We start from the raw sequence: 115,343 nt of genomic DNA on the forward strand, positions 1-115,343 counted from the left end.
CATCAAAGACGCCGGGTGTAGCGCCATCATCAAGATAATAGGTGATTGTGCCGGTCGCATCGAAATCGTCCGATGTCAGCTGTTCCGACGTCAACAACACGTCAATCGTGTCATTGGTCTGGTTGTTGACCGTGTAGGTCACAGCTTGCTGCGTCGCGCCCGGGGCAACGGTCGTGTTCGCTGAGTTGACTTCCGCCACCACAAGGTTAACTTCGCGGTCGACAACGAAAGTATCGCTATCGGTTTCCGCGGTCTGCGGGGTTCCACCCACACCCACATTGTAAGCAACGCTCACGTTATTGACTATGCTCGTGCCTGCATCTGTCCCCAAATCTGCAGCAAACGCCGGGTTTACACCCAATGCCGATACAGAAAAGACACTCGTGGCAACGAGAAGCTTCAGTTTACTGGTCATAACTGTCTCCTGATTTACTCAATTTGGACCGCCAAGCCCGCGGCAGTCCGATACGGTTGTGATCACTTTACAGTGCCACGAAAAACGAGTTCTCCTTCCGAACCTGCGGAAATAGAACGATTAAACTTCCATTTTATATGCGTTACATCGGCCATCAGAGCGGGGCGAACGTCGCCATTTGCACTCTGGTAGGTTAGGTCCGATAAAGGCCCCCAAGTATTGCCTCCGTCAACGGAGACAATTTCTCTGCCATCAGACGTTCCATTGAACGCTACCGCTTCTGGAAGCGGGTTGGTGACAGAAAAATCTACAGCCGGCTCTGTGCCGACATTTTTATATTTGACGACGAACACAAGATTGTCGCCAGGAATGACGGTCGTTGGTTTCTCGAGAACCATCGCGGTGGTGCCGTTTGGCTTTGCCACTTTGCGTTCGACAAATACAATGCTCGATAGGCTGACACTATCGGCCGCAATGGCAGTGCCCGGCATGATCAGGGCGATTGTAAGAATGAATTGTTTCAACATATTGCTATCCCTCGATATCAGTCGATGGTGACTTGAAATGTGATGGTGCGTGTTTGTCCGCCCGGAAGCGTGCCCAAGGACACGGCGACAGAACTGCCGTCATAAGAGCCGGCATCGGCGTCGCTCGCATCATCTGTCAAAGCAGCGCCCTCCAGAGTGATACTTTCGACTGTATATGTAGTATCCGCTGGAATATCGTCGGTGATGGCCAAATTTACCAAGTTTCCGGTACCGGTAGCCGTCGCAACCAATTGATAGGTCATCACGGCGCCTGGTATTGCTTCGGCTCCACCGAAAGGATCGAGGATGGTAACGCTCTTGAGTAGCGTGATTTCAGCCGCTTGGATCAAGAAAAAGCCACTGGCTTCTCCGCTCGCGCCGGTTGAGCCGACAACAGCATCGCCGCCACCGTCGCCTTCGCCAGCAAATACATCGCCCGGAGCGCCGCTTCCGGTATTGGCTACGGCAGAAAATTCAACTTCGGCGCGCTCTGTGTCGGCTGCGGCCGCGGGGATGGTCGACAGAACGAAAACGTTCGTGCTTTCATCCGGTCCAAGCACGGGGTCATTTGTACCGGGCGTATAAATCGTGTCGACGCCCGGATCATATACGCCGTTGTCATTGGTATCGAGAATGATCTGCTCGAAAGTTGTATCAAATTCATCACCCGGCTTCGCCGTATCCGCGGATAGGGTGAAGGCTTCTGAACCGTTTCCGGTGTTGGTAACCTGGTAAGTGAGAACCTGGGCGGTCAATCCCGGGGAAGTGGTGACATCACCGGGGTCGCTAGAAACGACGGTGACATCCAGCAACTCATCGACCTTGATCGTTACAATATTCGAATCAATTGTGATCGGTGCGCCGCCCGAAGGGCCGTCATAGGTCGCTTGCGCAACGTTGACGATGTCCGTCCCAGCAATTGTGCCTGCAGCCTGCGCTGATACGGATCCCATAGCAAGCCATGCCGTACCGACTGCAAGCGCCAGACGGCGATTAACTGTCGAAACAGCAAGTAAATGCGACTTGGGTCGCTGGTCTTGCGTAGGTGTATAAGTCATGCAGTCCATATACGGAAGAATTGCAAAGAATTGGTAAATAGATTCTGAATGACGTCATGATCGGAGAATCACAGAAAACTGCGGAAAACCACTGATATTATTGAATAATGTTGATGTAAAATATGTATTTTCACGGGTTTGCTTCTGTAAACACTTGTAACTATTGCAACCGTGACTTGCTTCAATATGGGATCGGGAATGTCGAGCGCTTTGCGTTAACCAAACGGTACGAATCAGGCGGAAAGGATACCGATCTGAGCGCCGGTTTAAAATTTATAGAAAAATTGAAAGAGTGTTGTTGACAGGGATGCAGTGCTCTTCTACTTGCGCTGCTCTACCGCCCAATGCAGGCGCATTAGCGGGTGTAGCTCAGTTGGTTAGAGCGCCGGCCTGTCACGCCGGAGGTCGCGAGTTCAAGTCTCGTCACTCGCGCCATTTTCCTTGTTTTCAGGGGGATGGCGAAAAGATCCCGAATTCATCCAGGTCAGCAAGGGACGGATTGGAAAAATCCACACAATCCCCAGGATGATATAGATTGGCAATTGTATCCAGAAATTCAGCCCGTCGAGATGATCGATCAGCGTTACGGCGATCCCACACCACAATAGAATAAGAAACAATATGAAAATCATGCCAATCGGTTTGCGCCAACTTGGCTGGTCCTTTGGGTTTTTTTCGATCTCTACTGGCATGGCATCATCCTAATCTACTCTATTATCTCGCACTCGGTCACGATCATGTGCAGGGGCAGATCATGGGATTCGACGGGTATTTCCGTCGCTTCCTGTACCGACCAAGCCAGACCGATACGGGGCACATCGGGATATTGTGCGAAACTTCGGTCATAATAGCCGCCACCCTGGCCCAGTCGGCGCAGGGATCGGTCAAAGGCTACCAGTGGGGCAACAATCACGTCAGGATCGACCAGCGGACATGTTTCGCCGGGTTCGGGAATGTTCCGGAATCCGCATTCCAGCAGTTCAGGGCCGGTAACCAGCCGAAATTCCAGCGCGCCATTATCCGTTACGCGGGGAAAGGCGATATCAACGCCGGTCTCCGTCAGATATTCGATCAGCCTTTCGGTCGGCGCTTCGCTGCCGATGCTGCGGTAGAAGGCAACGGTTTGATCCGGCTGGAACAGGCGGGCCAAAGGTGAGGGGGGGCGACGGAAAGACAGGTTGCGGCTTGCGCTATCGAGCTGGTCGACGAAAGCGTTTCTTCGCCTTCTATACTCTTCACGAATCTTCTTCTTTTTATCTTTTAAGGTACTCAAAAAATGTGCTTTCTTTGGAAGAGTGACGGGACCATCTTGGTCGTTTGCTGGAAAATCCTCTGACGCCTATTACGTCAGGTGGGCGCCATATGCGCCGGACCCGACTGCAAAACAGTCCGCAATCCGGGCAGGGACAGCTCCCTTGGATGTTATATCGCCTCAGGGATGTTCGCTTCTAGCTCGTGCCAGACAGTACCCGTCGCCCACCTATCTAGGCGCGATGCTGCCGTTACTCAAGGCTGTTGGCCAGTTGTTCCGCGCGATCGGCAAGTTTTTCCAGCGCGGCAACCGCTTGGTCGTCCATCGCGGCTGTTTGTGTAGGGGCGCTGGTTGCCGCTGCGCCGGAGCCGGCAGATTGAGCGCCGTGCAATTCATCTGCGAGCAGTAGCGATGTAAACAGTAGCATCCGGCTTTCTGTAAGACCGGTTGGATCACCGGATTCCCGCGCTTTGCTGTCAACCATGGCTGCAAGCTTGGCCAAATGGGTCTCTTCCCCATCTTTGCAGGTCACCATGAAAGAGCGGCCGCCGATTTCCAGTTTCATTTGCGCCATATCTTCAGTGCTCCTGTCGCCCGATCAGTCCATCTATTGTCTGGATAGCGTGTTTCATTTCTGTCTTTAGCGCCTCGTGGCGCGCCTCCAGTGCAGGGTCAATGTCGACCTTCATTGTGCTTTTTGTCGATTCAATGCGACTTAGTGCGCGTTCAATACGACCGATCGCAAGGATGACCCGTTCATTGTCCATGAGCATTTTCCACAGCTTGTTTCTTACAGGTAAGTTCCTGTCTTTCCTTGCTATCAATCTATTCGGGCGACGTAAACACAAGATCATCAAAAGCCGTCCTTGACGCCGCGTTGCTGGACCACCAAAGGAGGAGGCAAAATAGCGAATCGCAGCATGTTGTTGCGTTTTTTACAGGCGCCAATCCGGGGGATCAGAGCAGATATGACCGTTACCGAAAAAACTATGGCAAATGCGATCAGAGCACTCGCAATGGATGCGGTGCAAGCCGCAAATAGCGGTCACCCCGGAATGCCTATGGGGATGGCGGATGTGGCCACGGTCCTATTTAGTGATTTTCTGAAATATGATCCAAAAGCCCCGAAATGGGCGGACCGCGACCGGTTCGTGCTATCGGCGGGCCATGGCTCGATGCTGATATACTCGCTGCTCCATCTGACCGGATATGCCCGCCCGACGCTGCAGGACATAAAAGACTTCCGGCAACTGAGTTCGCCTTGTGCTGGCCATCCGGAGAATTTCAAGCTGGAAGGCGTTGAGACAACGACCGGGCCTTTGGGGCAGGGCTTTGCCACCGCCGTAGGCATGGCTGTTGCGGAGCGGCATTTGAACGCGCAATTTGGTGATGAACTCGTCGATCACAATACCTGGGTCATCGCGGGTGATGGTTGTCTGATGGAAGGGATCAACCACGAAGCGGTGGGTCTGGCGGGTCATTTGGGACTCGGAAGACTTAATGTCCTTTGGGATGATAATGGTATAACTATCGATGGTGGAACGGAATTATCAACAAGTGAAGATATTCCAGCGCGCTATCGGGCTTCTGGCTGGCACGTGGTTTCTTGCGATGGTCATGATTTTGACGACATCCGCAAAGCGTTAAGCGAGGCGGAAGCTGATCCGCGGCCGTCTCTAATCGCTTGCAAAACGGTGATCGGCTATGGCGCTCCTACGAAACAGGGCACTTCCGCAACCCATGGCGCTCCCTTGGGCGATGAAGAAATTGCAGGCACACGGGCCGCTTTGGGCTGGGATGATAAACCCTTTGTGATCCCGGATGATGTGTTGACGTCATGGCGTCAATTGGGAGAAAAGGGCGCTGCTGCCAGGGCTGATTGGGATCAGCGTCTGAGCGGCCATGCGCAGGCCACCGAGTTTAGCCGGCGCATGGCCGGTGAGTTGCCAGACAATGGCGCGATGCAGAATTATTTGGAAGGCCTTGCGAAAGATCCACCGAAAGTCGCAACGCGCAAAGCTTCTGAAATGGCTCTTGGTGCGATTACAGAGGCATTGCCAGAGATGTTGGGCGGCAGTGCGGATCTTACAGGTTCAAACAATACCAAAACTCCTTCTACTAAGCCATTGACTAAAGATGACTATTCTGGACGCTATATATATTATGGCATTCGGGAATTTGGCATGGCTGCGGCGATGAACGGGATGGCGCTGCATGGCGGGATCATTCCTTATGGCGGCACGTTCATGGTGTTTACCGACTATTGCCGCGGGGCCATGCGCCTTTCTGCGATCCAGAATGCCCGGGTCGCTTATGTCATGACGCATGATAGCATTGGGCTGGGCGAGGATGGCCCGACCCATCAACCGATCGAACATCTTCAAAGCCTTCGCGCAATGCCGAATATGCATGTCTATCGTCCTGCAGATGCTATTGAAACGGCAGAATGTTGGGCACTCGCGCTCAAACGGTCTGATGGCCCATCGACGCTCGCACTGACCCGCCAGGGCCTTCCGCCCGTTCGCGATGACGTTAGCGTGAACCTTTGTGGAAAAGGCGCCTATCGACTGAAAGCGGCGGAAAACGAAAAGCGTGTCGTGCTGATAGCCACCGGTTCGGAAGTGTCGTTGGCGATGGATGTGGCGGCCAAGCTGGAAGCGGCGGGAACCGGCGCCGATGTTATATCAATGCCGTGTACCGAATTATTTGATATCCAATCCGAAGAATATCGGAATGAACTGCTTGGCGGCAACAATCTTTTACGGGTTTCCATCGAAGCGGGCACGACTTTCGGTTGGGAACGGTATACAGGCCTTGACGGACTGCGTTTCGGTATCGACAGTTTTGGGGCGTCGGCGCCTATTGGTGATCTTTATGCGCATTTCGGTCTGACCGTAGATGCAATAACCCCTGAAATACTACAGAAAATTGGCTGAACTCTAGCATTAGATTTGAATTCATAAGGAGCAATATCGATGACAAAAGTAGCAATTAACGGATTTGGCCGGATCGGTCGTCTCGTCGCCCGCGCAATATTGGAGCGCGATGATGATGATTTTGAGCTGGTCGCGATCAATGATCTGGCGGACGCGGATGCGAATGCGCTGCTTTTTGGTTATGACAGTGTTCATGGCCGTTTCCCGGGTGAAGTAACCGCTCATGGCGACCATATCATGGTCAATGGCAAGAAAGTTGCAGTAACCTCCGAACGCAATCCCGGCGATCTGCCGCATGGCGAAATGGGTATCGACATCGTTCTGGAATGCACCGGCTTTTTCCAGTCCAAAGACGCGGCGCAGCCACATATTGATGCAGGCGCAAAACGCGTGTTGATCTCGGCACCGGCCAAAGGTGATTTGAAAACGGTTGTTTACGGGGTCAATCACGATGTCTTGACCGCTGACGATGTGATTGTTTCCAACGCTTCTTGCACGACCAACTGCCTGGCGCCCGTTGCTAAAGTATTGAATGACACGGTTGGTATCGAGCGCGGTTTCATGACCACGATCCACAGCTACACCAATGATCAGCGGATGCTGGATCAGATGCACAGCGATATGCGCCGTGCGCGCGCCGGTGCCGCCAACATGATCCCGACGACAACCGGCGCGGCTCGTGCTGTTGGTCTGGTTCTGCCAGAGCTGAACGGAAAGCTTGACGGTTCCTCCGTCCGCGTGCCGACACCGAATGTCAGCCTGGTCGATCTGGTGATCACGCCAAGCCGGGATACCACGGTTGAGGAAATCAACGGCGCGCTGAAAGCGGCTGCGGATGGCCCGATGAAGGGCGTGTTGGTCTTTGAAGACAAGCCGCTGGTTTCAAGCGATTTCAACCATCAGCCAGCAAGCAGCTCGGTCGATAGCCTGGAAACAACCGTGATGGACGGCAAGCTCGTCCGCGTCGTTAGCTGGTATGATAATGAATGGGGCTTCTCCAACCGCATGATCGATACCGCCAAGGTAATGGCTGGCTTGCTTTAATCATAAAGGCTCTAACTAATGTCCGGTAATAACTTTAAAACGCTAGATAATATTGGTGATGTTCAGGGAAAGCGCGGCCTTGTCCGCGTGGACCTGAACGTTCCGATGGCGGATGGTAAGGTGACGGACGATACGCGTCTGGCGGCTTTGTTGCCGACAATTACCGAATTGGCGGACAAAGGGGCAAAACTGCTGTTGCTCGCCCATTTCGGCCGTCCGAAAGGCGAATATAAGCCGGAATTTTCGCTCGAACCCGTGGTCGCGCCTTTGGCTGCGGTCCTGGGCCGGGACGTCGGCTTCATGCAAATGCCGGATCACGACGCAATTGCGGCTTTGCCGGATGGCAGCGTTACGGTGGTTGAAAATAGCCGATTTGCGCCGGGGGAAGAGAACAATGATCCCGGCATGGCGAAGGCAATTGCATCCTTTGGCGATTTTTACGTCAATGATGCTTTCTCGGCCGCGCATCGGGCGCATGTAACAACAGAGGGCTTGGCCCATCATCTGCCGTCTTATGCCGGCCGTTCGATGGAACGCGAGCTCACCGCGCTCGACAAGGCGCTGGGCGCTCCTGAACATCCGGTTGCGGCCGTTGTCGGGGGCGCGAAAGTTTCCAGCAAGCTCGATGTTTTGCGGGAAATGGTGGAAAAGGTCGATCATCTGATCATCGGTGGCGGCATGGCCAACACATTTTTGGCGGCGCGCGGTGTAGATGTTGGCAAATCTCTTTGCGAACATGATTTGGCAGATACGGCCAATGCAATATTGGACGCTGCCGACAAGGCCGATTGTACGGTACATCTGCCTTATGATGTTGTGGTGGCAAAAGAATTTCGATCCGATCCGCCAACCCGGACGGTCAATGTCCATGACGTGGCGGCGGATGAAATGATTCTCGATATCGGTCCGGCTGCCGTTGAGGCATTGTCGGATGTGCTCAAGACCTGTAAAACGCTCGTTTGGAACGGTCCGCTGGGCGCCTTTGAGACGACCCCTTTTGACGTCGCCACGGTTGCTTTGGCGAAAACGGCCGCTGCTTTGACGAAAGAAGGGCAATTGCTTTCGGTCGCGGGCGGCGGAGATACGGTAGCGGCGCTTAATCACGCCGATGTTGCCGATGACTTTAGTTTTGTGTCGACCGCAGGTGGCGCATTTCTCGAATGGATGGAAGGCAAAGTCTTGCCCGGTGTTGAAGCACTGAAACAATCAAATTGAATATTAGGAATCCAAAAATGGCGAATAGTGAAATGTTGAATAAAATTGAAAATGGTCAGGGCTTTATTGCCGCGCTGGACCAGAGCGGCGGCTCGACGCCTAAAGCTCTGGCTGGCTATGGCATTGGCGAAGATGCGTTTTCCAACGATGACGAGATGTTCGGGCTGATCCACAAAATGCGCAGCCGCATCATCACCACGCCCAGCTTTGGCAATGGCAAGATCATCGGCGCAATCCTGTTTGAAAAAACGATGAACGGGGAAGCGGGCGGCAAGCCGGTACCGGAAGCGTTGTGGGATCGCGGCGTTGTGCCGTTCCTGAAAGTCGACAAGGGCCTGGCTGACGAAGAAAATGGCGTTCAGCTGATGAAGCCTATCCCGGATCTCGACGCCCAATGCGCCCATGCCGTCAAAAAAGGCATGTTTGGCACAAAGATGCGTTCGGTGATCAACAAAGCCAATGCGGAAGGCATTGCCGCCAATGTTGCCCAGCAATTTGCATTCGGCAAACAGATTTTGGCGAGCGGTCTCGTGCCGATGATCGAACCGGAAGTGAATATCAAAAGCGACGAGCGGGCCGATTGCGACAAAATTTTGCTGGGTGAACTTGTGAAAGCTCTGGACGCGTTGGCGGATGATCAGCGGGTGATGCTGAAACTGTCCATTCCGGTCGAACCCAATCTTTACAAGCCGCTGATCGACCATCCGAAAGTGGTGCGTTTGGTAGCGCTTTCTGGCGGCTATTCGACGGATGATGCCTGTGAAGAACTGGCAAAGAACAATGGCATGATCGCTAGCTTCAGCCGCGGACTCCTGCAGGACGTGCGCGTTTCACAAAGCGATGCAGAATTTGATTCGGTGCTCGGCAGCGCCATTGATCAGATTTATCGGGCTTCCATCGCTTAAGACGTCACATTTAGGAAATCCATTTTGCAAGATTCTGATCCACGCTGGTCTGATGTTGATGACTATATCGTCGAGCATCTGATCGGCGAGGATTTGAGGCTGGATGCCTGCTTGGCTGCCAATGAAGCGGCTGGCCTACCATCGATTGATGTTTCAACGACCCAAGGGCGCATGCTGGAGTTGCTGGCGCGTGCCACAGGGGCACAGAATATTCTCGAAATCGGGACTTTGGGTGGTTTTTCTGCAATTTGGTTGGCGCGCGGCTTGGGCGAAGATGGACGATTGGTAACATTGGAGTTGGAGCCCGAATATGCGGCGGTAGCGCGGCAGAATATCGACAAGGCCGGGCAGGGTGAAAAAGTCGAAATTCTGGTCGGTGAAGCGATCGGGACGTTGGAGCATCTATCGGCGCAGGGCGGCGCGCCCTTTGATCTGGTCTTTGTCGATGCGGATAAGGAAAATTATGCCGCCTATCTGGACTTTGCGATAAAATTATCTCGTCCGGGAGCGACGTTGATATTCGATAACGTCGTTCGTAAGGGCGGTGTAATCAATCCGAAAAGTGATGATCCCAAAGTGCCGGGCACTCGCGATTTATATGAAGCTCTTAAAAAGAACCCGAAAGTGGACGCCACAGCCATTCAGACCGTGGGGGCCAAGAAATGGGATGGTTTCCTGATGGCCGTTGTCAGGTAAGGATGAACGAATATGCATGATATCCCTTGCCAGCTCTATCTTATCTCGCCGCTCGAAACGGGCGGTGATTTTCCGGACCAGCTTAGAAAAGCGCTGGAAGCAGGGTCGGTCGCCGCCTTTCAGTTTCGCGTGAAAGATATTGATCAGCAGGAAGCCGCCCGGCTTGCTGAGCCGTTGAAAGCCATTTGTGACGAATTTGATGTCGCCTTCATCGTCAATGACGATATCGCGCTGGCTCAACAATTGGGCGCTGACGGTGTGCACCTGGGGCAGGGTGACGACAGTTTGGACCATGCACGGGAACAATTGGGCAATGATGTCCAGATCGGTATAACCTGTCATGACAGTCGTCATCTTGCGATGGAAGCGGGTGAGGGCGGTGCCAACTATGTTGCTTTTGGCGCGTTCTTCCCGACCAAGACCAAGGAAACGTTTCACAAGCCGGAACCAGCCATATTGGAATGGTGGTCGGCCATGATGGAAATTCCCTGCGTAGCCATTGGCGGGATCACACCGGAAAATTGCCAGCCGCTGATCGATGCTGGCGCAGATTTTATCGCGGTGAGCGGCGCGGTTTGGAATGATCCGGCCGGACCGGCACAGGCGGTTCGCAGGTTCAGCGATATAATCCAAGCCGGTGAGTCGGTTTAAGAGGCAGCGCCTCTCTTATTGATATTGGATGCCAGATATTGTGCGACGAAGCTGCTGACAGACGGCGTTGCAAAATTGGGCATTTGCTCAATGTCCCTTAAATAACCTTCTGTTGGCTTGAGCGAGCGCATCCGCCCGTCGCAAATCGAATAGCCAAATAGCCCGGCAGCCAGCGCAGCCTCTTCTTGGGGAGCCGCATCTGCTTCGTCGTTTTTAGGCTGTGTGAGTCCGATCTCTACCATGACCTTCTAATAGATCAGGCATGATTCGCCGTATTGTATGGAAAAGACCTGCGGACCAAAGCATGGCCTTTCGTCGTCACTGGGCTTGCCTATTATCAGTCAGCAGATTACAGCGCCGCTCAATCAAACAATCTATCAAGCGAGACTAGCGATGAAAATCAGCGGTGTAGATATCCGTCCCGGCAACATATTGGAATATGAAGGTGGCCTGTGGAAGGTTGCGAAAATCCAGCATACCCAGCCAGGCAAGGGCGGTGCTTATATGCAAGTCGAGATGAAGAATCTCATGGACGGCCGCAAAACGAACGTTCGTTTCCGTAGCGCTGACACGCTTGAGAAAGTTCACCTGGATACCAAGACCTTTCAATATCTCTTCGCGGATGGCGATATGTTGACGTTCATGGACAAAGAAAATTACGAGCAGATCACTTTGCCTGCCGACCTGCTGGGCGATGCGGTGGAGTTTCTGCAGGACGGCATGGATGTTCAGCTTGAACTATACGAAGAAAAGCCAATTTCCGTGCAATTGCCCGATCATATCGAAGCAGAAATTGTCGAAGCTGATGGCGTGGTCAAAGGCCAGACGGCTTCGTCCAGCTATAAACCTGCTGTTCTCGACAATGGTGTCCGGATCATGGTGCCGCCGTTTATCTCTGCGGGAACCCGGGTCATTGTCGATGTCTATGCCCGCGAGTATGTCGGCAAGAAGTAATAGTTATTTTTCCTCGTCCATATCGCGCTGAGTCGCGATAGGTGGCGGGGGTACAACCTGCCTCTCGGTAATGTCCGGGAGAAACGGAGCGATTGATACATGCCAGCACATTCCGCCCTCATTACCGTCATGGAGCGCGCCGCGCGCAAGGCCGGATCACGCCTGCGCCGGGACTTTGGTGAAGTTGAACATCTTCAGGTTTCCAAAAAAGGACCTGCGGACTTCGTATCCAAAGCGGACATGCGTGCCGAACGCATTCTCTATGATGAATTGCAAAAGGTTCGGCCCGGTTGGGGCTTTGTGCTCGAAGAAGGCGGGATGATTGATGGTGAGGAAGGCAAGCCACGTTGGATCATCGATCCGCTCGATGGTACCAGCAACTTCCTCCACGGGATTCCGCATTTCGCGATTTCAATCGCAGTGCAAGAACGGTCGCTTGACGGTCGTGGCTGGGGCAAGATTACCAGTGGTTTGATTTATGAACCGCTCAACGACCAGACTTGGTGGGCGGAAATGGACAAAGGCGCATGGCTTGGTGAAAAGCGCTTGCGCGTTTCGGCGCGGCGCGATTTGTCGGAATCGCTGATTGCTACGGGTATCCCCTTTAAAGGGCATGGCGACCTTGGCGAATGGGCGCGAATTTTTGGCGCAGTGGCACCGCAAGTGGCGGGCATAAGGCGCAACGGATCGGCTGCGCTTGATCTCGCTTGGCTCGCGGCAGGCCGCTATGATGGCTTCTGGGAAGCCGGGCTGAAAGTGTGGGATGTTGCTGCGGGTATTTTGATGGTCCGGGAAGCTGGCGGCTTCGTAACGGACTATACCGGCGGCGATCAGCCGATCGGTCAGGGCGAAATATTGGCCTCCAATGAAGCGCTGCATAGCAAGCTGCACCGGATATTGGCGAAGTCGCTGCTGTAACTGCGAACGCCTCGCAAAAGGGCGTAAATTTAAGCCATTTGACCCTTGCGGCATGGGGACCCACTGCCTAAAAGCGGCCCCGAATATTAGCGAAACGAGTCATCAGTGGTCGATCTTTCCGAATATGCACCGATATTGTTGTTCCTGTTTGTAGCAGCAGGTTTGTCGACAGCCTTCGTGTTTCTGCCAATGGGCGTGTCCCGACTAACCGGAACCCACAATCCAAACGCCGAAAAGCTCTCGGAATATGAGTGCGGTTTTCCCGCCTTTGAAGATTCGCGCAGTCAGTTTGACGTGCGCTTCTATCTCGTCGCGATTCTGTTCATCATTTTCGATCTCGAAGCGGCGTTTCTTTTTCCGTGGGCGGTATCTCTTGATCTGACCGGCTGGGTTGGCTGGTCCACGATGATGGTGTTTCTCGCCGAATTGATCATCGGCTATATATACGCTTGGAAAGTAGGAGCGCTGGAGTGGGATTAGAAGCTAATACCAGTGGTACGGCAATATTGAATGCCGATGGTACGCCGATGCGTTCCGATACCCCGCCCGATGAAGCCTTTTTCAAAGACTTGAATTCGGAAGTGAATGACAAGGGCTTCCTTGTCACTTCGACCGAAGAACTGTTCCAGTGGGCACGTACAGGCTCGCTTTGGTGGATGACCTTCGGTTTGGCTTGTTGTGCGGTGGAGATGATCCACGTTAACATGCCACGCTATGACATGGAGCGCTTTGGCGCTGCGCCGCGCGCTAGTCCGCGGCAATCGGACGTGATGATTGTTGCTGGTACTTTGTGCAACAAAATGGCTCCGGCTCTGCGCAAGGTCTATGACCAGATGTCTGATCCGAAATATGTGATCTCGATGGGCAGCTGTGCCAATGGCGGTGGCTATTATCACTATAGCTATTCGGTCGTCCGCGGTTGTGACCGGATTGTTCCGGTTGATATTTATGTGCCGGGCTGTCCGCCGACCGCAGAGGCATTGCTCTACGGCGTGATGCAATTGCAGCGGAAGATCCGTCGCACCGGAACATTTGAGCGTTAATATGGCCCATAGTGCACCCACAATTTCTAGCAACACAGGCGTTGCTGCTAAGCTTGGCAAGGCGATTGGCGCAGCCTTGCTCGACACGGTCGAGGCTTTTGGCGAAATCAGTTTTACCGTCGAGCGCAAGAAGCTTGCGGCGGTTTTGGATAAGTTGCGCGACAAGCATGAATATCAGCAGCTGATCGAAATCGCTGGCGTTGATTATCCAGATCGGCCGGAACGGTTTGAGGTTTGCTACCATTTGCTAAGCCTCACCAAGAACCACCGTATCCGGGTGAAGGTGACGACTGACGAAGACACGCCGGTGCCGAGTGTGACTCATATCTGGGAAGTTGCCGGTTGGCTCGAACGCGAAGTATTCGACATGTACGGCGTGCTGTTTGACGGCAATACCGACCTGCGCCGTATTTTGACTGACTATGGTTTTCAGGGCCATCCGTTCCGCAAGGATTTTCCTCTGACCGGCTATGTTGAAATGCGCTATTCCGAAGAAGCCAAGCGGGTTGTCTATGAGCCGGTGAAGCTGGCTCAGGATTTTCGCAGTTTCGACTTCATGTCACCTTGGGAAGGTGCCGATTATATCCTGCCCGGTGATGAGAAAAGCGAAGAGGGAGACGCGAAATGAGCGACTATCTCGACGAAATGGACCATATCACCGATGCGGTTGACCCGACGGTCGGCGATACGGAAATCCAGAATTTTACGATCAACTTTGGTCCCCAGCATCCGGCGGCGCACGGCGTTTTGCGGATGGTCATGGAGCTGGACGGTGAAGTGGTTGAGCGGGTCGATCCGCATGTTGGGTTGCTGCACCGCGGCACCGAAAAGCTGATCGAGCATAAAACCTATTTGCAGGCTTTGCCCTATTTTGACCGGCTCGACTATTGTTCGCCGCTGGCTATGGAGCATAGCTATGTGCTGGCGATTGAGAAATTGCTCGATTTGGAAGTGCCGTTGCGCGGTCAATATCTGCGGGTGCTGTTCGCTGAGCTGACTCGTATTTGCAATCACATGCTCAACATCGGTGCCCACGTCATGGATGTTGGCGCGATGACCCCGAATATCTGGGTGTTTGAAATTCGCGAGCAGTGCCTTGAGTTTTTTGAACGCGCCAGCGGCGCCCGTATGCACAGCGCCTGGTTCCGGCCCGGCGGCGTACATCAGGACGTGCCGCTGAAGCTGCTCACCGATATTGCCGACTGGCTGGATGAATTTCCGGTGCTGTTCGATGATGCGATGAGCCTTGTCGTCGGCAACCGTATCTTCAAGCAGCGCAATGTCGATATTGCGACTGTCTCCCAGGAAGACGCTGTGCGCTGGGGCTTCTCCGGTCCCGTATTGCGCGGTAGCGGCGTGGCTTGGGACCTTCGCAAGTCGCAGCCTTATGATGTTTACGACCGGATGGATTTTGAAGTTCCGGTTGGTACCAAGGGTGATTGCTACGACCGGTTCATGGTGCGGGTGGAAGAAGTGAAGCAGAGCGCGCGGATCATGCGCCAATGCCTCAACGAAATGCCTGATGGTCCTGTTGCCTCCACCGACCGCAAGATCGTTCCGCCCAAGCGCGGCGAGATGAAACAGTCGATGGAAGCGCTGATCCATCACTTCAAACTCTATACCGAAGGCTTCCACGTTCCCGCGGGTGAAGTCTATGTGGGCACGGAAAGTCCCAAGGGTGAATTCGGCGTTTATCTGGTCAGCGATGGCAGCAACAAGCCTTATCGCTGCAAAATCCGGCCGACCGCATTCTCGCATCTGCAGGCGATGGATTTCATGACCAAAGGCCATATGTTGCCGGACGCCACCGCTATTTTGGGCGCGATTGATATCGTGTTTGGGGAGTGTGACCGGTGATGGAGTTTCTTCTCAGGCTTTTCAAATTTTTATGGTCACCCGCGGTCCATGAATTAGAAAATTCGCATCTACAGAATGTCTGGAGCTTCGGGCAACCGAAGGCAGTCTTGTCTATTTTGATGCAGGTTGCTTTCTTTAGTGCGCTCTGGGTTGGAGCTATCAAGCTTCTCTCTATGATGTCTGCTCCGCTCTCGCTGTACCTGGGGGAATATTTCGTAATTCTGCTAATGTTGACTTTGGTATCGTTCTGGCTTGGAAGTTTTTTCTATACCGCTGGGCTGGATGTCAGCGAGCGGACTCAGAATAGAAAAGCGAACTCATCATTCGGAGGACGAGGTCGTGGCTGAAGCACCCAATATTCCCGACGAAATCGAAACACGCGCCAAATGGGGTGATTTTGCGTTCACGCCTGCGAATGAAAAGCTCGCGAAATGGCAAATTGCGAAATATCCGGCTGGCCGTCAGAAATCTGCGGTTATGGCACTGCTAGACCTTGCTCAGCGGCAGGTTGGTGCGGACACGAAAACCCAAGGCTGGCTGCCGGTTCCGGTGATCGAATATGTCGCCGCCTATCTCGATATGCCCTATATGCGGGCCTATGAAGTCGCGAGCTTCTACACCATGTATAATCTTGCGCCGGTCGGTCAGTTTCATGTGCAGGTTTGCGGCACGACACCGTGCATGCTGCGCGGTAGTGATGATGTGATGGCGGCTTGTAAGAACAAGGGCATGGCAAAGGGCAAGACAACGCCTGACGGCCTGTTCACGCTGACCGAGGTCGAATGTATGGGCAATTGCTCCAACGCACCGATGGTCCAGATCAACGATGATAATTACGAAGATCTCGATTATGATATCATGACGCGGATCTTGGAAGATCTGGCTGCGGGCAAGGAAATTCCTGTGGGATCACAAATCGGTCGCAAGACCAGCGAAGCCGAGGGTGGTCCGACCAATCTTAAAGAAATGATCGACGCCAATCATGATTATCGGAAAGAGTGGTGATGCCATGCAACTCGACGGATATGCAGGCTGGATCGGGCTCGCCGTGGTCATCATTGGCATTATTGGCGGCCTCTGGGGTCGTTGGAGGAAAAAATAATGGCATTTGATTTCCTTCAGGACAAAGATCGCATCTTTACCAATGTCTATGGATTTCAATCCTATGACTTGAAGGCTGCGCAGAAGCGCGGTGACTGGGACAAGACCGCCGATATTATCAAGCTCGGCAATGACAAGATTATCGAGGAAATGAAGGCCAGCGGCCTGCGTGGCCGCGGCGGGGCGGGTTTTCCGACCGGTCTGAAATGGTCGTTCATGCCCAAGGAAGCACCGAAGGATAGCCAGGGCAATCCGCGGCCAAGCTTTCTCGTCATCAACGCCGATGAATCCGAGCCGGGCAGCTGTAAGGACCGTGAAATCCTGCGCAATGATCCGCATAAGCTGATCGAAGGTGCGCTGATTGCCGGTTTTGCGATGCGCGCGCGCGCCGCCTATATCTATATTCGCGGCGAATATATCATGGAAGCCAAGGTCATGGAGGCCGCCGTTCAGGAGGCTTATGATGCTGGTTTGATCGGCAAAAATGCTTCCAAATCCGGCTATGATTTTGACGTCTTCGTCCATCGTGGCGCTGGCGCCTATATCTGCGGCGAAGAAACCGCGATGATCGAAAGCCTCGAAGGCAAAAAAGGCCAGCCGCGCCTGAAGCCGCCATTCCCGGCCGGTGCAGGCCTTTATGGCTGTCCGACAACCGTGAACAATGTTGAATCGATCGCAGTGGTTCCGACGATCATGCGGCGCGGTGCTGCCTGGTTCGCGAGCTTTGGCCGCGAAGGCAATCACGGCACCAAATTATTCCAGGTTTCCGGCCATGTTGATAAGCCGGCCGTGTTCGAAGAAGCCATGTCGATCCCGTTCAAGGATATGATCGAGAAACATTGTGGCGGCATCACCGGCGGCTGGGACAATCTGCTGGCGGTTATTCCCGGTGGTTCATCTGTTCCATTGGTTCCCGCTGAGCAGATCATGGACGCACCAATGGACTTTGACGGCCTGAAGGATGTCGGTTCCGGTCTTGGTACGGCAGCGGTTATCGTGATGGATAAGTCTACCGACATCGTTCGCGCAATTTCGCGTCTTGCCTATTTCTACAAGCATGAAAGCTGCGGCCAATGCACGCCATGCCGCGAAGGCACAGGCTGGATGTGGCGCGTGATGGAAAAAATGCGCGATGGCGACGCGGAAATCGGCGACATCGACACGCTTTATGAAGTCACCAAACAGGTCGAAGGCCACACCATCTGCGCGCTCGGCGACGCAGCGGCCTGGCCGATCCAAGGCCTGATCCGGCATTTCCGGCCCGAGATGGAGCGGCGGATTCGCGAGAATACCGTTGCTGAACCGGTGATGGAGGCGGCGGAGTGAAAATCCCATTCAACGTTCTGACAATCGTTGCCTTTGTGCTGAGTGGGTACCCTAGTGTTGCGCAAGTTGCGTTACCTCAAAAAAGGGAGTTTCAACCTGTTGAACCCCAAAAAGCCACCCGGAACTTTCACACTTTTATGACATGCGTTGCTCTTAAGAATCCTGAGAAAGTTGCAAATTGGATTTTAAGCGAGGCATGGGATGAAACTTATCCTGAGATAGTAGAGCTAGTTAAACATTCTCGCTGCCTTCGTGGAACTTCCGACCATAAATTTGATGCTAGTGAAACGCAAATTAAGGGCGTATTTGCTGAAGGACTTTTTGAGCTGCAAATGCATGAAAAAGAGGTCTATCCTAGTTTCATAGCAATTGAGCCTCTCATCAATGCTGAACAGATAAAAGCAGCTAAAAATAGTGATACTAAATCAAGATTGATAGTCGCGGCATTCAGTGAATGTGTCGTTAGAAATTCGACCGATAATGTGTTGGGTTTGCTAAGCTCAAAACCAACCAGCTCGACTGAACAAAACTACTTTTCTGCTATGTCTTCTACAATGAGCATCTGTTTGCCACAAAATGATGGGACAGAGATAGTTTTTTCAAAATCGATACTTCGGAGCAATTTTGCGCTGGCAGCGTATAAGCTTTTTAAAATTCAGACTGATCCACAAAGAGTGGGGTCCTCATCGTTTGGACGTCCATTGTCGGAGGCAAAGAACTAATGCCTAAAGTTACTGTAGATGGCATCGAACTTGAAGTGCCGCAGGGCGCGACTGTGCTGCAGGCTGCCGAGCTTGCGGGCAAGGAAATCCCGCGTTTCTGCTACCACGAGCGTCTCAGCATCGCCGGCAATTGCCGCATGTGTCTGGTCGAGGTAAAACCGGGGCCACCGAAGCCGCAGGCGAGCTGTGCTTTGCCGGCTGCGGAAGGGCAAGAAATCCGCACCGACAGCGCGATGGTCAAAAAGGCCCGCGAAGGGGTGATGGAATTTCTGCTGATCAACCACCCGCTCGATTGCCCGATTTGCGATCAGGGCGGCGAATGTGATCTGCAGGATCAGAGCATTGCTTACGGTAAGGGCGGATCGCGTTTCGAAGAGAATAAGCGCGCGGTTACCGAAAAATATATGGGGCCAATCGTCAAGACGACGATGACCCGCTGCATCCACTGCACCCGCTGTGTACGGTTTAGCGAAGAAGTCGCTGGTGTTGAGGAAATTGGCGCCATTGGCCGTGGCGAAGGGATGGAGATTACCTCTTATCTCGAAGGCGCGGTGCATAGCGAACTCAGTGGCAATGTTGTTGATCTTTGCCCGGTTGGAGCACTCACCAGCAAACCTTATGCGTTTGAAGCGCGCCCTTGGGAATTGACCAAGACGCTCGGTATCGACGTGATGGACGGTGTTGGCACCAATATCCGTATCGATAGCCGTGGTCGTGAAGTGTTGCGCGCTTTGCCACGCGTCAATGATGACGTGAATGAAGAATGGGCAACCGACAAGACACGCCACGCGGTTGATGGCTTGATGAAGCGTCGCCTTGATAAGCCTTATGTCCGCAAAAATGGTAAGCTGGCAGAAGCCAGCTGGAACGAAGCATTCCAAGCCATTGCCGATGTGAAAGCGGGTAGCTCCGTTGCTGCGATAGCGGGCGATCTGGTTGACTGCGAAACGATGTATGCTGCGAAGAAGCTACTGAAATCGATGAAATCGGAGATGCTGGAAGGACGCCAGACCGGGCTTTCCTACGATGTTTCCAATCTCGCAGCGGTGAATTTTAACACGACCATCGCCGGCATCGAAGAAGCGGATGTGATCCTGCTGGTTTCGACCAACCCGCGCTGGGAAGCGTCTCTGGTCAACACGCGTATCCGCAAAGCGGTGCGCAATGGCCAAGCGAAAGTCTTCGCCATCGGTCCAGAAGCCGATCTGACCTATCCGGTCGAATGGCTGGGCGATGATATGAGCTTGCTCGGCAAGTTGCCCAATGCCGTAAAAGATGCGTTGGAGCAGGCGAAAAAGCCCGCGCTCATTCTCGGCGGCGGTGGATTGAGCATTGATGGCGTGCATGGCGCGGCTCTGAAGCTCGCGAAACAGTTCAAGCTGGTGCGTGACGGATGGAATGGGTTTAATGTTCTGCACATCGGAGCCTCTCGCACGGGCGGTTTGATGCTCGGCTATGCTTATGACGGCGGGATTAAGGCGATTGCGGCGAAGAAACCGAAATTGCTATTCTCGCTCGGTGCAGACGAGATGAATTACGAAGCCTTCAGCAAGAGCTTCAAAGTATTTGTCGGCCATCACGGTGATGCGGGAGCCCATGCGGCGGACGTCATCTTGCCGGCAGCAGCCTATACCGAGAAAAACGGCACTTATGTCAATCTGGAAGGTCGCGTGCAGCGCTCGAACAAGGCGATTTTTGCGCCGGGTGATGCGCGCGAAGACTGGAGCATCTTGCGGGCCTTGTCCGATGTGATGGGCAAGACACTGCCATTCGACAGTTTTGAGGAACTGCGCGCCAAAATGGCGAAAGATCATCCCGAACTGGCCGAAGAAGGTTTGGTAGCGATGGAATGGTCACCGCCAACCGGATTGTCAGACAAGCCAAAAGGGCAGGGCGTTCATCCGGTCAAGGATTTCTACCTGACCAGCAGCATCGCCCGCGCCAGCGCGACGATGCAGCGCTGTTCTGCGGAATTGCTGCATGCTGATGACGAGATTATGGAGGCGGCAGAGTGAGCAATATTTATCATCTTTCAATGCGCTATGCGTCTCAAATATTATTCATGCTTGCGATCATGATACTGATTTTTGTGTTGGTTTCTTCGTACTGGGCTTACGTCAGCTATCAGAGCAATTTTGCGAACTTCACTGACGACGGCAGTCGGCTTATGGCCATTGGAATCGTGTTTGAAACGCTTGCTCGGCAGGTTTTTTGGGTCGTTTTTGCGTTTGGCGCATCTGCTGGATTGTATCAACTAGATAGGCGTTGGGAGAAGTCGACATGACCGAATTTCTCCAATCCACCTTTCTCGGTGCGGAACTGGGCTGGTTCGTTGCCACGTTGACATTGATCCTGCTGATTGCGCTGCCGCTGATGCTGGCCGTCGCAATGATCATCTATGTCGACCGGAAAATCTGGGCAGCGATGGCGTTGCGCAAAGGACCCAATGTGGTTGGTCCCTTCGGCTTGCTGCAAAGCTTTGCCGATGGTTTGAAAGTGTTCCTTCAGGAAACGATCATTCCGTCGAGCGCGAACAAGGGGCTGTTCCTGCTGGCACCGATCATTACCTTCACCGTCGCTTTGCTCGCCTGGGCAGTGATCCCGTTTGGCGAAGATATGGTGCTCGCCAATATTAATATCGGTTTGCTCTACATTCTCGCTATCAGTTCGCTGGGCGTTTATGGCGTCGTTATCGCGGGTTGGGCCAGTAACTCTAAATACCCGTTTTTCTCGGCAATGCGCGCTGCTGCACAGATGATCAGCTACGAAGTCTCAATTGGCTTCATCCTGATTTCGGTGGTGCTGTTTGCCGGTACATTTAACCTGTCCGAAATCGTCTTTGCACAAGAGGGGCATATCTTCGGGATGATCAACGCCTATGGCGCGAACCCGCTCTTGTTCCCGATGGCTGTGGTATTCCTGATCGCCTCAATGGCGGAAACAGCACGCCATCCGTTTGATCTGACCGAAGCGGAGAGCGAGCTGGTTGCCGGTTATCAGACCGAATATAGCTCGATGTCCTTCGCTCTGTTCTGGCTTGGCGAATATGCCAATATCCTGCTGATGTGCGCGCTGAATGCGATCCTCTTCTGGGGTGGCTGGCTGCCGCCGCTCGATGTCGACTGGATTCCGTGGTTCGATATTCCGGGCATCTTCTGGCTGTTTGGCAAGATGTTCTTTTTCTTCTTCATCTTCAGCTGGGTGATGGCGACGGTCCCGCGCTACCGTTATGACCAGCTGATGCGTCTGGGCTGGAAAATATTCCTGCCGCTGAGCCTGATCTGGGTCGTGCTGGTGAGCGGTTATGTGATGATTGACAAGTTTGGATTGCCGCTATGAGTATCGCACAACATATCAAAGCCTTCACTCTGTGGGAGTTTATCGGCGCTCATGCTTTGACGCTGAAATATTTCTTCAAGAAGAAGAAAACGATCAACTATCCTTTTGAGAAAAACCCGATTTCACCGCGGTTCCGGGGGGAGCATGCTTTGCGCCGCTATCCCAATGGCGAGGAACGCTGCATTGCCTGCAAACTGTGCGAAGCGGTCTGTCCGGCACAGGCGATCACGATCGAGGCCGAGCCACGCGAAGACGGTTCACGCCGCACCACGCGCTATGACATCGACATGACCAAGTGCATCTACTGCGGTTTCTGCCAAGAAGCCTGCCCGGTGGATGCGGTCGTCGAAGGACCGAATTTTGAATATGCGACGGAAACGCGCGAAGAATTGATTTACGACAAATCGAAGCTGCTGGAAAATGGCGACAAATGGGAGCGGGCAATCGCGGCAAATCTTGCCGCCGATGCGCCCTATCGTTAAGGCGCTGTGATGATTCAACGGGGGTTAAACGAAACGCAATAATGCAAATATTTGCTTTCTATCTATTCGCATCCATCGTGCTTGCCAGTGGTGCTTTGTGCATCTTCTCGCGCAATCCGGTGCATAGTGTTTTATGGCTGATTTTGGCGTTTTTCAACGCTGCGGGCCTGATGTTGCTGGTCGGCGCGGAATTTATCGCGGCGCTGCTGGTGATTGTCTATGTCGGCGCGGTTGCGGTGTTGTTCCTGTTTGTCGTGATGATGCTTGATATCGATTTTGCTGAATTGCGCGCGGGTTTCATGAAACATCTGCCGCTCGGCTTATTGCTGGCGCTCGTACTGGTTGTTGAAATCATCTTTGGTGTCGGGGCTTGGCAATCGTCGGGCATGGGGCAGGCGACCGCAGCGGTCGGCATAGCTGAAGGTGCGCCATCCAATATCGAACAGCTGGGTGCGCTGCTTTATACCAAATATGTGTTCTTATTTGAGGCCGCAGGCATGATCCTGTTGGTCGCTATGGTCGGTGCCATTGTGCTGACCCTTCGTCAGCGCGCGGGTGTCCGGCAGCAGAAGATTGCGGATCAAGTCGCCCGTCGCCCTGAAGATGCTACCCGCAATACGCAACCCGAAGTTGGCAAAGGGGTCGAGCTATGATCGGTATTGAACATTATCTCGTCGTCAGCTCCATCTTGTTCGTGATGGGCATGCTCGGCATATTTTTGAACCGTAAGAATGTCATTATCATCTTGATGGCAATCGAGTTGATCCTGCTTGCGGTGAACCTGAACTTTGTCGCGTTCAGCGCTTTTCTGGGCGATATGACGGGGCAGGTATTCGCAATGTTCATCCTGACAGTGGCTGCCGGGGAAGCGGCCATCGGGCTGGCCATTCTTGTGATTTATTTCCGTCAGCGCGGCACCATTGCCGTCGATGATGTCAACCGGATGAAGGGATAAGACCTTGGCTATCCAGCTAATCGTATTCCTGCCCTTGTTGGCAGCAATTGTCGCAGGGTTCGGCAACCGGGTCATTGGTAACATACCCGCGAAAATAGTGACGACGGGCGCGTTATTTGCTGCCTGTGCGCTGAGCTGGCCGATATTTATCGGTTTCGTCAGCGGTACGAGCACCGCCGAAGTCGTGCCGGTTCTGACCTGGATCGTGTCGGGTGACCTGACCTTTGACTGGTCGCTGCGTGTGGATACGCTGACCGCGGTCATGCTGGTGGTTGTGACCAGCGTCTCTGCGCTCGTGCACCTCTATTCATGGGGCTATATGGACGAAGATCCGGACCAGCCGCGTTTCTTTGCATATTTGTCGCTCTTCACCTTCGCCATGTTGATGCTGGTGACCGCTGATAATCTGGTTCAGATGTTCTTCGGTTGGGAAGGCGTGGGCCTCGCGTCCTATTTGCTGATCGGTTTCTGGTTCAAGAAGCCGAGCGCCAATGCCGCAGCTATCAAAGCTTTTGTCGTTAACCGGGTCGGTGATCTGGGCTTCATGCTTGGTATCTTCGGTACATTCCTTGTCTTCGGCACCGTGTCCATTCCTGAAATTCTTGAAGCGGCGCCCGCTATGGCGGGATCGACGATCACGTTCGCGGGGATGCGCCTCGATACAATGACGATCCTCTGTTTGTTGCTGTTTGTCGGCGCGATGGGCAAGTCGGCGCAGCTTGGTCTGCACACCTGGCTGCCGGATGCGATGGAGGGTCCTACGCCGGTCTCTGCTTTGATCCACGCTGCAACGATGGTGACCGCAGGCGTCTTCATGGTGTGCCGTCTATCGCCCATGTTCGAGACCAGTGATGTTGCTTTGACCGTGGTAACCGTGGTTGGCGCTTGTACTGCGATTTTCGCCGCCACTGTTGGTCTGGTCCAGCATGATATCAAACGGGTTATCGCTTATTCCACCTGTTCACAACTGGGCTATATGTTCTTCGCCGCTGGCGTTGGCGCTTATAATGTGGCGATGTTCCACCTGTTCACCCACGCTTTCTTCAAAGCGTTGCTGTTCCTCGGTGCCGGTTCGGTGATCCACGCGATGCATCACGAGCAGGATATGCGCTATTATGGCGGATTGCGGAAAGAAATCCCGCTGACCTTCTGGGCAATGATGGCTGGTACGCTGGCCATAACCGGTGTTGGTATCTATTGGTTGCACGCTGGTTTTGCCGGTTTCCACTCCAAAGATGCGATTATCGAAGCGGCCTTTGCTGCGGGTAGTGAAGTGGGCCAATTTGCCTTCTTCATCGGTGTTCTCGCTGCCTTGCTGACCAGCTTCTACAGCTGGCGTCTGATGTTCCTGACTTTTTGGGGCAAACCGCGCTGGATCCAGTCCGAGCATATCCAGCACAGCGTCCACAAAACGCCGGAAGAAGCTGGTGATGACACGACTGGCGGCTATCATCCGCATGAAAGCCCGCTGCCGATGCTTATCCCATTGGTGCTTTTGTCTCTCGGGGCTGTCTTCGCAGGTTTCGTCTTTAGCCATACGTTTATCGATGACGGTAATTTCTGGAATGGCGCCATTGCCTATGACGCGGGGCTGATGCACGCGGTCCATGAAGTGCCCTTGTGGGTGAAATTGTCGGCTACCGTCGCGATGCTGACCGGTCTGGCTACCGCTTATTTCATGTACTTCCGCGGAACCGACCGTCCGGCCCGTCTGGCCCAAACGTTCAGTCCTTTGTACCAGTTCTTCTTCAACAAATGGTATTTTGACGAGCTGTACAATCTGATCTTCATCCGCCCTGCATTCTGGCTGGGCCGGAAATTCTGGAAGACCGGTGATGAAGGCACGATCGATCGTTTTGGTCCCAATGGCATCGCCGGTGTGATTGCTAGCGGTTCCGGTGTCATGAAACGCTTCCAGAGCGGGTATCTCTATTCTTATGCCCTTGTCATGCTATTGGGTCTGGCCGCTGCGGCTACCTGGATTATCGTTGGGGGAGCCAGCTCATGAATCAGCTTGATTTCCCAATCCTGTCGCTGATGATGGGTCTGCCAATGTTGGCGGCGATCATCTGTCTGTTCCTCAATGCGCAGGCCGCCCGCTGGGTGGCGCTTGTCACGACACTGATACTATTCGGTCTTGGTGTGGTTCTTTGGGCCAATTACGATATTGGCGGGCCGCAATGGCAATATGTCGAGCGGGCCGATCTCTTCGGCAATTTCGCCTGGGCGCTGGGTGTCGACGGCATTTCGATGATGCTGATCATGCTCACGGTGTTCCTGATGCCGATCTGTATCGGTGCCAGCTGGGAATCGATCCAGACGCGGGTCGGCGAATATATGGCGGCTTTCCTGTTCATGGAGGTGCTGATGATCGGCGTCTTTGCGGCGCAGGATATCTTCCTTTTCTACATTCTCTTCGAGGCAGGCCTGATCCCAATGTACTTGATCATCGGTATATGGGGTGGGGCGAACCGGATTTACGCCAGTTATAAATTTTTCCTCTACACGTTGCTTGGCTCGGTGGTGATGCTGATCGCAATGCTGTGGATGGTGCAGGATGCGGGTACCAGCGATATTCCAACCCTGCTCAACTATGATTTTGCGCCCGAGGCACAGACATGGCTCTGGCTAGCCTTCTTCGCCAGCTTCGCGGTGAAGATGCCGATGTGGCCGGTCCATACCTGGCTGCCTGATGCGCACGTTCAGGCGCCGACCGCCGGTTCTGTCATATTGGCTGGCGTATTGCTGAAAATGGGTGGCTATGGCTTCCTGCGCTTCTCGCTGCCGATGTTCCCGGAAGCTTCGGAACAGTTTATCTGGCTGGTCTTCGGTCTGTCGATGGTGGCGGTTATCTACACGTCGCTGGTTGCGTTGGTGCAGCAGGATATGAAGAAGCTGATTGCCTATAGCTCGGTTGCCCATATGGCGATTGTGACGCTTGGCTTGTTTGCTTTTAACCGTCAGGGTATCGAGGGCGCGATCATTGTGATGCTGAGCCATGGTTTGGTCTCTGGTGCACTCTTCCTTTGTGTTGGTGTGATCTATGATCGACTGCATACGCGGGAAATCGATCGCTACGGCGGACTGTCGATCAACATGCCGAAATATGCGATCCTCTTCATGCTGTTCACCATGGCTTCGATCGGCCTGCCGGGAACCAGCGGTTTCGTTGGCGAATTCCTCTCGCTAGTCGGCCTCTACAAGGTCAACAGCTGGGTGACGCTGGTCGCGACCACAGGGATCATTCTGGGGGCAGGCTATATGCTTTACCTCTATCGCCGCGTTGCATTCGGTGAGCTTGTTCATGAGGATGTTAAAGCCATGCCCGATCTATCCGCGCGCGAAATGGCACTGCTGGCACCTATTGCCGCTGCTGTGATGTGGATGGGTGTCTATCCTGAAAGCTTCATGGCTCCAATCCGCGGCGATGTCGGCGCATTGGTGGCTCGTATTGACCGTGCGGCTCCGGAAGGGGACGCGCATCTGAAAATGGGTGAGGCGAAAGCTGTCGCCAAAGATCATGCCCAAGGGGAGGCACACTGATGGGTATCGGAAATTCCCTATGGCTGGTTTCGCCGGAAATCTTCCTCAGCATATCGAGTCTGATCTTGCTGATGATCGCCGCGTGGGGCGGTGAAAAATCCGCACGTCTGGTCACAATATTGTCAGCATCGGCGCTTTTCGGCGCATCGATCCTGCTGATGGTGCTTGCGCATCTGCCTGAATTTAAGGATGGCGCATCCGCTTTTTACGATCAATATCGTATGGATGCATTCGGCAGCGCTGCGAAGTTCCTGATTTATCTCGCGGCTATCATATCTTTGATGATTGCACCGCGTTTCTTCCAGGCGGGCGGTAAATATCGTCCGGAATATCCGATCCTGATCCTTTTTGCCTGCGTCGGCATGGGAATGATGGTGTCGGCAACCGATATGATGACGCTCTATATCGGTTTGGAACTGAACAGTCTGTCAGCCTATGTTCTGGCCAGTTTTATCCGCACCGACGTGCGTTCGTCCGAAGCCGGTCTGAAATATTTCGTCCTAGGCGCGCTGGCCAGCGGGATGCTGCTCTTTGGTATTTCCCTTGTCTACGGCTTTGCCGGTTCGACCAGCTTTGCAGTGATTGGTGAAACGCTGAACGGTGATCTTTCCACCGGACCGCTGATCGGTCTGGTGCTGGTTCTCTCTGGTCTCGCTTTCAAGATCAGCGCGGTGCCGTTCCATATGTGGACGCCCGATGTGTACGAAGGCGCGCCAACACCGGTCACGACTTTCTTTGCCAGCGCCCCAAAAGTGGCGGCTATCGCATTGACCGCGCGCGTCATCATCGAAGCGTTTGGCGGTCAGACGTCGGCTTGGCAGCAGATCATTGTTTTTGTCGCGCTGGCTTCCATCGTCCTGGGTGCGGTTGCCGCAATCGGGCAACAGAATATCAAGCGTCTGCTTGCCTATAGTTCGATCAACAATGTTGGCTTTCTGCTTATCGGCCTCGCCGCCGGGACTGAGCAAGGCATTGCGGCGATGATGTTCTATCTCGCTGTCTATGTTGCGATGACTCTGGGTAGCTTTATCTGTGTGCTGGAAATGCGGGACAAGGACGGGAAACCTCTCGAAACTTTGTCCAGTCTGGCTGGCTTGTCGCAAACGCGTCCCGGACTTGCCGCGGCCTTTGCCGTCTTCATGTTCTCTTTGGCTGGTATCCCGCCATTGTTCGGTTTCTGGGGTAAGTTTTTGGTATTTGATGCTGCGGTTGCGGCGGGCATGTTGCCGCTTGCAGTCATCGGTATTGCCGCTTCGGTCATTGGTGCCTTCTATTATATCAAGATCGTCAAGATCATCTATTTCGATGATCCAGCTGGCGAGATTGTCGCCACAGGGCATAAGACCGAAAATGGACTGATAGCGGTTCTGGCGTTGTTCGTGTCGCCATTGGGTTATCTGGCGATACCGTTCATGGCGCCGATTGCTGCCGCTGCTGCTGCGTCGCTTTTCTGACTATTCTCGTAGAGACTATTGCCGAAACCGCATCGACCAATGCGGATGTGAAGGCGCTGTCTCTGACCGACAGCGCGCCGGAAGGATTCTGGTTGCGCGCCGAGAGTCAGACCGGCGGGGTAGGGCGTCGCGGCCGTAAGTGGGAAAGTCCCCAAGGTAATCTTTTTTGCAGCACAGTGGTGGACATGCGGCCCGGTGATCCGGAACCGTCCTCTTTGTCCTTCGTCGCCGGGCTGGCGGTTCATGCTGCCATTCGATCCTGTCTGCCCGATGTGCCCATGCTGCTCAAATGGCCGAATGACGTGCTCGTATCGGATTCAAAAATCTGTGGTATCCTGTTAGAGCGGGTCAAGGATCAGGTGGTTGTCGGTATCGGCGTCAATATAGAGCAGGCCCCGCAGGTCGAAGGACGGACTGTGACCAGCCTGTCAAAGGAAGGCGCGACCATCGATGCGGCAGGGTTTCTCGACCAACTGGCGAGCGCATTTGAAAAATGGGTGAAATTGTGGCGTGAGGCTGGCCTGGCACGCATATTGAAAGAGTGGCAGGCCTTGGCGCATCCGGTTGGCATGATCGTCACGACCAGCGACGATGGTGGCGACAAGATCAGCGGTGAATTTGCCGGCTTGACCACAGATGGCGCGCTTTGCTTGAGAAAAGCCGACGGAACGCTTATCGAAATACGCGCCGGTGATATTTCCATCGGATAGAAAGAAGAGTTGCTCATGCTATTGGCGATTGATGCCGGAAATACCAATGTTGTATTCGCCCTCTTTGATGGCGACGATATTCGCGCGCGTTGGCGGATTGCGACCGATGCCCGGCGTACCGCAGACGAATATGTTGTCTGGCTCCGGCAGTTGTTGGAGCTGGAAGGCCTTGGCATCGATGCTGTTGATGCGGTGATCATTGGCACGGTGGTTCCGCGTGCGCTGCACAATCTGACGGTTCTTTCGGAGAAATATTTCGGCGTTACCCCGCTTGTCGCTGGCAAAGGAAAGGCGAACTGGGGCGTCGCCCTAGACGTGGAGCAACCCGATAGCGTGGGTGCGGATCGCGTTTTGAATGTGATCGCCGCACATCAGAAATATAAGCAGGATATCGTCATCATCGACTTTGGCACGGCCACCACGTTCGATGTCGCCGACTATGAAGGGGCCTATAAGGGCGGTGTTATCGCTCCCGGCATCAACCTTTCACTGGATGCGCTGGTTGGTAAAACCGCACAACTTCCGCGCATTGCGCTGGAATCTCCCGGCGATGATAATGTCATCGGCACGACGACGGAAAGTCAGATGTTGATCGGTATTTTCTGGGGCTATGTCGCGATGATCGAAGGACTGGTCGCGCGCACGAAAGCGCAAATCGGTCGTCCGACAAAGATCATCGCTACCGGCGGACTGGCCGTACTTTTTGACGAACATACAGATGTCTTTGATCATCTGGAATCGGACCTGACTCTTCAGGGCCTGCATTTCCTCTTTCAGCGAGCAACAAACGCTTCATGACAAAACCTAAAAACGAACTTCTCTTCCTGGCCCTTGGCGGGTCGGGCGAAATCGGCATGAATGTCAACCTGTACGGCTGTGATGGCAAATGGGTGATGCTTGATCTCGGTATGACCTTTGCCGACCTCAGCTATCCTGGCGTTGACCTGATCCTGCCGGATCTCGAATTTATCGAGAAAAACCGGAAAGACCTTCTCGGTATCGTGCTGACCCATGGTCATGAGGATCATATTGGCGCGGTTCCCTTCTTCGCAGCGGAGCTGGATGTTCCGTTGTTCGCTACGCCTTTCACCGCAGGCTTGATCCGTCGCAAACTGGAAGAAGTCGGCCTGCAAAATGATGTTGAGCTTAACATCATCCCGAATGAAGGCACTTTCGACTTGGGGCCATTTGGCTTCCGGTATCTGCCGATCGCGCATAGTATTGCCGAAGGCAACGCGGTGTTGATAGACACGCCTTATGGCAAAATATTCCATACCGGTGACTGGAAGCTCGATGAAGAGCCCGTGCTTGGCGTCCCGTCATCACCGGAAACGCTGAAGCAGATCGGCGATGACGGTGTTCTCGCGATGGTTTGCGATTCAACCAATGTCTTCAATGAAAAAGAATCGGGTTCGGAAGGCGAAGTCCGCCGCAACCTAATGCGGGTTGTGGATGAGATTGACACACGCGTTGTGGTGACGACCTTTGCATCCAATGCTGCTCGGCTCCAAACTTTGGGTGAGGTCGCCCAACATGCGGGGCGGAAGCTTTGCGTGGCCGGCCGTTCCCTAGATCGTATCATCGAAAATAGCCGCGAAACCGGCTATCTCAAGGACTTTCCACCGACGATCGATTTCCAGGAGGCGATGAGCCTGCCGCGCGGTGAGGTGATGATTATCGCAACCGGTGGGCAGGGCGAGGCCAGAGCAGCGCTGGGCCGCATTGCTGGCGATAGCCATCAGATCAAGCTCTCTTCAGGAGATCATGTGCTCTTTTCGTCCAAGCAGATTCCGGGCAATGAAATTGCGATTGGCCGGATACAGAACCAGCTTGCGGCCAAGGGGGTTGTTATGATTACCGAGCGTCAGGAACATATTCATGTTTCTGGCCACCCCGGACAACCGGAACTCGCCCAGATGTATGATTGGATCAAACCGGAGATATTGGTCCCGGTCCATGGTGAAATCCGGCATATGAAGACGCAAGCCAGCTTCGGTCTGGAACAAGGCATTCCAAACGCTATTTTCCAACAGAATGGCGATGTGGTGCGACTGGCACCCAATGGACCGAAAATATTGGGGCAAGAACGTACCGGACGGCTTGTGGTGGATGGGGATGTGATCATCCCGGCCGATGGAAAAACACTGAACGAGCGCCGGAAAACCGCGCATAATGGCATGATATCGGTCGCCGTCGCTCTGGATAGCAAAGGGCGTGTCTTCGGACAGCCAGTGCTGAAATTGCAGGGTGTTCCGCTGGAGGAAGATGAAGAAGATTTTCTCGATGAAGTGGTCGACAAAATCATCGCTAAATATTCCGAACCGGTTGGCGATATCGACAAGTTTAACGAGGCGGTTCGCTTGCTGGTTCGTCGCAGCGCAACCGAGTGGACGGGCAAGAAGCCGATTGTTTCGGTGCTCACAGTAGAGGCTTAATCGGATATGGAAATTACCTCGATCATAGCGATTTACGTGCTTTTCTGGGTGATGTCAGCGTTCATCATCCTGCCAATTGGTATCCGTAACCATCACGAGTCCGGAATCGAGATGGTGAAGGGGCAGGCCGATGGCGCACCGGTCAATTTCCGGCCGCTGCGGGTTTTGTTGCTGACAACGCTCTTGGCGACGGCGGCGTTCGGGCTATTCTATCTCAACTATATCTATGGTTGGATCACGCTGGACACGATAGATGTCTTCGATAGCCGTGAACGTTTGGGCTAGTTACGCAGGCGTTCAATCGCCTGAGCGAGGGCGACATAAAGCTTGCCGACATCCGATGACAGCAAGGTCACGCTAATCGCACTGCCATCGCGGGTGGCGAGGACACCGCGTAGCATCGCTTCAAAATCGTGGACATAGCGGTTTACGTGCTCACGGAACTCGTCATTGCCGGTATATTGCGCGAGAATTTCTTTAACTTCTTTATTGTCTAGCAAGCGAACCGTGCGCCTTGTGAAGATACCGCGATCGCCTTTTAGATAGGCGGCCCATTCGGTGTCGGTTACGTCGTTCGACAGCAGTTTTCCGACATCAATCGAGATGGAATTGAGCGATTCTGTCAGCTGCGCCACGCGCCGGCTGAAATTCTCGTCGCTGCTTTGTTCGGCCTTTTCTTTCGCGAACAATATGCGTTGCTCAAGGCTCGTCGTCATGTCTTCAATAGCGGTTAGCTGATCGGTGAGATGCGAAGCGGTGGATTGGGTTGTGGCGACCGCTTGGGCGACGGCTTGCTCCAGCTTTGGTGCAACCGAAGCAATTTTCTCGTCGATAATCCGATTGAGCGCCTCTTCGCTCACTTTTTCGAAAGCCTCGGTCGATCCGGCAATAGAATTTTCGAGCACTTCTCTGGAATGTTCGGAAGCCTTTTTCGCTGTCTCCTTCACCCGTAAAAGCGCGCTGATGAGTTTCTCACCAGCACTTGCCGCAAGCGATTCATTCTGCTCGCGCACGGTTTCGATGGATTGCGAAATTTCGGTAATCTGTTCGACGATTGATTGGCTCGCAATCTCTCCATCCTCGCGCAATTTGCGAATCTGTTCCTGTTGATCGGCAATGGACTGATCTGTCGCAGCAACCTGCTGTGCGATTTTGCTCGCACCGTCTTGGGCCTTGTTAGCCTCGCTGGCGATTTGACCGTATAGCGCCAGACTTTCTTTGGACTTATCGGATACGCGTTCGAAGGCATGGGGCAGGGTCTCGTCCAATTCCCGCGCACTGCTGTCCAGAGCGACGAGCAATTTCTCGATCCGTTCGATCATACCGTCGGCAATGCCATATCCACTTTCCAACGACTGCTGCAGAGCGGCGCTATTCTGTTCCATTGCGGTCATGGCAAATGCCAGTTTCGCCGTTTTTTCGCCGCTTTCATTGTCGAGATTTTTCACGTTTTCCGCGATTTCAGAGATATTCTCATTGAGCGTGGTGGCGAGCGTTTTGAGGCGCACTTCTTCACCGTCTGCGATTTCCCCGACCGTTGCCAGCGTCGTTTCGAGCGCATCAAGATCGGCGCGCATCGCAAGCGCCGATTCAGAAGTTTCGGTGGCCAATTCGGATCGTGTCTTTTGCAGAGCGTCGATCGTCTCCGAAGTGGTGTCCTTCAGTAACGTCGTAAGCTGGGTCGATCCGGACTCTGCTTCTTTCAGTTGTTCGGTCAGGCTCGTCTTAATTCGATCTGCTTCTGCCGCGAGGCTTTCGACCGACTGGACAGACTTGTCGGTAAGGTCATTGAGGCTGCTTTGGGCAGCGGTGCTGACGGCCTCAATTTTTTTGAGGGTTGCCGTCATGGCCGTCATCTCGGTTTGGGCGGTCCGTCCGCTATTGCCGATTTGATTGGTCACATCTTTGGCCGTACTGATGACGACGGGCAGTTGTTCGCGCAGCTGTTCGAGGTTTTTATATGCCGCATCGCCGACATCGTCGAGCTTCTGCATTTTGCCAAGACCATCTTCCAAGGATTTCTTGATCAAGCTAGCGGCCGTGGTGAGCTTGCCGGACGATTGATCACCGAGAGTTTCGAGTTCGCGGCTTTCCTGGCTTAAGAATTCGCGAGCAACCGTGAGCTCGTTGTTGACCGTCTTCAACCGGGTTTCCAGCAAACCGGATTCCACGCGCAAGGAAGAGGAAACATCAGCAAAGCGATTGGCTTCTCTGGTGCTGTTGCGCATATATAGCAAATAGCCGACGCCGAGCGTTGCGATCGGCAAACACCATTGGGTCAGCAGGTCAATTCCGGCCTTGGGCGTTGGAATTGTGGTAAAAATGTCGCGGTTCGCCCAGATGAAAAACCCGGTCCAGCCGATCATCGAAATTGCGAGCAATAGCGCTGGAATATATCGGGTAGCAGACGGCGCAGTGGCCATATCGTCGGCATAGTGGTGCCACTCATCTTCCGAAGAGCTATCGCTATTCAGCTGATTTTCTTCAGGAAAGTCCTCGCGTTCCGTTTCCGGACCGGTTGCATCGCTTTCCACGCCTGCGGTTGTTTCTGTTTGGCTGTCATCGGGGCTTTCATCCCGATCACGCCACATCCCGATAATCTTAGATTCACCTGTCATGAAGACTATTTAACACAATATTGGATCATAGAAACCATAAGTTAACCATAGCGATCGTATAAGGGAGGAATGTCATTTGATTATGGGGCTTTAGATGCTGCGCTGACAGCTGCTGTAGGGGACGATCAGTCTCTTATTGCAGAATTGCGTATGGCATTTCTGGAGAGCGCAAAACGGCAAGTCGACCTATTGGGACGAGCGCGCTGTGATGCCAATTGGGAATATGCTGCCTGGCGCCTGAAGGGGTTGGCAGCGAGCTTTTCCGCAACCAATATCCTGCAGCTGGCCGATGAGGCCGCGCATGCCGCCCCCGGTGATCCGGTGATTTTGCGTAAGCTGGAGCGTGCTGTTTCCGCTGTTGAGGCCCATCGGGACTGATATCGCTTTTTCGGCGCACTCAGCGTCGCGCTATCAATAGAATATCGCTTGGCATGTTTGGATGCCACCATCTATGGACAGGAAAAACCTTCCTCTCCATTTTATGGGACCTCGATATTCGTGAAACTGGCACTCATTTCTTTAGCAAAAGATGATTTGGACGGAAATGGGCCGATTGCATTGTTGCCGCTTTTTGCCGGAACATTGCTCGACCGACAAATTCAGGCTGCACAGAGTTTTGGGTGTGAGAAGTTCGTCTTCCTATGTCCGGTGACTCACGGTGCGCTGTTACAGAAAATCGATGCGATGAAACAGCAGGGACTGGATGCAGAATATGTCCGAAGTCCCAAAGATCTCGTGCAATATGCAGGCGATCAGGATCATGTGGTCTACATCGCCGACGGTATCTTGCCCAATGACGAGATTATTGAGCAGCTGAGCGGAGCGTCGCAGGAATTGCTGTTTACCGTCTTGCATGCCGAGGAATATCAAGAATTTGAACGTATTGACCTGAATCAACGCTGGCTTGGGATCGTCTCGCTCAAAGCATCTCGGTTAACAGCGATGATCGATATCCCCGATGATTGGGAAATTGGATCTGCGCTTCTTAGAACAGCGGTGCAGGCCGACTGCGAACGAGCGATTATTTCGGACCGCAAAATGGGCGCCGGTGCGATTGCCCATGTGCAGAGCGAAGTCAGCGTTGAACAGTTCACGCGGCAAAAATTGAAAGAAATGCCAGCGAAAGGGGATGGTTTTCTAAACCGCTTCCTGTTGCGTCCTTTGACGAAGAGAATTCTGCCGACGCTTTGGAAAAAAAATTCTGCGCCACAATATCTGGGAATATGCACATTAATCGCTGGGGGCGCAGGGGTTCTAGCGGCTGTTTTGAGCTATCCGCTCACATCGCTGATCATGCTATTCTTAGGCAGTATCACCCAATTTGTTAGGGCGACGATGATTGGGTTTGGCAGCGCCATGAAAGTAAGAGACTGGGCCAGATTGGCACTGGCTCTGCTCGCGGCCATTGGTGTGACAGTCCTTGTTGTACAAGCGTCTGGTGCGGCGACATTGGCGGCAAACCTGGTGATTTCGGCAATCCTACTCACTCATCTCATGCTTTCCGGAACGGGATCTGAGGATAGACGCTTGACGCTGGCGAAACCGGATATGCGTTTCGCTTTGCTGATATTGCTGGCGGGAAGTTTTTTTGGGCACTTGCCATATGGCCTTTATGCCGCCGCCCTTTATTCCAGCCTGTTTTTCGTTTTGGACCGCTGTTTGACGAAAAAGGTGACGAACAAGCCTGTGATAGAAGGCGAATAATGAATTATTCGGCTTAGCGGCTTGTTAACCACATTGGGGTACGGCGAAGCTATGGCAAAGCGAGTATTCTCTATGGATAGCACCAAGCACAACGATATCGTTCGTCATGCTTCCGTGATGGCCGACCAACCTTCTCTTGTGGTTGATGATTTCGCTCAGCTCCTATTTCCCAAAACCGATGTGGTTTTCAATGACCGCATGTTGTCCAATGCACGGCAATATCTGCGCAACATCATTGGTAAGATTGAAACGCAAATCTGTTCGATCGCTACTCAGGAACTTGGCGTGGAACAGGAAGCGATTTTAGCAATTGGGCAGGGCGGAGAAGGCCGGAGTTTCCAGCTGCTAGAAAACTCAACTTTGCTCAAGACCGCCGAAATCGTTCAACATATATTCGTAAAGACGCAACAGAGTGAATTGTCCGCAAGATTGCTGCAGAAAATTTCGCAGGAAGATCTCGAATCTACGCTGACTCGCCACCTAGATCATAACGATCCTATTGTTGCCGATGCTGCGATGGGATTGTTGGTCGCGCAATCCAAAGGGACCGGAGCGACGGGTGAAATGTCGGATGATTTTTCCGATTTGCCACCAGAAATTGCCTATGCATTGGCTTGGCCGGTAACGGCAGCCCTTGCCCGATTGACGGGTCAGTCAGGATCACAGCTGCAACAGGCAACGGAGCGGTTGCTTGCTGCTCATGATGAGAGTGCAGGCGTTGCGCGTAAGGCTGAACGTCTTGCTCAGTTGCTCGATCAATCTGATTCGGACAAAAATGATATCCCACATCCGATGAGAGATGGCCTGTCATTGTTTCTTGCACGACTGGCGAGACAATCCGGAACGACCAGCGACCAGATCATTGCCTTCACGGCCGAGCCCAATATGCCGCGTCTTGTGGTTTTAATGCGAGCAGCAGATTTTCCTGCGGCAGAAGCAGTGTCGATATTTGCGGCACTTGATGGCAATGGTGATATTCTGACCGCTGCAACTTACGGTGAGACCGATCGCGACCAGTCATTGGCATTGGTTTCTCATTGGACATCGCCCGTCGCGTATCAAAATGCCGAACGGGTGCTGGCCAATGATATTCTTGGTGATCTAGGAAAATGACGGCTTCTGGCAAATTGGCTGAACCGGTTTGCGGTCAGGTGGATGCCGACGGATTGCTTCTGTCGGCGGATCCGCCGCTTATGACATTGCATCTGCGCTGCGGTGGCTCCGAGGGCGGAGCCCTTGCTGTTCCCGAATTGGCTGATCTATGCCGCCTCAGCAGACGTTTGGGCATGAATCTGTCACGCCCCGTACAAGCATCCAATGATGATTATCACATTGATATGTGGGTCGAAACACAGCTTGTTTCCCAGAATGAAGAAAAGCACCTCAGCATCGCCATTGTTGATTGGAAAGAGCGCCCGCGCGATGATGCGCACATATTGAATCCAGATCGCGAACGTGATTTTGATCGATTGGAAGGTCGCGGCACGATCAGGACGGATGCGGCGCTACGGGTGATTTCCCAGATTCTGCCCGGAGAGATGGAACGGGCGTCCGAAGTTGCGGGTCAGTCTTTGTTCGATATATTTGATGTTATCCCGCTTTCTGATCACACAAAATTGCTCGAAGCGGTGGCTGAACGTCAACCGATACGAAATCAGCGTTTACGGGAAAAGCGCGGAGATCAACGGATGTTCCTGTTCCAAGGCCACCCGTTGATCGACAAGACCGGATTGTTCGCTGGCTATCGCTTTGCGGTAACATCGGATGAATCCGCGGCAGAAGCGGGAAAGCCAAATGCCGTGCGGGGTAAGTTGATTAGCGACAGCTTGTTCGGCCTGCAGCTTGGCCCGGCTTTGCGCCAGCCGCTGGGTAAAATCATCGCCAATGCCGAGACCATCAACAGTAAGCTGGAAGGTCCCCTGCGTGGGGATTACGCCGGCTACGCCAAGGATATAGCTTCCGCTGGGCGCCATTTGCTTGATTTGGTCAATGATCTTTCCGATCTCGAAGCGATCGAACGTCCTGAATTTACCGTGGCGGCGGATGATATTGATCTTGCCGATCTGGCGCATCGTGCTGCGGGCTTGTTGGCGGTCAAAGCCGCAGACCACCAGATACGGATTGACCTTCCTGATGAGGATATCAAGGTCCCTGCTCGTGGCGAGTTTCGTCGGTCTCTGCAGGTGCTTGTCAATCTGATCGGCAATGCAATTCGTTATTCTCCCGATGGTTCGGTGGTCACGTTGCGGGCTTTCAGTGACAAAGAATTTGCACGGATTTCTGTGTCTGACCAAGGCGATGGGATTGCGGGGGAAGATCATGACCGGATTTTCGAGAAATTTGAACGTTTGGGACGGTCCGGCGATGGCGGCAGTGGCCTAGGACTATTCATTTCGCGTCGCTTGGCGCGGGCGATGGACGGCAGTTTGACCGTCGAGAGCGTGGCCGGCAAAGGTGCAACCTTCACCTTGTCGCTTCCAAGCCGAAAAAACGCATAAAAAAAGGGGAGCACGCTGGCTCCCCTTTTTCTTGATTTAATTGTCTCTACCGCTTGTCGATCGACACATAGTCTCGCTTGGTTGGACCAGTGTACAACTGGCGCGGACGGCCAATGCGCTGGCCTGGATCGGAGATCATTTCGTTCCATTGTGCAACCCAGCCGACGGTGCGGGCCAGAGCGAAAAGAACGGTGAACATCGACGTCGGGAATCCGATAGCCGACAAGATGATTCCGGAATAGAAATCGACATTCGGGAAAAGCTTCTTGTCGATGAAATATGGGTCGTTGAGCGCCATTTCTTCGAGCTGCAATGCAACATCAAATACGGGGTCTTTAACCTTCAGCGTTTCAAAGACTTCGCGGACGGTTTCCTGCATCACCGATGCACGCGGATCGTAGTTCTTATAAACCCGGTGACCAAAGCCCATCAGACGGAACGGATCGTTCTTGTCCTTCGCGCGTTTGATATATTCTGGAATACGATCAGGATGACCGATTTCATGCAACATGTTGAGCGCTGCTTCATTGGCACCGCCATGAGCAGGGCCCCAAAGGCAGGCAATGCCGGCTGCGATGCAGGCAAACGGGTTGGCGCCCGATGAACCAGCAAGACGCACGGTCGAGGTTGATGCGTTCTGCTCATGATCAGCATGAAGGATGAAAATCCGGTCCATTGCCTTTTCAATTGCCGGGTGCACTTCATATTCTTCTGCTGGAACGCCGAAGGTCATGCGCAGGAAATTGCCGGTGTAGGAAAGCTCGTTGTCCGGATAGACAAAGGGCTGACCGATGGAATATTTATAGGCCATGGCTGCAATGGTCGGCATTTTGGCGACCAAGCGATGGCTAGCGATCATCCGCTGTGCGGGATCGTTGATATCGGTGCTGTCATGATAGAATGCGGACAGTGCTCCGACCACACCGCACATGATTGCCATAGGGTGAGCATCGCGGCGGAAGCCTTGATAGAAACCGCGTAGTTGTTCGTGCACCATCGTGTGGCGCGTGATGGTGTTGGTAAAGTCGGAATATTCATCCGATGTTGGCAATTCGCCACGAAGCAAAAGATGCGCGACTTCCATGAAGCTGCTGTGCTCGGCGAGCTGCTCGATGGGATAGCCACGGTGTAGCAAAACACCTTCGCCGCCGTCGATGAAGGTCAGCTCGGATTCGCAGCTGGCGGTTGATGTAAAGCCTGGGTCATAGGTGAAGGCACCCGTCTGGCCATATAATTTGCGAATATCGACGACGTCGGGGCCTTCGCTGCCCTTTAGAACCGGATATTCGTAATTTTCGCCATGGATGTCGAATTTTGCGTTATCGCCCATGATATTGTCCTTTCTGCTCCTGATATTCAGGTTTTTTCAATTTGATCTGCAAGACGTCCTAAAGATTCTTCTTTTCCAAGAAGTATAAGGACGTCAAAAATTCCGGGTGAACTGGTGCTTCCAGTTAAAGCGGCGCGCATAGGTTGTGCGAGCTTCCCTAACCCCAATTCGGCAGACTCCGCGATCGCTTTTATGGTTTCTTCCGTTGTCTCGAGCGTCCAGTCTTCCAGATCAGTCAAGCCAAGGTGAATCGATTTCAGCAGTGCCCGTGCATTTTCGTCTAGCAGGTTTTCTGCGCGTTCGTCGAGGCCAAGTGGACGCTTTTTAAAGAGAAAAAGACTGCTTTCGGCCAATTCGATGAGATTTTTTGCCCGGCTTTTCAAAACCGGCATGGCTTGGCCGAGCAATTCGCTATCCGAAGGGGATAATGACAGGCCCAGATCCTGTTCGATCCATGGTGTCGCGAGGCGAATCAGGTCCGCGTCATCGGCATCACGCATATAATGACCGTTTAGATTTTGCAGCTTCTTGGTATCAAAACGCGACGGGGATTTACCGACACCGTTCAGATCGAACCATTCCGTGGCCTGCGCGCGGGAGATGATTTCATCGTCACCATGGCCCCAACCCAGCCGCAATAGATAGTTGAACATCGCATCGGATAAAATGCCCATGTCGCGATAGGCTTCGACGCCCAGTGCCCCGTGCCGTTTGGACAATTTGGCGCCGTCATTGCCGTGGATCAGCGGAATATGGGCATATTCGGGCTCTGCCCATCCCATGGCGCGGACCAAGGCAAGCTGCCGGAAGGCGTTGTTGAGATGATCGTCGCCGCGAATGAGATGGGTCACGCCCATATCATGATCATCGACCACCACCGCCAGCATGTAAGTGGGCGTGCCGTCCGAACGGAGCAGAATGAAATCGTCAATTTCGCTATTCTGGACGGAGACATCGCCTTGCACCATATCGGCAATCGTCACTTTGCCGGCCATTTCGGTTTTCAGCCGAATGGCGAACGGCGCGCCTTCCGGAGCTTCGGAAGGATCACGATCACGCCAGCGACCATCATAGCGCATCGGCTTTTTCTCAGCCCGCTGCTGTTCCCGCATCGCGGCCAATTCGTCCTGGGTCGCGAAACATTTATATGCGTTGCCGGACGCCAATAGTTCGTGGGCGACTTCGGCATGGCGCGCGGCCCGTTCGGACTGGAATACCGTTTCATCGTCCCAGTCGAGCCCGAGCCATTCGAGCCCTTCTGAAATCGCATCAATGGCTTCCTGAGTGGAGCGGGCTTTGTCCGTGTCTTCAATCCGCAACAGCGCTTTTCCGCCATGATGGCGGGCGAATAGCCAGTTGAACATCGCGGTTCGCGCGCCCCCGATATGCAGGAATCCGGTGGGCGAGGGTGCAAAGCGGGTTACGACCATATTTGTCTGTTTCGGCTGATTGGCATCATTTGAATTCACGCTTGCTAGGCCCCTGTGATAGGCATTGAAAATGCGGGATGGATTGAGCCCGAATGGCACCATTGGCACCGATCTCGGTTGGATTGGCACTGCCCTTAGCATGCTGTTTCATCCACGACAATTCCCTGAATTTTGGCATGAAAAACAGCCTGTGAAAAAGCTGGAACAGCTATTGGAGCGGGAACGCGATCAACTGCCGCTGTGGGTGCCTGTGGCCTTGGGCTGCGGGATTGCGACCTGGTTCAACCTTGCAAACCCCGCCTGGTGGCTGGCTTTCATCAGCCTGTGCGGTTCGATGGCGTTGCTCGCGATCCTCTCTGGACCGGCAACCAGAATCGGCAAGTCGCTTTTCTGGTTCTGCCTTTTGGCGGCCATCGGTTGCGGTCTAATCTGGTTTCGGTCCTGGCAGGTGGCCGCGCCGGTGCTGGAGCGGCCCGTCGTCACGATATTCAACGCGGAGATTGAACGGGTTGAACCCGTTCTGGCTAGAAATATGGTGCGGCTGACCCTTCAGACCGGCGGGCATGCGGAACTGCCGCCGCGAGTCCGGGTGAACGTGCCCCTCGAACGCGCCCATTCCGATCTGCAAAATGGTGCCCTGATCCAGCTGCGGGCCCGTTTGATGCCACCGGCCATGCCCGCACTTCCCGGAGCCTATGACTTTTCCGAACGCGCGTGGTTTAAAGGGCTGGGCGCGACGGGGCAGGCACTTGGCGATATTAAAATATTACGCCCCGCCGAGCCGTTTTTCGCGCTGTCAGAATATCGGCAGCAGCTGTCAGCGCATGTTCAGTCGCAAATGTCGGGTGCCGCCGGTGCGATCGGGGCGACGCTGGCCACCGGAGACCGGGGTGCGATCGATGAAGCCGATGCCGAAGCGATGCGGCGCAGCGGTTTGGCCCATCTGCTTTCGATCAGCGGTCTCCATGTTACGGCGGTCGTTGGTGCCATCTATCTTCTGGTGCTGAAGATACTTGCGATTTTTCCACCATTAGCGCTGCGGTTCCGACTGCCGATCGTGGCCGCTGGCTGCGCTGCTTTGGCGGCGGTCGCCTATACGTTGATGACTGGCGCACAAGTGCCGACGATCAGGGCCTGTGTCGCGGCTTTGCTGGTTTTGGTCGCATTGATGATGGGTCGCAGCGCCATCACTTTGCGGATGGTGGCGGCGGGGGCGCTTTTCGTGCTGATATTCTGGCCCGAAACATTGGTGGGACCGAGTTTCCAGCTTAGTTTTGCGGCGGTCACCGCGATCATTGCCCTGCATGAACATCCGCGGATCAAGGCGATGTTCATGCTGCGGGAGGAGCATCTGCTTCGCAAGACCGGGCGTTTCATATTCTCGCTATTTCTCACCGGTCTGGTGGTGGAAATCGCCCTGATGCCGATCGCACTGTTTCATTTTCACAAGGCCGGACTTTACGGCGCGCTCGCCAATATCATCGCCATTCCGCTGACAACATTTGTGATCATGCCGTTGGAGGCTCTGGCATTGGCGCTGGATGGTATTGGATTGGGGGCTCCTGTCTGGTGGCTGTGTGACAAAGCCTTGAACAGCCTGATCACGCTCGCGCATTTCGTATCCAGCCGTCCGGGCGCGGTGACCATGTTGCCATCCATGTCAATCATGACGTTTGCTTTCGTGATTGCCGGAGGGCTTTGGCTATGTTTGTGGCGGGAGCGCTGGCGCTATCTGGGGTTGATTCCGATTGTCATCGGGGCGCTCATGATCGCGACCGTTCGCGCTCCGGACATCTATATCACCAGCGATGGACGCCATGTCGGTATCCGCAATGCTCAGGGCGAACTGGCCATGCTTCGCACCCGCAGCGGTGATTTCATTCGCGGCATAATTCTTGAAAATGCAGGGGTTGAAGGCGAACCACAGGCTTTGGAAGATTGGGCTGTTGCAGAATGCAATGCTGATTCCTGCCTTATCACGCTGGCCGGAAATGACCGAAAATGGACGGTTTTAGCTACCCGAAGTTCTCACTATATTCCCGCTCTCGCTCTATCCGCGGCATGCCGTCGCGCGGATATTGTCGTCAGCGACCGGCGACTGCCGACGAGTTGTGAACCCAGCTGGATCAAGGCGGATCGAACCCTGTTGTCGAAGGTTGGCGGCATGACCATCGACCTGCAAAAGCAACAGATTTCAACCGCGCTAGAACGGACCGGGGCGCATCAATGGACGCGTTATCGGCCCATCAGAGCCGGTACGCATGACAATGGGGCGGCGAACTAGTAGCGCCGCAGCAATCCGGCCATTTTTCCCTGAATGCGTACTTCGCCAGCACCATAGCGCTGCGGTTCATAGGCCGGGTTGGCTGGATCGAGCTGAACATTGCCACCATCTTTGCGCAGATATTTCAGGGTCGCTTCTTCTTCATGGACCAGCGCCACAACAATCTCACCATCGCGGGCTACTTCGGTTTTCTGGATGAGCGCATAATCCCCATCGAGAATGCCGGCATCAATCATGGAATCGCCAGATACTTCCAATGCATAATGTTCGCCGGGGCCAAGCAGGGCTGCTGGTACGCTGAGTGCGGACTGACCTTCCAGAGCTTCAATCGGAGCGCCAGCGGCAATCCGTCCGTGCAACGGGATTTCCAAAATATCGTTATTTGCAGCGGGGGGATGGCTGGAAATGACTTCCCGAACCGGAGCCTCTTGGTGCAGGGGAACCACATTGGATGCGGGAATGTCTGACACGCCGCCTTCTGGCAGTTTCAACACTTCCAGCGCCCGCGCCCGGTTGGGCAGGCGGCGAATGAAATGCCGCTCCTCCAGCGCGCTGATCAGCCGGTGAATGCCGGATTTCGACTTGAGCCCAAGCGCTTCCTTCATTTCCTCAAAAGAGGGCGAGACGCCGCTATCTTTCAGCCTGTCATCAATGAAGCAAAGAAGTTCATGTTGCTTTTGCGTGAGCATGTCCGGTGTCCTGTTCTGGGAACGAATAAAGAACAATTAAGAAACAAAACGGGGGAAGTCAAGCGGGAAGTGATTAATTTCGCGTGCAGAACGGTAGACAACATGGACGGAATTGATCCGCTGCTTCGATGGCTGCTATTGGCGTCGTCCGTTAAAAAGCTGCCCTTCTGCAATCGCCCCAATAGCGGACATGCGAAGGATGGATACTGCCGCCCGAAAGCAGTCACAGAAAAAGAGGAATTGAATTGCCTGCTGAATGCATGAGCACTGGCAAAAGAAGGCTGCCGGTTCGAAGACGTATCCAGACCGCAAGGAATGACGGTATCACTGTGAGGGCCAAGTAGATTGGGTCAAACGTAAAACTCCCATCGGAATAACCAAAAGCATGCGTGAGACCAAAGAGCAGGCAGGAGAGGATCGCGCCCCATCCCCATTCGACGTTAAATTTCCGAATGCGACCGGCGTAAGCTTCGTACAGCGCTAGCAGAAGGATGCCGCGGTAGAATGGCTCCTCCTCGAAACTTGGCATCGTAAGCTGGAACGCGACCGTTTCAGTCGACGCACTTTCATTCGGAAATGCCAATGCAATGGCGACGAAAAATAAACAATAAGCAATCGCAATCGGAACACAGCTTCTCAGACTACCCTCGGCTTGCTTGAGAGTTAATCCCGATCGCTGCCATCCGAAGCCTGGAAGCGACGCCACAATCAGCGTGCCCACTAGCGCGAATATCTTGCCCTGCCAGTTCCATTCGGAGCCCGGGATCAAGTTCGGAATCAGCCCATAAGCGTTTGTGAGTAACACATCATTCAGAAGAACCAAGCCGGCGGCGATAAGAAGCCAAGTGACAGAGAAGTTCTTCCGATTGGTGATGCCGATAAAGGTACCTACGACCACCAGCATCGTCAGGACGCCCGCGATCCCGATAATTCCGTTCACCGCAGCCCTCCTTGCGTTTATTCCCGCGTTCTGACGATATGTAGTGCTGTATCAATACAGTATGCAACACTTTTCAGTTTGAGAACAGAAATCCTGCCAGTCTGCTTTCCACCCAGTTTCAGCCTTTCAGCCCGTTCGAGCCGGGTGGATATAGCGGACGATCCTTAGGCAATACTGACAAACAGCCTGAGGAAATCGGTGTAAATTGCTGGTATCGAAACATCTGCTCCGGACGTTGCCTCCTAAATCCCGATAAACGGCACCATCTCACCCACATCAGCCGCATCCGCATGAGCAGGCCGACACAGCAGCGCATTCGACGCCGCGAGCACCGATAACTTGGCGCTATCCTGGCTGCCAAAGGGCGTGATCCCGGTCTGGTCGACCTTCGCCCGCAGGAATTGCGCGCGGGGGCCGTTGGCGGGGAGGGCTTCGCTGGTCGGGGCGCTTTGATATTCGGGCAGATATCGGTCAGATCCGGCCATGTATCGTATCAACGGGAGCAGAAACAGGGTCGCCGCGACAAAGGCGGAGGCGGGATTGCCGGGGAGCGCCAGGATCACTGTCTTGCAGAGTCTTCCGGCCATCACCGGCTTGCCGGGTTTCATCGCGATTTTGTAGAAATCAATGTCCGCGCCGAGCTTGCGGAAAGCGGGCCCAACCAGATCATGATCGCCGACCGATGCGCCGCCGATGGTGACGATGATATCGCAATCCTGCGCGCTTTCTAGTGCTTTGCAGAGCGTGTCCATATCGTCCGGAACACGGCTCAGGCTGCGGGTTTCGGCGGTCAGGCCGGAGAGCATGGCTGACAGCATGACGTCATTGCTGGCGGGTATCTGATGGGGCAGGGTGTCGCTGCCCGGCGGGACCAGTTCATCGCCGGTCGAAACAACCGCAATTTTTGGCAATTTCCGGACGGGTAGTGCGCCATAGCCTGCGATTACCGCATGGCCCAATGCCGCGGCGTTGAGCAGGCTGCCGGCGGGTAGGCTGGTATCGCCCTGCTTGAAATCGCCGCCCTTATACCGAACATGGCGGCCTTTTTCGGGGGAGGGTTCTTCGGTCAGGGTGATGGTTTCGCCGTCGGCCGTGACATTTTCCTGCATCACGACGGTATCGGCGCCTTCGGGCAGCAAGGCTCCGGTAAAGATACGGGCGGTTTCTCCGGGCTCAAGCGCGCGGCAGGGCGGGCTGCCAGCGGCGCATTCGCCGATCAAGGTCCACGGGCCGTCGCGGTCTGCAAAACGGATCGCATAGCCGTCCATCGCCGACATATCGGCCGCCGGTTGCTCGCGTTTTGCGATCAGATCGCTGGCGAGATAGCGATTGGTTGCATCATGGACGGATATGGTCTCAATCGGCAGCGGCGCGGCCAGCGCGATCAACCGTTTCTGGGCTTCCTCAAGGGGCAGCAGGCCACTCATGAAGCGGTCCAGTCTCCCGATTTTCCGCCGGTCTTGGAGAGCAGGCGAATGTCGCTGATGACCATGTCTTTCTGCATCGCTTTTGACATGTCATAGATTGTTAAGAGTGTGATAGAACAGGCTGTTAATGCTTCCATTTCAACGCCAGTCTTACCGGTAAGGCGGGCCATGGACGAGACCTTGATGCCATCGTCGATAAAGGTGAAATCCACCGCCACTTTGGTCAGCGCCAGCGGGTGGCACAGGGGGATCAGATCGCTGGTCTTTTTGGCCGCCATGATCCCGGCAATGCGCGCCGTGGCCAGCACATCGCCCTTCTTCATGCCATTGGCTTTTATCGCTTCCAATACTTCCAGTTTCATCGCGATCCGGCCTTCGGCACGGGCTTCGCGGACTGTGTCAGCCTTGTCGCCGACATCGACCATATGGGCCGCGCCATCGCCGTCGATATGGGTCAATTTGCTCATGGATTTCCTGTCAGCAGTTCGCGGGTTGCGCTCTCCACATTATCCTGTCGCATCAGAGATTCACCTACCAAAAAGGCGCGGGCGCCGGATTGGGAGAGGCGCTGGCAATCTTCATGGGTGAAGATGCCGCTTTCCGATACCATGATCCGGTCATCGGGGACCAGTTTTGCCAGCCGTTCGGTCTGCTCAAGGCTGGTCTCGAACGTCTTGAGATTGCGGTTGTTGATACCGAGCAGGGGCGATTGCAGTTTCAGCGCGCGTTCCAGCTCATCCTCGTCATGCACCTCGATCAGCGCATCCATGCCGAGAGACAGCGCTTCCGCCTCTATTTCTGCCGCCAGAGCGTCGTCCAGCACCGCCATGATGATCAGGATCGCATCGGCGCCCAACGCCCGCGATTCAGCGACTTGCCACGGATCAACCATGAAATCCTTGCGCAGGCAGGGCAGGTCGACCGCAGCGCGCGCGGCCACCAGATATTCGTCTGATCCCTGAAAATAGGGCTGGTCGGTCAGAACTGACAGACAGGCTGCGCCACCCGCCTGATAGGCGCGGGCGTGGGCAGGAGGATCGAAATCCTCGCGGATCAGACCCTTGGAGGGACTGGCTTTCTTGATCTCCGCGATCAGGGCAAAACCGTCGGCAGATTTTGTGCGGATCGCTGCGGCAAAACCGCGCGGTGCGCTCTGGCGGGCGATATCGTCGCTCAGCTTCGATGCCGGGATATCCGTCTTGCGTTGCCGGACATATTCCCGCGTTGTCGCGCAGATTTCATCAAGCTTGTTCATTGATTGGCGATCCAGCAATTGAGCATGGCGTTGGCAAGCCCTTTGTCGAGCGCTTCGGCGGCCTCTTCAACGCCTTCTTCCCAACTGTCGACTTCGCCCGCGACCATCAGGGCGGCGGCGCTGTTGAGCAGGACCGCATCGCGATAGGCGGATTTCTCACCCTGTAGCAGCGCTTTGAGTGCCGCCGCATTATATGTGGCATCACCACCCTTTATCGCCTCTGCCGGATGGCGGGGCAGGCCTGTATCTTCAGGGGTAATGCGGCTTAAAGTGAGGGTTCCGTTGTCGATGATCGCCACCCGGCTAGGGCCAGAAATGCTGAGTTCGTCTAGCCCTTCTTCGCCCGAGACGATCATCGCCTTTTCATAACCCAATTGCAGCGCCGCTTCGGCGTAGGTTTCGACCAGATCGGGCGACGCTACGCCGATCAATTGACGTTTGACCCGCGCTGGATTGCAGAGAGGCCCCAGTAGATTGAAAATCGTGCGCTGACCGATGTCCTTGCGGATCGGGGCTAGCGGCCCAAGTGCTGGATGATGATTGGGGGCGAAGAAAAAGGCGATGCCGATATCGCGCAGGCTCTGCTCGCCATTGGTCGCCGCTTTCGCAAGGTCCAGCCCAAGCGCCTCCAGCGTATCTGCTGCGCCTGATTTGCTCGATGCTGCACGATTGCCGTGTTTTGCCATAGGAATATCGCAAGCGGCGACCACCAGAGCGGTCGCGGTGGAAATATTCAGGCTGTGGCTGCCGTCACCGCCGGTGCCGCAAACATCAATCGCATTTTTGGGCGCTTCGACAGCGATCATCCGGGCGCGCATTTCCGAGACAGCCGCAGCGATTTCGGTGGCTGTTTCACCGCGTTTGGCGAGACCGATCAGGAAGGCCTTGATATCATCGGCGGCACATTCCCCGTCGAGAATGGCGGCGAATGTTGCACGGGCGTCTGCCTCGGCCAAGGGATTGTCGGTATCGGGTAGTTTCATGCTAGGGCCTTTGCTTTCATCCCCGCAATCGCCATGAAGTTCGCGAGCAGCGCATGGCCGTGTTCTGTGGCGATGCTTTCCGGGTGGAATTGTACGCCGTGAATCGGCAGGCTTTCATGGCGGAAACCCATGACAGAACCGTCATCCGCGGTCGCGTTGACCGGCAGGCAGGCGGGAATATCCTCAACAATCAGCGAGTGGTAGCGGGTTGCGGTATAAGGCGAGGGCAGTCCGGTAAATACGCCGCTATTGTCATGTTTGACCGGCGAAGTCTTACCATGCATCAGCCCGCCGCGCACCACTTTGCCGCCGAAATGCTGGCCAATGCTCTGGTGACCGAGACATACGCCGAGCAGCGGTTTCTCGGCATCGGCGCAGGCCGCGACCAGATCGAGCGATATGCCCGCTTCATTAGGGGTGCAGGGACCCGGTGAAATCAGAAAGGCCTGTGCGCCCGTGCGCAACGCTTCTGCGGCTGTCAGAGCGTCATTGCGCTCCACCCGCACCTCCGCGCCCAGCTCCATCAGATAATGGACCAGGTTGAAGGTGAAGCTGTCATAATTGTCGATGACGAGGATCATGCAAAGCTGCCTAGTGGGAATTTTCGCTCTCGCCAAGCTTTGACGTGCGGTGGAGTGATGATAGAACCAAAAAAAGGGAGAATTTATCATGGCCGAGCCGGTAACCGTCAATATTCCGCATAAATTGGGTCTGGCCGAAGCGAAAAGTCGGATCGGCAGCGGTATCCATACGCTGGGAGATATGATCCCGGGCGCGAGCCTGACCGATCATCATTGGGAAGGCGATCATCTTCACTTCACGCTAGAGGCCGTTGGTCAACGGATTGGGAGCGAAATGCAGGTCCGCGAAGACGAGGTCTATGCGATTCTCGATCTACCGCCGATGCTGGCGCTATTTGCCAACAAGATTAAGGAAAAGCTCCAGAAGGAGGGGCCGAAGATGCTGGAGTGAGGATGCGCGATCCGGCCGTTTCTGACGGCAATAATTCGGAGGCTAGCGGATATTGAATTTATCGACGCCACCGTGCATCATCCGCAGATGAAGCGCATTCATCCCCTGATATTGATTATCATCTTTTTGACGCTAGTCGTGGGGGGTGTGATTTTGAAGATCATCGACGCAAAACGGTGCATGGACCAGGGCGGCGGCGTTGTTGCGCCTATGACCCGAGACCAAGACTGTGCTGTCGTCAATTCAACCAATGCCCGCTAGGGGTTGCCGACCGACCGTTGCTGTATCTTTAATGGCCGCTTTTGCGGCTAGAGCGAACCTTCCAAATCACTGCCCAAAACCGACATCCTGCGCCCGCTTCACCGCTTCTTTAGCCGCTGCCAGCAAAGCGCCCGCCTTCGCCCGACATTCTGCCAGTTCATAGGCTGGATCGCTGTCCGCAACGATTCCGGCACCGGCTTGCACATGCAGGGTGCCGTTTTTCACAATCCCGGTCCTAAGCACGATGCAGCTGTCCATGCTGCCATCGGGTGAGAAATAGCCGACGCCGCCGGCATAGGCACCGCGGGTTTCCGGTTCCAGTTCGGCGATGATCTCGCAAGCGCGGACTTTTGGTGCGCCGCTGACTGTGCCAGCAGGAAAACCAGCGAATAGAGCGTCGAGCGCATCCTTGTCCGAGGGCAGCTGGCCAACCACGTTGGAAACGATGTGCATGACATGACTGTAAAATTCGACGGTATAGCTGTCAGTGACCTCTACACTGTGTGCCGTCGCCACGCGTCCGACGTCGTTGCGGCCGAGATCGAGCAGCATCAGATGTTCCGCCCGTTCCTTGGGATCGGCTAGTAGGCTTTCCTTGTTCGCCTTGTCCTCGGCGGCGTTTTTGCCGCGTGGTCGGGTGCCGGCAATCGGCCGGATGGTCACTTCACCATCGCGCGCGCGGACTAAAATTTCCGGGCTGGAGCCGGTCAATGCGAAACCGGGTAGGTCTAAGAAGAAGAGGAAGGGTGAGGGGTTGATCCGCCGTAAGGCGCGGTACAACTCGATGGGAGGCAAGGTGAAGGGCGTGGTGAAACGCTGTGCCAGAACCACCTGAAAGATATCACCGGCTTCGATATAGTCTTTGGCGCTCAGAACCATTTCGCCATATTTGTCGGCGGGAATTTGAGGGGTGAACTCCGGTCCGTCGGGATTGAACCCTGCCTTTGGAACGCCTGACAAGCGTCCTTCGACAAGCTCAGGACGAACGGGGGCGGAGAGGCCTCGCTGAGCTTCATCCAGCCGTTCCTCGGCCGAAGCGATCTTGGCTTCGCTATTTCCGTCCGTCTCGGGCCATACAGGTGCGACCAGAAACAGTTCATCGGCCAGCCGGTCAAATATCAAGATAACGGTTGGCCGGACAAACAGCATGTCGGGCAGGTCCAGTTCCGACTGCGGCGCGCGCGGAAGCTTTTCGACCAGGCCAATGGTTTCATAACCAAAATAACCAACCAGACAGGCGAGGGCGCGAGGCAGTTCCTCTGGGACGTCCATCTGGCAGGCTTTTACCAGATTGCGCAGGGCAGAGAGACTGTCGTCGCTCTCTGGCGCAAATGCATCGCGATCTTTCAACCATGTGGGATTGATCGCTGCCTGTTCGCCGTCTGCACGGAATACGAGATCAGGCGCAAGGCCGATCAGGCTGTGCCGTCCCCGCGTTTCACCGCCTTCAACCGATTCGAGCAGGAAATCGCCGCGACCTTCTTCCATCAATTTTAAGGCTGCGGAGACCGGTGTTTCGGTATCCGCCACTTGCCGCCGCCAGATCAGCGCCGGTTTGCCGCTGTCTAGTGCTGCGCGTGCTGCTTCGGTTCCGAAACTGCTCGCCATGAAAGCGTCAGTTGCTGCCGAGGAGCTGGTTTTTCAGCGCGGTAAGCGTTGAATCATTGCGCTCCACGCCAACGTCCGCCTTCATCGCATTGATGAACTGTTGGGTATATTCCGCGCCGAACACCTGTTTGAATTGGGTCCTTGTCGCGTTCAACAAGTCATCCCGTTTGGAAGCATCGCCACGATTGAGTTTGTCGAGCACGACCACGAACCAACCTTGATCACGTGGGGCAGCCAGAGATTTGGCGGTGCCTTGCGCCATGCTGAACATCAGGCTGAGCGGTGCAGGGACTTGTCCTTGTTGACTTTGCCGAGCGAGATCGGCTCTCGTCGAACTGATCCGTTCTGGGCGGGGAAGTTCAACGCCGGCATCGGCGATCGCTTTAGATAAAGAGGTGCCGCTGCCAACCGCTTCTGCGATCTTGTCTGCGACGGCCTTTGCCTTTTTCGATCCTTGATCGAGCATATAGTCGCGGGTCACCAATTGCTCGATTTGCTCCAAAGGTGGCGGAGCAGATTCCGTAATCTCTGAGACATCAATCGCCGCATATTGTTGACCCGGAATAATTTCGACAATCTGTGGATCAGAATCTTCGTCCACGGCGAACGCTACCGGCAGTATAAGCTGCATCTCGGGAATTGGCCGATAGTTTTGGTCATTGGGGTTTTGCCCATTGGCAAGCAGAGCAGGGGTCGCCTCTATTTTGAGCTCTTCCGCTTTCGCAATGTCACTCAACGTTGCTCCATCAGCAAATTCATCCTCTAGGCGGACCGTAAATTCAGCCATTGCCTCTTCGATCTTTTCGCGAGTCAGTTCGTTGACGATTTCAGTGCGGACCTGTTCGAGCGTGCGTGCGGGGATTTGCGTGACGTCCTTGATCATCACTATGTGCCAGCCAAGGGCGCTTTGTGCTGGCTCGGCAACGGATCCCGAGGAGGCTGTAAAGGCTGCATCAGCAACAGCTTGCGATGCGCTGTTGGCAAAATCAACTTTGCTGACCGACCCTATTTCAGCAGCAGAAAGACCGACCGATTGCGCAGCTTGCGCGATTGAAGAGCCTTTGTTGACGTTATCGGCCAATGCCTTCGCCGCAGCCTCGGTTGGTACAATGACTTGTTCGAGATTACGGGTCTCGCTGGCGGAGTAACGAGCCTTGTTGAGATTGTAATTGCCCGCAATTTCCTTCTCGGTTGGTTTGATCTTGTCATTGAACCGGGATTTTTCGAACAATGCGTAGCGGATCGTCCGGCGTTCGGGAATTGTGTAGCGGGATGCGTTCTTGGCGTAGAAGGCTGCAACTGCCGCTTTTGCGGGCGTTTCGTTTTCAATGAAGGCAACCGACGGAATGGTCGCAATCTGTCCTTCACGAGATTCCAGCAAAAGAGAAGCATAAGGCGTGACCAGATTTTGCGGCACCGCGGTGCCAAAACCTGCTGCGGTCAATAGTTGGTCGGCGAGCAGGTTACGGGTGAAATCGTCGCGCAACTGAGTTTCGTTTATCCCTTGTTGCTGTAAGGCCCGCCGAAAATTTTCTTCACTGAACTGCCCGTCGGCACCTTGGAAGCTTGAGATTGAAGCGATTTCTCCATCGACGAGACGTTTGCCGGCAGTCATCCCATATTTGGTGCCGAAGTCGGAAATGGCGAAGCTGTTGATCAGTCGGTTCAGGACGCTGTCGAATCCGCCGCCATTGACAAAGCTTTTGAGATCGAGGGCTGTATTTTGACGCTGCTCGTTCCGAAATGCATTGTTTACTGATTGGTTCAGCTCTGCGCTTGATAATTCGCTATCGCCAATTTTGGCGGCTGTTCCTGAACCAGTAACCCCTCCAAACGTACCGCTGCTCGATACGTCGGCAGTGGCGAAGGCAAAGGCGATTAAGCCAACGAAACAAAAGGTAAGGAAAAGGCCCAGTTTCGAGGCAAAAATGCGGCGGAAAAAACTGATCATGAAAGAGATGTTCCATTGCGGGAGTTGGATTTGTGCCTGCTTCTAGGCGGCTTGGCTTTGTGGTTCAAGCAAAAGACTGCGGAAGAAAATTGGCAAGGCGAAGGATATTTGATAGCGGATAGAAATTATAGAAATAGAAAAGGCTTAGGGCATCATGGCAAACCGCAAATATATCGTCGGCAACTGGAAAATGAACGGGCTGCAAGCGCAATTATCGGATATCGCAGACATTGCTGAGATTGCTGCTGAAAATGATGGGGCTGATGTGGGTATCTGTGTTCCCGCAACACTGATTGGCGTGGCTGCACAGGCCAATCCGGGCTTTGCCATTGGCGCGCAGGATTGCCACTTTGCGGAAAGTGGCGCTCATACAGGCTGCCTTTCTACCGCGATGCTGAAGGAAGCGGGCGCAAGCTATTCGATCGTTGGACATAGCGAGCGCAGGGCCGATCAGCAGGAAAGCGATGCGGAAGTGAAAGCTAAGGCAGAGGCCGCTCATGCGGCTGGCATGGGAGCAATCATCTGTGTTGGTGAAACCGAAGAAGAACGCGATGCTGGGCAGGCAATAGAAATTGTGACGGTCCAGCTTGCTCGCTCCTTCCCCGCAGGAGCTGCGGCCGATTGGCTAACTATCGCATATGAACCTGTATGGGCGATCGGTACGGGCCGTGTTCCCGAAGCTAGCGATGTCGCAGAAATGCATGCTGCGATCCGTGCGAAACTGGGCGAACTGATGGGGCAGGGCAGTGATGCCGTGCGCATTCTTTATGGCGGATCGATGAACGGTGGAAACGCAGTGGAGTTGCTTGCTGTACCAAATGTCGATGGCGGTCTCGTCGGTGGCGCAAGTTTGACCGCAGCGAAGTTCGGACCGATTATCGAGGCCGCTTCGGCCAGCTGAACGGGGGCGTTCCAAAGCTGCATATATATTTTGGTGGTTTAATCGTGCTCAGAGATCAGGCCTTGGGACTTTTCATCGCTTGAACTTGGGCGGGTCAATCGCTATGTGCGCTGCACGTTGGGGCCTCGCCTCGCCATATTAGTTCGGAAAACTCATGTTTCTATTTCTTACCGTCCTTCAAGCCATTGTTGCCGCCATGTTGGTTGGTGTCATATTGATGCAGAAATCTGAAGGCGGTGGATTGGGTGTAGGCGGCTCTCCCTCTGGAATGATGTCGGCCCGTGGCGCTTCGGATTTGCTTACGCGAACGACTGCGACTCTGGCGGTTTTGTTTGTTGCACTATCCATCACGCTAGCGGTTTTGGCGGCTGCAGAAGGCAAGACAGAAACGATAGATCAAAGTCTACAGCGCGATACCAATGCGCCAATTTCTGCGCCTGCTAATGCTGTTGACGTGCCATTGGTCGGTGATGACCCACTAGCAGCCGCTGCAGCGGCCGCGGCCCAAGAAAGTGCACCTGCTGCCGATTCGGATGGTTCGGTTCCACTGGACCAATAGGCTGTTTGAACACCGGCCTTTGGACTTGGTTTTCTAAATTTGCGATATTGAGCACATAGCCGTTTGTCCGATTAAGCGGCCATTTGGTTGCAGATGATTAAAGTAAAATAATATTTATTTCTCTTTTTCCGGATTCGCGGGATTGCCAATTGTGGTATTAACGCCTTAAGCCTCTCCTCCCATGGCGCGATATATATTCATTACCGGCGGTGTGGTTTCCTCTCTTGGCAAAGGTCTGATGGCTGCGAGCCTCGGTGCTCTTCTGCAGGCTCGCGGATATTCCGTGCGAATCCGGAAACTTGACCCCTATCTCAACGTTGATCCGGGCACGATGTCGCCCTATCAGCACGGCGAAGTCTATGTCACCGACGATGGCGCGGAGACGGACCTCGACCTTGGCCATTATGAACGCTTTACCGGCGTTCCCTCGCTGCAATCCGACAATGTCACGTCGGGTAGAATCTATCAGTCGATTATCACCAAAGAGCGCCGCGGTGACTATCTGGGCGCAACGGTGCAGGTCATCCCGCACGTTACCGACGCGATTCAGGCCTTTGCCGAGGACAAGCTAGACGACATTGATTTTGTTCTTTGTGAAATTGGCGGAACGGTTGGTGATATTGAAAGCCTGCCGTTCATCGAAGCGATTCGGCAGTTACGGAACAAGGTCGGTCGGGAAAACGCGATTTCTGTGCATGTCACCCTTGTCCCTTATATTGCAGCAGCAGGCGAGCTGAAGACCAAACCCACGCAACATAGCGTTCGGGAACTGACCTCGCTGGGCATACAACCCGACATATTGCTCTGTCGTTGTGAACATCCTTTGCCCGATAGCGAACGGGCAAAAATTGCTCAATTCTGCAACGTCCGCAGGGAATCCGTGATTCCGGCGCTGGACGCGAGCAATATTTATAATGTGCCACTGCAATATCACCAAGAAGGCTTGGATGACGAAGTGCTGCGCGCTTTTGACATTGATGATGCGCCTGAGCCGGATCTGTCTCGTTGGTATGATGTCATGGAGCGGATTGAAAATCCCGAAGGCGAAGTCATTGTCGGTGTGGTCGGTAAATATGTTGGCCTGCAGGACGCCTATAAATCGCTTCAGGAGGCTCTGTTCCATGGCGGGCTGGCAAATCGGGTAAAGGTGCAAGTCCGCTGGCTGGATGCTGAATTGTTTGAAAACGAAGAGGATCTGGCTGCGAAACTGGAGCCGCTACACGCAATATTGGTGCCCGGTGGCTTTGGTGAACGTGGTAGCGAAGGCAAGATTGGGTCTGTCAAATTTGCCCGTGAAAATAACATTCCATTTTTTGGGATTTGCTTGGGCATGCAAATGGCCTGCGTTGAAACGGCTCGCAATTTGGCGGGCATTGATACTGCGTCGACGACTGAATTTGGTGAAACTAACGAACCGATCGTCGGTCTGATTACGGAATGGATGACGGAAGAAGGTCAGCAAAAGCGTGAGGCTGGCGGTGATCTTGGCGGCACGATGCGACTTGGTGCCTATGATGCGGTGTTGCAACAGGGATCAAAGATTAGCGAAATCTATGGCACTCAAGACATCAGCGAACGTCATCGGCACCGTTATGAGGTGAACAACGGTTATGTTGAGAGGCTGGAAGAAGCTGGTCTGGTCTTTTCTGGGATGTCACCGGACGGCGAGCTTCCGGAAACAGTTGAGCGGCCAGATCTGAGTTGGTTTGTGGGTGTCCAATATCACCCTGAACTCAAAAGCAAACCGTTCGACCCGCATCCGCTGTTTGCATCTTTCATTGCCGCAGCGTTGGAGCAAAGCCGTCTCGTTTGACCGCTGAAATCCGGCGATGCTATTAGTTTCGGGCGGATGTCGAATCTGTCCAATCGAATTTACGGGATGTGACTATTGTCACAAACCTACCATGCAAGAGGAATAATAGATATTCCCGAACCGGGTTAAGGGGTAGAAATAGTGAAGGCCGAGGAACTGGCAAATATCTTGGCACGGCACAGTTTGTTTGCCGATTGCGATGAAGCTGAGTTAGCGGACTTGATTTTACGCGGGCATTTTTTGCAATTTAAAAAGGGGGACGAACTGATCATGCAAGGCGACCCTGGGAACTCGCTTCTGATATTGTTGTCAGGCTATGCGCGTACCAGCATGATCGCCAGCAATGGCCACGAGATAGTTCTCGACTATGCAGATGCTGGTCAGGTTTTGGGCGAAATTGCGTTACTCGACGGTGGTGAGCGCACCGCTAGTGTGACCGCAATAGAACCAACGTCAGCGCTTTCTATCACCCGCGAAGCCTTTGAAGAAATTCTTGCCAAGCACCAAAACATGGCGCTGCGGTTGTTGAAAGTCATGGCTAGCCGGATCCGGATGGCGAACAGCATGATCGAAGGGGATCGTGCCTATACGTCAGGACCACGTCTGGCGCGCTATCTGTTAAGGCTTTCTGTGGTTGGTGCTGAAGGTGGGCGACTGAAGTTAGATTTGAGTCAGAGCGAACTCGGTAACTTTGCTGGCATGTCGCGTGAACATATTAATCGGCAACTGTCTACGTGGTCGGAAGACCAGATCGTGGCAGTGGAAAGCGGGAAGGTCCGGATATTGGATCATGCGATGCTGTCCCATATTGCCGAAGCAGATTCTTGACGAAAATTGGCCGTTTGCGACCCGGGCTAGTTATCGTCAAGAGTGACACCAAGCGGGTGTCAGGGGCAGTCGGATCCTCATCCGGCTGCCCCATGTTATTTTGTCAATAGAAAGGGCAGCCAGATTTCTCTGACTGCCCTTTTTTTGCGTATGTCGCGAGCTTATGCGGCTCTATCTTCTTTTTTCTTCTGCGCGATTTTGGTGACATTGTCGCCGTTGTTGATGGCGATTGTTTTCGGTCGCATCGCTTCCGGAATTTCGCGAACCAGATCAATGATCAATAGGCCATCGGCGAGAGCTGCGTTATCAACTCGTACGAAGTCAGCCAGTTCAAAGCGCCGTTCAAAGTTTCGATTGGCGATGCCCATGTGCAGGAATTGTTTGCCTTCATGGTCATCGGTGTTTTTATTACCGGTAACGAGCAACAGATTCTGCTGGGCGGTGATTTCAATTTCATCTTCCTTGAATCCGGCGACGGCTAGCGTGATCCGGTAATGATCCTCGCCGCTGCGTTCTATGTTGAACGGCGGGTAATTTTCGGATTGCTGCGCACGGGCATTATTTTCAAGAAGGTCGAACAGCCGATCAAACCCGACGGTCGAGCGGCGATAGGGGGTAAAGTCAAAACGATTCATATCTATATCCTCTTACAATGAGCAATGTAAATTTGGACCCGCCAATGCGGCATCCGGTTCGTGTTTATGAAACCCGAAAGGCGTCTCACAACAGTAAAGATATGATCAGATTGGAGAGTTTCAAGAGCTAGAATAGCGAAGAGGCTCAAGATTGGGGACGTTTCATGGAAATCAAAAAAAACGCCCGGATGCCAATAAGCACCCGGGCGAAAATGGTGACGAATTAATTCGCCCCCTATTTTCCTGTCCTATTCAACGCCGCCTGTCCCCCAACATTTGGCGGAACCGGAAAGGATCCCTGAACCATGACCCGTTAATCGAGATATTTGATTCTGTAACAGTGTCTGATCGACTGACATAAATTTGTCATGATAAATTTAGAGGTTTCGAAATATTGGCTAACGCTTGTGTCATATCGGCAACAGAAGATTAACTACCATGCCACTTGCTTGCCCTGACCGGCGACCGTAAAGACAGTGAAACCCAATCCAAGGAAGTTTTCGCAAGTCATGCTCCTATCCCGTTACGAATGGGTCATCGCAAAACGGTATCTTTTGCCCGGCAAGGGGGAGGGATTTATTTTCCTCGTTGCCAGCATCAGTCTGGTGGCGGTCATGCTTGGCGTTGCCGCGTTGATCGTGGTGATGAGCGTTATGAATGGTTTCCGGGCGGAACTGTTTGACAAGATTGTCGGGCTCAATGGTCATGCTGTGGTCCAGGGCTATGGCGGTCGTCTACCCGATTGGAGAGACTTGCTAGAGGAAACCCGGGAAACCGAAGGGGTGGTTTCTGCTTCACCATTGATTGAGCAACCACTTCTGACCACGTTTAACGGACGGGTAGAGGCTGTCCTCGTGCGCGGGATGCTGGTTCCGGACATATTGAACAATGAAACGCTCGACGGGAAAACGGTCGCCGGTGATTTATCGCGTCTTGAGCCCGGTTCTGGGCGGGTTGGGATCGGCAGCCGGCTTGCAACCACTCTTGGTGCGCAGGTGGGGAGCCGGATCACCGTCATTAATCCACAAGGGCGGTCTACGCCGTTCGGAACCGTGCCTCGAGAGATAGCCTATGAAGTGGCCGCGATCTTTGAAGTCGGTGTTTATGACTATGACAAGGCTTTTGTCATCATGCCGATGGAAGACGCGCAGACTTTACTCTTGTTGGGCGACCAGATCGGAATGATCGAAATCAAGACCAATGACGCTGATAGCGTCGGTGAGATAATTGCTCCCCTGATTCCCAAAGTTGCAGATCGCGGGGTTATTACAGACTGGCAGACGATGAATGCCTCTCTATTTGAGACGCTGCAAGTCGAGCGCGTCGTGATGTTTGTGATCCTTTCCATCATCATTTTGGTTGCCGTATTCAATATTCTATCGTCGCTGATCATGCTGGTCAGGGCCAAAACGAGGGATATAGCGATCTTGCGTACCATGGGCGCATCCCGTGCATCGCTGTTGCGAATATTTGTTACCGTCGGAACCTCAATCGGCACGCTGGGTATAGCAGCTGGTATCATCCTCGGCTTGATCGCAATTTTCTTCCGTCAAAATGTCATCAATTTCGTTCAGATGATCACGGGGCAGAATCTGTGGGATCCATCGATCCGTTTTCTAACCGAGTTACCGGCGCGAACCGATCCGATGGAAGTTGTCGGCATCGCCGGACTGGCTCTTTTGTTTAGTTTTTTAGCAACGCTCTATCCTGCCTATAAGGCGGCTAGCACTGATCCTGTGCAGGTGCTCCGCTATGAGTGATCAAACTATCGGGAAAACGGTCGAATTACGTAATGTCCGGCGCACGTTCGTGCAGGGGGATATCCAGATTGAGGTTCTTCGCGGCGTCAATCTTGACATCAATGCGAATGAAATCGTTGCCCTTGTTGGTCCTTCCGGTTCGGGGAAATCCACGCTGCTGCAAGCGGTCGGATTGCTCGAAGGCGGATTTGAAGGGTCTATCAAGCTAAATGGTGAAGAGACCGCACAGCTCCCTGCGAGCGGTCACACGCGGATCAGGCGGGACTTGCTCGGTTTCGTGTATCAATTCCATCATTTGCTCCCAGATTTTTCCGCGCTCGAAAACGTTGTGATGCCACAACTGATTTCTGGCATATCCCAGATTGCGGCAGAAGAAAGAGCCGCTACGCTCTTGCACAGTCTTGGATTGGGGCAGCGACTGGATCACAAACCAAGCAAATTATCAGGTGGTGAACAACAGCGGGTTGCTGTTGCTCGGGCATTGGCCAACGCACCGAAGCTGGTGTTGGCCGATGAGCCAACGGGTAATCTGGATGAAGCGACCGCCGATTTGGTTCTCTCTGAGTTCATCGCTTTGGTGCGGCAGGAGGGCAGTGCTGCGTTGATAGCGACGCATAACGAGCGGTTGGCTGCGAAAATGGACCGGGTCGTTCGACTCCATGACGGTGTTTTAACCTAGGTTTTTCAATCCAAAACGAGAATGGCTTTGACTTTTCTTCCGTGAGAAACAATCTTGTAGTCAAAATAGATATATAAAATAAAACAATGCGGGGCGCATATGAATGCAACTGAATTTCAAGTGAAACAAGCGGATGGTTCTATTCAGGATTTATCCGCGCATAAAGGCAAGGTAATATTGGTCGTGAACACGGCCTCGAAATGTGGCTTTACTCCACAATATGAAGGCCTTGAGAAATTGCATAAGGAATATCGCGAGCAAGGTCTCGAAATACTTGCTTTTCCTTGTAATCAATTTGGTCATCAGGAACCGGGTGATGCCGATGAAATCAAGAATTTTTGCTCACTTAATTATGATGTGAGTTTCCCGTTGATGGGCAAGATCGAAGTCAACGGCAAGGATGCTGATCCATTCTGGAAATATTTGAAGTCAGAAAAATCCGGGCTTCTGGGATCACGGATCAAATGGAATTTCACGAAATTTCTGATCGATCGTGAAGGGAATGTGGTCGCGCGCCACGGCCCAGCCGTTAAGCCCGAACAATTGAAAAGTGAAATTGAAGCCCTTCTTTAAACGACCTTTCTCGAGCTGACTTTTGCCGCTGAGTGAGCGACTTGTATCTCGTCCGATTGCCTGAATTGAGCGTGAGAAAAGCCCGATCATAAATTGCATCTAGCAAATAGCTGTGGACAAATGGTCGATAGTTCCGATCGCGGTCGTTGGCAGCATATGCAAAATCATATTGCCACGCTAGTCTGATGGCATGGCTCTAAATCCTTTCGTCCATCTTCGCGCCTTTTCTGCCTATACAATACTAGACGGCGCGATGGAGCCGGCGGCTATTGGAGCTGCCGCGAAAGAGCGCGGCTTTCCTGCGGTCGCGCTTTGCGATCGTATTGGTTTGTTTGCGTCAATGTCCTTTGATGATGGGTGCCGTGGTCAAGGCGTGCAGCCGATTACGGGTTGCTTCCTTAGAGTCGCGCGGCCTGGGAACCCCGGCAAAGACAAGCCGACTTTGGATTGGGTGGCGCTCTACGCGCAGGATGCAGAGGGATATGAGAATCTCTGTAAGCTGGTATCTGCCTCGCACCTTGATCGGCCGGGCGAACTCGAAGCGCATGTCGGGATTAACATGCTGGCTACTCACAGCGCAGGTTTGATTGCTTTGACCGGCGGTGGTGAAGGGGCGTTGGCAAGATTAATCGCAGAAGAACAGCAAAGTGAAGCCGAATCCTATTTGACATTGTTGCAGGAATATTTTCCGGACCGGCTTTACATCGAATTGTCTCGGCGCGACGACCCGGTCGAAATGGCAGCGGAATCTGGCCTCATCACGCTAGCGATGGATCGCGATATTCCGCTGGTAGCGACCAATCCGAGTTGTTTTTCTGATTCCGAATTTCATGAAGCGCATGATGCGATGAAATGTATCGCCCAATCTGCCTATGTTGAGAATGACGATCGCGAAAAGCCATCCAAACATTTATGGATGAAAAGTGCTCTGGTGATGGAGGATTTGTTCTCCGATATTCCAGAAGCTTTGCAAAACACGCTAGTTATCGCGCAGCGATGCGCATTTTCACCGCCGAAAAGAGCTCCGATATTGCCAAGCCTCGCTGGTGATTTGGCGGGTGAAATTGAACAGTTACGGCGGGATGCATCTGCCGGTCTCGAAGAACGATTGGCGGTTGCAAATCTACAGGACGAAGATGAACGGAAAATCTATTTCGAACGGCTGGATTTCGAACTTGATGTGATCGTCAACATGGGGTTCCCGGGATATTTTCTGATCGTTGCTGACTTTATCAAATGGGCGAAGGAACAGGATATTCCGGTTGGGCCTGGCCGTGGTTCTGGCGCAGGCTCGGTGGTCGCTTGGGCATTGACCATTACCGACCTTGATCCCATCAAACTGGGTTTGCTGTTCGAAAGATTTCTGAATCCGGAACGTGTGTCGATGCCGGATTTCGATATCGACTTTTGTGAAACCCGCCGTGGTGAAGTCATTCGCTATGTACAGGAAAAATACGGCGACCGGCAGGTCGCGCAGATCATTACCTTCGGGAAATTGAAAGCGCGCGCTGTACTTCGCGATGTTGGTCGAGTGATGCAAATGCCTTATGGGCAGGTAGACCGGTTGACGAAACTGGTACCCAATCATCCAACGGATCCGTGGGATCTAAAACGATCGCTCAACGGTATCTCGGAACTGGCGCAAGAATATAAACAGGCAGACGTAAAGCGGTTGTTTGATTTGGCGATGCAGCTTGAGGGCTTGCCTCGTCACAGTTCCACCCATGCTGCCGGTGTTGTGATTGGTGATCGTCCGCTGGATCAGTTGGTACCGCTTTATCGCGATCCCCGTTCGGATTTGCCGGTGACCCAGTTCGATATGAAATTTGTCGAAAAAGCCGGCTTGGTGAAATTCGACTTTTTGGGACTAAAGACACTTTCGGTTCTGAAAAAGGCGGTAGAACTGCTGACGGAGCGAGGAATAACGGTCGATCTGGATGGATTGAGCTGGGAAGATGAAAAGGTTTTTGAACTCCTGCAGCGCGGCGATACCGTCGGCGTATTCCAGTTGGAGTCGGAGGGTATGCGGCGCACGCTGGCGGCCGTGAAACCAACTAACTTCGGGGATATTATCGCGCTGGTATCCCTCTATCGACCGGGTCCGATGGACAATATTCCGCTCTTTGGTGATCGAAAAAATGATCGTGTCGAAATCGCCTATCCGCATCCTTTGCTGCAAGATATTTTGAAAGAAACCTATGGGATTTTCGTCTATCAGGAACAGGTGATGCAGGCGGCGCAGATCATCGCTGGCTATTCGCTGGGCGAAGCAGATTTGCTGCGCCGAGCTATGGGTAAGAAAATCCAGGCGGAAATGGATGTCCAGCGCAAGAGATTTGTGACGGGCGCCGCCGAAAACGATCTTAGCAGCGACCAAGCCAATGAGCTTTTTGACTTGATCGATAAATTCGCAGGCTATGGCTTTAACAAAAGCCATGCTGCGGCATATGCCCTGCTTGCCTATCAGACGGCTTGGTTGAAAGCTCATCATCCACATGAATTTTTTGCGGCATCGATGTGTTTTGATATGCACCAATCGGACAAGCTCAGTATTTTTGTGGACGATATGAAGCGGTTGAGCGTGGCCATATTGCCGCCTGCGATTAACAAAAGCCGACCAAATTTTTCTGTCGAGGAGCAGACTGACGGATCGCTTGCGGTTCGTTATGCGCTTGCGGGGCTGAAAAACGTTGGCGAAAAGGCCATGCACGGCGTGGTCGCCGAGCGCTCTCAAGAAGGGCCGTTTTCTTCGATCGAAGATTTAGCCAATCGCATTGATCCGCACGGCTTGAACAAACGACAATTGGAAAGCCTTGCCTCTGCAGGCGCATTTGATGAACTGGAAGGCAACCGGGCAGCGGTATATGATGGCGCAGACATGATATTGTCTGTGGCCAATAGCGCGGCTGAGGCGCGTGAAAGCGGCCAAGGGGGGCTTTTCGGTGAGGGCAGTGCAGGTGGAGAGATGCAAGCCATAAGATTACCGGAAGGGAGCAGCTGGTCGCTTAACGAGATCATGGTGCATGAACGAGATGCATTTGGCTTCTATTTTTCTGCCCACCCGGTCTCCCAGTTCCAGGCGGTGACGGCATCGCTGGGCGCGTTGACCTATTCTGCATTATGCCAGGAAGGTCCGATTGGCGAAGGCGTTCGCAAGCCCGCGGTTATGGCAGCGCTTATAGAAAAGGTGCGTTGGCGGGATAGCCGAAGAGGAAAACGGTTCGTGCTTGCTGATCTGTCCGATAGCGGCGGGCAGTTTTCCGGTAGTTGTTTTGATGAGGATCAGTGCACTATTCTGGCGGAACTTGCGGATGAAGGGCGCTGTGCCTTGCTCAATGTTGAGCTTGACCAGCAATCGGAAGATGAAAATCCACGCGTTGCGATCAGGCGAGTTCAACCGCTTGACGGGCTAGAAAAAACGACGCGGACCAGGATGGAGCTAGAAATTCGTGATATTGCCGGATTACAAGAGCTGACCAATAGAGTGGCTCCGTTGGTCGGTGGGCAGAGTGAATTGGTAGCCGCGATGGCGGGGCCGAATGGCGACCGGGTTAAAGTCTGTCTCGGACGATCTTTCCGTTTGGATGCCGAAACAGTGGAAATGTTGGAACGGATCGATGGGATTGCGAACGTGCGGTTGGGGCCGGCTAGATCTATGCGGGTAGAAAAACCCAAATTAAGGCTTGTCAGCTAGCGTCAAACACATCAAAAACCGGCCAAATATAAATGATTTGGAGAGATGATATGGCCGGTGCAATGCAAGCGAGCTCGTTAAAAATTACCAACTTGATTGATCATGCCGCTAGGGAACACGGCGCTCGCGAGATTGTAAGCTACTGGGCGGACGGTAATGTTACCCGCAGCAATTGGGCTGAAATCGGACTGGAATCGCGCAAATTCTCTCAAGCACTGCAGCGCCTTGGAATGAACAAAGGGGATCGAATCGCCACGATCGCTATGAATCACGCGCATCATCTCATCAGTTGGTACGGTTCGGCAGGTATCGGCGGTGTCCTTCATACGGTTAATCCGCGTCTGTTCGAGGAACAGCTTGTCTACATCATTAATCATGCCGAAGATCGCGTGCTTTTGTTCGACAAAATGTTCACGCCGATTGTTGAAATGCTGAAACCGCAACTCAAGACGGTCGAGCATTATATTCAATTTGATGGCGAAAAGGGCGACTATCCGACGTTTCGCGAATTGGTGGATGCAGAAGATGGAAATTTCGAGTGGGTCGATGTCGACGAAAATGATCCATGCGGCCTTTGTTATACGAGCGGTACTACCGGCAACCCGAAGGGTGTGCTTTATGAGCATCGCTCGAACGTCATCCACGCAATCACTGAGGTACAACCCGATGTCATGGACCTTGCGACGCGCTCGGTGATGCTGCCGGTTGTTCCGATGTTCCATGCCAACGCTTGGGGATTGCCTTTCGCTTGTGCGGCAGTTGGAGCGAAAATGGTTTTCTCCGCGAGCAATGAAGCGCCGGTTCTTTGGAAATTGATCCGTGAAGAAGGCGTGACCCATAGTGCTGGGGTACCGACGGTCTGGCTATCCATGTTTGCAGATTTGGATACCAACGGCGGTGACTATGGCAAATTGGGCGTTGTGGTGATTGGTGGTTCTGCTTGTCCGCGATCGATGATCGAACGCCTGATGAAAAACGGAATTCGTGTCGCGCACGCCTGGGGTATGACTGAAACATCCCCGATCGGCACGGCTGGATCGCTTCCAGCGAATTGGGATGAGCTGAGCTTTGATGAACAGGTAGATGTTATTTGCAAGCAAGGCAGGCCGCCCTTTGGCGTAGAATTGCGTGTGATTGATGAAGACGGCAATATTGCGCCGCGCGACGGTAAAACTAGCGGGACGCTCGAAATTCGCGGGCCATGGATTGTTAAGCGATATTATCGCGCAGATGAGGATGCCGTGGCCGACGACGGCTGGTTCGATACTGGTGATGTAGCGGTACTCCACCCGGATGGCACGATGCAGATCACGGATCGGGCTAAGGACGTCATCAAGTCCGGCGGCGAATGGATCAGTTCGATCGAATTGGAAAATGCAGCCGTTGGTTGTCCTGGCGTCGCGGAGGCCGCTGCAGTGGGCGTATATCATCCCAAATGGGACGAGCGGCCATTGCTGTTGATCGTCCGGAAACCGGACAGTGATGTCTCGGAAGCGGATGTCATTGCCTATCTAGGTGATAAAGTCGCGAAATGGTGGCTGCCTGATGAAGTGAAATTCGTCGATGAAGTACCACACACGGCGACCGGGAAAATTCTGAAGCGGCAACTTCGGGAAGAATATAAGGACTATAAGCTGAAGAGTCTGGCTGACGCTTAAAATAGTTCCAACTGGCTGCCTTCGATTATTGGCCGTCGGAACAAATCGGTTCTGAGTTCGATTTTGGTTACGTTTAGTCCCGCCTTGCGTGAAGCGATCGCGAGCCGCGTGCGCATTAGGTCCGCCCATGGCCCGTGACCGCGCATGCGGCTGTAGAATTCGGGATCGTTTCGTTTGCCGCCACGCATTTGCCTTACGATGCTCATAACCTTTGATTTGCGCTCCGGATAATGGGTTTCGAGCCATTGTTCGAAGAGAGGGGCGACTTCGTGCGGCAGGCGCATGGGAATGAAGGATATACTTTTGGCGCCAGATTCGGCTGCCGCAACAGTGGTTTCTTCAATTTCATGATCGGTGATAGCAGGGACGACCGGCGCGATATTGATATGCACATAAATGCCCGCATTACTCAATTTCTGGACCGCCTCTAAACGTCGTGCGGGTGCAGGGGCTCTGGGTTCTAGCAATCGGGCGGTTTTCGGATCGAGTGTCGTCACAGAAATTGTCACCGCAGTGAGCTGCTGGATCGCTAGCGCTGCAAGCAGGTCTATATCTTCTACCACGCGGTTGGATTTTGTGGTGACGACCACCGGATGCTGCGTTTCTAGCATCACTTCCAATATCTGCCGCGTGATTCTGTAGCGCTTTTCTATGGGTTGATAGGGATCGGTATTAGTACCAAGGGCCAAATTTGCCGGTCGATAGTTGGGTTTTGCAAATGTCTGAAGGAGTAGCTCGGCAGCATTTGGCTTAGCGAATAGCTTGGTTTCAAAATCAAGTCCCGGAGACAGATCGTGATAGGCGTGGGTGGGCCTTGCATAACAATAGACACATCCATGCTCGCAGCCGCGATATGCGTTTATTGATCGATCAAATGGTAAGTCGGGTGATGCGTTATAGCTGATAATTGATTTAGGAAATTCGACTGACACGTCCGTTCTCAGTTTCGGACTGCCGCCTTCAAGATATTCTCTTTCATCCAGCCAATTACCGTCCCAGTCATGATCTTGAAGGTTGAATCGCTGCGGCGCTGTATTTGATGGCGCACCTCGACCTTTTTGGAGCAATGGGAAAGGACGGTTTTTGGGTGGCATATGCTCTTCATATCATGAGAACATAAAAAGAACAAATGGGCTGAGTTTCTATTTTTCAAGCAGCCTAGGGATCAGTTCGACAAAATTACACGGACGATGGCGACTATCGAGTTGAGTGTCCAAAATGCCGTCCCAGCCATCTTTGACGGCTCCGTTGGAGCCGGGCAAAGCGAATATATATGTGCCTCGCGCGACCACGGCACAAGCGCGGGATTGTACCGTAGAAGTACCAATTTTCTCGATACTCAGATAACGGAAAAGTTCACCAAAACCAGGAATGTCCTTGTCCTTGACCGCATCAAGGGCTTCTGGAGTAATGTCTCGACCAGTCAGACCGGTACCACCTGTGGTAATGACGACATCGACTTGCTCATCATCAATCCATTGGTTGAGTTGTGCCACGAGAACGGATTTATCATCTCTCAATAAATTGCGATGAAACAGCTTGTGCCCTTTTGTTCGAATCCGTTCCGCCAGAATATCGCCGGATGTGTCTTCTTTCGCTGTTCGCGTGTCAGAAACTGTCAACAACGCGATATTGATGGGTTTGAATATCCGGCTTTCGTCAATTGGCATCGCTGCTCTCCGCTTTATGTCAGCGATAAGAATAGCTTAGTTTTCACGGCTTTTCCAAGTCATAAAGAATAGGGGTTTTCGTGCGTTAACTATCAGTCTAATCGATAGATCAATGTCGAACGTCCCGGATCTCACTGCCGTAATTTTGGGCCTTATCCTCGCGGCTTGGCTTGGCGTTGCCGTGTGGGCAATCTGGACTGGTCTTGCGATGAAGAACAAGGCTGATGCCACCTTGCGTCAATCCGGAAGACTAGGGCGTTTGCTAGAGACGTCGCCTGCGTTGCCGTTGCTCGTGCGGTCCGACGGTAAATTGGAAGCATCGCAGCGACTGATGCACTGGTTCGGGTTCGACCATTTGCCCGCCCATATTTCAGAATTGCATGCGGGCTCCTATGGAATGGGTGAGCAGGACTTGGATCTTCTGACGCAGGACATCAGTCTTGCACAGAAAACGGGCAGTAACTTCGTTCGCTCCATCAAGGTAGCTGGTTCCGACAAAGCACTGCTGATCCGTGGCGGCCTGGCCGACCAAAAAATAGCACCGAACGGTAGTGCTTTGTTGTGGGTTTTTGACGCTACCGATAGCGAAGGTCAGATCGCAAAGCTGCGCGATGAGAACGAAGCCGCACGCGGAGCGTTTGATGCGCTTTCCGCTTTGATTGAGGCAGCACCTGTTCCGATGTGGCATCGATCACCCGACTTGCAATTGACATTGGTCAACAGCGCTTATGTGGCTGCCGTGGACGCAAAAAATGGTGCACAGGTGATCGCTGGGGGTATTGAACTGGTTGAAACAATCGACGGTTTCAGTCCGATAGATGCAGCCGCAAAGGCAAAAGAGAGCGGTAAGTTGTCAGAACGGATCGTCGCAACGACGGTCGGCGGCGAACGGCGAATGATACAGGTTGTCGATGTTCCGTTAGGTAAGTCCGGTATCGCCGGTTACGCGATTGATATTCAAGAATTGGACGATGCTCGGCGGGAACAGCGCCGTTTTGTTGAATCGCAGCGCGACATGCTCGACAAGATTTCCGCAGGTGTTGTGCAATTTGATGCAGATAAATCACTCCGGTTCTGCAACCAGCCCTTTCAACGGATATTCTCCATGCGCCCGCAATGGATAGCGGAGCGCCCTGAATTTCCACGTGTATTGGACCGTATGCGGGAAATGAACCGCATCCCGGAAGTTCGAGACTTTCCGGAATGGCGCGAAGAGCGAACCGGCTGGTTTCTATCCACCAAGGCAAGTGAAGAGAACTGGCTGCTGGCCGATGGGACCCATTTACGAGTGCTCGCGAATCCGACGCCAGACGGTGGACTGCTGGTTATCTTTGAAGATCGCACCGAGCAGGTTCAGTTGGCGAGTGCCCGCGACACGTTGTTGCGCGTCAGAACGGCGACCTTTGACAATCTGTTCGAATCTTTGGCGGTTTTCGCTGCCGACGGAAAATTGAACATCTGGAACCATCAATTTGCCAATAATTGGGGGCTGGAGGAGGATGTTCTTGGCAAACATCCGCGCGTAGATGCACTGATGAAAAAAATGGCAGGGCAGCTCAGGCAGCCAGCCCGTATTGCGGAAGTACGTGAAACCGTGCGCAGCGCAACGACCGAGCGCCAGCAAAAAAGTGGACGCCTTAACTTTGCAGACGGGCGCCGGTTTGAATTTGCGGCAATTCCCTTACCCGATGGCAATGCACTTTTCACAATGCTGGATATCTCCGACAGCTACCGGATCGAACAGGCGTTGCGGGACCGGAATGAAGCTTTGGTAGAAGCCGATTCCATAAAGGGTAGTTTCCTATCCAACATGAGTTACGAATTTCGAACACCGCTCACTTCAATTGGTGGATTTGCAGAGCTTTTGGACCAAGGTATCGCTGGCCCGTTGACAGATCAGGGGCATGAATATGTCCGTGCGATCTTACAGTCAGTCAAACGTCTAGGGACGCAGATCGATAATGTCCTCGACCTCAGTCAAAGCGAAGCTGGCGCATTACCCATCGCCAAAGACAAGGTTAATCTGAAGAAGCTGATCGAGGATATCGCCAGTCATTTCGCAGAGGACGCGACTGCCAAGAAAATCGAAATGGAAATGCAGCTGGACGAGAAGCTTGGTTCGGCAATGGCTGATAAGAAACGGCTCAGCCAGACAATTTCTCAGATTGTAGACAATGCGATTAAATATACAGACGAAGGTGGACGGGTGCTCGTCTATGGTTCTGGTGACATGAAACAGGCTTTGATCCACATTTCCGACGATGGTCCAGGTATGACTGCCGGTCAGCAATCCAAGGCATTTGACAGTTTTGCGCGCTCGCGAGATCAGGAAGCAAATGAAAAGTCCGGAGGCTTGGGCCTTCCTTTGGCCCGTCAGTTGATCCGGGCACATGGCGGCGATTTAACTCTGACATCTGAACCCGGTCAGGGGACGCTGGTCACTCTGAATTTACCGAGGCAATGACGCGATGCTGCTTCTAGACGATGAGCAAGCGACATTGGCCATTGGCCGAAAATTGGGTTCCCAGTTGCGCGCAGGGGATAAGGTCGCATTGAGCGGGACGCTCGGCGCTGGCAAAACCACATTGGCCAGAGGGATATTGGAAGGGCAGGGCTATAGCGAAGAGGTGCCCAGTCCTACCTTCGCCATTGTTCAGCAATATGAACCACCGGAAACAAAGATTCCGATCGCTCATATTGATCTGTATAGAATTGAAGACCCAGAGGAAATTCATGAGCTTGGCCTCGAAGACACGCTGGTTGATGGTGCGATGGTCGTCGAGTGGCCGGACCGGATGCCGGACCGCTTCTGGGATGATGCGCTGAAGATTGAATTGGAAATAACAGAAGATGGCAATCGTCGGTTGACTTGGAGCACCGGGGCCGCTTGGAAAGAGCGATGGCCACAGACATGAAACCGCCTGTAGCAGCGGCAGACTTTTTGAAACAAAATGGGTGGGGCAATGCAGAGCTATTGCCAGTGGCGGGTGATGCATCTTTCCGCCGCTATTTCCGCGCCCAAGATGGTGATCGTCGCGCGATTTTAATGGATGCGCCGCCGCCGCACGAAGACCCTCGGCCGTTTATCGCTATTGCTGAATATCTAAAGAAATCGGGGTTTTCTGCGCCCGATATTTTCGCTCGCGATCTGTCCCACGGCTTGGTCCTCATCGAGGATTTTGGCGACCATAGAATGCGCGAGCATCTGGATGCCAACCCGGAGGACGAGGACGGCATCTATCGGCAGGTTATTGATCTGCTTCGGGAGCTGCACAGGACTCCGGTAGCTTCGCTACCCGCCTATGATGAAGCGCAATATATGCGGGAAGTGAATTTGCTGACCGAATGGTATTGCCCTGCACAAGAACTGGATGTTGAAACCGAGAGTTTTGAAGTGATCTGGAGGCAGATCTTGCAACCGGTAATCGAAGCGCAAAGCCCGCCGGTTACGGTTATGCGCGACTATCACGCCGAGAACATCATGCTGCTCGAAGATGGTCGGCTTGGTTTGCTGGATTTTCAAGATGCTCTGAGCGGCCACCCAGCCTATGATCTGGTATCGATGCTACAGGATGCACGGCGTGATGTATCCGATGCGCTGGAAACGAAAATGCTAGATTATTATCTGACGGACCATAACCAAGAAACGGCCGAAGAATTCCGCAGCCACTATGCGATATTGGGCGCGCAGAGGAACACAAAGATCATCGGTATTTTTACTCGGCTTTGTATGCGGGATGGCAAACAGCGCTATCTTGATTTCTTGCCCAGAATGTGGAGCTTGCTGGAAAAAGACCTGCGTCATCCCGCGCTCGCGCCGATAAGCAAATGGTTTGATCAGAATATTCCCGGCGACGTTCGAAATCGGCCCGTCCGGGTATCGGAAGAGAGTGAATGACCCAGGTCAAAACGGCGATGATCATGGCTGCAGGTTTAGGGACGCGTATGCGACCACTTACGGAAATGCGGCCAAAGCCATTGGTCGAAGTGAGCGGCAAAGCGATGATTGACCATTGCCTTGAGAAGCTGGTCGAAGCGGGCATTGAAAAGGCCATCATCAATGTGCATTATCTTGCGGACGCAATGGAAGCGCATCTTGCTGCCTCGCAATATCCGATCGAATTCCAGATTTCCGACGAGCGCCGTCAGTTGATGGAGACTGGCGGAGGATTAGTGCAAGCTGAGCCACTGATTGAAGAATCCAATTTCTTCTGCATCAACAGTGACAATCTCTGGACCGATGGCCCTACAAATAGCCTGCATCAATTGACCCAAATATGGGACGAAGACAAAATGGATGCGCTGTTGCTATTAATTCGACGGACATCGGCGCATAATTATCAGGGTTCGGGTGATTTTCATCTCGATGGGGAGAATCGGATTTCGCGACGACTTCCTGATCAACAGGCACCTTTGATCTATTCTGGCATTCAACTGATATCCAAACGCTTGCTGCGCGATGCACCTTCAGGGCCCTTTTCCACCAATATTTTTTGGGAACGAGCCATTGGGGAAGGTCGCCTGTTCGGGCTGGTTCATGAAGGCCAATGGTTTGAGGTCGGTTCGCCCGAAGCGATAGCACCGACAGAAGCTGCGTTGGCGAGTGTCTGACCGTCCTCAGCCTTCGGTTTATAATATTGCCGCACATGGCGGGTTTGCAGATGCGCTCGCACAAGGGCTGATTGACCGCTTCGCCAAGGATGCCTTTGGATTGGCGCGCGGCCTAGTCATATTGCCCAACAACCGTGCGCAGCGTGCGCTTCAGGAAGCTTTTGTTCGGTTAAGCGAAGACGGGTTGTTGCTACCTCAAATGGCGGTGATCGGTGATCTAGATTTGGATGAATCGATAGGTGTTGCTCTTGATTCCGGCGAGTTAGCTCTGGATATCCCGGCGGCAGTAGATCCGATGGATCGCATACTCACCCTAGCGCAGCTCATCCAGAAAGAAGTCGGTCGGCGCGAGGACGCTATTTTGGCGAAGGATGCGCTGCGGCTAGCGCGCGAATTTGCCCGGACGCTCGATCAGTTGAGCGTCGAAGAGATATCACTTTCTGACCTGCAGAAGACAAAACCGGAGAGTTTGGACCTTTCAAGCCACTGGCAGGATTCCTATCGATTTTTTCTGGTCATCGCCGAACAGTGGCAGAAACAACTGGGGCAATGGGCGCGGGTTGATCAAGTGGAGCGTCGGAACGCTCTGTTCGATCATATTGCAAAGACTTGGCGCAAGGCTCCGCCAGACCATTTTGTGGTCGCAGCAGGTATCACGACGGCTGCTCCGGCGATTGCCCGATTTTTGGAAACCATCGCGTTCATGTCTTCGGGGCTCGTGGTGTTACCGGACCTTGATTTGATCATGCCGGACGAGGAGTGGGACTTGCTGGGCCCCTTCCAACCGGACCCGGAAACCGGCCATACCCGGCGTGCTCAGGAAACGCATCCGCAATATCATATGAAGTTGCTGCTTGATCGGATGTCTATCGCGCGCGGTGAAATATTACGCTGGCCGCGGACGGGAGAGAGCGGAGCTGCGGCCAAGCGGAGTCGCGCGCTGAGCAATGCCTTCGCAATTCCGAAGCTGACCGTGCGCTGGCAAACATTGGCAAGCAATGAACGCAGTCTCGCGGGCGTGCAGACAGTGGAAGCACGCAACAGCGCTGAGGAAGCCCAGGTTGTGGCCCTTCTGGCGCGCGGAGCGCTGGAAGAGCCGGATCAGCGGATAGCGATCATCACGCCAGACCGCGCGCTGGCAATTCGGATTTCTGCCCATTTGAAACGTTGGGACATTCAGGTTGATGATACAGCCGGTCAACCATTGGCGAAATTACCGGAAGGTGTATTTTTTCTGAACCTACTAGCGTCGGCAGCGAACGGATTCCCCCCGGCTGAGTTTTTGGCCTTGCTCAAACATCCGCTGGTGCAGCGAGGTGAGGGCCGGCTTCAATGGCTTGACAAGGTGCGCAAGCTAGACCTCTTGCTTCGTGGTCCACGCCCGGCCCCTGGCTTGGCGGGTATTGACGCTCTGTTGGCCGGCGAAAATCGCCGCACGAAAAAACAACGCGACGCGATTGCTTCCTGGTGGGCGACCACACGCGCTATATTTGAAAATGTGGAAAGTCTCTTCACGTCGCAGTTGAATTGGGCGCAAGCGCTGGATCATTTGCGGCGCCTAGCAGAAGAACTGACAGATGGCGCAATTTGGGCCGGTCCAGCTGGCCGAGAACTGGCCGAATTGCTGACAAAGTTACAGGTTCGTGCCCAAATGGGACCAATCCGCATCGCGGGGAATGAATTGGCGGGCTATTTCGAGGCCCTAATGTCCGAAATATCGGTGCGCCCGCCATATGGTGGTCATCCGCGCATCGCGCTATACGGATTGCTTGAAGCGCGCCTGCAACAGTCGGATCTCGTGATTTGTTGTGGTTTGAATGAAGGCAGTTGGCCGCAAGCGATCACACCTGATCCGTGGCTTGCGCCAATGATCCGCAAATCGCTTGGCCTGCCCGCGCAAGAACGACAAATCGGTTTGTCAGCTCACGATTTGGTCGGTGCGATGGGTGCGAAAAAGGTCATTCTTTCTCGTGCGCAACGTGACGATGCCGGTCCGGCTATTGCCTCGCGCTTTTTGCTCCGTCTGAAGGGCATGTGCGGTGATAATCTGAAAGAACATCCGGGAGCACGATCTTGGATGTCCGCGATCGACCAACCTGAAGGCGAACCTACGCCCTATGCGCGCCCGGCACCGTTGCCGAGCAATGAGCAGCGGCATATTCCTATTTCGGTGACTCAGGTAGATAGCCTGATCGCCGACCCATATGCATTTTATGCAAAAAAGATCATGGGTTTTGCATCGCTGGACATGATCGACGCTGACCCGAGTGCGGCATGGCGAGGGACAATCATTCATGACATTCTCGATCAATGGGCCAAACAGGATGGTTATGAAACGACAGCACTCAAGAAAAGAGCGCAGGCGTTTCTCAATGATCCAAGTTTGCATCCGCTTATGCGAAGTCTCTGGGCTCCGCGTTTACTCGAGGGGCTTGCATGGATCGCTGATACATTGGCAGAAAGTGTCAAGAATGGTCGTGAACCGCTTGCTTCGGAAATATACGGGACAGCGGAGATTGCCGGTGTCGAACTGTCCGGTATCGGTGACCGTATCGACCGGATGCCGGATGGCGGGTTAGCGATAGTCGATTACAAGACTGGCGGTGCCCCCAGCAACAAGGCGGTGGTCGAAGGCTATAACCTTCAACTTGGTCTTCTGGCTGCTATCGCCGAACTGGGCGGTTTTAAGGACATCAAAGGACAGGCGGATGCCTTCGAATATTGGTCATTGGCCAAAAAGGGAGGCACCGATAGCTTCGGCTATATCCGTTCGCCTACAAAAGGACGTGGAGACAATATCATCGCAGCAGATGCGATGGTCGATCATGCTGTGGCGCGGTTCAACGAGGCCGCAGATCAATATATAATGGGTATGGAACCGATGACCGCCAAGCTGCATCCGGAATATGCCGTTTATGCAGATTACGATCAATTGATGCGGCTTGAAGAATGGTATGGGCGTTCGCCAATGGAGGCCGCAGACGATGAGTAGCGGCAAACCAAAAATCTTTCCGCTCAAAGATCGGCAAATTGATGCCGTCGAACCCGAGCACAACATCTGGCTTAGTGCATCTGCCGGCACGGGGAAGACTCAGGTTCTAACCGCGCGGGTGTTTCGCCTCCTGTTGACCAACAATGTTGATCCCGAGCATATCCTTTGCCTGACTTTCACCAAAGCAGGTGCCGCGGAAATGGCGGAGCGGATTAATCGCCAACTGGCGGCCTGGGTTCGGATGGATGATATCAAATTGGCCAGCGATCTTGCGGCAATTGGTGCTTCCACTGGGCCGGAAACCCGAGACCGTGCGCGGACGTTATTCGCCCGCGTCCTGGACGCGCAGGGCGGCGGCTTGCGCATCATGACGATCCATGGTTTTTGTCAATCCTTGCTCGCGTCTTTCCCGGAAGAGGCCGGCATCGCCTCGATGTTCAAGCCGATCGAGGCGCGTGATCAGAAAATATTGGCGCGAGAGGCGTTAGGTGATTTGCTGCTGGAAGAGGAACGGGCAGGGCGGCCGGATATTGTGCAAGCGATCCAGCATTTGAGCGTTCGAATGGGCGAGGAGGCGACCGAACAGTTTTTAATGGCATGTGCGGCGAAAGCGGATGCGATGGAGCATCTCGCAACTGGTGTGTTGCCTTTCGTTCGGGGACTGCTCGGCCTGCCGATCGATGGCGATGCAGCAACATGGCTAACGGAACGCTGTCATGATAGCGTGATCGATCGTCGCGCGATGGAGGTGATGCGCGATGCGATGGCGGAATTTGGCGGCAAGAAAGAGCAGGAACGCCAGTTAAAGATACGTCTCTGGCTGGGCCTCAATCCAGAAGAGCGCGCCACTGCTTTGCCCGATGTGCATCTCGCCTGGGCCACTAAAACCACTGGTATGCCCCCCAAACCAACTAAGGCGCTCCTAAAGGCCTTGCCGGACTATGATTTTATTGCCGGATCGTTGCTCGAATGGAGTAACGGCCTGCTCGAAAAAGCGGTTTTGTTCGAATATGCCGAACTGTTCGCTGGCGCGCTGGAAGCCGGCCGCGCTTTCTATCACCGTTATGCAGACGCCAAAAAATTGCACGGTGTCGTAGATTTCGACGATATGATCCGGATGACGGCGAGCCTTCTGCAAAAAAGCGATATGGCAGCTTGGATTCGCTACAAACTAGATCAACGGACGGATCATATATTGATCGACGAAGCGCAGGATACCAATCTTGCGCAATGGGAAATCGTGCGCGCGCTGGCTGGTGAGTTTTTTGCAGGCATGGGTGTCGACCCAGAACGGCACAGAACATTGTTTACCGTTGGCGATTTTAAGCAGGCGATATTTGGCTTTCAGGGAACCAGTCCCCATAATTACGCTAATGCTAGAACTGAATTTTTTGGACTGGCCGAGGCATCGGAACAGTCGTTTGGGGATTTGTCGCTGGACCGCAGTTTCCGTTCGACACCGCCCATTTTGAAGGTTGTCGATGCGACGCTTGAACAGCTTGGTCATGAGCAGCTGGGGCTCGATCAGAAAGTTCCCGAGCATCGCAGCAACTATCTGGACGCCAGCGGCAGTGTGACGCTGTGGAAACCGATTGCCAATCGGAGCGATGGGGACGAGGAGGATGAGGAATCTTGGGCCAGCGAGGAAAAGCGCGTTTTCGCGCAGCAGCTTGCGGTACAGATTAAACAATGGCTGTCGCCGGAGAATCCACTCTGGCTCGACCGCGAGAACCGGGCGCTGCAACCCAAGGATATATTGATATTGGTGAGCAAACGCGATGAGTTGAGCGCTCTTATCGTCGCACGACTGTTTGCCGAGAATGTTCCGGTCGCCGGAATTGACCGCATTCGACTGAACCAACCACTGGTTGTGCAGGATTTGCTCGCGGCCGTTCGCTTCGTCCTCCAACCGAATGACGACCTCAATCTCGCCAGCCTCCTGGTTTCCCCGCTACTCGGCTGGACGCAGGAGGATTTGCTGGCTCGTGGTCATCGCGGCAAGGATAATGCTGAGAAAAGCCTCTGGGAATTTTTGCGCAGGCAGGATGGCTTGGCCGATCACATAAAACCGTTGATGCAATTGTTGACGATCGCCGATTTCAATACGCCTTATCAGTTTTTTGAGACAATATTATCCGGACCGATGCAGGGCAGGCGCAAATTATTATCGCGCCTTAGCCATGCGGCTGTGGACCCGCTCGACGAGTTATTAGCGACGGCATTGGCTTTTGAGCGGGATCATATCCCGACACTTCAGGGGTTTCTCGACTGGTTCGATCGGGGAGATGTTGAAATTAAGCGCGAGCAGGTTGAGGGCGGCAATGAGGTGCGTTTGATGACCGTGCATGGTGCAAAAGGATTGCAGGCACCTTTGGTGATTCTGGCCAATGCGACATTCGATCCTGCGAGCAAGAAAAGCGGTGGCTTTTCGATAAAGCTTGGCGAGGGGTCCGATCTGGAGCTCGAATATCCCGTTGTACCGGTCCGCAAGTCGGAGCGTGTGGGTATCTTGGCGGAACATGCTGCTTATGCTGACAAAGTCGCAATGGAAGAACATTGGCGGTTGTTATATGTTGCTATGACCCGGGCGGAAGAACATCTTGTTGTTGCCGGAGTTCTAGGACCTAGGGCCAAAGGTGAAGTGCCTGAACAGAGTTGGTTTGGTGCGATGGAACGCGGACTGATAGCTCTGGGAAGTGACTGGCGGGAAGACCCGGACTGGTTTGCGGTTCGCGAATATCGCACCGAAAGTCGAGACAGGCCCGCTATATCTTCTGCCATTGATCGCGACATTGATCAGCATACCAGCGAAACGCAACTGCCGAATTGGCTTTTCCGGTCGGCACCGGAAGAATCGCGCCCGCCACGACCCTTGACGCCTTCACATCTCGGCCCTGATGATGCCAGCAATCCACCGCCAGACCTGACGATGCGCGATGCCGCAGAACGTGGCATATTGCTGCACAGTCTGTTCCAGCGTTTGCCGAATATTGATCCGAAACGCAGAATCGATGTCGCCGACCGATGGCTGACTAAGCAAAAACAAATAGCAGATTCTTCTAGACGTAAGGAAATTATCGATACGGCTCTGGCGGTGATGGGCAACCCGACATGGGACGCCTTGTTCGCGCCGGAGAGCTTAGCAGAAGCGTCGGTTGCCGCGGTTGTCGGCGAACATGTCATATCAGGAACAGTGGACCGATTATTGGTCACCGATGATCATATTTACGTTGTAGACTTTAAAACGGGCCGCAGGGTTCCTGACCGTGCTGAGGAAGTTCCTGTTGCTTATCTGCGCCAAATGGCTGCCTATGTCGCAGCACTCGAAAAGATATTCCCGGGACGCCCGATCAAGGCGGGGCTGCTCTATTCGCACGGCCCTGAAATGCTTGAACTTTCGGCTGATCTGGTCGAGCGGCACAAGCCGGGCTTTGAGCCGACATGAAAATCCTTTCCGGTACTGCGCTTGAGCACAGGCCGAACCGTCCCTAAATGATACTTAAACAAGTGGAGATTCGTTATGGCTACCAAAGCAATTACTGATGCAAGTTTTGAAGGCGATGTCCTCAAAGCTGACGGTCCGGTTCTGGTTGATTTCTGGGCAGAATGGTGCGGTCCGTGCAAAATGATCGGCCCCGCGCTGGAAGAGATTAGCGATGAAATGGGCGGTCAGGTAACAATTGCCAAGCTCAACATTGATGACAGTCCGGACGCGCCGGCGAAATATGGCGTGCGCGGTATTCCGACAATGATCCTGTTTAACAATGGTGAGCCGGTTGAAACTAAGGTCGGCGCAGCACCGAAAAGCCAGCTCAAGTCTTGGTTGGAAAGCTCGCTTCCCGCCTAATTCCGGAAAATATCCCCAAGCCGCTCGGCTGCTTCGTCCCAGAGTTCTGGTGACGCGGCGCCGAGTAGCCCTTTTTTGCGGTCAGCGGGGCGATATTCAGAGCCGTCCCAACGGGCGCATTTTCCGCCAGCTTCGTTGAGAAACAATATTCCAGCTGCATGATCCCAAGGGAGTGTGCGTTCAAATACCGATATATGGTTCGTACCTAGTGCCAATCGGGGATATTGTTCCGCGGCGCAACGCGGGATGTCGACTATGTTATAAAAGGGCGTTGCTGCGTTTAGTAGCGTTTCTCTTTGCTCGTTCGTCATGAATCCAGTGGCCAGAGCCGCTACCGGTGTTTCTGGATGTTTCGCAGACACGATAGTTTTTTTGCCATTGATAAAGGCTCCACCGTCTTTGACGGCATGGCAGACGCGCTTGCTGAGCGGATCATAGAGCCAGCCTGCCACGGTTTCATTTGCCTCTGCCAAGGCGATGATGATCCCGAAGGGAGCTTGACCAGCAGCGTAATTGCCGGTGCCGTCGATCGGATCGATGATCCAAACCTGACTATCGTTCAATTGCTCCAGAACCGCCGGGTCCGCAGCAACAGCCTCTTCGCCAACAATTTTGGATTCCGGCAGCAGCCTTAGCAGTGCCTGTTCAATAAATTCTTCGCTGAGCTTATCGGCAACCGTTACCAGATCGCCAGGTGTTTTCTCTTCAATCTGATCGGACTGGAGATTCTGATAATGGGGTAGCAGGATATCCCGTGAGGCTTGTTCCAGAATGTCGAGGACTGGCTGGTAGAGCGAATGCATCCGCCTAACTTCGATAATCGGCGTTGATCGAGATATATCCATGGGTCAGATCACAGGTCCAGACCGTCGCACGTCCTTTGCCCAAACCAATATCGACGGCTATGTCGATCTCACTGCCTTTGAGGTGAGCGGTGACTGGTGATTCATCATAATCCGACACCACAACACCGTTACGTGCCACGGTAACGCCACCAAAGCCAATAGAGAGACTGTCGCGATCCGCCGGTTCTCCTGCTTTACCAACTGCCATGACGATCCGGCCCCAATTGGCATCTTCACCTGCGATTGCGGTTTTGACGAGGGGGGAATTGGCGATTGAGAGGGCAATGCGTTTGGCGCTATCGTCGCTTTCAGCTCCGGTGACTGCGATTTCGATAAACTTGCTCGCGCCTTCGCCATCGCGGACCACGAGATGGGCCATTTGCATACACAGATCATTAAGAGCGGCTTGAAAGGCATCTGCGCCATCATCATCGAATGATGCCAGGGCAGGGGCTGTGTTCTGTCCTGTGGCAAAGGCAAGTACGGTATCGCTGGTCGATGTGTCGCTATCGACGGTGATGCAATTGAAGCTACCTGCCGTTGCCGCACTCAACATATTTTGCAGAAAGCCGAACTCGATTGTTGCATCGGTGAAAATATAGCCAAGCATTGTTGCCATGTCGGGGGCAATCATGCCGGAACCCTTGATAATCCCGTTGAGGTGAACTGTTTGGCCACCAATGATCGCGCTTGTTGTCGCTATCTTTGGAAAAGTATCCGTCGTCATGATGGTCGCTGCGGCATCTTCCCAGTCGCATGGCTCTGCGGTGAATGCCGCTTTCAGTCCTGCCTCAGCCTTGTCCTTAGGCAAGGGAACTCCGATCACGCCTGTCGACGAAACGAATATTTCTTCTTCACGACAATTGAGATGCTGGCTGGCGAGCGATAAAATCCGTTGGACCGCTTCCATGCCGCGGGCGCCGGTAAAGGCATTGGCATTGCCAGCGTTCACTATCAGCCCGCGCGCACTTCCGGTTTGGAGAGCCTTGCGGCACCATTCGACTTCGGTGGAAGGACATTTGCTTTGCGTCAGTACCCCGGCGACCGATGTTCCCGCATTCAATTCTACGAAGGTTAGATCGCAGCGATCCCAGTCCTTATATTGTGCACGGGCTATGCGACAGGTGACGCCCGCGATATCGGGTAATGTTGGGGTTTGTGCTGGGGCCAGAGGCGAAAGATTGTCCGACACTTAACTTGCCTTTATCCAATGTTTTGATAGAACGCGCTGATACTGACGAGGCCTTGTCCATGAACGCATATATTGCAAGTTTTATGTTACTGCTATTCAACGCCGTCGGCTTGGCCGTGCCCGCGTCTGCAGCGGCAGAAGAACGTGTCATACCCGAATTGGGAAGTGCTGCAAACCTATCGGAAGCTTCTACTGTAGATCAATCGGCGGTTGTTGATCCAGCGATATCGGGGGCATTGGACCATCAGCCCGGCGATATGTGGGAAGGTTTGATTTCTGCGCCTTTGGCCGCATATGAGACTGATCAAAATGAAACAGTCTGGGCTCTCGTTACGATCAATTCTGAATCCGGCGATAAGCTGGAGCATGAAGAAGGCGCACCTTAGCGCCATTCCGTGCCTTGCCACTATTGAATGGCAAGAAATCTATCCTAAATTCATCCTATTATCGGCTTTTACTGGCCGAAAAATATCTACAAATTGGAAAATGTCATGTTCGGCGGTTTAGCCAAATCTCTCTTCGGGTCAGCCAATGACCGTTACGTAAAATCTATGCAAAAAGTGGTCGATGCCGTCAACGCATTCGAACCAGAAATCGAACCGCTTTCTGATGAAGAACTGGCGGCGAAAACACCATATTTTAAAGAACGCGTGGCCGGTGGTGAATCGTTGGATGACATTTTGCCGGAAGCTTTCGCGGTGGTCCGGGAAGCAGCAAAACGAACATTGGGTCAGCGCCATTATGATGTGCAGCTGATTGGCGGCATCGTGCTGCATCGCGGCGAAATTGCCGAAATGCGCACCGGTGAAGGTAAAACGCTGGTGGCGACCTTGGCTTGTTATCTGAACGCGATTGAAGGCAAGGGCGTGCACGTCGTTACCGTCAATGACTATCTAGCCAGCCGTGATGCGGAATGGATGAGTCAAGTATATAACTTCCTTGGTTTGGAAGTTGGTGTGATCGTACCGAATCTGGCAGAAGATAAGCGCCGCGCTGCCTATGCTGCTGATATCACCTACGGTACTAACAATGAATTTGGCTTTGATTATCTGCGCGATAATATGAAGCATGAACGTGCCCAGATGGTCCAAAGGCCGTTCAACTTCGCTATTGTTGACGAGGTGGATTCGATTTTGATCGACGAAGCTCGGACGCCGTTGATCATATCGGGGCCAACTGACGACAAGTCTGATCTCTATTTGTCGGTCAACGCCGTGGTTCAGGACATTACCGAAGAAGATTATGAAAAAGACGAGAAATCTAAGAATATTTCCCTGACCGAAGAGGGAACAGAAAAAGCAGAGCGTTTGCTTGAAAAGGCAGGTCTTCTGGTTGGCGACAATCTGTATGATTTCGAAAATACTCAGGTTGTCCACCATTTGAATCAGGCGTTGACGGCCAACGTCATGCGCAAACGGGACACCGATTATATCGTCAAGGATGGCAAAGTTGTCATCATCGACGAGTTTACGGGCCGGATGATGGACGGGCGGCGTTGGTCCAATGGTTTGCATCAGGCTGTCGAGGCCAAGGAAGGCGTACAGATTGAGCCAGAAAACCAGACGATGGCGTCGATCACGTTCCAGAACTATTTCCGAATGTATCCAAAATTGTCCGGCATGACCGGTACTGCGGAGACGGAAGCGGCCGAATTCTTCGAAATCTACAAGATGAATGTCGTAACCATTCCGACCAACAAACCTGTGTTGCGGATCGATGAGAATGATGAATTCTACAAGAACACGCTGGATAAATTTGCTGCGATTGCAAAAACCGTCAAAGAACATAGCGAAAAGGGGCAACCTGTATTGGTCGGTACCGTTTCGATTGAAAAGTCCGAGCTGCTCTCAGACTTCCTCAACAAGGAAAAGGTCCCGCATAACGTCCTGAATGCTCGATTCCACGAACAGGAAGCGCATATAGTGGCGCAGGCCGGCTCTCCTGGAGCAGTGACCATCGCCACCAATATGGCAGGCCGTGGTACGGATATTCAATTGGGCGGGAATATAGATTTTCGGATTGAAGAAGAGCTTGGCGAAATGGAAGCCGGTCCAAAAAGGGACAAGGCCGTTGCCAAGATTGAAGAAGAAGTTCGTGAACTGCGTGAGCGAGTGAGAGACGCAGGCGGTCTGTTTGTTCTTGGTACCGAACGTCATGAGAGTCGCCGGATTGACAACCAGCTGCGTGGGCGTTCTGGGCGGCAAGGAGATCCGGGATTAAGTCGTTTTTATCTTTGTCTCGAAGACGATCTTTTACGGATATTCGGCACCGAGACAATGTTCGCAAAGATGATGAACAAAAATCTCGAAGATGGTGAAGCCATTGGCGGGAAATGGTTGTCCAAGGCCATCGAAACGGCGCAGAAAAAAGTCGAAGCCCGCAACTATGAAGCGCGGAAGCAGGTCGTTGAATATGATGATGTGATGAACGATCAGCGCAAGGTGATCTATGAACAACGCGCTGAAATCATGGATGCTGAAACCGTTGGTGATGTTGTCGAAGACATGCGACATGAAACGGTCAATGCGATGGTCACAGACGCTTGCCCGCCTGGAAGCTACCCGGAGCAATGGGACATAGAAGGCCTTAAGACACGGGTTAGCGAGGTACTCAACCTTACTCCAGATATTGATGCTTGGATGAAAGAAGATGCGCTGGAGCCGGAGATTATCGAAACGCGCATTGCTGAAATGGCAGATGCAGACTTTGCGACGAAAAAAGCGCAAGTGGACGGCGAAAAACTCGGCGTGTGGGAGGATATTGAGAAATCTATCCTGCTTGAATTGCTCGACCACCATTGGAAAGAACATCTCGCGACGTTGGATGCTCTCCGACAAGTTGTGTTTTTGCGTGCCTATGCTCAGAAAAAACCACTGGATGAATATAAGCAGGAGGCCTTTGGCCTGTTCGAGCGTATGCTGGAAATTATCCGTGAGGGCGTAACAAAAACCATTGCGATCAGCCAGTTTCATAAGCAGGAAGAAATCACGGTACCGGAACTGCCGGAACTTCCGGATTTCTTGACGACGCATATCGATCCGTTGACCGGTGAAGACAATAGCAATGATATTGATGGGGGAACGCGTGGAACAGTGTCCTCGTCTTTGCCGCCACGACAATCCGGACAGCTGAATAATCCCGCCGATCCTTTTGATGGCAGTAAAGTCAGTAGAAATGCACCATGCCCGTGCGGTTCGGGTCGCAAATACAAACATTGCCACGGAAAATATTGACCTGACTTTCGTGCGGCCGGAGGGAAACTGAGATGGTTTTCGGGATAGTCGGTCTGGCAATATTATTCATGGCGACAGCTGCGCTCTACGCCAGCGTCGGATTTGGTGGTGGATCCACTTATATTGCATTGTTGGCGCTCGCAGCGACTAACTATCAGCTGCTGCCGATCGTTGCGTTGCTGTGCAATATTGTCGTTGTTACGGGTGGTGTTCTGCGGTTCCAGTCGCGCGGATTGATAGATTGGAGCAAAATTTGGCCGATTTTGTTGCTATCCGTTCCGGCTGCATGGCTAGGCGGGCGCGTGATGGTCGCTCAAGACAGTTTTATGTTGCTGCTCGGTCTATCGCTAGTGGTGGCCGGATTGTTGCTGATAATCGAGCCAATGATAAATTCAAAAGACGTGAATGCTCGCGCAGGGAAATGGGCTGGGCATCGGCTGTTTGCGCCTATCGCTGGCACTGGCATCGGCTTTCTTTCGGGGGTTGTTGGAATCGGAGGCGGAATTTTTCTTGCGCCGATCCTGCTCCTGACACGTTGGGCCGATGGCCGCCGCGTTGCTGCGACAGCGAGTGTGTTCATTTTGGTCAATTCGATCGCCGGCCTGAGCGGACAGGTGATGAAATCGGGTTTGGATATTGGTGAAGAAGCTATTTTTGCTTATTGGCCGCTATTAGTGAGCGTCCTGATTGGTGGGCAGATGGGCAGCCACCTAGCCAGCAAAGCGTTGCCGGAGATATGGATCAGGCGCTTGACGGCACTGTTGATTCTCTATGTTGCGGTTCGACTTCTATGGGTTTGATCGTGGCGAAGCATCGTGTTCTTCCGTGGTAAATGTACCAGACACTAAAAATAAGAGACTTTCGTATATTCTGGTCTCGAAGAAAATAATTTAACAAATATTTTAGTAATCTAGTATATCATAGTACGATGTCCGAAAATCCCGGCTTTCATATCCAAACCGCCATTATATTTGCAACTTTTGCTCTGGTGTTTTGGGTTGCCTGTTTTTCGAACAAGAGGCATTTGTTTCCCGGCTGGATTGCCGTCGGCTATACTGCGGCTTTGATTGCCTATCTTATTGATAGTACTCGTTCTTCTTCAACTCATATCGCGATGATATATGCTTCGACAGGCTTGTTCTGGCTGTTTAGCTTTGCGCTTACAAAGGCAATCTACATTAGATGCGGTTCGGCTTTCCCTGTTGCTTTGACTAGTGCGATGGTGGCGGTGTCCGTTTCGCTATTTGTTTTTTTGACCTACGTCGCGCCTGATATTTCTGTACGCTCGACGGTCGTAAATGTTACGGCCGCAGGCCTTTTAGCCCTATCCCTACCGCCGTTGTGGAAAACACGAAAAGCGCGGATCGATTTGGCACTGTTCGTTATCATAGCCGCGGTTTGCACCACGTTCCTGCTGCGTGTTGTGATAGTTTATAGTTTGCTGGGGCTGACGCTTACCGAGCAAACTTATGCCCAATCAACCTATGCTTGGATATTCCACTTTTCGAGCGCGATTTGCGCGCTTGCTCTTGCGGTGGTGCTATTGCTGGCGGCCTGGAATGATATGGTGATGCATTTCCATGGTAAATCCAATGCGGACCCGTTGACCGGTTTGTTAAACAGGCGCGGTTTGGAAGGTGTGTTCAAATCTAATGCGCCTGAGGACCAGGACGATAGCTATGTGCGATCATTGATCGTCTTTGACATTGATCATTTTAAACATGTCAACGATCAGCACGGTCATGCTGCAGGCGACAAGGTGTTGCAAAGAGTAGCGAAGACAGCAGTTGGCCTATGTCAGGAGCATGGTGAAGTAGCACGAACGGGTGGCGAAGAATTTGCCATTTTGACCTATTGGATACCGGTGGAAACGGCCCAGTTTCTCGCGCAGCATATTTGCGATTCCTTCCGTTTCATTGCCCATCCGGAGCTGGGATCAAGTCAAAAGGTCACCGCGAGCTTTGGATTGGCGGTATTGACTGATGCCGATTCACTAGATGATGCGATGAAGCGCGCAGACGAGGCTCTATATCGATCTAAACGGAACGGTCGTAATCAAGTCACACTCGCAGAAGTCGCTTAGTTTGGCGACGAAGAGCCGACGATAGCAACCCAACTATTTTTGCATTATTTCTAACATGCAAAGGCGAGGTGTTTTTGTGGTTCGCAACAAGATGAAATAATGGCTCCCCGAGTAGGATTCGAACCTACGACATTTCGATTAACAGTCGAACGCTCTACCGCTGAGCTATCGGGGAACAAGCTCGATTCTTGACCGAGATTATCGTTGTGAAGCGCGCCTATAACAATGTCATTTGTGTCCCGCAAGCCATCAAACGACAAATTGTTCCATAGCGATGCGATCGTCGAGTGCATGTTCTGGATCAAAGAGCATGGTCAATGATTGGCTGCGGTCGATTGCTACTTTGACACGGCTAACATCACGGACTTCTTGTTGGTCTCCAACCGCACTAACCGGCCGTTTTTCAGGATTGAGCACGCGTATGCTGATCTCCATTTTGTCCGGCAGGATTGCCCCCTTCCATCTTCTTGGTCGAAAGGGGCTGATGGGAGTGAGAGCAAGGAGATTGCAAGTCAGTGGCAATATCGGACCATTTGCAGAGAGATTATAAGCAGTCGAGCCAGCTGGGGTTGCGATCAGCACGCCGTCGCACACCAACTCTTCCATCATGACTCGGCCGTTGATTTCGATTTCCAACTTTGCCGTCTGCCTGGTTTCACGCAAAAGAGACACTTCGTTGATGGCGGGCAGGGTGAAGTTCGCACCGGAGATGGTTTCCACCTCCATCCTGAGAGGTTTGACTTTGAAAGCCCGCGCTTTGGCTAAGCGTTCGTGCAGGTCAGACAAATGCCAATTGTTCATCAGAAAGCCTACAGTACCCAAATTCATGCCGTAGACCGGCATAATGCTTCGGCGATTGAGCATTTGATGCAATGTTTGGAGCATGAAGCCGTCACCACCAAGGACGACCGCCTGATCGGCTTCATCGATCGGAACCCAATCGATCATTGTTTCTAGCTTTTCAGCGGCTTCCTGTGCCGGCTGGGTAGGGGACACAATCAGTGCCCATTTTTTTTCGTTCATCCGCCCGTGACGTTCATATGACGCTCCAATATCTCTGCGGACCCATCCAGCTGCGCATTGAAATCATGTCGCAGTGGTTTGAGCTTTAGAGCCTGTTGGAGCAGTTGGTCAACGGCAGCGATTCCATCTTTGCGTACGGCTGCACGCAAATCCACATGGGCGTTGTGACCGAGGCACATGAATATTTTTCCATCTGTGGTTAGACGGAGACGGTTGCAGTCATCACAAAAATTATTGCTCAGCGGTGTTATTAAACCCAAACGCAGGTTCAGTGGTTCCACTGAAACATAGCGCGCCGGACCTGCACTGCGATGACCAAGAGGTGAGAGCGCGTATTTCTCTCGCAAAGGCGCCAGAAATTCATCGGCGGAAATATGAGCGAGTTTTCGGTCCGCCCCAACATCACCCAAAGGCATGGTTTCGATAACGGTCAGATCATGGTCATTGTCCGCGCAATATTCCGCCATGGGCAGAAGGTCTGATTCGTTGAAATCACGAAGGGCAACCATATTGATTTTTACCCGGATACCAGCTGCTTTAGCAGCATCAATCCCGTCCAAAACGACATTCACTTCGGCACCGCGTGTAATTTCAGCAAACCGATGCGAATCAAGCGTATCCATACTAACATTGATCCGGCGTACGCAATTGGCCGCAAGATGATCAGCATATTCCGTCAGCAATGAACCGTTGGTCGTTAGCGTCAATTCTTCCAGCTCACCCGATGCTACTTTTCTACCGAGGCGTTGAATGACATCTTTCATGTCCCTTCTAACCAAAGGCTCGCCGCCGGTAAGCCGGATTTTTCGTATTCCGTGTCCGATGAATCGTTCCGCTACTAGGGTGATTTCTTCCAGTGTCAGAAGCTCTGACTTTGGCATGAAAGTCATTTTCTCTGACATGCAATATTGGCAGCGGAAATTGCATCGGTCGGTGACCGAAATCCGTAAATAGTTAATTTTGCGGCCAAAACCGTCTTGCATGGGTGTTTCATCCTGAAGGAATGCGATAAGGCTAGCGTTTTCTGAATTAGCAGGCAACGGCCTATAAAGGTTTTTCTGCTATGGAAAAAGATAGTCGATTGTTAGTGTGTCTGCGTTTCGTATTACTATTATTTGGAGTTTCTTAGGTCAGCAATTCATCCATCTCGACGGCGCATCCAGCTGAATTCCGGAACCTGTTTTTGCTTTCGTTCCATGAGCGGGATCCTCTGGCAACGGAAATAGCGTCTTATGGTTGGCGGGTTCATTCGGCTCGTCGGCTAGAAAATTTAAACGCTCGCTTCTTCTCAGCCGGCGCTATGATCGCGGTGGTTGATGCGCGTGGAGCAGAACATGATGGCCTGAAAGCAATTGCAGCCCTATCAAACGCAGCGACACCGAGCGGAATTGCGATATTGGCTTTGGTGGATAGCAGCCAGCATCAGCAGATTGCTGCACAATGCTATGGTTCAGGGGCAACCCATTATTTGGACTTCGCGGACGTAGGAGCGGATCTCGAACAGTCGATTAGATATGCGTATCGCTATGTCGAAAATTTTCGAGGGGGAGCTGAGCGCGCCCGGCATGAGCAATCATTACTGACCGTCGCAGATTTGCAATGGTCTATGGTACCGGGTTCTGTTGGCGAGGCTTGGGTGAGTGACAGTCTGTTAGCTGCGGCGGGGCAAATTGATTTTGACCAATATCCTGTTTCTGGAATTTATAGAACACTATCACATGGAGATAAGGAGCGGGTGAGAGCGGCCATGAAACGGCTACGCGATGGTGCCAGACAGACGGCAGTCTCTCACGACCTGGACGGCCGTCCGGTCATCCATCATTTATACGAAGCGGATGGCTGCATATCTGGTAGAATTGAGTATCTTGCGAAAAATGATGAGGTTGACGATTGGACCGAACGGGATCTGCTTTCAGGATTGCGGAATACAGCAGCGGCTAGTTCATGGATACGTCAAAAGTTGGAATCTGGAAGCCAATTGACGCTTTTTGCAATCGGCATCAAAAATTTCCGGATGATCAATGCAGCCTTTGGACGGAACGTTGGCGATCAATTGCTAAGGATCGTCGGCCATCGGCTTATGGATCACACACAACGCGAATATGCAGGCTCGCAGTTAGTCGCCCGTCTAGATGGCCAGAATTTCCTCATCACTTTGGCTGATATGGATAGCAATGACGTTTTGGACTTCGCAAATGGGTTGATCAGCAACGTTTTCTCCAATCTGGAATTGGAGGGAAGACCTATCCAACCGGTTGCTAGAGCTGGCGTGGCGATCGGTAATGCCGATTCCAAAGAAAAAACACTGATCAGAAAAGCGGTTCTCGCGCTTGCAGAAGCGACGGCAGCAGATGCTTTGCCGATTAAGATTAGCACCGTTTCTGAAGCCGATGTGCACTTGGAAGAGGCGTTGGAAGATCAGTTGGTTGGCGCGATGGGCCGTGGGGAAATTGCCATCGCCTTTCAGCCGCAAATCAAGGTTGATACCGGAGATCTCGTTGGAGCTGAGGCACTGGCCCGTTGGGAGCATCCGGAATATGGACTGTTGGGGGCTTCAACCTTGTTCGCCGTTGCTGAACGTGCAGGGGTGATGGACAATCTTTCAGCACAAATCCACAAACAGGCTTTGATACTGGCCGCAAAATGGGCGGATAATTTTGGTCTTTTACGTCTATCGATCAATGTGACGGCGGGAGACTTGGCCGGAACCAATTTTGCTTCCGATATGTTGAAGCAAATCGATGAGGCTGGTTTTGAAACGCGTCGCCTTACGCTCGAAATTACCGAATCAGAACTGATCGGCAATTTGTCGGCTTCAGCAGATAAATTGGATAAGCTGCGTGCAGCCGGCGTCCGGATTGCCATCGATGATTTCGGTACCGGTTATAGCAGTTTATCCTACCTTAAGGAGCTGCCGGTCGATTATTTGAAGATCGATAGCGAGTTAACCGGTGATATTAGCGGTTCGCCCAAAGAGCAGGTCGTGGTCCGGTCGATTATCGATATGGCGCACAGCCTTCAACTGAGTGTGATCGCCGAAGGCGTTGAAACGGAAGCTCAACTCAAAACGCTTGCAGAACAGGGATGTGAATATTTCCAGGGTTTTCTGCGTTCTGGGCCGCTTTCGCCTGATGAGTTTGAAGCCTTCGCGTTGCGTAACAACTAAGTAGACACCCGTTGCGCCAATTTCGATAATCCGGTTGTTAATTGTGTCAGGCCATGCAGCCGGGACTTTGGGTCCCGCCATTTGCGCTCGATAAACAACTTATTATCTGGACGGATCTTTGCAGTTCCTTTGAGACGGTCGACATAATCCAGCAAGCCGGGGACATTGGGAAAGAGGTCGTTATGAAAACTGACCAACGCGCCTCGCGGGCCCATCTCGATTTTTGCAATCCGGGCTTTCTTACAATTCATCTTGATATGCATGAGTTTCAAAAGATTGTCGGTCTGGATCGGTAGGTCACCGAACCTATCTATCATTTCTGCAGCGAAGGATTCGATTTCTTGAAGAGTCTTCAGGCCGTTCATTCGGCGATAGAGGCCCATCCGGAGCGAGAGATCGGGGACATATTCTTCCGGGATAAGGATTGGAGCATCGACGGTAATCTGGGGGGAGAAGCTGTCGGTTTTGGCGGGCATGCCAGCGCCTTTGGCTTTTGCTTCTAAGATGGCGTCTTCCAACATGGATTGATAAAGTTCGAAGCCGACTTCCTTGATATGGCCAGACTGTTCGTCACCGAGCAGATTGCCGGCCCCACGAATATCGAGGTCGTGGCTCGCGAGCTCAAATCCGGCGCCAAGACTGTCTAGGTCGCCCAATATCTTCAGTCTTTTCTCGGCTTTTTCCGTGATGATCCGATCTTTTGGCGTCACCATATAGGCATAGGCTCGGGTCTTGGAGCGACCAACGCGGCCTCTGAGCTGATATAGCTGCGCAAGGCCGAAGCGATCGGCACGGTGAATGATCAGTGTATTGGCGCTAGGAATATCGAGACCACTTTCAACGATGGTCGTCGAAAGAAGCACATCATAGTTGCGATCATAAAAGGCAGACATCCGCTCTTCCACGGTCGCCGGAGGCATTTGTCCATGGGCGACGACATAGGTCAGTTCAGGGGCGTGGTTTTTGAAAAAGTCTTCGATATCTGGCAAGTCGGCGATACGCGGTACGACGACGAACGATTGGCCGCCGCGATAATGTTCCCGCAGCAACGCCTCGCGCAGCGGGACTGGGTCCCAGGGCATGACATAGGTGCGAACGGCTAGTCGGTCGACTGGCGGTGTCTGGATAACGGAAAGCTCGCGCATGCCCGTCATAGCCATTTGCAATGTCCGCGGAATAGGTGTGGCCGTTAGCGTCAGCACATGCACATCGGCCTTCATCGCTTTGAGGCGCTCTTTGTGGGTCACACCGAAACGTTGTTCTTCATCGACAATGATCAGACCGAGCCGCTGGAACTCGATGGATTTGGCTAGCAGTGCGTGGGTGCCGATGACAATATCCACATCCCCATTGCTCAGGCCTTCTTTTGTCTTCTTCGCTTCAGTGGGTGAGACTAGTCTCGAAAGGCGTCCTATCTTGACAGGGAAGGGGCGAAATCGTTCTTCAAAATTGTTGAAATGTTGCCGCGCCAGCAGAGTAGTCGGGGCTATTATGGCAACCTGCATGCCGGCCATAGCGGCGGCAAAAGCGGCGCGCATTGCGACCTCGGTCTTGCCAAAGCCAACATCGCCACAGACCAAACGATCCATCGCTTTGCCCGATGCCATGTCGTTGAGCACTTCCTCAATGGCTTGCTGCTGATCATCGGTTTCCTGATAGGGGAACCGATCCGCGAAGCCAGCCATTTCCGTCGCCTCAATGCGAGCAGGCGTTGCTGGTTGCAAGGCACGGGCAGCGGCGGTTCTGAGTAGCTCATGAGCAATCGCCCGAATGCGTTCTTTCAGTTTTGATTTGCGTCGTTGCCAACCTTCGCCGCCAAGTCGATCCAAAACAACGCTGTCACCTCCTTCGCCATAGCGACTGAGGACATCTATATTTTCTACCGGAACATAAAGCTTGTCACCACCGGCATATTTTAGATGGACACAATCATGCGGGCTGGTTCCGACGGGAATGGAAACAATGCCTTCATATAGCCCGACGCCATGCTCTAAATGGACAACCAAATCGCCTTGGTTAAGCGCGGATAGCTCTTCGATAAAGGCATCGCTGCTTTTGCGTCGCTTGGATTTCCGGACCAATCGGTCGCCAAAAATATCCTGCTCGGTGAGCAGCGACAGGCCTTCGGTTCGGAACCCTGAAGAGAGCGGCAATATTGTGAGGGCAATCCCTGGGGCGGCCGAAAGGCAGGAAGCCCAATCATCGCAGAGTGTTGCGTTTTTAATGTCATGATCTTTGAGCAGATCAAAGATGCGCGCCCGAGAACCCTTACTGTAGCTGGCGACGATTGCCGTGCTGCCGGATTTCGTCAGGCTGTTGAGATGAGCGCCCAATGCTTGATAGATATTCTCATTGCGCGCGCGCTCGGGCGAGAAATCGCGAGGCGATGAGGCTGACATCGAGACGACTGTTTCAGATTCGGGTTCGTCAAATTCGCTTAGAATGTGGACTGGAGACGTGATTTCGCAAGTTCGCCACTCATCCGGCGTGAGATAGAGCATTTCTGGCGGGAGCGGACGATAGCTCGATAGATTGGCTTTATCAGCTTCGATCCGGTTTTTGTGATAGTCTGCAATTGCAACAAATTGTGCATCGGCTGCGGCAGAGCTCGCGGCATCTCTTAGAATCAGGCAATCATCTTCAACATAATCGAAAAGCGTGACCAGCTCATCTTCGAGAAGCGGGAGCCAATGTTCCATCCCCGCCAGACGGCGTCCTTCTGAGATAGATTGATATAATGCATCGCTCGTCGAAACGGCACCGAAGAGATCACGGTAGCGGGTGCGGAAGCGCGTTATGCTATCGGCATCCAACAGAAATTCTGAAACCGGAAGCAGATCAAGCTGGTCTACATTGCCTACGGTGCGCTGGTCGGCGGGATCGAATTGCCGCAGGCTTTCGATTTCATCGCCAAATAGGTCAATCCGGATGGGCAGTTCTGCACCAGGTGGGAATAGATCTATCAGACCACCACGAGCCGCAAATTCGCCGCTGTCGGCAACGGTGTCCACTCGTACGAAGCCGTTCGCGTAAAGGAAGGAAATCAGCTTTTCCTGTTCAACTACTGTGCCGGGTGCAAGGTGGGTGACAAATTCTTTGACCCGCGCCGGTGTTAACACCCGCTGGGTAACTGCGTTGACGGTCGTGATAATCAGCTGAGGTCCCGTGGACGGGAGGGCCAGTCTAGCCAAAGCCGCAAGGCGGTCCGAAGTGGTGTGCAGTGCCGGAGATGCCCGATCATAGGGTAGGCAATCCCATGCTGGAAATTCAATAATCTCGATATCTGGCGCAAAGAAGTGAGCGGCTTCTGCAACGGCGCTCATGGCTGCGTCATCGGTGGCGACAAACATGGTGCGCTTGCCCGAATTGGCAGCAAGTTCGGATAGAAAAAGAGGACGATAGCCTGCCGGCACACCCGCTAGCGTCATGCCTTTTTCGGAGGACAGTAGTTTATCTAGATAGGACACTTGAAATTGCTTTTGGCTAAAGGAGAGGAATATTATTTCGTGGCATCAATATAGTCGAGTTTTTGCATGGCCTCCATTTGGGAACCCATAAAATTCTGCGGAACGGGCAGTGTTCCAATCGCCCAGGCCATGACATCGACGTCATCTTCCGCGAGCAGGTTTTCAAACCAGTCCATTTCAGATTCAGACCAGTCCTGACTGTAGCGATCAAAGAAACCGCCGATCAAAAAATCCGCCTCGCGGGTTCCGCGATGCCATGCGCGAAATTGTAGCCGTTTCAGCCTTGTTTCGCGATCCATATATGCTGCTCCAACTTGGCTGGCATATTGCGCCAGCGAGGGTATAAAGGCGGATAGACATGCGGCCCGAGATACTCAATCCATTATTTGGCGAAACCCCATCGCTCAAAGGCGTCGGCAAGGTGCTGACCAAGCCTCTTGAGAAACTGCGGCTGACCCGGATCAAGGACTTGCTCTATCATCAACCGAGCTATTGGATGCATCGGAAACGCGTCGACGAGCTGAATGAAGTCGATGTCGGAGAGACGATCATCATTGAGGTGACGCCAGTTGAATATCGTACCGGTGGCCCGCGTAGCCCGCTGCGGGTGCAGGCAACCGACAAAGCTGGAAACTATATCAGCCTGACATTCTTTGGTCGCAATCCCGGCTGGCCAAAAAAACTACTACCGCTTGAAGAACCAAAGATCATTTCGGGCAAGCTCGAGCGCTATGGTGATGAGCTTCAAATCGTTCACCCCGATCAAGTGCTGGAACCGAAGCAGGTTGACGCCATAGCACTGTTAGAGCCGATATATCCCTTGGCTGACGGACTTGGTAACGCGCGGATGAGGCAATTGGTGGAGCAGGCGCTGGCTTTCGCGCCGTCATTGCCGGAATGGGTGGAGCCTAGTCAGCTGGCAACCCAAAGCTGGAAGAGTTGGAAGGATAGTATCGTCGCGCTCCATAGTGCTGAGAGTGATGGAACTAATGATAGGCTGGCCTATGATGAAATATTTGCCAACCAGCTTGCTTTCATGCTCGTCAGAGCCAGCAACCGCAGCAAGAAAGGTATCCCCATCCAAGGCGATGGTCGGCTTCGTGACCAGCTAAAGCTGCCTTTTGAACTCACCGGTGCCCAAAAACGTTGCATAGCTGAAATTGATGGCGATTTGGCACAGTCCGCTCCGATGCTGAGATTGCTGCAAGGTGATGTGGGATCGGGCAAGACGCTTGTCGCTTTGATGACATTATTGTCGGCTGTGGAGGCTGGATATCAAGGTGCTTTTTTGGCACCGACCGAAATATTGGCGCGACAGCATTTTGAAAGCCTGCAAAAACTGTTGGTCGGTTTGCCGGTCAATCTTGCGATATTGACCGGGCGGGACAAGGGTAAGGTCCGTGAGGCTACATTGATGGGGCTGATGGATGGCTCGATCAATATATTGATCGGAACCCACGCGATTTTTCAGGAGCATGTTCAGTATAAGAACCTAGCCGTGGCGATCATCGACGAACAGCATAAGTTCGGTGTTTCCCAACGGCTTATGCTGGCGCAAAAGGCCGAGAGAACACCGCATTTGCTTGCGATGACAGCGACGCCGATTCCGCGGACCCTGACGCTTAGCCAATATGGTGAAATGGATGTCTCCCGTATCGATGAGCTTCCTCCGGGACGGCAAGCAATCGATACTAGCGTGATTTCCGATGGACGCTTGCTAGATGTGGTCGAAGGCCTCGCGCGCCATATCGCCTCGGGCGGTCAAGCTTACTGGGTTTGCCCCTTGATCGAAGAAAGCGAAAAAAGCGATTTGGCAGCGGCCGAAGACCGGGCTGCCAGTTTGAAAGCAAGATTTGGTGATCAGGTCGGTCTCGTGCACGGCCGGATGAAAGGGCCCGAGAAGGATGAAGTCATGGGCCGCTTTCAGCGGGATGAAATAAAGATATTAGTCGCAACCACGGTCATCGAAGTCGGTGTCGATGTTCCCAATGCCAGTCTGATGATCATCGAGGCGGCGGATCGCTTCGGTCTTGCGCAATTGCACCAGCTTAGGGGGCGTGTAGGGCGGGGAAGTGTGAAATCCAACTGCTTGCTGATACGCGGAGGCGAATTGAGCGAAACGGCTCGCGCCCGGCTCAAACTGATGCGCGAAACCAATGATGGCTTTCGCATTGCAGAAGAAGATCTCCGTTTGCGCGGAGCAGGGGAGTTGTTGGGCACACGCCAATCGGGTGATGCCGGTTTTCGCATTGCGACCCCAGCGCAGGTCAATGAACTGATCGGACCCGCCACCGATGATGCTCGATTGCTGCTTGATCGCGATGGTGGATTGGACAGCGAAAGAGGGCAGGCAGCGCGGATCGCGCTGTACCTGTTCGAACGGGATTGGGGCGTCAGCCTATTGCGGAGCGGATAGCGATTAACGGCTTTCGATTTTGTCGAGCATTGCCAGGAAATCGGGCTCCCGGATTACCCGCTCAAATTCGAATCCGCAGCGCCCTTCATGCGACCAGACAAGATATGCTTCCATTCGTCCGGCGATGGGCAAATGGACCGTTAATCGGTCTCCTTTTGCCATTTCCAGCACATCTGCCATCATCATGCCATGGGCGGAAATATTGGCAATGCGCACGCGAATTTCTTGATTCGCGCCAAGTTCGCAAATGGTTTCGAAATCGACCGGAAAGCGCGTGGCACGACGTGCATCAAGCGATATTTGATCAGCTGTTTTGGTCATGCTCAGCATGCTCCGAAAATGAGTTCAAAGCTATGATAACCAATGATTAACAATAAATGGTAAACGTCGATAAATCGAAAAAGCCAGAATCTAAATCAGGCCTTTCGAAGCAATCCATGTTTCTTTTTCCCCGCCGAAATCTTTATATCGATGTCGGCGATAGCGACAACATGTCCGGTATCTTTGACTGGCTCGTCATTCAAGCGGGCACCGCCACCAGCGACAAGTCGTTTTGCTTCTCCTTTGGATGCGCAGAAACCAATGCCGATCAATGCGTCGAGCAGCGATATCTCGCCTGATTCAACGGTATGAACCGGTAATTCGCCACCGGCGCCACCCTGTTCAAATGTCTTCTGCGCCGTATCAGCAGCCTCTTTTGCGGCATCTTCGCCATGTGCGAGAGCGGTTGCAGCATCAGCCAGGATTTTCTTGGCTTCGTTGATGTCGGAGCCTTGCATTGATTCGAGATGAGCGATTTCGTCTAATTCTATATCGGTGAACAAGCGCATGAATTTGCCGACGTCCCGGTCATCGGTGTTCCGCCAGAATTGCCAGTAATCATATGGACTGAGGCGATCGGCATTCAGCCAGATGGCACCATCGACCGACTTGCCCATTTTTGAACCATCGGATTTCGTAATGAGCGGCGTCGTCATGCCGAACAGCTCCTCGCCGTCAATTCTGCGACCCAGTTCGATGCCGTTGACGATATTGCCCCATTGGTCAGAACCACCAAGTTGTAGTTTGCAGTCATGTTGGCGCGACAGTTCTAGAAAGTCGTAGGCCTGCAAGATCATGTAGTTGAATTCCAGGAAGGTCAGTGGTTGCTCGCGTTCGAGGCGCAGTTTCACTGAATCAAAGGTCAACATACGGTTGATTGTGAAATGGCGTCCGACTTCCCGTAAAAATGGGATATATTCGAGCTTATCCAGCCAATCTGCATTGTTGACGAGTATGGCGTCGGTTGGCCCGTCGCCGAATGTCAAAAAGCGTTCAAAACAGGTCCGGATCGATGCGATATTTGCCGCGATTCCTTCATCATCAAGCAATTTTCGGACTTCATCTTTGCCGGATGGGTCACCGACTTTGGTCGTGCCACCGCCCATGACCACAATCGGTTTGTGCCCAGCCTGTTGCAGACGACGAAGCAGCATGATCGACACGAGATTTCCCACGTGCAGGGAGTCTGCGGTTGCATCAAATCCGATATAGCCGGGGATAATGCTCTTTGTTGCAAGAGAGTCCAACGCATCGGCATCGGTTAACTGGTGGATATAGCCGCGATCATTCAGTAGACGCAGCAGATCAGATTGATAATTGGTCATGGGTTGGTGCGTTACATGGGGACAACGAAAGTCGCAATATGCGTTTAAACTTGCAATGCCATCCATCGACGCCGGTATCCGTGATTGATCATATGACGGTCGAATGCTCGATGACCAAAGCCGGAACGATTTGGTTGAGATATCATGTTGCTGGTAAGGTTGAAGATATCAAACTACCCGACAATTTGGAGCAGCCCGAGCGCAGGGATAATCTCTGGCAGAAGAGTTGCTTTGAACTATTCCTCAGGGAACCGGGGAAAGAGCGCTACTGCGAATTTAACTTTTCCCCGTCTGGCAACTGGGCGGCCTACGGATTCAGCAGCTATCGCGAGGGGATGGCGCAGATTGCACTGGCTCAAATACCTGAAATATCTATGGATGTTAGTGAGACACATCTGGCGCTTGAAGTGACCTTCGGCTTACCGGATATATGGACGCATGATGAGCTTGATGCAGGTTTGTCTGCGGTCATTGAGATGCAAAATGGAGAGAAATCGCTCTGGGCTTTAGGCCACCCCGCAGGTAAGCCGGATTTTCACCATAGAGACTGTTTTTCGTTGAAAATGAAAGCGATGGGACATTGATGAAATTTGGATTAGACAGACTGATCGAAGATGCGGACTTGCGTCGGCCGTTGGCAGGAAAACGGGTCGCGTTGCTTGCGCACCCCGCCTCGGTAACCGGCGACCTTGTCCATAGTCTGGATGCTTTGTCCGCCCTTGATGGTATCAATTTGACCGCAGCATTCGGCCCGCAGCATGGTCTGCGCGGCGACAAGCAAGATAATATGATTGAGTCACCGGATTATAATGATCCGGTTCATAATATTCCGGTTTTCAGTCTTTATGGCGAAGTGCGCCGACCGACGGCTGAATCGATGGAGACATTCGATGTCATCTTGATTGATCTTCAGGATCTGGGTTGCCGGATATATACGTTCATCACGACCCTGCGCTATATGCTGGAAGCGGCGGCCGAACATGGCAAGGCAGTATGGGTACTCGATCGTCCCAACCCCGCAGGTCGGCCGATCGAAGGCACGATTCTTGAAGAAGGCTGGGAGAGCTTTGTCGGGGCGGGGCCGATGCCGATGCGGCATGGACTCACCATGGGAGAAATGGGCCGCTGGATGATCAGCCACTTTGATCTTGATGTGGATTATCAGGTCATCGAGATGCAGGGGTGGCAACCGGAAGGTCCTGGATTGGGTTGGCCGGAAGACCGTATCTGGATCAATCCTAGCCCCAATGCTCCCAATGTGAACATGGCACGCGCTTATGCCGGAACAGTGATGCTGGAGGGAACCACTCTCTCCGAGGGTAGGGGAACAACGCGGCCGTTAGAGCTATTTGGCGCTCCAGACATTGATGCGCGAGCGATTATTGCGGAAATGCAGAGATTAGCCCCACAATGGCTGAAAGGCTGCCTGTTGAGGGAAATCTGGTTCGAACCGACGTTTCACAAGCATCAGGGGCAATTGTGCAACGGTGTCCAAATTCATGCGGAGGGCCCGGCTTATGATCATCAGTCTTTCCGGCCGTGGCGTCTCCAGGCTTTGGCGTTCAAAGCCATAGGAATCCTCTATCCGGAATATGAATTGTGGCGCGATTTTCCTTATGAATATGAAGATGATAAGCTAGCATTTGATGTCATCAACGGCGGGCCGGCTTTGCGGGAATGGATCGAGAGTCCATCGTCAACTGCGCATGATCTGGAAGAAATCTGCGCACCCGGTGAACGGGCTTGGAGCCATATGATTGAGGAATATCTTCTCTATTAGAAATGCTGCACTGCAACATAATTATTGCATTCTGTCTGAAACCTGATAATTTGTACCTATGTTACCAAGCAAAGAATTTTTTGAAGGCGTCGCACTGAAAAAATGTGTGGCTGCGACTTATAACAATACGGCGTTCAAGCTGGCGCCGCATATTCTCTATACACGGCATGACGAAATGTATGTCGATGCTGTGCCGTTGGAAAAAGACGGTCAACCGCCGCGGGAAATCAAGATCGGGACGTTCAAGCTTTCCGGGTTGAAGGATGTGAGCGTGGAAGAGCTCCATTTCGAAAAGTCCGAAATTTTTGAACCGGCTGCCGAAAAATATGACGGAACAACCTTGCTAGCCATTGAAGGCTAGCAACTACCCCTGCTTGCGGGTCAATTCCTTCATCGCATCGCTTAGTCCGTCTACCGTCAGCGGGTACATTCGATCATTCATCAATTCGCGCACGATTTTGACGCTTTGTGAATAGCCCCATTGCTTTTCAGGCACCGGATTGAGCCAGGCAGCTGCTGGATAGGTGTTGGTTAGCCGCTGCATCCACGTCACCCCGGCTTCTTCGTTGAAATGTTCAACGGAACCGCCTGGATGGGTGATTTCATACGGGCTCATCGACGCGTCTCCAACGAAGATCAGCTTATAGTCATGGCCATATTTGTGGAGCACATCCCAGGTGTTGGTGCGCTCGGAAAAGCGGCGGCGATTATCCTTCCACAAGCCTTCGTAAGGACAGTTGTGGAAATAGAAAAACTCCAGGTTTTTAAACTCGGTAGTCGCTGCACTGAATAGCTCTTCGCAGAGCTTGATGAACGGATCCATAGAACCGCCAACGTCCAGAAATAGCAGTAATTTCACCGCATTGTGCCGTTCGGGGCGCATATGAATGTCGAGCCAGCCCTGTTTGGCCGTGCCGTTGATCGTCCGGTCGATATCCAATTCGTCCGCAGCGCCCTCGCGAGCGAATTTGCGCAGGCGCCGGAGCGCGACCTTGATGTTCCGCGTGCCCAGCAACTTGGTGTTGTCGAGATTCTGGAATTCGCGCTTGTCCCAGACCTTGATAGCTTTTTTCTGGCCGCCTTCGCCACCGATCCGGACGCCTTCGGGATTGTAACCGGAATTGCCGTAGGGAGATGTACCGCCCGTGCCGATCCACTTGCTACCACCTTCATGGCGTTTCTGCTGTTCTTCCAAACGCTCTTTGAGCGTCTCCATGATCTCGTCCCAACTGCCGAGGGAATTGATTTTTTCCATTTCCTCTTCAGATAGGTATTTTTCAGCGACTGCTTTCAGCCAATCCACAGGAATTTCTTCTTCCTGCAAGCCATAATTGGTTTCAATGCCTTTGAAGACCTTCGAGAAAACCTGATCAAAGCGGTCGAGCAGGCCTTCGTCTTTCACGAAAGTCGCGCGCGAGAGATAATAGAATTCTTCCGGATTGCGCTGGATAACTTCTTTTTCGAGCGCTTCGAGCAGGACGAGATGTTCCTTGAGCGAAGCCGAAATTCCGGCGGCTCTAAGTTCATCCATGAAGTTAAAGAACATTGTCGGTGCCTTTGCTTAGCGTGCTTCGCGTTTCGCCATGAAGGCCAGGCGTTCAAACAACATCACGTCCTGTTCGTTCTTGAGCAACGCGCCGTGCAGTGGCGGGATCGCTTTGCTGCTGTCATTCGATTGTAGGGCTTCGAGCGGCATGTCTTCATTGAGGATCAGCTTCAGCCAGTCGAGCAATTCGCTGGTGCTCGGTTTTTTCTTGAGGCCGGGGACGTCGCGAACATCGTAGAAAATGTCCATCGCCTTTTTGACCAAAATCCCCTGAATGTCAGGAAAATGGACGTTGATGATGTCCTGCATCGTCTCGCGATCCGGGAATTTAATATAGTGGAAGAAACAGCGGCGCAAGAATGCGTCGGGCAGTTCCTTCTCGTTGTTCGAGGTAATGATCACGATCGGCCGCTCCGTCGCCTTGATCGTTTCTTTGGTCTCGTAGACATGAAATTCCATACGATCGAGTTCCTGCAAAAGGTCATTCGGAAACTCGATGTCGGCTTTGTCAATCTCGTCGATCAGCAACACGGGTAGTTCGGGAGCGGTGAAAGCCTCCCACAGCTTGCCCTTACGGATATAATTGGAAATATCATGAACGCGTTCGTCGCCCAACTGGCCGTCGCGGAGTCGCGCAACCGCATCATATTCATAGAGGCCCTGATGGGCTTTGGTGGTGGATTTGACGTTCCATTCAATCAGCGGTGTGCCCATGGCTTTGGCGATTTCATAGGCTAGGACCGTCTTGCCGGTGCCCGGCTCGCCCTTGACGAGAAGCGGGCGCCGCAGGGTCATGGCGGCGTTGACAGCAACCTTTAGGTCATCGGTTGCAACATAGTCCTTGGTACCGTCAAAACGCATGATTTTCTATTCCTTGCCGTGATAGTCAAAGCACAGGGGATAGGGAAAACCCCCAATGTAGGCAAGTTAATCATTTAGTTAATTTTTGTGCCGTTTGGCGAGCAACCTATTGAGAAAGGCGCGTGTTTCGGCGGGCTTCGAGAAGTTGCCAAAGGCCACGATGCTGGTTGAGCAACTGTTCAGACCCGAAGTTCAAGGCACGCTCCAAGGCCGGTGTTTCCGACAACCGGTCCTTGAGGATGGACGTCGTCTCTATGCTGGGAAGCATGGATGGTCTGGCCTCTACGCCCACGCGCAAGGCTATCGATTCGAGAATTGGTCTGATGGCATACCAATCGGCAACCAGGGCGATGGCCGCACCGATTGCGCATCCGTTGCGATCGGATTGAGAGAGCATCTCTAAGGCTTTGCGTTGACCGAGTACTGCTGAATCGCTTGGGTCATCGGCACTGACGCCGGAAATGGGACCTGCCGCTACCGTCAATTTGGTCAGAAATGCACGTTCGGCAGCAAAGCCAGCAGTCGCTTCAATAAGCCAGTCGCGAGCGCTTTCATCGGTTGTTCTGCTTGCAGCATGGTCGGCTACGCCGGGGTGGCGACCATGCAATACGCATAGGAAATGAGCGATATCTGCGATATCTGTTCCCGACAAAATGGAAAAATCTTGCCGGATTGATTCGACATAATGCGCTGTTTCGCTGCCATGGTTCTCGATGTAGTCAGCGAAACTCAACTGAGCCATCAATTCTGGATTTAGTCCCTGCATGGCGTTTCCCATATCCCCGCATGTTGTCACGAACATGCGATGGGCATCTTCGTCTACCTTGGGGTATAGAAGCGATTCCTAAAGAGTGGGTTTATTCATCGTTAGGAATTCGCAAACCATAATTATGCCATGCCGGTTCGTGGATCTATTGATCCAGGAAGCTACGCATTTTGCGGCTGCGGCTCGGGTGTTTCAGTTTCCTGAGTGCCTTGGCTTCAATCTGCCGGATACGTTCGCGGGTAACGCTGAACTGCTGTCCAACTTCTTCCAACGTATGATCGGTGTTCATGCCGATGCCGAAACGCATACGTAGGACGCGTTCTTCCCGCGGAGTCAGACTGGCCAATACGCGCGTCACGGTTTCCTTCAAATTGGCCTGAATGGCCGCATCGACCGGAATGATCGCATTTTTATCTTCAATGAAGTCACCCAGATGTGAATCTTCTTCGTCGCCAATCGGCGTTTCGAGGGAGATTGGCTCTTTCGCGATTTTCATGACCTTGCGCACTTTTTCCAGTGGCATGGAAAGACGTTCGGCCATTTCTTCCGGTGTCGGCTCGCGGCCCTGTTCGTGGAGGAACTGGCGGCTGGTACGGACCAGCTTATTGATCGTTTCGATCATATGAACTGGAATACGGATCGTCCGGGCCTGATCAGCAATCGACCGCGTGATCGCTTGGCGAATCCACCATGTGGCATAGGTGCTGAACTTGTAACCGCGACGATATTCGAACTTGTCGACCGCTTTCATCAGGCCGATATTGCCTTCCTGAATGAGGTCGAGGAACTGCAAGCCGCGGTTGGTGTATTTTTTTGCGATGGAAATCACGAGACGGAGATTGGCTTCCACCATTTCCTTTTTGGCGATACGCGCTTCGCGTTCGCCTTTTTGGACCATGTTCACGATCCGGCGGAATTCGACCAGTGAGGTGCCGGTTGCGTTGGCAATGTCAGAAATTTCTGACCGAATCCGGTCAACGGCATCTGCTTCTTTTTCGGCAAAAGATGCCCATTTTTTGTCGGTTTTGGTCATGCTTGCAAGCCAACCATCGTCCAGTTCATTGCCGATATAGCTGTCCAGAAACGCCCGGCGTGGGACTTTGTGCCGTTCGGCTAGACGCAGCATTTGTCCGCCCAGCGTGGTTAGCCGGCGATTGAAAGAGTAGAGCTGATCGACCAGAAACTCGATCTTGTTGGCATGGAATTGCACGCTTTCGACCAGCGCGGTCAATTCTTCCCGCAAATTATGATATTTGGTTTCCGACGCTGCGGGGAAGTCTTTGCCAACGGCCAGCGCATCCAATCGGGTGGTCTGCAATTTTGAGAATTTCTTGAACACCGAGGTGATCAGCGCAAATTTTTCGAGCGCTTCGGGTTTCAACGCTTCTTCCATCTGCGCGAGGGAAAGGGTGTTGTCCTCTTCTTCCTCTTCAACGACGCGCTTTGTGCGGCGTTCGGTCAGTTCGGCTTCATCATCATCTTCGCCATCAGCCGATTCTTCATCCTCGACTTCATCATCATCCTTGAACGAAGGACCAGCGGTTTTCTCGCTGATCTCACCATCATCATCGTCTTCTTCTTCAAGATTTTCCGGGACAGGGTCCTTGGAGAGCATGGCATCGAGGTCGAGAATTTCGCGCAACTGCATTTCGCCGTCGTTGAGCGCGGTGGACCATTCGATGATTGCGTTAAAAGTCGTCGGGCTTTCACAAAGCCCCCAGATCATGGTGTCGCGACCGGCTTCGATCCGCTTGGCAATGGCGATCTCGCCTTCGCGGCTAAGCAATTCCACAGCGCCCATTTCGCGCAGATACATGCGGACGGGATCATCGGTGCGATCGCCAGCAGCCTTTTTAGGAGCGGCAGCAGCGGTTTTTTTGTCTTTATCTTTGCCGTCGATTGATTCGACTTCGTCGCCGCCCATTTCCTCGGCGGCTTCCTCGTCATTTTCGACAATGCGAACGCCCATTTCGGAAATCGCAGACATGACATCTTCGATCTGTTCATTCTGTTCCTGGGGCAGGGCTTCGTTCAGCTCGTCAATTGTCAGATAGCCACGTTTCTTGGCTTTGGTGATCAATTTTTTGACGGCACTATCGTTGAGATCGATCAACGGTTCGTCTTCGGCTTTGGTGTTTTTCGCTTTACTTGCCAATGGCTGAGGCCCCTAATTTGAAACTATATATTATCGTCGATCTGGGTCAGGTCGACCAACCGCTCATGAAATAACTGCTTTACTTTGCGAAGGCGCTGCTGCTCGGCATAACTTTCTTCCGTAAGATCATCCTGCACCCGCCGCGTTGCCTCTGCGAGAGCCGCTTCCAGTCCGGGGCGTGCTGTTACCACTTTTATCGCTTCTGCCAAATCCCCGTGCGCCCGTTCGATTAACGGTGCCGGAGCATTTTCTGGCATTTTGCGGTTGAAAGTGAAATTCAGCGCGTCGGCCCGTAACAGCCCTTTTGCGACATTATAACAATCTGTCTTCTCCAATATGGTAAGAAGGCCCTGCATATCAAGCGTTTCTTTGCTCATTGCAGCATTGATCAGTTCGCCCAGCAGGGACTGTAGCTGCGAATCGGCTAGTTTGATCGCGTTCAGCTCTTCAAAATGCTTGGAAATCCGGCATGGATGGCGGATCAGACCACCCAAAATGCCCTTTGCGATTTGCAAGTCATAGCCTTCGATCAAAAAGGACTTTGTGTCGTCCATCGGTTTGTAGGAGACAAATTTCGACGGAAATTTACGCCCGGTGTTTTGCGAGCGGCGACCTTCGGACCGATTGTCCCGCTGTGCGAAAAAGGCAGCTTGATAGCGTTCGTGAAATTCTTGCCGATAATGTTGGGCAATGTCCTGGTCGGCAATATCGCGCACATGATCCGACAGGCGCTTCTTGAGCCCCGCCTTGGTTTCCGGGGTGTTGAGCGGTTCGGCATCAAATTCCACCTGCCAGATCTTGTCATCGAGCATCTGCGGTTTCGCGATCAGGGCGGCAAAGGCCTGTGCGCCTTCGGACCGGATCAGATCATCGGGGTCTTGCCCGGCGGGAAGGGAGATGAAGTTCAAACTATGCGAGGGGCGCAATATCGGTAGCGCGCGTAATGCGGCACGCATGGCGGCCTTCTGACCGGCATTATCGCCATCAAAACAGAGGATCGGGGCCTCAACCATTTTCCAGATGCGCTCAATCTGATGCTCGGTCAGCGCCGTGCCGAGCGGGGCGACGACATCCTCAAAGCCCGCCTGAGCCAAGGCAATGGCGTCCATATAGCCTTCAACGACCAATATTCGTCCGGTCTGGCGGGAGGCTGGCGAGGCTTTGTCGAGATTGTAGAGCGTGCGACCCTTGTCGAACAAAGGCGTGTCGGGGCTGTTGAGATATTTCGGCTCTCCGTCGCCCAATATCCGGCCGCCAAAGGCAATGACCCGGCCGCGTGGATCGCGGATTGGGATCATCAATCGGCCGCGGAACCGGTCGTACGGGTCTTTGTCATCGACTTTGATCAGCAGTCCGGCTTCGATCAACTGGTCAACGCCATGGACGGAAAGCGCTTCTTTCAGCCGTCCGCGGGAATTGGGGGCAAAACCAAAGCCAAAATTGCGGATCGTGCTTTCAGAAATGCCCCGGTTCTTCAGATATTCCCGCGCCGCAGCTCCTTCAACGCCGTTGAATTGGGTGACAAACCAATCCTGTGCCGCCGCCATGACATCATGCAGGGTTGCTCGGACTTCCTGCCGTTGAGCCGCCTGGGGATCGGGGGCAGGGACTTCCATTTGCGCTTCGGCGGCGAGATCCTTGACCGCATCCATGAAGCCCAGCCCACGCTGTTCGGTCATCCAGCTGATCGCATCACCATGGGCGCCGCAACCGAAGCAATGGTAGAAACCTTTTTCGTCGTTGATCGTGAAGCTGGGGGTTTTCTCGTTATGGAACGGGCAGCAAGCCTTATATTCCCGGCCCGCCTTCTGTACTTTCACCGTTCGGCCGATCAGTGTCGATAGCGTGGTTCGCGATCGCAGTTCTTCAAGCCATTGCGGGGAAAGCGCCATAGATTCAGCTCAGCGCCGCCTTCACCAGCGCGCTGGCTTTGCTCATGTCGATTTCGGTGCCGTGGCGCTTTTTCAGCTCGCCCATCACGCGGCCCATGTCTTTCATGCTGTCGGCGCCGAGTTCGCTCTTGATGCCATCGATCAAAGCGGCGGTATCTTCCTCGCTCAATTGGGCGGGAAGAAACTCTTCAATCACCGACAATTCCATTTTCTCTGCCGCGGCCAGTTCGGTCCGGCCACCGCTTTCGAACATGTCTATCGATTCGCGACGCTGTTTTGCCATTTTTTGCAGGACGTCGGTGACCATCGCATCGTCATCTGGCGCATCACCCTTGGTGCGCAGGGCGATGTCCTTATCTTTGATTTTGGCCAAAATGCTGCGTGTTGCGGCGGTGCGATCTTTGTCACCGGCCTTCATGGCGGCAATTTGCGCGGCTTTCACGGTATCGCGAATCATGGCGTCCCTCATAATTTTGGAATAAGCTACCACCATAGCGGGAAGATAATTTTTTTCATAGATTGTGACGCCATAAATCTGGCCCTAGGTCCCATGAAATTTTGCGCCTCAGACGGACCCGAAGGAACAGCCCATGACCAATGCCCAAAATCCCGCCGCTCCCAAGGGTGCAACTGGGATATTGGTATTGGCCGATGGCACTATCATATGGGGCCGGGGCTTTGGTGCGACCGGCTCTGCGGTTGGTGAAGTCTGCTTTAACACGGCGATGACCGGCTATCAGGAAGTGATGACCGATCCCAGCTATGCCGGGCAGATCGTAACCTTCACCTTTCCCCATATCGGCAATGTCGGCACCAATGACGAGGATGTTGAGGCGGACAGCCCACATGCTCTGGGCTGTATTGTCCGCGAGGATGTGACGGCACCGTCCAATTTCCGCGATCAGAAGCCGTTTGATCAGTGGATGACAGAGCAGGGCCGGATCGGAATTTCCGGCGTGGATACAAGGGCTTTGACGCGGCGGATCCGCGAAGCGGGAGCGCCCAATGCGGTGATTGCCCATGATCCCGATGGTCAGTTTGATATGGACGAGCTGCTCGCCAAAGCGCGCGGTTGGGCGGGGCTGGAAGGCATGGATCTGGCCAAGGAAGTGACTGGCCACCAGACGCAATTGTGGGACGGCAAAGGGCAGGGCGCCGGCATCTGGCGACTGGGCCATGGCTATGCCCCACTGGAAGACATGGAAGCATCTTCGTCCCGGCCGCATGTGGTAGCGCTTGATTTCGGCGCGAAGCGCAATATCTTCAGAAACCTTGTTAAGGCTGGCGCAAAAGTAACTGTAGTTCCAGCTAAAACATCGCTCGATGATATCTTGGAATTGCAGCCGGATGGCGTCTTTCTGTCCAACGGACCGGGCGATCCGGCGGCTACCGGTTCCTATGCGGTTCCCGTGATCCAACAGTTGCTGGACGCGGATATGCCCTTGTTCGGCATCTGCCTTGGTCATCAAATGCTGGCGCTGGCAGCGGGTGCCAAGACGATCAAAATGCATCAGGGCCATCGCGGTGCCAATCATCCGGTGCAGCGTATCGGTGGCGGATGGGACGAAACCGAAGGGCTGGTCGAAATCACCAGCATGAACCACGGGTTCGCGGTCGATGGCGACAGTCTGCCCGACAATATTCGCGCGACCCATAAAAGCCTGTTCGACGGCAGCAATTGCGGCATCGAAATCATCGGCAAGCGTGCCTTTGGCGTGCAATATCACCCGGAAGCCAGTCCGGGGCCACAGGATAGCTTCTATCTGTTCGAGAAATTTGTGGGGCTGATTTCATGACCCCGGATAGGCGGAAGCGGCACGCTGAAGTTGCGTTGGTAGCTCTTTATAGAGCTTCGGTCGTCGAAGGCATTGAAAGCCTTGGGCGGGAAGGCTTGGCGACGCGCATAGGAAGAAAAACTTATGATACAAATATGGATAGTGTCTTTGTCTATATGGCAGAACAGGGCTGGATCGTTCGGAGAGACGAAGATGTTATTGAACTACAGAAAAATGGTAAGATAAACGCTCAGTCCCTATTAAATAATAGTGTGCATTCTTCATAATGTACAAAACGACCGACATATCCTTCGGCACTGTTAAAGGCGCAAAACAATGAGCGGCCCGATTGATCCGCAACATCTTGCCGAAGAATGGGCAATTGATGACGAAATCCTCCAAAATATGGCGGCCGGTGGCGATTTGTCGCATGTTGTGCGCGAGATTAACGTGCAATTTGTCGGTGCCGTCGCCAATCTGAACAAGTTTAAGAATGACGCGAAGAAATGGGGTTTTCGTTCGGCCCTGGTTTCGCAAGAGGATGATGGCTGGGTAATCGAGCTGCAAGTTGATCTGGACACGCAGCAAGCCACGATCCGCGAACTGACGCGCAAATGCCTTGAGATCGAAAGTGAATATGACATCGACCATGATGGTTGGGGCTGCTTTGCCTGCAACGAAAATGGCGAAATTTCTGATGAGAACCCTGCATAATGCCCAAAAGAACTGATATATCCTCCATCCTTATCGTTGGCGCTGGCCCGATCATTATCGGCCAGGCTTGCGAGTTTGATTATAGCGGCACGCAGGCGTGTAAGGCGCTGAAGGAAGAGGGCTACCGGATCATCCTGGTCAACTCCAACCCGGCGACGATCATGACCGATCCGGAAATGGCGGATGCGACCTATATTGAACCGATTACGCCCGAAATTGTCGAAAAGATCATCGAAAAAGAGCGTCCTGACGCGATCCTGCCGACAATGGGCGGGCAGACGGCGCTGAATACGGCACTGACGCTCAACAAAATGGGCGTGCTCGACAAATATAATGTCCAGATGATCGGCGCGGATGCCGAAGCCATTGATAAGGCCGAGGATCGCGAGAAGTTCAAGGCGGCGATGGACAAGATCGGTCTGGAAAGTCCGCGTTCTGCGGTCGCGCATAGCGAAGAGCAGGCGCTGGAGATATTGGAAGATATCGGCCTGCCTGCGATCATGCGGCCCAGCTTCACCATGGGCGGCACCGGCGGCGGAGTGGCCTATAACCGCGAAGAATTTATCCACTACATCCGGACATCGCTGGAAGCTTCTCCGACCAATGAAGTGTTGATCGATGAATCGCTGATTGGCTGGAAAGAATATGAGATGGAGGTTGTCCGCGACAGTGCCGACAATTGCATCATCATCTGTTCGATCGAAAATGTGGACCCGATGGGCGTGCACACCGGTGACAGCATCACGGTCGCGCCGGCGCTGACCCTGACCGACAAAGAATATCAGATCATGCGCAACGCCTCTTTGGCGGTGCTCAGAGAAATAGGAGTCGAAACAGGCGGTTCCAACGTACAGTTTGCTGTCAATCCGAAGAACGGACGGCTGGTTGTCATCGAAATGAACCCGCGTGTGTCGCGGTCATCGGCCTTGGCGTCCAAGGCAACCGGCTTCCCGATTGCCAGCGTCGCCGCGAAACTGGCGGTTGGCTACACGCTCGACGAAATTGACAATGACATTACCGGTGTGACCCCGGCTTCCTTTGAACCGACAATCGACTATGTCGTCACCAAAATCCCGCGCTTTGCCTTTGAAAAGTTCAAGGGCGCGGAGCCATTGCTGTCCACCGCCATGAAGTCGGTCGGTGAAGTCATGGCCATTGGCCGGAATATCAATGAATCGATGCAGAAAGCGCTGCGCGGGTTGGAAACCGGTTTGGACGGTTTCAACCGCGTACAGTCGTTGATCGGCGCGTCACGCGAAGATATTGCTGCCGAACTGGCGCGGGCCACGCCCGACCGTCTGCTGGTCGCCGCCCAGGCGATGCGGGAAGGTTTTTCCAACGACGAAATCCACGCCATCGCCGGTTTCGATCCTTGGTTCCTGTCGAGAATTCGCGAAATCATCGATGCCGAACAAGATGTCATCGACAATGGTCTGCCCAATGATGCGCAAGCCTTGCGCAAGTTGAAGTCCATGGGCTTTTCCGACGAACGACTGGCGAAGCTTGCCATTGATTCCGTCCATGTCGCCGGCGGGGCAGGGCGCGCTGTCGCGGAAGGCCACGGGCTGGTGCATGACGCGCTGGCCGCCATGGCCGGGGCAACGACCGAAGCCGACGTGCGGGCCTTGCGCCACAAGCTGGGTGTGCGCCCCGTGTTCAAGCGGATCGATACATGCGCAGCGGAATTCGAGGCCAAGACGCCCTATATGTATTCCAGCTATGAAGCGCCGATTTTCGGGGAACCGGAATGCGAAGCGCAGACATCGGATCGCAAGAAGATCGTTATCCTGGGTGGCGGACCGAACCGGATCGGGCAGGGGATCGAGTTTGACTATTGCTGCTGTCACGCCTGTTTCGCTCTGTCGGACGCTGGGTTTGAAACGATCATGGTCAACTGCAACCCGGAAACCGTATCGACCGATTATGACACGTCTGACCGGCTGTATTTTGAGCCGCTGACCGCCGAAGATGTGCTGGAAATCCTGCACGTCGAGCAGCAGACCGGTGAACTGGTCGGCGTGGTCGTGCAATTTGGCGGGCAAACGCCGTTGAAGCTGGCGCAGGCGCTGGAAGATGCGGGCATTCCGATCCTCGGCACGTCGCCGGATGCGATTGATCTGGCCGAAGACCGCGAACGCTTTGCCAGATTGGTGAACAAGCTGAAATTGAAGCAGCCGGAAAACGGCATGGCCAGAACGCGTGATGAAGCGGTGAAAATCGCCGAACGGATTGGCTATCCGGTTTTGCTCCGGCCAAGCTTCGTGCTTGGTGGCCGGGCGATGGAAATCGTTGATGGCCCGGCACAGCTGGAAAATTACATCAATACGGCTGTGCAAGTATCGGGGGACCAACCGGTTCTGGTCGACCAATATCTGCGCGATGCGATCGAAGTCGATGTGGATGCGATTTGTGACGGCGACCAAGTGGTTGTTTGTGGCGTGCTCCAGCATATCGAAGAAGCCGGGGTCCATTCCGGCGACAGCGCCTGCACAATCCCGCCTTATAATCTCAGCGACGAGATTATCGCGGAGATGGAGCGTCAGACCGAGGCCTTGGCCTTCGGCCTGAAAGTGCGCGGCCTGATGAACATTCAGTTCGCGGTCAAAAATGGCGAAGTCTATCTGATCGAGGTCAATCCGCGCGCCAGCCGGACCGTGCCTTTTGTTGCCAAGGCTATTGGTACACCGATTGCCAAGATCGCTTCGCGCGTGATGGCCGGAGAGAAATTGAAAGATCTGCCCGTCATCGACCGGCATATTGATTATATTGCCGTCAAAGAGGCGGTATTCCCGTTCAACCGCTTCCCCGGTATCGACCCGGTTCTGTCACCGGAAATGAAATCCACCGGCGAAGTCATGGGCATTGATCAGGGCTTTGCGATTGCCTTTGCCAAGTCGCAGCTCGGCGCGAATACCCGCCTGCCGGATAGCGGCACGATCTTCATCTCGGTCAAGGAAACCGACAAGACGGTGATCGAGCCGGGCGCGCGTCTGGCCGATAAGCTGGGTTTCAAGCTGATTGCGACGTCGGGAACGGCAGATTATTTGATCGAGCAGGGCATCAAGGTCGAAAAAGTCAACAAAGTGGCCGAGGGACGGCCGCATATTGTCGACCGGATCAAGGATGGTGAGGTCAATCTGATCTTTAACTCCACCGAGGGTTGGCAGTCGCTGAAAGACTCCAAATCGATCCGGGCTGCGGCGCTGGTTGGCAAGATTCCGATCTATACAACGGCCACTGCAAGCAATGCTGTCATGCAGGCGATTGAGGCCATGCGCGACGAGACTCTTGAAGTTCGCGCCTTGCAGTCCTATTATAAGGCTTCGCAGACTTAATTTTCCGACATTTTGTCAAACTGCGGGTGACCTTCTACCGAGGGTCGCCGGAAAACTGTTTTTGACGCTGCACGGCTGAAATCGGCGGCGTATGAGTAAGGAAAGGCCAAGAAAATGGCTGTTGAAAAAGTACCAATGCTGGCCGAAGGCCATGTAAAAATGGAAGCCGAACTGAAGGCGCTGAAAGAAGAACGCCCGATCATTGTCGACGCGATTGAAACCGCGCGCGCCCATGGCGACCTTTCGGAAAATGCCGAATATCATGCGGCCAAGGAACGGCAGGGCCAGGTTGAAGCAACCATCGGCGATCTCGAAGACAAGCTGTCCCGCGCTCAGGTCATTGATCCAACGACCTTGTCCGGTGACAAGGCTGTGTTCGGCGCGACGCTGACCTTGCTTGACGAGGATGACAAGCCGGTAAAATATCAACTGGTTGGTCAGGCGGAAGCCGATGCCAAAGCGGGAAGAATTAGCTATAATTCACCCATTGGCCGGGCCTTGATTGGCCGCAGTATCGGTGACGAAATTGAAGTGACCGTGCCCGCTGGCGACAAATATTTCCTGCTTGAAAAGATTGAGTTCATCTAAATCCGATGAACATGCCAGTCGGAAAACTCACCAACGGACTGATCATTGCGAATGTCGTGATCTTTCTGCTGATCTGGGTTTTTGGCTGGGAACAGGAATCCATATTACGTGGCGGCTTATTCCCGATCCGACTGGGCGGGGAATTTCCTGATCTGACGGAACATGGCTGGCTGGTGCCGGCATGGCTGACGCCGCTATCTTCAGCTTTCCTGCATATCGGGCTGATGCATATCGGTTTCAATATGTTCATGCTGCTATTCTGCGGACGTTTTGTCGAACAGGCTTTGGGCACAAGGTTGATGGCGCTTCTCTATGTCGCAGGCGCTTATGCCGCGGCCTTTGCGGAATTTCTGTCGAATAGCGATTCCATGGTGCCGATTGTCGGGGCGAGCGGTGCGATATTCGCTATATTGGGGGCTTATGCCGTGCTGTTTGCGCGCAGCAAGGTTGACCCCGTCGGCCCTATTCCCGGGCACATCGTCCGGATCATATGGCTGACCCTGGCGTGGATCGGAATCCAGCTGATGTTCGGGTTCGCGACGCGCGGAAGCCTTTATGGCATCGCCATCTACGCGCATATCGGGGGATTTGTTGCCGGCCTGCTACTGGTCAGGCCGTTGCTTGAATGGCGGTTTCGGCGCGCTTAAGCGTCTTCCGGCAAGTCCGGTTCAAGTAGCTTGTGCAGTCCGACGACGACATATTTCATTTCTGCGTCATCAACGGTTTGCTGTGCCTTAGAGCGCCAAGATTCCTCGGCCTCGTCATAGTCAGGATAGACACCGACCAGATCAATCTCATCGAGATTTTCAAAATCTAGTCCGCGAGGATCCTTGACCCGTCCGCCCATGACCAAATGAATTTTGCTGCGTTCTTCTTTCATTTCTTACCCTGATTCTCGTCTTTCACCGCATCTTGTGCTGCAGCCATCGCGGTCTTAGCAGCCTCGATGGCTTTGCCAAACAGATCTTTAAATTGCGTCTGCATATTGTCGTTGTTCAGGCCCATTTCGCTCACTTGCTCGCGACTGGCATCCCTGGCGGCTTCATAAGCAGTTTTCGCCGTTTCATTGATCTTGCGACCCGCGCCGCCGACATATTTCTGTTCGGTTTTGCTTTTCGGAAGCAACGCGCCAATGAGCACGCCCAGAGCAGC

103 protein-coding genes, 2 tRNA genes and 1 pseudogene (2 of these 106 running past the window's edge) are annotated in these 115,343 nt (G+C 53.3%); 66 read left to right on the forward strand and 40 right to left on the reverse strand.

Annotation, left to right across the window (positions count from 1 at the left end):
* The 3 genes from ABJG22_RS08530 to ABJG22_RS08540 form a co-directional block, all read right to left on the reverse strand.
* Window positions 1–415, reverse strand: partial view of a hypothetical protein gene (locus ABJG22_RS08530; protein WP_348019811.1) — the beginning only. The gene continues 662 nt to the left of window position 1, outside the view; only the first 415 of its 1,077 coding nucleotides appear in the window; its start codon is at window positions 413–415; the stop codon falls past the left edge of the window.
* A gap of 62 nt (window positions 416–477) precedes the next feature.
* Window positions 478–942: a hypothetical protein gene (locus tag ABJG22_RS08535; protein WP_348019812.1), complete on the reverse strand. Its 465-nt coding sequence runs from the start codon at window positions 940–942 to the stop codon at window positions 478–480.
* Between the two features lie 17 nt (window positions 943–959).
* Window positions 960–2,000: a hypothetical protein gene (locus ABJG22_RS08540; protein ID WP_348019813.1), complete on the reverse strand. Its 1,041-nt coding sequence runs from the start codon at window positions 1,998–2,000 to the stop codon at window positions 960–962.
* A 358-nt stretch (window positions 2,001–2,358) separates the two neighbouring features.
* On the opposite strand from ABJG22_RS08540, the gene ABJG22_RS08545 reads away from it, so the two are divergent.
* Window positions 2,359–2,435 (forward strand) — tRNA-Asp (locus ABJG22_RS08545).
* Here the strand turns inward: ABJG22_RS08545 and ABJG22_RS08550 are convergent.
* The 4 genes from ABJG22_RS08550 to ABJG22_RS08565 form a co-directional block, all read right to left on the reverse strand.
* Window positions 2,414–2,692, reverse strand: a complete 279-nt coding sequence (locus ABJG22_RS08550) for a DUF2842 domain-containing protein (RefSeq protein ID WP_348019814.1) — start codon at window positions 2,690–2,692, stop codon at window positions 2,414–2,416. The two genes, ABJG22_RS08545 and ABJG22_RS08550, sit on opposite strands and share 22 nt — an antisense overlap.
* A gap of 14 nt (window positions 2,693–2,706) precedes the next feature.
* Window positions 2,707–3,273 carry a 5-formyltetrahydrofolate cyclo-ligase gene (locus ABJG22_RS08555; RefSeq protein WP_348019815.1) on the reverse strand — a complete coding sequence of 189 codons (567 nt, stop codon included), beginning with the start codon at window positions 3,271–3,273 and terminating at the stop codon, window positions 2,707–2,709.
* Between the two features lie 229 nt (window positions 3,274–3,502).
* Window positions 3,503–3,826 carry a cell division protein ZapA gene (locus ABJG22_RS08560; RefSeq protein WP_348019816.1) on the reverse strand — a complete coding sequence of 108 codons (324 nt, stop codon included), beginning with the start codon at window positions 3,824–3,826 and terminating at the stop codon, window positions 3,503–3,505.
* Window positions 3,827–3,830: 4 nt separating this feature from the next.
* Window positions 3,831–4,019 (reverse strand): hypothetical protein, encoded by a 189-nt coding sequence (locus tag ABJG22_RS08565; RefSeq protein WP_348019817.1) that lies wholly within the window; start codon window positions 4,017–4,019, stop codon window positions 3,831–3,833.
* A gap of 201 nt (window positions 4,020–4,220) precedes the next feature.
* Between ABJG22_RS08565 and tkt the strand changes: the two genes are divergently transcribed.
* Genes tkt through thiE form a run of 6 tightly spaced genes read left to right on the forward strand, consistent with a single transcriptional unit; the run spans window position 4,221 to window position 10,699 of the window.
* Entirely contained in the window at window positions 4,221–6,188 is a 1,968-nt protein-coding gene (gene tkt, locus ABJG22_RS08570) for a transketolase (RefSeq protein WP_348019818.1), read from the forward strand.
* A gap of 39 nt (window positions 6,189–6,227) precedes the next feature.
* The gene (gene gap, locus ABJG22_RS08575) at window positions 6,228–7,232 is read left to right on the forward strand and encodes a type I glyceraldehyde-3-phosphate dehydrogenase (protein ID WP_348019819.1); all 1,005 of its coding nucleotides are present in this window, start codon (window positions 6,228–6,230) and stop codon (window positions 7,230–7,232) included.
* 18 nt (window positions 7,233–7,250) lie between these two features.
* Window positions 7,251–8,447, forward strand: coding sequence for a phosphoglycerate kinase (locus ABJG22_RS08580; RefSeq protein ID WP_348019820.1), 1,197 nt, complete (start codon window positions 7,251–7,253; stop codon window positions 8,445–8,447).
* A 17-nt stretch (window positions 8,448–8,464) separates the two neighbouring features.
* Window positions 8,465–9,352 (forward strand): fructose bisphosphate aldolase, encoded by an 888-nt coding sequence (locus ABJG22_RS08585; protein ID WP_348019821.1) that lies wholly within the window; start codon window positions 8,465–8,467, stop codon window positions 9,350–9,352.
* A 24-nt stretch (window positions 9,353–9,376) separates the two neighbouring features.
* Window positions 9,377–10,048 (forward strand): O-methyltransferase, encoded by a 672-nt coding sequence (locus ABJG22_RS08590; protein ID WP_348019822.1) that lies wholly within the window; start codon window positions 9,377–9,379, stop codon window positions 10,046–10,048.
* Window positions 10,049–10,060: 12 nt separating this feature from the next.
* A complete protein-coding gene (gene thiE, locus ABJG22_RS08595; protein ID WP_348019823.1) occupies window positions 10,061–10,699 on the forward strand; it encodes a thiamine phosphate synthase in 639 nt (212 codons plus the stop codon).
* On the opposite strand, the gene ABJG22_RS08600 is transcribed toward thiE, so the two are convergent.
* A complete protein-coding gene (locus tag ABJG22_RS08600) occupies window positions 10,696–10,941 on the reverse strand; it encodes a hypothetical protein (RefSeq protein ID WP_348019824.1) in 246 nt (81 codons plus the stop codon). The two genes, thiE and ABJG22_RS08600, sit on opposite strands and share 4 nt — an antisense overlap.
* Window positions 10,942–11,092: 151 nt before the next feature.
* Here ABJG22_RS08600 and efp point away from each other — a divergent pair, with 151 nt between their 5' ends.
* The 22 genes and pseudogenes from efp to ABJG22_RS08710 all read left to right on the forward strand — a co-directional run bounded on the left by efp (window position 11,093) and on the right by ABJG22_RS08710 (window position 31,823).
* On the forward strand, window positions 11,093–11,653 hold the full coding sequence (efp, locus tag ABJG22_RS08605) for an elongation factor P (protein ID WP_348020335.1): 561 nt from the start codon (window positions 11,093–11,095) through the stop codon (window positions 11,651–11,653).
* 99 nt (window positions 11,654–11,752) lie between these two features.
* Window positions 11,753–12,571 carry an inositol monophosphatase family protein gene (locus tag ABJG22_RS08610; protein ID WP_348019825.1) on the forward strand — a complete coding sequence of 273 codons (819 nt, stop codon included), beginning with the start codon at window positions 11,753–11,755 and terminating at the stop codon, window positions 12,569–12,571.
* Window positions 12,572–12,676: 105 nt separating this feature from the next.
* Complete coding sequence (gene ndhC, locus ABJG22_RS08615; protein ID WP_348019826.1) at window positions 12,677–13,051, forward strand: NADH-quinone oxidoreductase subunit A; 375 nt, start codon at window positions 12,677–12,679, stop codon at window positions 13,049–13,051.
* 47 nt (window positions 13,052–13,098) lie between these two features.
* Window positions 13,099–13,614 carry an NADH-quinone oxidoreductase subunit B family protein gene (locus tag ABJG22_RS08620; RefSeq protein WP_348020336.1) on the forward strand — a complete coding sequence of 172 codons (516 nt, stop codon included), beginning with the start codon at window positions 13,099–13,101 and terminating at the stop codon, window positions 13,612–13,614.
* Window position 13,615: 1 nt separating this feature from the next.
* Window positions 13,616–14,221: pseudogene (locus tag ABJG22_RS08625) on the forward strand (NADH-quinone oxidoreductase subunit C); the annotation flags it as partial.
* Window positions 14,222–14,238: 17 nt separating this feature from the next.
* Window positions 14,239–15,471 carry an NADH-quinone oxidoreductase subunit D gene (locus ABJG22_RS08630; RefSeq protein ID WP_348019827.1) on the forward strand — a complete coding sequence of 411 codons (1,233 nt, stop codon included), beginning with the start codon at window positions 14,239–14,241 and terminating at the stop codon, window positions 15,469–15,471.
* A 339-nt stretch (window positions 15,472–15,810) separates the two neighbouring features.
* Window positions 15,811–16,476, forward strand: a complete 666-nt coding sequence (nuoE, locus tag ABJG22_RS08635; RefSeq protein ID WP_348019828.1) for an NADH-quinone oxidoreductase subunit NuoE — start codon at window positions 15,811–15,813, stop codon at window positions 16,474–16,476.
* A 96-nt stretch (window positions 16,477–16,572) separates the two neighbouring features.
* On the forward strand, window positions 16,573–17,898 hold the full coding sequence (gene nuoF, locus ABJG22_RS08640; protein WP_348019829.1) for an NADH-quinone oxidoreductase subunit NuoF: 1,326 nt from the start codon (window positions 16,573–16,575) through the stop codon (window positions 17,896–17,898).
* Entirely contained in the window at window positions 17,895–18,620 is a 726-nt protein-coding gene (locus tag ABJG22_RS08645) for a hypothetical protein (RefSeq protein ID WP_348019830.1), read from the forward strand. The genes nuoF and ABJG22_RS08645 overlap by 4 nt, the downstream gene beginning before the upstream one ends.
* Window positions 18,620–20,635, forward strand: a complete 2,016-nt coding sequence (gene nuoG, locus ABJG22_RS08650) for an NADH-quinone oxidoreductase subunit NuoG (protein ID WP_348019831.1) — start codon at window positions 18,620–18,622, stop codon at window positions 20,633–20,635. The genes ABJG22_RS08645 and nuoG overlap by 1 nt, the downstream gene beginning before the upstream one ends.
* A complete protein-coding gene (locus tag ABJG22_RS08655; RefSeq protein WP_348019832.1) occupies window positions 20,632–20,904 on the forward strand; it encodes a hypothetical protein in 273 nt (90 codons plus the stop codon). The genes nuoG and ABJG22_RS08655 overlap by 4 nt, the downstream gene beginning before the upstream one ends.
* Window positions 20,901–21,959: an NADH-quinone oxidoreductase subunit NuoH gene (nuoH, locus tag ABJG22_RS08660; RefSeq protein ID WP_348019833.1), complete on the forward strand. Its 1,059-nt coding sequence runs from the start codon at window positions 20,901–20,903 to the stop codon at window positions 21,957–21,959. Before ABJG22_RS08655 ends, nuoH begins: the two co-directional genes overlap by 4 nt.
* The gene (nuoI, locus tag ABJG22_RS08665) at window positions 21,956–22,441 is read left to right on the forward strand and encodes an NADH-quinone oxidoreductase subunit NuoI (protein ID WP_348019834.1); all 486 of its coding nucleotides are present in this window, start codon (window positions 21,956–21,958) and stop codon (window positions 22,439–22,441) included. Before nuoH ends, nuoI begins: the two co-directional genes overlap by 4 nt.
* A 38-nt stretch (window positions 22,442–22,479) precedes the next feature.
* The gene (locus tag ABJG22_RS08670; protein WP_348020337.1) at window positions 22,480–23,094 is read left to right on the forward strand and encodes an NADH-quinone oxidoreductase subunit J; all 615 of its coding nucleotides are present in this window, start codon (window positions 22,480–22,482) and stop codon (window positions 23,092–23,094) included.
* A complete protein-coding gene (nuoK, locus tag ABJG22_RS08675) occupies window positions 23,091–23,396 on the forward strand; it encodes an NADH-quinone oxidoreductase subunit NuoK (RefSeq protein ID WP_348019835.1) in 306 nt (101 codons plus the stop codon). The genes ABJG22_RS08670 and nuoK overlap by 4 nt, the downstream gene beginning before the upstream one ends.
* A gap of 4 nt (window positions 23,397–23,400) precedes the next feature.
* The gene (gene nuoL, locus ABJG22_RS08680; protein WP_348019836.1) at window positions 23,401–25,404 is read left to right on the forward strand and encodes an NADH-quinone oxidoreductase subunit L; all 2,004 of its coding nucleotides are present in this window, start codon (window positions 23,401–23,403) and stop codon (window positions 25,402–25,404) included.
* A complete protein-coding gene (locus ABJG22_RS08685) occupies window positions 25,401–26,939 on the forward strand; it encodes an NADH-quinone oxidoreductase subunit M (RefSeq protein WP_348019837.1) in 1,539 nt (512 codons plus the stop codon). The genes nuoL and ABJG22_RS08685 overlap by 4 nt, the downstream gene beginning before the upstream one ends.
* Window positions 26,939–28,393, forward strand: coding sequence for an NADH-quinone oxidoreductase subunit NuoN (gene nuoN / locus ABJG22_RS08690; RefSeq protein WP_348019838.1), 1,455 nt, complete (start codon window positions 26,939–26,941; stop codon window positions 28,391–28,393). The genes ABJG22_RS08685 and nuoN overlap by 1 nt, the downstream gene beginning before the upstream one ends.
* Window positions 28,394–28,410: 17 nt before the next feature.
* A complete protein-coding gene (locus tag ABJG22_RS08695) occupies window positions 28,411–29,103 on the forward strand; it encodes a biotin--[acetyl-CoA-carboxylase] ligase (RefSeq protein ID WP_348020338.1) in 693 nt (230 codons plus the stop codon).
* Between the two features lie 15 nt (window positions 29,104–29,118).
* On the forward strand, window positions 29,119–29,901 hold the full coding sequence (locus tag ABJG22_RS08700; protein WP_348019839.1) for a type III pantothenate kinase: 783 nt from the start codon (window positions 29,119–29,121) through the stop codon (window positions 29,899–29,901).
* Window positions 29,898–31,538, forward strand: a complete 1,641-nt coding sequence (locus tag ABJG22_RS08705) for a ribonuclease J (protein WP_348019840.1) — start codon at window positions 29,898–29,900, stop codon at window positions 31,536–31,538. Before ABJG22_RS08700 ends, ABJG22_RS08705 begins: the two co-directional genes overlap by 4 nt.
* A gap of 6 nt (window positions 31,539–31,544) precedes the next feature.
* Window positions 31,545–31,823, forward strand: a complete 279-nt coding sequence (locus ABJG22_RS08710; RefSeq protein ID WP_348019841.1) for a DUF1467 family protein — start codon at window positions 31,545–31,547, stop codon at window positions 31,821–31,823.
* Here ABJG22_RS08710 and ABJG22_RS08715 read toward each other — a convergent pair.
* Window positions 31,820–34,156, reverse strand: a complete 2,337-nt coding sequence (locus ABJG22_RS08715) for a hypothetical protein (RefSeq protein WP_348019842.1) — start codon at window positions 34,154–34,156, stop codon at window positions 31,820–31,822. The two genes, ABJG22_RS08710 and ABJG22_RS08715, sit on opposite strands and share 4 nt — an antisense overlap.
* A gap of 69 nt (window positions 34,157–34,225) precedes the next feature.
* Between ABJG22_RS08715 and ABJG22_RS08720 the strand changes: the two genes are divergently transcribed.
* The 4 genes from ABJG22_RS08720 (at window position 34,226) to ABJG22_RS08735 (ending at window position 38,358) form a co-directional block, all read left to right on the forward strand.
* Window positions 34,226–34,534, forward strand: a complete 309-nt coding sequence (locus tag ABJG22_RS08720; RefSeq protein WP_348019843.1) for an Hpt domain-containing protein — start codon at window positions 34,226–34,228, stop codon at window positions 34,532–34,534.
* 120 nt (window positions 34,535–34,654) lie between these two features.
* Window positions 34,655–35,860: a hypothetical protein gene (locus ABJG22_RS08725; RefSeq protein WP_348019844.1), complete on the forward strand. Its 1,206-nt coding sequence runs from the start codon at window positions 34,655–34,657 to the stop codon at window positions 35,858–35,860.
* 51 nt (window positions 35,861–35,911) lie between these two features.
* Window positions 35,912–36,973, forward strand: coding sequence for a hypothetical protein (locus ABJG22_RS08730; protein WP_348019845.1), 1,062 nt, complete (start codon window positions 35,912–35,914; stop codon window positions 36,971–36,973).
* Window positions 36,970–38,358 carry a HAMP domain-containing sensor histidine kinase gene (locus ABJG22_RS08735; protein WP_348019846.1) on the forward strand — a complete coding sequence of 463 codons (1,389 nt, stop codon included), beginning with the start codon at window positions 36,970–36,972 and terminating at the stop codon, window positions 38,356–38,358. The genes ABJG22_RS08730 and ABJG22_RS08735 overlap by 4 nt, the downstream gene beginning before the upstream one ends.
* Window positions 38,359–38,404: 46 nt before the next feature.
* On the opposite strand, the gene ABJG22_RS08740 is transcribed toward ABJG22_RS08735, so the two are convergent.
* Window positions 38,405–39,688: a citrate synthase gene (locus tag ABJG22_RS08740; RefSeq protein WP_348019847.1), complete on the reverse strand. Its 1,284-nt coding sequence runs from the start codon at window positions 39,686–39,688 to the stop codon at window positions 38,405–38,407.
* 26 nt (window positions 39,689–39,714) lie between these two features.
* Window positions 39,715–41,118, reverse strand: a complete 1,404-nt coding sequence (gene gltX, locus ABJG22_RS08745) for a glutamate--tRNA ligase (RefSeq protein ID WP_348020339.1) — start codon at window positions 41,116–41,118, stop codon at window positions 39,715–39,717.
* Window positions 41,119–41,188: 70 nt separating this feature from the next.
* Here gltX and ABJG22_RS08750 point away from each other — a divergent pair, with 70 nt between their 5' ends.
* The gene (locus ABJG22_RS08750; RefSeq protein WP_348019848.1) at window positions 41,189–43,402 is read left to right on the forward strand and encodes a ComEC/Rec2 family competence protein; all 2,214 of its coding nucleotides are present in this window, start codon (window positions 41,189–41,191) and stop codon (window positions 43,400–43,402) included.
* On the opposite strand, the gene lexA is transcribed toward ABJG22_RS08750, so the two are convergent.
* The 7 genes from lexA to ABJG22_RS08785 form a co-directional block, all read right to left on the reverse strand.
* Window positions 43,399–44,091, reverse strand: a complete 693-nt coding sequence (gene lexA, locus ABJG22_RS08755; RefSeq protein WP_348019849.1) for a transcriptional repressor LexA — start codon at window positions 44,089–44,091, stop codon at window positions 43,399–43,401. The genes ABJG22_RS08750 and lexA overlap by 4 nt on opposite strands.
* Window positions 44,092–44,314: 223 nt before the next feature.
* On the reverse strand, window positions 44,315–45,031 hold the full coding sequence (locus ABJG22_RS08760) for a CPBP family intramembrane glutamic endopeptidase (protein ID WP_348019850.1): 717 nt from the start codon (window positions 45,029–45,031) through the stop codon (window positions 44,315–44,317).
* Between the two features lie 242 nt (window positions 45,032–45,273).
* The gene (glp, locus tag ABJG22_RS08765; protein WP_348019851.1) at window positions 45,274–46,458 is read right to left on the reverse strand and encodes a gephyrin-like molybdotransferase Glp; all 1,185 of its coding nucleotides are present in this window, start codon (window positions 46,456–46,458) and stop codon (window positions 45,274–45,276) included.
* Window positions 46,455–46,925, reverse strand: a complete 471-nt coding sequence (gene moaC / locus ABJG22_RS08770) for a cyclic pyranopterin monophosphate synthase MoaC (RefSeq protein ID WP_348019852.1) — start codon at window positions 46,923–46,925, stop codon at window positions 46,455–46,457. Before moaC ends, glp begins: the two co-directional genes overlap by 4 nt.
* Window positions 46,922–47,713: an indole-3-glycerol phosphate synthase TrpC gene (gene trpC / locus ABJG22_RS08775; RefSeq protein WP_348019853.1), complete on the reverse strand. Its 792-nt coding sequence runs from the start codon at window positions 47,711–47,713 to the stop codon at window positions 46,922–46,924. The genes moaC and trpC overlap by 4 nt, the downstream gene beginning before the upstream one ends.
* Window positions 47,710–48,696, reverse strand: coding sequence for an anthranilate phosphoribosyltransferase (gene trpD / locus ABJG22_RS08780; protein ID WP_348019854.1), 987 nt, complete (start codon window positions 48,694–48,696; stop codon window positions 47,710–47,712). The genes trpC and trpD overlap by 4 nt, the downstream gene beginning before the upstream one ends.
* Window positions 48,693–49,277, reverse strand: coding sequence for an aminodeoxychorismate/anthranilate synthase component II (locus ABJG22_RS08785; protein ID WP_348019855.1), 585 nt, complete (start codon window positions 49,275–49,277; stop codon window positions 48,693–48,695). The genes trpD and ABJG22_RS08785 overlap by 4 nt, the downstream gene beginning before the upstream one ends.
* An 88-nt stretch (window positions 49,278–49,365) precedes the next feature.
* On the opposite strand from ABJG22_RS08785, the gene ABJG22_RS08790 reads away from it, so the two are divergent.
* The gene (locus tag ABJG22_RS08790) at window positions 49,366–49,668 is read left to right on the forward strand and encodes a polyhydroxyalkanoic acid system family protein (RefSeq protein WP_348019856.1); all 303 of its coding nucleotides are present in this window, start codon (window positions 49,366–49,368) and stop codon (window positions 49,666–49,668) included.
* 87 nt (window positions 49,669–49,755) lie between these two features.
* Window positions 49,756–49,929 (forward strand): hypothetical protein, encoded by a 174-nt coding sequence (locus tag ABJG22_RS08795; RefSeq protein WP_348019857.1) that lies wholly within the window; start codon window positions 49,756–49,758, stop codon window positions 49,927–49,929.
* A gap of 66 nt (window positions 49,930–49,995) precedes the next feature.
* Here the strand turns inward: ABJG22_RS08795 and trpE are convergent, their stop codons facing one another.
* A complete protein-coding gene (gene trpE / locus ABJG22_RS08800) occupies window positions 49,996–51,537 on the reverse strand; it encodes an anthranilate synthase component I (RefSeq protein ID WP_348019858.1) in 1,542 nt (513 codons plus the stop codon).
* Window positions 51,538–51,544: 7 nt separating this feature from the next.
* Entirely contained in the window at window positions 51,545–53,488 is a 1,944-nt protein-coding gene (locus ABJG22_RS08805; RefSeq protein WP_348019859.1) for a SurA N-terminal domain-containing protein, read from the reverse strand.
* Between the two features lie 154 nt (window positions 53,489–53,642).
* Here ABJG22_RS08805 and tpiA point away from each other — a divergent pair, with 154 nt between their 5' ends.
* From tpiA to ABJG22_RS08825, 4 genes are all read left to right on the forward strand, one after another.
* The gene (gene tpiA / locus ABJG22_RS08810; protein ID WP_348019860.1) at window positions 53,643–54,389 is read left to right on the forward strand and encodes a triose-phosphate isomerase; all 747 of its coding nucleotides are present in this window, start codon (window positions 53,643–53,645) and stop codon (window positions 54,387–54,389) included.
* A 154-nt stretch (window positions 54,390–54,543) separates the two neighbouring features.
* The gene (gene secG / locus ABJG22_RS08815; RefSeq protein ID WP_348019861.1) at window positions 54,544–54,948 is read left to right on the forward strand and encodes a preprotein translocase subunit SecG; all 405 of its coding nucleotides are present in this window, start codon (window positions 54,544–54,546) and stop codon (window positions 54,946–54,948) included.
* Window positions 54,949–55,129: 181 nt separating this feature from the next.
* On the forward strand, window positions 55,130–56,761 hold the full coding sequence (locus ABJG22_RS08820; protein WP_348019862.1) for a CTP synthase: 1,632 nt from the start codon (window positions 55,130–55,132) through the stop codon (window positions 56,759–56,761).
* 141 nt (window positions 56,762–56,902) lie between these two features.
* Window positions 56,903–57,589 (forward strand): Crp/Fnr family transcriptional regulator, encoded by a 687-nt coding sequence (locus ABJG22_RS08825; RefSeq protein WP_348019863.1) that lies wholly within the window; start codon window positions 56,903–56,905, stop codon window positions 57,587–57,589.
* Window positions 57,590–57,750: 161 nt separating this feature from the next.
* On the opposite strand, the gene ABJG22_RS08830 is transcribed toward ABJG22_RS08825, so the two are convergent.
* Complete coding sequence (locus ABJG22_RS08830) at window positions 57,751–58,224, reverse strand: Hsp20 family protein (RefSeq protein WP_348019864.1); 474 nt, start codon at window positions 58,222–58,224, stop codon at window positions 57,751–57,753.
* Between the two features lie 509 nt (window positions 58,225–58,733).
* On the opposite strand from ABJG22_RS08830, the gene ABJG22_RS08835 reads away from it, so the two are divergent.
* The 5 genes from ABJG22_RS08835 to ABJG22_RS08855 all read left to right on the forward strand — a co-directional run bounded on the left by ABJG22_RS08835 (window position 58,734) and on the right by ABJG22_RS08855 (window position 66,588).
* Window positions 58,734–59,984, forward strand: coding sequence for a lipoprotein-releasing ABC transporter permease subunit (locus tag ABJG22_RS08835; RefSeq protein ID WP_348019865.1), 1,251 nt, complete (start codon window positions 58,734–58,736; stop codon window positions 59,982–59,984).
* Window positions 59,977–60,663, forward strand: a complete 687-nt coding sequence (locus tag ABJG22_RS08840; RefSeq protein WP_348019866.1) for an ABC transporter ATP-binding protein — start codon at window positions 59,977–59,979, stop codon at window positions 60,661–60,663. Before ABJG22_RS08835 ends, ABJG22_RS08840 begins: the two co-directional genes overlap by 8 nt.
* Window positions 60,664–60,762: 99 nt before the next feature.
* Complete coding sequence (locus ABJG22_RS08845; protein WP_348019867.1) at window positions 60,763–61,236, forward strand: glutathione peroxidase; 474 nt, start codon at window positions 60,763–60,765, stop codon at window positions 61,234–61,236.
* 190 nt (window positions 61,237–61,426) lie between these two features.
* Complete coding sequence (gene dnaE, locus ABJG22_RS08850) at window positions 61,427–64,930, forward strand: DNA polymerase III subunit alpha (RefSeq protein ID WP_348019868.1); 3,504 nt, start codon at window positions 61,427–61,429, stop codon at window positions 64,928–64,930.
* Window positions 64,931–64,980: 50 nt separating this feature from the next.
* The gene (locus ABJG22_RS08855; RefSeq protein WP_348019869.1) at window positions 64,981–66,588 is read left to right on the forward strand and encodes a long-chain fatty acid--CoA ligase; all 1,608 of its coding nucleotides are present in this window, start codon (window positions 64,981–64,983) and stop codon (window positions 66,586–66,588) included.
* Here ABJG22_RS08855 and ABJG22_RS08860 read toward each other — a convergent pair.
* Both ABJG22_RS08860 and moaB read right to left on the reverse strand, forming a co-directional pair.
* The gene (locus ABJG22_RS08860) at window positions 66,585–67,682 is read right to left on the reverse strand and encodes a PA0069 family radical SAM protein (RefSeq protein WP_348019870.1); all 1,098 of its coding nucleotides are present in this window, start codon (window positions 67,680–67,682) and stop codon (window positions 66,585–66,587) included. The two genes, ABJG22_RS08855 and ABJG22_RS08860, sit on opposite strands and share 4 nt — an antisense overlap.
* Before the next feature lie 48 nt (window positions 67,683–67,730).
* Window positions 67,731–68,258, reverse strand: a complete 528-nt coding sequence (gene moaB, locus ABJG22_RS08865; protein ID WP_348019871.1) for a molybdenum cofactor biosynthesis protein B — start codon at window positions 68,256–68,258, stop codon at window positions 67,731–67,733.
* A 112-nt stretch (window positions 68,259–68,370) separates the two neighbouring features.
* On the opposite strand from moaB, the gene ABJG22_RS08870 reads away from it, so the two are divergent.
* The 7 genes from ABJG22_RS08870 (at window position 68,371) to trxA (ending at window position 79,708) form a co-directional block, all read left to right on the forward strand.
* Window positions 68,371–70,722: a PAS-domain containing protein gene (locus ABJG22_RS08870; RefSeq protein WP_348019872.1), complete on the forward strand. Its 2,352-nt coding sequence runs from the start codon at window positions 68,371–68,373 to the stop codon at window positions 70,720–70,722.
* Between the two features lie 4 nt (window positions 70,723–70,726).
* A complete protein-coding gene (tsaE, locus tag ABJG22_RS08875; RefSeq protein WP_348019873.1) occupies window positions 70,727–71,173 on the forward strand; it encodes a tRNA (adenosine(37)-N6)-threonylcarbamoyltransferase complex ATPase subunit type 1 TsaE in 447 nt (148 codons plus the stop codon).
* The gene (locus ABJG22_RS08880; RefSeq protein ID WP_348019874.1) at window positions 71,170–72,156 is read left to right on the forward strand and encodes a phosphotransferase; all 987 of its coding nucleotides are present in this window, start codon (window positions 71,170–71,172) and stop codon (window positions 72,154–72,156) included. The genes tsaE and ABJG22_RS08880 overlap by 4 nt, the downstream gene beginning before the upstream one ends.
* Window positions 72,153–72,869: a nucleotidyltransferase family protein gene (locus tag ABJG22_RS08885; protein ID WP_348019875.1), complete on the forward strand. Its 717-nt coding sequence runs from the start codon at window positions 72,153–72,155 to the stop codon at window positions 72,867–72,869. Before ABJG22_RS08880 ends, ABJG22_RS08885 begins: the two co-directional genes overlap by 4 nt.
* Window positions 72,862–75,861 (forward strand): double-strand break repair protein AddB, encoded by a 3,000-nt coding sequence (gene addB / locus ABJG22_RS08890; RefSeq protein ID WP_348019876.1) that lies wholly within the window; start codon window positions 72,862–72,864, stop codon window positions 75,859–75,861. The genes ABJG22_RS08885 and addB overlap by 8 nt, the downstream gene beginning before the upstream one ends.
* Window positions 75,854–79,306 carry a double-strand break repair helicase AddA gene (gene addA / locus ABJG22_RS08895; protein ID WP_348019877.1) on the forward strand — a complete coding sequence of 1,151 codons (3,453 nt, stop codon included), beginning with the start codon at window positions 75,854–75,856 and terminating at the stop codon, window positions 79,304–79,306. The genes addB and addA overlap by 8 nt, the downstream gene beginning before the upstream one ends.
* 75 nt (window positions 79,307–79,381) lie before the next feature.
* Window positions 79,382–79,708 carry a thioredoxin TrxA gene (gene trxA / locus ABJG22_RS08900; RefSeq protein ID WP_348019878.1) on the forward strand — a complete coding sequence of 109 codons (327 nt, stop codon included), beginning with the start codon at window positions 79,382–79,384 and terminating at the stop codon, window positions 79,706–79,708.
* Here trxA and ABJG22_RS08905 read toward each other — a convergent pair.
* Both ABJG22_RS08905 and argJ read right to left on the reverse strand, forming a co-directional pair.
* Window positions 79,705–80,553: an inositol monophosphatase gene (locus ABJG22_RS08905; protein ID WP_348019879.1), complete on the reverse strand. Its 849-nt coding sequence runs from the start codon at window positions 80,551–80,553 to the stop codon at window positions 79,705–79,707. The genes trxA and ABJG22_RS08905 overlap by 4 nt on opposite strands.
* The gene (gene argJ / locus ABJG22_RS08910) at window positions 80,516–81,745 is read right to left on the reverse strand and encodes a bifunctional glutamate N-acetyltransferase/amino-acid acetyltransferase ArgJ (protein ID WP_348019880.1); all 1,230 of its coding nucleotides are present in this window, start codon (window positions 81,743–81,745) and stop codon (window positions 80,516–80,518) included. Before argJ ends, ABJG22_RS08905 begins: the two co-directional genes overlap by 38 nt.
* A gap of 83 nt (window positions 81,746–81,828) precedes the next feature.
* Between argJ and ABJG22_RS08915 the strand changes: the two genes are divergently transcribed.
* The 4 genes from ABJG22_RS08915 (at window position 81,829) to ABJG22_RS08930 (ending at window position 87,061) form a co-directional block, all read left to right on the forward strand.
* Window positions 81,829–82,131: a hypothetical protein gene (locus tag ABJG22_RS08915; RefSeq protein ID WP_348019881.1), complete on the forward strand. Its 303-nt coding sequence runs from the start codon at window positions 81,829–81,831 to the stop codon at window positions 82,129–82,131.
* 105 nt (window positions 82,132–82,236) lie between these two features.
* The gene (secA, locus tag ABJG22_RS08920; protein WP_348019882.1) at window positions 82,237–84,978 is read left to right on the forward strand and encodes a preprotein translocase subunit SecA; all 2,742 of its coding nucleotides are present in this window, start codon (window positions 82,237–82,239) and stop codon (window positions 84,976–84,978) included.
* A 32-nt stretch (window positions 84,979–85,010) separates the two neighbouring features.
* Complete coding sequence (locus tag ABJG22_RS08925) at window positions 85,011–85,778, forward strand: sulfite exporter TauE/SafE family protein (protein ID WP_348019883.1); 768 nt, start codon at window positions 85,011–85,013, stop codon at window positions 85,776–85,778.
* Window positions 85,779–86,092: 314 nt separating this feature from the next.
* Entirely contained in the window at window positions 86,093–87,061 is a 969-nt protein-coding gene (locus tag ABJG22_RS08930) for a GGDEF domain-containing protein (RefSeq protein WP_348019884.1), read from the forward strand.
* Window positions 87,062–87,161: 100 nt separating this feature from the next.
* On the opposite strand, the gene ABJG22_RS08935 is transcribed toward ABJG22_RS08930, so the two are convergent.
* The 3 genes from ABJG22_RS08935 to moaA all read right to left on the reverse strand — a co-directional run bounded on the left by ABJG22_RS08935 (window position 87,162) and on the right by moaA (window position 89,067).
* Window positions 87,162–87,236: transfer RNA gene (locus tag ABJG22_RS08935), tRNA-Asn, on the reverse strand.
* A gap of 74 nt (window positions 87,237–87,310) precedes the next feature.
* Entirely contained in the window at window positions 87,311–88,084 is a 774-nt protein-coding gene (locus tag ABJG22_RS08940; protein WP_348019885.1) for an NAD kinase, read from the reverse strand.
* Complete coding sequence (moaA, locus tag ABJG22_RS08945) at window positions 88,081–89,067, reverse strand: GTP 3',8-cyclase MoaA (RefSeq protein ID WP_348019886.1); 987 nt, start codon at window positions 89,065–89,067, stop codon at window positions 88,081–88,083. Before moaA ends, ABJG22_RS08940 begins: the two co-directional genes overlap by 4 nt.
* A 317-nt stretch (window positions 89,068–89,384) precedes the next feature.
* Here moaA and ABJG22_RS08950 point away from each other — a divergent pair, with 317 nt between their 5' ends.
* The gene (locus tag ABJG22_RS08950; RefSeq protein ID WP_348019887.1) at window positions 89,385–91,250 is read left to right on the forward strand and encodes a GGDEF domain-containing phosphodiesterase; all 1,866 of its coding nucleotides are present in this window, start codon (window positions 89,385–89,387) and stop codon (window positions 91,248–91,250) included.
* Here ABJG22_RS08950 and mfd read toward each other — a convergent pair.
* Both mfd and ABJG22_RS08960 read right to left on the reverse strand, forming a co-directional pair.
* Window positions 91,247–94,717, reverse strand: coding sequence for a transcription-repair coupling factor (mfd, locus tag ABJG22_RS08955; RefSeq protein WP_348019888.1), 3,471 nt, complete (start codon window positions 94,715–94,717; stop codon window positions 91,247–91,249). The two genes, ABJG22_RS08950 and mfd, sit on opposite strands and share 4 nt — an antisense overlap.
* Before the next feature lie 32 nt (window positions 94,718–94,749).
* Window positions 94,750–95,016: a succinate dehydrogenase assembly factor 2 gene (locus ABJG22_RS08960; RefSeq protein WP_348019889.1), complete on the reverse strand. Its 267-nt coding sequence runs from the start codon at window positions 95,014–95,016 to the stop codon at window positions 94,750–94,752.
* Between the two features lie 59 nt (window positions 95,017–95,075).
* Here ABJG22_RS08960 and recG point away from each other — a divergent pair, with 59 nt between their 5' ends.
* The gene (gene recG, locus ABJG22_RS08965) at window positions 95,076–97,133 is read left to right on the forward strand and encodes an ATP-dependent DNA helicase RecG (RefSeq protein ID WP_348019890.1); all 2,058 of its coding nucleotides are present in this window, start codon (window positions 95,076–95,078) and stop codon (window positions 97,131–97,133) included.
* A 3-nt stretch (window positions 97,134–97,136) separates the two neighbouring features.
* Here the strand turns inward: recG and ABJG22_RS08970 are convergent, their stop codons facing one another.
* Window positions 97,137–97,454, reverse strand: a complete 318-nt coding sequence (locus ABJG22_RS08970) for a PilZ domain-containing protein (protein WP_348019891.1) — start codon at window positions 97,452–97,454, stop codon at window positions 97,137–97,139.
* A gap of 95 nt (window positions 97,455–97,549) precedes the next feature.
* Window positions 97,550–98,779 carry a tyrosine--tRNA ligase gene (tyrS, locus tag ABJG22_RS08975; protein WP_348019892.1) on the reverse strand — a complete coding sequence of 410 codons (1,230 nt, stop codon included), beginning with the start codon at window positions 98,777–98,779 and terminating at the stop codon, window positions 97,550–97,552.
* Between the two features lie 110 nt (window positions 98,780–98,889).
* Here tyrS and ABJG22_RS08980 point away from each other — a divergent pair, with 110 nt between their 5' ends.
* Genes ABJG22_RS08980 through ABJG22_RS08990 form a run of 3 tightly spaced genes read left to right on the forward strand, consistent with a single transcriptional unit; the run spans window position 98,890 to window position 100,920 of the window.
* Window positions 98,890–99,363, forward strand: coding sequence for a DOMON-like domain-containing protein (locus tag ABJG22_RS08980; protein ID WP_348019893.1), 474 nt, complete (start codon window positions 98,890–98,892; stop codon window positions 99,361–99,363).
* Window positions 99,363–100,559 (forward strand): DUF1343 domain-containing protein, encoded by a 1,197-nt coding sequence (locus ABJG22_RS08985; RefSeq protein WP_348019894.1) that lies wholly within the window; start codon window positions 99,363–99,365, stop codon window positions 100,557–100,559. The genes ABJG22_RS08980 and ABJG22_RS08985 overlap by 1 nt, the downstream gene beginning before the upstream one ends.
* Before the next feature lie 58 nt (window positions 100,560–100,617).
* Window positions 100,618–100,920 (forward strand): hypothetical protein, encoded by a 303-nt coding sequence (locus tag ABJG22_RS08990; RefSeq protein WP_348019895.1) that lies wholly within the window; start codon window positions 100,618–100,620, stop codon window positions 100,918–100,920.
* 3 nt (window positions 100,921–100,923) lie between these two features.
* On the opposite strand, the gene ABJG22_RS08995 is transcribed toward ABJG22_RS08990, so the two are convergent.
* The 6 genes from ABJG22_RS08995 to ABJG22_RS09020 form a co-directional block, all read right to left on the reverse strand.
* Window positions 100,924–102,105, reverse strand: a complete 1,182-nt coding sequence (locus ABJG22_RS08995) for a VWA domain-containing protein (protein WP_348019896.1) — start codon at window positions 102,103–102,105, stop codon at window positions 100,924–100,926.
* A 15-nt stretch (window positions 102,106–102,120) separates the two neighbouring features.
* Entirely contained in the window at window positions 102,121–102,966 is an 846-nt protein-coding gene (locus ABJG22_RS09000) for a MoxR family ATPase (protein ID WP_348019897.1), read from the reverse strand.
* Window positions 102,967–103,072: 106 nt separating this feature from the next.
* A complete protein-coding gene (locus ABJG22_RS09005; protein ID WP_348019898.1) occupies window positions 103,073–103,744 on the reverse strand; it encodes a hypothetical protein in 672 nt (223 codons plus the stop codon).
* A 133-nt stretch (window positions 103,745–103,877) separates the two neighbouring features.
* Complete coding sequence (gene rpoD / locus ABJG22_RS09010) at window positions 103,878–105,887, reverse strand: RNA polymerase sigma factor RpoD (RefSeq protein WP_348019899.1); 2,010 nt, start codon at window positions 105,885–105,887, stop codon at window positions 103,878–103,880.
* Between the two features lie 23 nt (window positions 105,888–105,910).
* Window positions 105,911–107,779: a DNA primase gene (gene dnaG / locus ABJG22_RS09015; protein ID WP_348019900.1), complete on the reverse strand. Its 1,869-nt coding sequence runs from the start codon at window positions 107,777–107,779 to the stop codon at window positions 105,911–105,913.
* A 4-nt stretch (window positions 107,780–107,783) separates the two neighbouring features.
* On the reverse strand, window positions 107,784–108,236 hold the full coding sequence (locus ABJG22_RS09020; RefSeq protein WP_348019901.1) for a GatB/YqeY domain-containing protein: 453 nt from the start codon (window positions 108,234–108,236) through the stop codon (window positions 107,784–107,786).
* Between the two features lie 133 nt (window positions 108,237–108,369).
* Here ABJG22_RS09020 and carA point away from each other — a divergent pair, with 133 nt between their 5' ends.
* From carA to ABJG22_RS09045, 5 genes are all read left to right on the forward strand, one after another.
* The gene (gene carA / locus ABJG22_RS09025) at window positions 108,370–109,575 is read left to right on the forward strand and encodes a glutamine-hydrolyzing carbamoyl-phosphate synthase small subunit (protein WP_348019902.1); all 1,206 of its coding nucleotides are present in this window, start codon (window positions 108,370–108,372) and stop codon (window positions 109,573–109,575) included.
* Window positions 109,576–109,890: 315 nt separating this feature from the next.
* A complete protein-coding gene (locus ABJG22_RS09030) occupies window positions 109,891–110,268 on the forward strand; it encodes a ribonuclease E inhibitor RraB (RefSeq protein ID WP_348019903.1) in 378 nt (125 codons plus the stop codon).
* Entirely contained in the window at window positions 110,268–113,603 is a 3,336-nt protein-coding gene (carB, locus tag ABJG22_RS09035) for a carbamoyl-phosphate synthase large subunit (protein ID WP_348019904.1), read from the forward strand. Before ABJG22_RS09030 ends, carB begins: the two co-directional genes overlap by 1 nt.
* A gap of 114 nt (window positions 113,604–113,717) precedes the next feature.
* Entirely contained in the window at window positions 113,718–114,191 is a 474-nt protein-coding gene (gene greA / locus ABJG22_RS09040; protein WP_348019905.1) for a transcription elongation factor GreA, read from the forward strand.
* A 5-nt stretch (window positions 114,192–114,196) separates the two neighbouring features.
* The gene (locus ABJG22_RS09045) at window positions 114,197–114,838 is read left to right on the forward strand and encodes a rhomboid family intramembrane serine protease (protein ID WP_348019906.1); all 642 of its coding nucleotides are present in this window, start codon (window positions 114,197–114,199) and stop codon (window positions 114,836–114,838) included.
* Here the strand turns inward: ABJG22_RS09045 and ABJG22_RS09050 are convergent.
* Both ABJG22_RS09050 and ABJG22_RS09055 read right to left on the reverse strand, forming a co-directional pair.
* Window positions 114,835–115,071, reverse strand: a complete 237-nt coding sequence (locus ABJG22_RS09050; protein WP_348019907.1) for a DUF4170 domain-containing protein — start codon at window positions 115,069–115,071, stop codon at window positions 114,835–114,837. The genes ABJG22_RS09045 and ABJG22_RS09050 overlap by 4 nt on opposite strands.
* Window positions 115,068–115,343: the 3' portion of a hypothetical protein gene (locus tag ABJG22_RS09055; RefSeq protein WP_348019908.1), read on the reverse strand. 264 nt of this gene lie beyond the right edge of the window; the window shows 276 of its 540 coding nt (coding positions 265–540); the start codon falls outside the window, past its right edge; the stop codon is at window positions 115,068–115,070. The genes ABJG22_RS09050 and ABJG22_RS09055 overlap by 4 nt, the downstream gene beginning before the upstream one ends.

Origin of the sequence: Parasphingorhabdus sp. (genome assembly GCF_039939955.1) — a bacterium.
Lineage (GTDB): Bacteria > Pseudomonadota > Alphaproteobacteria > Sphingomonadales > Sphingomonadaceae > Parasphingorhabdus.

Excerpts from the sequence above, each read along its gene's own strand:
- addA (WP_348019877.1), top strand. The coding sequence starts at position 75,854 with ATGAGTAGCGGCAAACCAAAAATCTTTCCGCTCAAAGATCGGCAAATT.
- dnaE (WP_348019868.1), top strand. The coding sequence starts at position 61,427 with ATGGCTCTAAATCCTTTCGTCCATCTTCGCGCCTTTTCTGCCTATACA.
- moaB (WP_348019871.1), bottom strand. The coding sequence starts at position 68,258 with ATGCCAATTGACGAAAGCCGGATATTCAAACCCATCAATATCGCGTTG.
- trpC (WP_348019853.1), bottom strand. The coding sequence starts at position 47,713 with ATGAACAAGCTTGATGAAATCTGCGCGACAACGCGGGAATATGTCCGG.
- ABJG22_RS09020 (WP_348019901.1), bottom strand. The coding sequence starts at position 108,236 with ATGATTCGCGATACCGTGAAAGCCGCGCAAATTGCCGCCATGAAGGCC.
- ABJG22_RS08550 (WP_348019814.1), bottom strand. The coding sequence starts at position 2,692 with ATGCCAGTAGAGATCGAAAAAAACCCAAAGGACCAGCCAAGTTGGCGC.
- ABJG22_RS08790 (WP_348019856.1), top strand. The coding sequence starts at position 49,366 with ATGGCCGAGCCGGTAACCGTCAATATTCCGCATAAATTGGGTCTGGCC.
- moaA (WP_348019886.1), bottom strand. The coding sequence starts at position 89,067 with ATGCAAGACGGTTTTGGCCGCAAAATTAACTATTTACGGATTTCGGTC.
- carA (WP_348019902.1), top strand. The coding sequence starts at position 108,370 with ATGACCAATGCCCAAAATCCCGCCGCTCCCAAGGGTGCAACTGGGATA.
- ABJG22_RS08985 (WP_348019894.1), top strand. The coding sequence starts at position 99,363 with ATGAAATTTGGATTAGACAGACTGATCGAAGATGCGGACTTGCGTCGG.
- nuoN (WP_348019838.1), top strand. The coding sequence starts at position 26,939 with ATGGGTATCGGAAATTCCCTATGGCTGGTTTCGCCGGAAATCTTCCTC.
- ABJG22_RS08735 (WP_348019846.1), top strand. The coding sequence starts at position 36,970 with ATGACGGCTTCTGGCAAATTGGCTGAACCGGTTTGCGGTCAGGTGGAT.
- secG (WP_348019861.1), top strand. The coding sequence starts at position 54,544 with ATGTTTCTATTTCTTACCGTCCTTCAAGCCATTGTTGCCGCCATGTTG.
- ABJG22_RS08840 (WP_348019866.1), top strand. The coding sequence starts at position 59,977 with ATGAGTGATCAAACTATCGGGAAAACGGTCGAATTACGTAATGTCCGG.
- ABJG22_RS09045 (WP_348019906.1), top strand. The coding sequence starts at position 114,197 with ATGAACATGCCAGTCGGAAAACTCACCAACGGACTGATCATTGCGAAT.
- ABJG22_RS08905 (WP_348019879.1), bottom strand. The coding sequence starts at position 80,553 with ATGGATATATCTCGATCAACGCCGATTATCGAAGTTAGGCGGATGCAT.
- ABJG22_RS08970 (WP_348019891.1), bottom strand. The coding sequence starts at position 97,454 with ATGACCAAAACAGCTGATCAAATATCGCTTGATGCACGTCGTGCCACG.
- trpD (WP_348019854.1), bottom strand. The coding sequence starts at position 48,696 with ATGAAACTACCCGATACCGACAATCCCTTGGCCGAGGCAGACGCCCGT.
- ABJG22_RS08960 (WP_348019889.1), bottom strand. The coding sequence starts at position 95,016 with ATGGATCGCGAAACAAGGCTGAAACGGCTACAATTTCGCGCATGGCAT.
- ABJG22_RS08685 (WP_348019837.1), top strand. The coding sequence starts at position 25,401 with ATGAATCAGCTTGATTTCCCAATCCTGTCGCTGATGATGGGTCTGCCA.
- ABJG22_RS08835 (WP_348019865.1), top strand. The coding sequence starts at position 58,734 with ATGCTCCTATCCCGTTACGAATGGGTCATCGCAAAACGGTATCTTTTG.
- ABJG22_RS08535 (WP_348019812.1), bottom strand. The coding sequence starts at position 942 with ATGTTGAAACAATTCATTCTTACAATCGCCCTGATCATGCCGGGCACT.
- ABJG22_RS08845 (WP_348019867.1), top strand. The coding sequence starts at position 60,763 with ATGAATGCAACTGAATTTCAAGTGAAACAAGCGGATGGTTCTATTCAG.
- ABJG22_RS08715 (WP_348019842.1), bottom strand. The coding sequence starts at position 34,156 with ATGACAGGTGAATCTAAGATTATCGGGATGTGGCGTGATCGGGATGAA.
- ABJG22_RS08830 (WP_348019864.1), bottom strand. The coding sequence starts at position 58,224 with ATGAATCGTTTTGACTTTACCCCCTATCGCCGCTCGACCGTCGGGTTT.
- ABJG22_RS08855 (WP_348019869.1), top strand. The coding sequence starts at position 64,981 with ATGGCCGGTGCAATGCAAGCGAGCTCGTTAAAAATTACCAACTTGATT.
- ABJG22_RS09005 (WP_348019898.1), bottom strand. The coding sequence starts at position 103,744 with ATGGGAAACGCCATGCAGGGACTAAATCCAGAATTGATGGCTCAGTTG.
- ABJG22_RS08980 (WP_348019893.1), top strand. The coding sequence starts at position 98,890 with ATGACCAAAGCCGGAACGATTTGGTTGAGATATCATGTTGCTGGTAAG.
- efp (WP_348020335.1), top strand. The coding sequence starts at position 11,093 with ATGAAAATCAGCGGTGTAGATATCCGTCCCGGCAACATATTGGAATAT.
- ABJG22_RS09050 (WP_348019907.1), bottom strand. The coding sequence starts at position 115,071 with ATGAAAGAAGAACGCAGCAAAATTCATTTGGTCATGGGCGGACGGGTC.
- ABJG22_RS08700 (WP_348019839.1), top strand. The coding sequence starts at position 29,119 with ATGCTATTGGCGATTGATGCCGGAAATACCAATGTTGTATTCGCCCTC.
- ABJG22_RS08540 (WP_348019813.1), bottom strand. The coding sequence starts at position 2,000 with ATGACTTATACACCTACGCAAGACCAGCGACCCAAGTCGCATTTACTT.
- ABJG22_RS08740 (WP_348019847.1), bottom strand. The coding sequence starts at position 39,688 with ATGGGCGATAACGCAAAATTCGACATCCATGGCGAAAATTACGAATAT.
- ABJG22_RS08885 (WP_348019875.1), top strand. The coding sequence starts at position 72,153 with ATGACCCAGGTCAAAACGGCGATGATCATGGCTGCAGGTTTAGGGACG.
- ABJG22_RS08930 (WP_348019884.1), top strand. The coding sequence starts at position 86,093 with ATGATATATGCTTCGACAGGCTTGTTCTGGCTGTTTAGCTTTGCGCTT.
- ABJG22_RS08940 (WP_348019885.1), bottom strand. The coding sequence starts at position 88,084 with ATGAACGAAAAAAAATGGGCACTGATTGTGTCCCCTACCCAGCCGGCA.
- nuoF (WP_348019829.1), top strand. The coding sequence starts at position 16,573 with ATGGCATTTGATTTCCTTCAGGACAAAGATCGCATCTTTACCAATGTC.
- ABJG22_RS08860 (WP_348019870.1), bottom strand. The coding sequence starts at position 67,682 with ATGCCACCCAAAAACCGTCCTTTCCCATTGCTCCAAAAAGGTCGAGGT.
- lexA (WP_348019849.1), bottom strand. The coding sequence starts at position 44,091 with ATGCTCACGCAAAAGCAACATGAACTTCTTTGCTTCATTGATGACAGG.
- nuoK (WP_348019835.1), top strand. The coding sequence starts at position 23,091 with ATGATCGGTATTGAACATTATCTCGTCGTCAGCTCCATCTTGTTCGTG.
- secA (WP_348019882.1), top strand. The coding sequence starts at position 82,237 with ATGTTCGGCGGTTTAGCCAAATCTCTCTTCGGGTCAGCCAATGACCGT.
- ABJG22_RS08880 (WP_348019874.1), top strand. The coding sequence starts at position 71,170 with ATGAAACCGCCTGTAGCAGCGGCAGACTTTTTGAAACAAAATGGGTGG.
- ABJG22_RS08950 (WP_348019887.1), top strand. The coding sequence starts at position 89,385 with ATGATCGCGGTGGTTGATGCGCGTGGAGCAGAACATGATGGCCTGAAA.
- dnaG (WP_348019900.1), bottom strand. The coding sequence starts at position 107,779 with ATGGCGCTTTCCCCGCAATGGCTTGAAGAACTGCGATCGCGAACCACG.
- nuoI (WP_348019834.1), top strand. The coding sequence starts at position 21,956 with ATGAGTATCGCACAACATATCAAAGCCTTCACTCTGTGGGAGTTTATC.
- thiE (WP_348019823.1), top strand. The coding sequence starts at position 10,061 with ATGCATGATATCCCTTGCCAGCTCTATCTTATCTCGCCGCTCGAAACG.
- gltX (WP_348020339.1), bottom strand. The coding sequence starts at position 41,118 with ATGGTCGTAACCCGCTTTGCACCCTCGCCCACCGGATTCCTGCATATC.
- glp (WP_348019851.1), bottom strand. The coding sequence starts at position 46,458 with ATGAGTGGCCTGCTGCCCCTTGAGGAAGCCCAGAAACGGTTGATCGCG.
- carB (WP_348019904.1), top strand. The coding sequence starts at position 110,268 with ATGCCCAAAAGAACTGATATATCCTCCATCCTTATCGTTGGCGCTGGC.
- nuoH (WP_348019833.1), top strand. The coding sequence starts at position 20,901 with ATGACCGAATTTCTCCAATCCACCTTTCTCGGTGCGGAACTGGGCTGG.
- ABJG22_RS08565 (WP_348019817.1), bottom strand. The coding sequence starts at position 4,019 with ATGGACAATGAACGGGTCATCCTTGCGATCGGTCGTATTGAACGCGCA.
- tkt (WP_348019818.1), top strand. The coding sequence starts at position 4,221 with ATGACCGTTACCGAAAAAACTATGGCAAATGCGATCAGAGCACTCGCA.
- recG (WP_348019890.1), top strand. The coding sequence starts at position 95,076 with ATGCGGCCCGAGATACTCAATCCATTATTTGGCGAAACCCCATCGCTC.
- ABJG22_RS08995 (WP_348019896.1), bottom strand. The coding sequence starts at position 102,105 with ATGTTCTTTAACTTCATGGATGAACTTAGAGCCGCCGGAATTTCGGCT.
- ABJG22_RS09000 (WP_348019897.1), bottom strand. The coding sequence starts at position 102,966 with ATGCGTTTTGACGGTACCAAGGACTATGTTGCAACCGATGACCTAAAG.
- ABJG22_RS09030 (WP_348019903.1), top strand. The coding sequence starts at position 109,891 with ATGAGCGGCCCGATTGATCCGCAACATCTTGCCGAAGAATGGGCAATT.
- ABJG22_RS08730 (WP_348019845.1), top strand. The coding sequence starts at position 35,912 with ATGGCAAAGCGAGTATTCTCTATGGATAGCACCAAGCACAACGATATC.
- ABJG22_RS08990 (WP_348019895.1), top strand. The coding sequence starts at position 100,618 with ATGTTACCAAGCAAAGAATTTTTTGAAGGCGTCGCACTGAAAAAATGT.
- ABJG22_RS08915 (WP_348019881.1), top strand. The coding sequence starts at position 81,829 with ATGTTACTGCTATTCAACGCCGTCGGCTTGGCCGTGCCCGCGTCTGCA.
- nuoG (WP_348019831.1), top strand. The coding sequence starts at position 18,620 with ATGCCTAAAGTTACTGTAGATGGCATCGAACTTGAAGTGCCGCAGGGC.
- gap (WP_348019819.1), top strand. The coding sequence starts at position 6,228 with ATGACAAAAGTAGCAATTAACGGATTTGGCCGGATCGGTCGTCTCGTC.
- ABJG22_RS08820 (WP_348019862.1), top strand. The coding sequence starts at position 55,130 with ATGGCGCGATATATATTCATTACCGGCGGTGTGGTTTCCTCTCTTGGC.
- ABJG22_RS08560 (WP_348019816.1), bottom strand. The coding sequence starts at position 3,826 with ATGGCGCAAATGAAACTGGAAATCGGCGGCCGCTCTTTCATGGTGACC.
- ABJG22_RS08785 (WP_348019855.1), bottom strand. The coding sequence starts at position 49,277 with ATGATCCTCGTCATCGACAATTATGACAGCTTCACCTTCAACCTGGTC.
- ABJG22_RS08620 (WP_348020336.1), top strand. The coding sequence starts at position 13,099 with ATGCGTTCCGATACCCCGCCCGATGAAGCCTTTTTCAAAGACTTGAAT.
- ABJG22_RS08630 (WP_348019827.1), top strand. The coding sequence starts at position 14,239 with ATGAGCGACTATCTCGACGAAATGGACCATATCACCGATGCGGTTGAC.
- greA (WP_348019905.1), top strand. The coding sequence starts at position 113,718 with ATGGCTGTTGAAAAAGTACCAATGCTGGCCGAAGGCCATGTAAAAATG.
- moaC (WP_348019852.1), bottom strand. The coding sequence starts at position 46,925 with ATGAGCAAATTGACCCATATCGACGGCGATGGCGCGGCCCATATGGTC.
- ABJG22_RS08610 (WP_348019825.1), top strand. The coding sequence starts at position 11,753 with ATGCCAGCACATTCCGCCCTCATTACCGTCATGGAGCGCGCCGCGCGC.
- ABJG22_RS08710 (WP_348019841.1), top strand. The coding sequence starts at position 31,545 with ATGGAAATTACCTCGATCATAGCGATTTACGTGCTTTTCTGGGTGATG.
- ABJG22_RS08705 (WP_348019840.1), top strand. The coding sequence starts at position 29,898 with ATGACAAAACCTAAAAACGAACTTCTCTTCCTGGCCCTTGGCGGGTCG.
- ABJG22_RS08795 (WP_348019857.1), top strand. The coding sequence starts at position 49,756 with ATGAAGCGCATTCATCCCCTGATATTGATTATCATCTTTTTGACGCTA.
- ABJG22_RS08580 (WP_348019820.1), top strand. The coding sequence starts at position 7,251 with ATGTCCGGTAATAACTTTAAAACGCTAGATAATATTGGTGATGTTCAG.
- ABJG22_RS08750 (WP_348019848.1), top strand. The coding sequence starts at position 41,189 with ATGCGGGATGGATTGAGCCCGAATGGCACCATTGGCACCGATCTCGGT.
- ABJG22_RS08720 (WP_348019843.1), top strand. The coding sequence starts at position 34,226 with ATGTCATTTGATTATGGGGCTTTAGATGCTGCGCTGACAGCTGCTGTA.
- trpE (WP_348019858.1), bottom strand. The coding sequence starts at position 51,537 with ATGGCGAGCAGTTTCGGAACCGAAGCAGCACGCGCAGCACTAGACAGC.
- ABJG22_RS08585 (WP_348019821.1), top strand. The coding sequence starts at position 8,465 with ATGGCGAATAGTGAAATGTTGAATAAAATTGAAAATGGTCAGGGCTTT.
- tyrS (WP_348019892.1), bottom strand. The coding sequence starts at position 98,779 with ATGACCAATTATCAATCTGATCTGCTGCGTCTACTGAATGATCGCGGC.
- ABJG22_RS08600 (WP_348019824.1), bottom strand. The coding sequence starts at position 10,941 with ATGGTAGAGATCGGACTCACACAGCCTAAAAACGACGAAGCAGATGCG.
- trxA (WP_348019878.1), top strand. The coding sequence starts at position 79,382 with ATGGCTACCAAAGCAATTACTGATGCAAGTTTTGAAGGCGATGTCCTC.
- ABJG22_RS08870 (WP_348019872.1), top strand. The coding sequence starts at position 68,371 with ATGTCGAACGTCCCGGATCTCACTGCCGTAATTTTGGGCCTTATCCTC.
- ABJG22_RS08925 (WP_348019883.1), top strand. The coding sequence starts at position 85,011 with ATGGTTTTCGGGATAGTCGGTCTGGCAATATTATTCATGGCGACAGCT.
- tpiA (WP_348019860.1), top strand. The coding sequence starts at position 53,643 with ATGGCAAACCGCAAATATATCGTCGGCAACTGGAAAATGAACGGGCTG.
- ABJG22_RS08805 (WP_348019859.1), bottom strand. The coding sequence starts at position 53,488 with ATGATCAGTTTTTTCCGCCGCATTTTTGCCTCGAAACTGGGCCTTTTC.
- tsaE (WP_348019873.1), top strand. The coding sequence starts at position 70,727 with ATGCTGCTTCTAGACGATGAGCAAGCGACATTGGCCATTGGCCGAAAA.